The organism is Geobacter grbiciae, from assembly GCF_018531165.1.
GTDB lineage: Bacteria > Desulfobacterota > Desulfuromonadia > Geobacterales > Geobacteraceae > Geobacter > Geobacter metallireducens.
Genome location: NZ_JAHDIW010000016.1, coordinates 1 through 83,650, shown reverse-complemented (window position 1 = coordinate 83,650; position 83,650 = coordinate 1). Strand labels below are relative to the sequence as shown.

The window sequence follows — 83,650 nt, the reverse complement described above, 5'->3', positions numbered from 1 at the left end:
ACCGACTGGTCGGCAAAGTTGCCCGCATACTGGTGCATGACCGAGATGGTCATCGTGCTGAGGTCAACCCCGGTGACGGGTTCCAGTTCCTCGGCCAGCATCGTGTCGTCAAGCCAGAGCTGGGCCACCGGCGTGGAGAGGGTCTGGCCGGTAAGGTTAAGGTCGATGGAGTTGGCGATCCCGTCGTACGTATAAGTGACGTGCAGGGTTGCGCTATGGCTTCCGACGCTGTTGGCCAGATAGCGGATAGTGATGTCCCGATAGCCGCCGGAGGCGATGGTGCCTGCCGCGTTGCCGCCGGTGATCGTAAAGCGGGCGGCATCGGTGCCAGTGATGCTGAAGCCGGTCACGGTGAGGGGCTGGCTCCCCGCGTTGGCAAGGTGGGCGGTGCCGTTCACCGGATAGGAGAGATAGGGTGTGCCCGCGTTGAACCCGAGCGAGCCGGTGAAGTCAGGCTTGTAGATGGCCTGGCCTTGCAAGGGCAGATAGTTGGTGGCGCTGTATGTCATGCCGTCGTAGGTGAAGCCCATGTTGATGGAGGCCGTTTGGGTGCCGTGGACATCGGCCAGATAGGTTACCGGGATGTCCTGAAAGGTGTTCGCGGCCAGGGTTGTGGCGGCAGTGCCGGAGACGAGCTGGAAGCGGGCCGCGCCGGTGCCGGTGAGGGTCTTGGCGGTGACGGACAGGGGGAGGGAGCCGTTGTTGCTGAGCCGGGCGTTGCCGGTGTACGGCGTGTTCATGTACGCCTGGACATTGAGCCCGTAGCCCCCCAGGGACATGGCGTTGGCGACGTAGCCGGTGAGGTCGTAGTAAGAGTCGGCGCCGGTAATCGGTGTCCCGTTGTAGAACCATTGGATATGGAGCTGGCCGGTCTTGGTGCCGGCCGTCTGGCCGGCGTTGGAGAAGACCACCTTCGGGCTTATGCTTGCGCCGGGGGCGACATTGTTTGTCCCGGCGTACTGGGTAATGGAATATGCCCCTTGCGGGTTACTCGTGAGCGTGACGACTATCTGGACGGTCACGGAGTTGGGGTTGGTGATGGGCCCCCACGTCATCGAGGTGGAACTTGCCCCCGCGGAGGCGGGATAGATGGAGCCGAAATTTGCCGACCCCGTGGCCATGGGGACGATTGTCTTGCTCCCGTCCAGGTAGGAGCCCGGCACGATGATGTTCGGCAGGGTGGAATCGGTGGATCCCGCCGGGGTGATGGTCAACTGGCCGTCGACGGCTGTGGTTGCGGTAGGAAGTGGCGCGAGATTCACCTGCGGCTCAGTCGTTGCGGGCGCCGCCACTGCCGAAGCCGTGGTTATGGAACCGGTGCGGTAGACGATGGAGAGCTTCTGGCCGGCGAGGTCGGGGATGTTCAAGGTCTGGTCGATCTTGCCGTGCTGGATTCTCACCTTGTGGACGTAGGCGTCGGGGATGTCGGTCCAGGTGGCGGTGACCGTGGTGGCGAAGTCGAGGCTGGTCGGGAACGCGGCGAGGGTCTGGGGGACGATGGCACTGCCGCCGATGATTTCGGACGTTTTGGCGTTGGGGTAGTTGGCCCGGATGTAGGCGGCGAGGTTCAGGGTGTAGCCGTCCAGGGCGCTCTTGAGGCCGGCTTCGTTCAGGTTTTGGACATAATCGGTCCCCACGGTGCCGCCCGCCGCCGCGAGAAGGCCGCTGGTGCTGTACCCCATGGCGGTCTTCAGGTCAATGCCGGTGGTGGTCTGATGGGGCTTGAAGGCCGGGTCGAAGAGGTAGGTGGCGCCGCCGATGGTGGCCTGGACCCAGACGCGGTTTACGGTGAAGGAGGTTCCCAACTGGCTGTAGGGGATGCCACCGTTCGCCAGGACGGTGCCTATGACGCTGCTGTTGGCGTCCACCCCCAGCCAGTGCTGCATGTCCTTCTGGTTGGGGTCGCCGCCGGCGGGAATCGTCATGGTGCCGTAGATGTACTGGGCGGTGTAGCCGCTTGCGCGCAGAAGCGAGATCATGAGGGAGGCCTGGTCGAAGTCGTTGCCGGAACCCTCTATGGAGGTGAGCGTGGCCCCTTTCAGGGAGCCGAAGTAAGGAGCGTAGTCGACGTTGTTGCGGACGTATTCGTAGATGAGCTTGGGATCATTCTTGAGGGAACGGGCAAGGGCCGCGATCTCGGGGGTGGCGGCGGTCGCCGATTGGGGCGTAATGGAACCGAGTGGTGCGGAGAGGGGCTGGATGACGCCTTTAGCCTGGTAGAATGCGTCTGCCTCCTGGGGGGTCACCTGCGTGCCCTGAACTTCCAGCCAGCCCGGACCGGCGGGGCCGTCGGCAGCGTTGACGGTGGCGACCGACAGGCTGAAGCAGAGCCCGGCCAGGGCGATAAACCGCCCGGGGAGCCTGAATCGCCTGCTCATGGTGAGAAGTATCAGCAGAAGGGTTGCCAGCACGAGACCGACGCTGCCGATGGCGGGCACTGCCGCTGCCGTGGCAACGGGGTTGCCGTCAAGCTGGAGGGCAATCAGCTTGGTCAATCCGGCCAACGGTGCGGTTGACGTGATGTTGTTGTTGCGCAGATCGGCGCTGGTCAGATTAACCGCCCACTCCAGGCCGGTCAGGTCGCTTATACCCTTTCCCGCGGCGCTTAAGGTCGTGAGAAGTGCCAGGTCATCCCTGGTCAGCGGATCAGAAGGATTCTTCCCCAGCGCGCTGCACACGGCATTCCTGAGGTTAGCGTCCGGCATGTTCACGAGAATCCCCACGGTTACGGTCTGGTTCGTGAAATTGCCGACGTTGTCGTAGAGGTAGCTGATCCTGGTAAGCCTCGTCGCATCGACAGTGCTCACGGCGGTAAGGCGTCCAAAATCGTCATAGCCGTAGGTCACCGTGTCGGCGAATGACGCCCGGCAGAGGTTGAATACCGCCATGAGCAGTATTCCTACAATGAGATACCGGTTTCCCCCCATGATCCCCTCCTGGGAAAATTTATTCAGAACTGATTGTCTGTAGGCACCAAAGAAAAAAGCCCGCAACGAGAGCATTAATCTCTCACTGTGGGCTTTCTGGGTCTTGAACAGCCAAGTCAGCAAAGTACCCGGTCTACGGATCCGCGGAATATGAAGCGGTCCGGACCTCCGGCACTTCGATTCCTGGAGGCGTAAACTAAAGCATTATTATTACATCAACATTAAGTTTGATTAAATATTATGTGACGATGCACCCGAAAAGTATCAGTCCCCTAGTTTCGTCATCCGCAGCGAATAGGAACCATCCTTCCCCTTGCCGTCCTGCCGGGCGATGATGACGCCCAGGTCGTCGGCCTTGATCCAGCGCCGTCCTTTCTTGTGGGAATCCTCAAAATCGATGACACGGCAGCGGACCGGCTTTCCCTCCACTATGACATCCTCGGTTTTGACCCAGCGGTAGCGGCGGGTAACGATGGAGAGGCTCTCGAAGTCGAGAAGACGAAGCGACATCTCCTCCCCTACCCGGCCCATGAGGGTTTCGGGGCACTCCATCGTTGTGTGGTCATAGCGGCTTTTGTCAAACAGAAGGGTTCGCCGGTTGCCGTTCTCCGTCACATCGAGGATGAACCGATCCCTTTCGAGCCGCCCGGTAGCCTCCAGCTGCTGTCCCTTCCTTCGGTCGCTCCGCGTGTAGGTGACTGTCCCCTCTTCCGTCACCAGGGCCGTTTCGTGGCTTTCATAGGATACGGAATAGACCAGAAGGTTCGCCTTCACCCGGGTGTTGGACTCGAAGCGGAGAGCTCTGCGGTCATTGTACCTGGCGTGGGAGAATGACGTTGTAAGACTGCCGACTCGCAGTCCGCGGGAGAATATCTCGTAACGGGATTCGCGTGCGTCGGGCGATGCTGAACAGTCAATGGCTCCGGATATCATCAGCGAGAGTGTCGACAGCAGCGATGCGGCGATGAAGAGGAATATTCTTGCATGTTTGGGGGTGGATACAGTGACACGGTCGACATCGTTCATCGGGAGCAACGACTCGACGGAGACGGGGAACCGGTTTCGAATTCACGGCCGCAGCTATTGCAGACGAAACGCTGACGTCCCTTCAGGGTTTTGCCGAAAAAGTAGATTACTTCTGCGTTGCATGCGGGACAATGCATGGGGGTTCTCCTCGATATTCAGTCAATTTCAGGTAAATCCGGCACGTGCTGAGGGTGGGGTGGCGGGAAGATCCCGTTGCGGAAAAAATGGGAAGGAGTTTCCTCCTTCCCCAACCAAAAAAGGAGTTACGGGTCAAGCTGAAATTAATGTTCGGACTATAGACGGGGAATGTCACGGATGAAGGACAGGAATGTAAAATCAGCGTCAAGAATCGGCGGTCTGAGCCTGGCAACCCGCAAGGGCCACCCGTGGCGCTCCTCCGATCCGTCCAGCCTTTCAACCGCGATCAGCTTTCCGGGGAACTCATACGTGTAGCAGCGTCAGGCAAGAATCCTCTTGAGGGATTTTCGGGCACGCCGGACACCCTTCTCGACATCCTTCATAGTTCCATCCACAAGGCCGGCCAGCCGTTTCTCGGCCTTGGCCAGTCCCTTGGCGGCCCGCTTCGTGCGCTTTTCCAGCTTTCCTTCAACCCGGTCAAAGGATGTCATGATCTTGGTGAACTGTTTTTCGAGCTTCTTGCCCCCCTGGCCTTGCACCTCGTCGGCAAAACGGTCCCTGACGCTGCGCGCGATCTCCTCCACCTGACCGCGCAGGGTGAGTGCCGCGGAACGGAGTTCCTCGACCCGGCGGGCCCGTTCCTTTCCCTTGGACTCGACCAGTTCGGCGGCCTGGGAGAGAATCGAGCCGATCGCCCGGGGATTGATCCCCTTCACAGCCCGCAGCCCATCCTCGCCGAGGGCTTGAAGCTTCTCATAGGTGTCGTGACCGGCCTCAACCAGACGTTTGGCAAGCACCTCACCGATTCCACGAATCTTTTGCAGATCTTGCAGCGATTTTTTCATGTCGATCCTCCGGATGGATTGCATGTGTAGCGAGCTTCCGACAGGAAGCCCCATAGGGAATAATACAGACTCTCTCAGGATTTCAATTAAAACTAAAGAGATTTGTGTCAATCACAACAAGAATTTACACCACTGTAACAATAATGATCCAGTTACGAGGCACCCAGAGCAGCCATCTCGGACAACAGCACGGAACCAGCAGTGTATGCGGGCAATGACCGCCGTGACGACATTGCTTGCCGGCACTCGAAAATATCATTCAATTGTAACGTGACCATCACATTTGCTGCCGATAGTAATTAATGAGACAGCAGTTGCAGCGCTATGCTCTGATGACCCAGCGGTTTTGAGAACGGATAAATCATGACGGATTATTGTGAGAGCAGTGTACCGATTTTGCGGGACATCGCGGTGCCGAATGCCGGAGTCTCCCCGAACGTAACGGTGCGCGAAGTTGTGGAAATTTTTCAGGGCGATGCAACGCTGCTCACGCTGCCGATTATTGACGAAGGTGAGTTCCTGGGAATCATCAACCGCAAGGTTCTGATTTTCAAACACCTCGGCCGACCTTTTACCATGGAACTCTACGGGAAGAAACCGATCAGGGAACTTCTTGATGAGTGTCCGTTTACCATGAATGCGGGAGTCGACGTAAACAGCGCCCTCGAACGGCTTATCGAGGTGGATCCGAGACTGGAAACCGATTCGTTTCCGGTCATGGATGGAAAATGCTGCATCGGCATCGCCTCGGTGGCGGAACTCATGATGAGCATATCCAGAACCCAGGCTGCTCTCTTGCAGACCCTCAATCGGCTTACCGCCCGCATAAGAGCGGAGGTCGACAATGCGAGGAGTATCCAGCAGGATCTCCTTCCCCTCGATTCAGCGCGGTTCAACAACATTGCAATCTCTGCAAGCATGACCACATCCACAGAGATCGGAGGAGATTTTTACGATTACATCCGACTCCCCGATTCAACGGTCTGCATCGTCATGGGTGATGTGAGCGGCCACGGAATCCAGGCCGGGATGGTAACCACCGCGGCCAAGGCGAGCCTTCACACCCTTATCGCAGCAGGCGCCACCACGCCGGCTCGGCTCTTGTCCGGCATGAACAACGCCATTCTGGCCACTGCCCGTCAAAACCTTCTCATGACGTGCGTCGTTATCAGCATAAATCAGCAGCAGCGGATAGCCACCATCGCAAATGCCGGTCATACCTTTCCCTATCTTTACCGCACAATTCCTACGTACATGGAGCGCATCGAGGTGGTTTCCGGGTTTCCCCTCGGATTTGAACGCGACGGAGGCTACACGGAACTGACCATTCCCTTCCGTGAGGGAGACAGACTCATTGTCTATACCGATGGGATAGTGGAAGCCACCGATAGCGCCGGCCGCCAGTTCGGATATGAACGGTTCGAGGCTGTTTTTCTCGAACATCGGGAACTCTCGTCCGACCAGCTGAAAGAGCAGCTCTTCACGGACATTCACTCGTTTGCCGCCAGCGAAGCCCTCGATGACGATGTCGCACTCCTGATCGCCTCGTTCGACGGTTGTGCCCCTGAGGTACCATGAGCATGAACACCCCATCCCTTGCTTTTTTCAGAAATGATGCCGACGAACGGCTTTGGAAGGCCGACCTGGAAGCCATCCCCGGAATGATCTCTATCGTGACGGGAGAATCTCCCCTTTTGTCGGTGAACAAAGCGTGGGGGTTGGCGCCGAGCCCCCAGTTCATCCTGCTGTCAGCCTCCTTTTATCCCGACAGGGGGGTTGGCATCACAACTCTCATCAGGAGCCTCTTTCCCGGCACGGAGATTCTGCTTATCTCGCCGGCATCCGAGCCGTTCCCCGACATCGGCCCGCTCTTCAGGGACGGGATCGTGAACCTTGTCGTGGCGCCGACACGGCTCTCTCCAAAGAGTTACTGTCCCGTGGAATCCACCCTGAGCATTGCCGTTGCATCCATCGCGGCCGGCAGGAATGAGCGGATGTCCGCCTGTCTCAGACAGGGAACAGAGGTCAGCGAATTTACCCTCACCTCCAGTAGCCAGAAAGAAACCCTCATAGGGCTTCTGGAAAAGGCTGTGAATGGTAAGACGACCGAAGCCGAATTCCTGCGGCAACGGGCAGCGCTCATTGCTGACGAGATGATCGAGAATGCCCTTTACGGAGCACCCCGTGATCACCAGGGCACTCGAATCTTCCGCAAGGGTGAACTCCGTGAGATTCTTCCCGACGAGCGAATTGTGTTTCGCTTTGGCTTCGACGGAGAAAACCTGGCCCTGGAGGTCAGAGACGGTTGGGGCAGCCTCCGGCCGGAAGATATCCTTGACCATCTCAGCAAAAACAGGGCACGGGACGGGATTCCGCCCACTGACGGGGGATTGGGCCTGTTTCTCATCTGGCGCTTCGTCGACCACCTCCATGTCTCCATCACGCCGGGAAGAGAGACCGTCGTACGTGGTCATGTGCGTCTCGCCCGCTGCGAAGATCTGCCCGAGGCGAAGGGATTCCACATAACAGCGTTGCGCGACTGCGCCTGAACACTGACATTACAGTGCATCACTCAGGGAGGAGGGAGGCATACAACTAAAAAGGAGGACTAATTATGGGAACAGATTTCCGAGTTGTGGTTACGCGTGAAGGGCTTACCGATGTCGTCCGTTTTTACGGAAACATCGACGCCAGCGCAGAGCAGTCAGTCCGCGAGTTGTCCGCGAGAGTGAATGGGCCGAACGTCCGGTGCGATTTCAGCGATTCCGGCAGGATCAACTCCATGGGGATTGCCTTTCTCCTCAGATTTCTGAAGGATCTCAGGGATGACAAAGATGCCCGGATTACCATCCGGGGACTTAGCCAGGTAAACGCGATTCTGTTCAAGATGACCGGCATTTTCCTCCTGGCCTCCCTCGAACAATGAATTGCCCCGACTCAAAGGAGCACTCCCATGAAGTTACTGAACTGGAAACTGACCATAGGCGGTCTCTCCGAGTTGGATTGTCAGATCGAAAAGCTGCGGAAGCTCAGGGATTCGTACCGTGAAGCAAACGTGGCATACTACGGAAAGGAAATCGCGGACTTGCTCAACAGCTGACACCCCGGCTGACACGAAAGTGATTGCGACCCATCGCATTACCCTGTTCAAGCGGCCTGCACCGCAAACCGCTTGATCTTGCGGGTCGTGGTTTTCGGGAATTCATCCGTGCGAATGGTGATTCTCTTCACCCGTTTGTAGGGTGCAAGCTTTTCACAGGCGGCTTGCACCTCGGCGCGGACGAGCGCTGCCACCTCTTCCCCCGAAAGGGAATTCTTGCCCTGGCTCCTCCGATAGTCATCAAGGGCATCGCCATCGGGGTAGACCATCGCATGGATTTCTTCGGCCACGGCGCCGACCCGCCGGCCATGGACCACCACCTCCGCAATGTACGGGCTTTTGAGGATTTCGTTTTCCACCTCTTCCGGGTAGACGTTTCTCCCGTTGGCGGTAACGATCAGATTCTTGACCCTGCCACGGATCGAAAGGAATCCATCCCCATCGAGAAAGCCGAGGTCGCCGGTGCGGTACCAGCCGTCGACCAGCACTTCGGCCGTGGCCGGATCATCCCGGTAGTAACCCTGCATGACGTTCGGTCCCTTGACGAGAATCTCCCCCACCATTTCGTCATTGGGATCGGTGATCCTGACTTCAACCCCGGCAAGCACCCGTCCCGCCGTCCCCAGCCGCATGGCACCGGGACACTCGGCCGAAATGACCGGCGACGTTTCGGTTATGCCGTAACCCTGGCAGATCGTCACCCCCAGGCGGACAAGTCCGGCGGCAACATCCGGGTCGAGCGCCGCGCCGCCGCTGACGAAAATGGTCCCTTTCCCCAGGGTTTTCCGGATCTTCGCCTTAATCAGCGGGCGGGTCAGGGAGAACGAATAGAGGAGACGCGAAAGGATTTTCGATTCGATATTCCGGGTGATCCGGTCCAGGATCATCCGGTAGACCGCCGGCACCCCCAGAAGGAAGGTCGGCTTCACCTCGGCCAGGTTGTCGCCGAGTTTTTTCAGGGACTCGACAAAGGAGACCGTCCCCCCCAGCGAGAGCGGGAGGAGGATGCCGCAGACCTGCTCGAACACGTGGTTGATGGGAAGAAACGACAGGGTGTGTACCCGCTCGTCCAGATTGAAATGAGCGCTGGTCGCGAGGATGTTCGAGGTGATGTTGGCGTGGCTCAGCATGGCCCCTTTCGAGCGGCCGGTGGTGCCGGACGTGTACAGGATGATGGCGGTATCCAGGGGACTCGGCCCTTTGGGGGAGATGGCGGTTGTGCCACGGAGCTTCTCGTAGGGGAGGATTTTCACTTGATCGGCAGCTATTCCGGCCCCGGCGCTACCCGTGAGTCCCGCCCCCTGTCCCGACGCATCTCCGGAAGCCTCGGCATCGAGGAGCTCGTTGAATTGCCTGGCTAGGGTTCCCATCATGGGACCCTTCTCGTGATGGAGTTGAAGGCTGTCATCCGACTGCTCCCCGCTTGTTTCGTCTTCGTCCCCTCCCCTATTTCCGTTCCCCCCGTCAAGCGTTACGATCAGGTCGAGAGCGGGGACGTCCTCCCCCATGGCCAGGACAGTCTCGAGGGAAGAACGTTCCGTAAAGAGCACCCGTGTCCCGCTGTCGGAGAGGATGTGCCGCAGTTCGAGACTCTTGAGCTCCTTGTCCACGGGGACGACGACTCCCCCTGCCTTCAGGATTCCCAGGTAGACCATCATCCACCGGGGGGACGACGGCGCCAGAAGCGCCGCATGGTCGCCGGCCCTGAAACCGCTATTCACGAGGCCTGCGGCAACCCTGTCGGAAGCGGTCAGGAGATGCCGGTACGAAACATCCTGCCATCGCCCCCCATTCTTGTGCCGCAGGGCCGACTTGTCCGGAAATCTGCGGCAGCTCTCCTCAAGTAGCTCCACGATTGTCTGCATAATGAAAGTATCCTCTGGAGTATGATCCGCCGTCCATCCCCATGCTCTTTATCAGTCACAAAAGCATAACGGGGCGGTGATTCGGGAATGTGTACTCTCTGCCACGTCTGAGTTACTGAGGCAGGGTTCACGATCGGAAAACAGCATTGGGCAGGAGATTCCTTTATCGTTAGCGGTCGGCCATCTGCACCACCTGGCGGATTGCGTCGACAACCGCCATGGCATGCTGACGATGGGTAACGAGGGTGACGTGATCGGCCCCTTCCACGGTGAGGTGGATGCTGCGCGAAGAGAGGGCGGCGAGCTCCGACTGCAGCTCATGGGAACCGGGAAGCACATCCTTTCCCGCACTGACCACTGCCAGCGGCCTGTCGCCGAGTCGTCCGGTGCTCCGGACCTCGGCGCATACGGCATCCCAGGCAAGGGACTCGTCGCGGGTGGTTTTCAGATGGGTGTAGGAAGAGAGGAACGCCTCCGCCTCCGCGGCATGACGCTCGGGCAATCCCACGGCCCAGGAGCTGAAAAAACCAGTCATGCGGACATACCCGAGCCCTGCCAGAAGGGGGACGCTTCTCAGCATCCGAAAACCGGAACGCATGTGCCGGCGGATTGCCGGGCTCCTTTTGTGCTGATCCGGGTGGGCGGCATCAATCAGCACCATCCCGGCCACATCCGCGGGATACTGATCGGCAAAATAACGCATGAACATACCCCCCATTGAGTGGCCGACCAGCACATAGGGGCCCTCAACGTCTCCGTCATGGAGCAGTGCGCGGAGTCGCCGGGCCACGGTGAGCGCCGTCCGGGGGAGATCGTCGGGGGCGCTCCAGCCGAGACCGGCCCGGTCATAGGAGACGACCCGGGCGAATTTGGCAACTTCGGGCTGAATCCATCCCCAGGCGGAAGACATCCCCCCCAGCCCTGTTTCGAGAACAACAGTGGGCGCACCGCGTCGGTCGGTCGCGTGGAAATGCACGTCGGTGCCGTCGATCTTCAGGAGCCTTCCGGGAGGTGGATACCTGCGCCGGTCAAGGGCCGTGGCAACGGCCTGGTAGAGGCAGCCGACACCGGTCAGGCAGGGAAGCAACGCGGAAACCATACGGCCATATCCCCTTATGCCCGGGGCGATATTCAGTATCTTGCGAGCCGCGTAGAGCAGCTCATCCCCATGGACACGCATCGGCGGCGCTGACAGTCTGGCCATGGCTCACCTCCGGAGACGCCGGGGGCTTCGGGTTCGTGGACGGAAGCATTCGGTTGCGAACGGGTTACGGCGCCTCTCAGATGTAACAGGTATCAGAGGTCGAGCGATTAGCAAGGGGAGAGCGAAAATTGTAACAATTGAAAGCGAAACCTCACGGCTCTGAGGCCTTGGCGATGTCCAGGAGAAGGGCCGCGGTCGCCCGGCAGACCTGAACCGCAAAATCGAGGTTCAGAGTCTCCAGGGTGTCGCTCGGCTGGTGGTAGTGGGGATTGCGGAAATTCGTGGTATCGGTCAGCATGATGGCTTTGTAGCCGTGGTCCCAGAACGGCGCATGGTCGGAGCGGCGCGAATCGGGCAGAAGCCCGCCGTTTCCGGGGACAACCAGGGGCACCCAGGGGAGCCCGGCTTCACGACTCCCGACTGCCTGCCCGAAACGGTCCACCATGTCCCGGGACGCTTCGTTGCCGATCACCCCGATGAAATTCCCCGTAGCGGGAACCGTGAACGGAATGCCCGCGGGAGTTCGCTGAACAACGGCGTCGCCGGCATAGGCCACCGATTCCAGCACCACCGCTCCCTCGATCTCCCACCCCTCCCTTCGCGCATGGGCCGCCAGTGCCCTGCTGCCACGGGTTCCCAAGTCCCGGGGGTTGTGCTCATCTTCGTTTTCTTCAAGGGTTACGGCCACAAACTGCAGGCAACGCTCGAACCTGAGGGGCTTCAGGATGGCGGCGAGTTCCAGGAGTACTGCCACGCCGCTGGCATTATCATCGGCCCCGGGCGTGGTGGAGATCGTGTCGTAGTGGGCAACCACCAGCAGCCGCCGGCCCGATTTGCTCCCCCCGGCATGGGTAGCGATGATATTGGCGAACTCGCGACCGCCGTCCATGAAGAGATGATCCGCCACCGGGTAGCCGAGGGAGCCGAAGGTTTCCCGGATGTATCCGGCTGCCCGCTCCAGGGCTTCGGGCGCTGCCAAGGGATGGCGGACTCCTTCGAGAGCCCTGATGTGATCGCGGATGCGGTCCGAGGTAATGCCGCTCAACAGCCCTTCGTCATGCTCGCGCACTTCTCTTCTCCCTCCCTCTGCCATCCCGACTTCATTCCGCCGGACGGCGTTTAACCCGCTTCAGGCCGGCATTTTGCCAGTAGCCACAGATATAACAATGTATGCCGCAGGCGTCGGAATGGGTCAAGAGGGTGAATTCAGCCAGATGAATGCCGACCGTTGCTTTGCATTTGGGACATTTCATGGTTCATCTCCTTGAATGGACAAAGAAAAACCCACAGAGACTATCCCCGCGGGTTCTTTGTACTTACGTAATTACATACTGGCATCAGTGTGCGGGGCCATCGCCTTCACCCTGCTGAGTGCGCATCGCCGACTTGTGCTGCTCGATGGCCTCCATCTCCCTCACCTTCTCCCCCAGCCAGTGATGAAGTTCGCGGGCGGTCTGATGGTTGAGCACAATGCCCGAGGGGACAAAGCGCACGAGACTCTGGGCGAAGTCGTCGGGCTCGACAGCGGTCTCCGCACCGACCGTGCCGTTGGGGTTGATTTCGTGAGTGATCTCGTTGGGGAGCGGCGGACGCTCCAGATAGAAATTGACCACCAGGTCGCCGCGAGGCGATACGCCGCCATGGGCGCCGTTCACGTAGGCCGGGTTGTAATCGTAAGTGAAGATGTACTTGAAGGTAACTTGCGGTTTGTCCGACACGGGTGTTCTCCTTGCAGGGTGGAATTATAACTCAGTCCGGCCGATGTCCGGCCAGCAGCCAGCCGACAACCTAGCATGGCATCATGACAGACAGGAGTATTCTGCGTTACTTTTTTGCCTCATCCGCCCTGCCTGCAAGCATGCGGCCCGCCCCTGCAATCCGGTTCACGTCCCGATATATATCAGCAAATTGTTAGTCTATTGCCATGAAACCGACATAACCACAAGGCATAGTCACATCACGGGAATACCCGCAGCCAAAAACAAGGAGGAACGGATTCAATGACAGGCAATCGTAAAGCGCTCGCTGCAGCACTGGCGGTAACCGTGATTACCGCCGGCAACGCCCTTGCCGCCGAGAAGTGGATGACCGGCGACTTCCACCAGCATACCTACTTCACCGACGGCAGCTACACCATGAACGACCTGGATGCCCCCGGCGTACCCGCGGCGGCGGCCAGAACCGCTCCCTGGAAAAAAGGGGTCATGCCCCAGGGGTTCCGCTTCGGCCTCGACTTCCAGGCGAACTCCGAGCATGGCGGAGTCCGGAACCGGGACGGATTCGGCAACAAGTGGACGACATTTGCTTCCCTCCCCTCCGTCGGTGATCCCAACCCGGCAGCGGCGCCGGCCAACATGTGGCGCTGGCAGTCCCTGCTTCGCACCTCTGACATCCCGGGCTACACAGGCCCGACCTACATGGGGGCCTACGACTGGCTCCTCGGAATCCGCGCCAACTACCCCGACAAGCTCGCCATGACCGGCATGGAGTGGAACCCGCCGGGGCATGAGCACAGCAGCACCGGCATCGCTGCCGCCGACGCCCGCCCCATCGCCGAGTTCGAATACCGCTTCGACAAGTCCGATTCCGACGGCACCGCCACTACCGCCACGGCCGATACCATGGGGTGGCAAGGAAAGCTCCAGAACAGCGCATACACGGCCCCCGACTACTCCGCAGTCCTGGCGCTGAACGCCCTCCACAATAAGACCATCGACGCGGTCAGGTGGATGCAGGCAAACTATCCGGCCACCAGCTGGATTATCCCGGCCCACGTGGAACGGGCCGGCTGCGGCGTCAACGCTTGGTCCATCGCCGCATTTCGCGACATGAACGACAACGGCCCCACCGTGGCCTTCGGCTTTGAGGGAATCCCCGGCCACGAAAAGGCCGGCAACCGCGGCGAGTTCGGCACCGGCGCCTGTGGGGGCGGCACCTATGGCGGAGCCGGCAAATACATTGCGGAAGTCGGCGGGCTCTGGGATAACCTGCTGGCCGACGGCAGGAATTTCTTCAACTTTGCCAGCTCCGATTTCCATAACGACGCCGGCGCCGATTTCTGGCCGGGCGAGTATCTCAAGACCCACATAAAGGTGAAAGATTTGAATGATGACGGCATCTACTCCCAGGAAGAGGTTGTCGCCGGTCTGCGGTCGGGTAACGCGTATTCCGTCCATGGAGACCTGATCAACGAGCTCGACTTCAGGGTCTTCCACGGGGCCGCTCCAGCCGCAAAAGCCGCTTATGGCTACAACAACGCCACCATGGGCGAAACCCTCCCCGTCGACAAGGGAGACAAGATCACTGTCAAAATCCGTTTCAAAACACCGGCAACCAACAATTGCCAGGCCGGCGTCAATGCCTCTGCCGACTACCAGTGCAAGGCCCCGTCGGTGCACCACGTCCAGCTGATCCAGGGACGGATCAACCCGACCAGGGCAAGCAAGCTGATGGCTGACAATGTGACCCCGAACCCCGCATTCAATGCCATCGACACCACCGTGGCCGGCGTGGTCAAGACCTTCGACGCCGCTTCCTGGAGCACCGACGCTGAAGGGTACACCACCATGACCTTCACCGTGCCGGCGGTCGAGAACGACATGTTCTTCCGCATTCGCGGCACCAATCTCGGCTATGACGTGAAAAAGATGGACCCGACCGGCACCAAGGTCGTTTACGGCACCGACGCCGCCGGCAACCCGCTGCTCAACACCCCCGGCACCAACACTGCCGACATGGCCTGGGACGATCTCTGGTTCTACAGCAACCCGATCTTCGTCAAGGCGCAGTAGAAGCTATTCGGAAAATGGTAGTAAGAGGCATCTGCCAACGAAAAAACCCGAATCGGGATTTCCCGGTCCGGGTTTTTTCGTAGCAATACAGACAACTGTTGCACAAAAATCACATCGATAACACATGGTCATGCTAGCCTTACCGTATGGACATAACAATTTCAGGCCATAATCAGTGTCAGACCGTCAGAACCCCGAACACCAATCTGTTCTACTGCAGGATTGAGGCTGGATCACCACCGACCTGCACCCATGCCATACTGTTCGGCGACGACTTCCTCTGCCTTCACCCCTGCAATCATCTCTACGCCCGTTGAGCATCCCTCACGGCTTCAGATGACGGGGGCAGTTTTCGCACTTCCGGCATGATTTTGACTTGCCGTGGAGACCATACTGGCGAAACACGGAACAGTACATGGCGATCACCTCCTGAAACAACCGGTATCGTGAAACTCTCTACTATTCCCGCATCCTGACATCCATAAAGCCGACTCCACCCTGGCCCCCAAGTCACGTATTAACGCACCCCGGCACATTCGCTGCTCTCCTCCCCCGCCACCCTCCCGAACCAGAGGACAAGCTCAAGCAGGGCATTGGCCACCGCCTGCACGGTGTAACGGGTCGGCTTGTCGGCGCTGTCTTCGTCGATGGCATGGATGCCGTCGGAGGAGACCCGGTAGACCAGCTCCGAGAAGCGGTAGAGGGGCGAGCGGTAGTGGAGGAATACCTCCCCCTGAATCTGCTGCCTCCGCATGTCGAAGTTCCCCTTCAGGTGCTCCAGAATGGCGGCCACGTTCACGCTCTTGAGGGGTTGGTCGCCATGCTCGTAGTAGATGAACCGGCGCGGCACCATGTCGGGGCGGTGGCGGTGGAGAACGATGTAGAGCTTCTCCTGGATGCTCCGCAGGTTGGCCAGATTCCCCCGGATGCGGGCAGGAGTGACGTCATCCATGGTCCCCAGGCAGTCGATGAGCGCCTGGCGGGTATCGGCCCCAAGGTACGTGTCCACCACCCGGAAGACATCCGGATAGCGCCCGGCAACTTTCACCCACTCAAGCTCCAGTGCCCGTTGCCGAAGGTGTGCGAACATGGCTGACTCGTCGCGCCCCTTTTTGTAGACCTGCCAGATGCCGGCAAAATCCTTCACGTAGCGGTCGAAGAGCGCCTGAACGCCGGTCAGGGCCACCACCGGGAGATGGGGGGCCTTTTCGGTGAAATACTTGGTGGCGGCGATGATGAAGCTGGAATCGGGGGTTGCATCGTCGCGGCGCTTATAGCACTCCACGTCGAGGATTACCCCGCAGATGCCGGCCCCATCGACACCTTCGACCACCACCTTCCCTTCCTCCAGGCTTCCCGCGTGCAGAAGCCGTATCCCGGCCCTTCGGGCGTCGCGGAAAAGGGCGTCCACGTACCGCTCGTCATCATCGATAATCAGCATGGTGAGCGCAATGCCGCATCCCTCGCTCATGTCACCCGCCTCCTCGGCAATGTCATCCTGAAGCGTACCGGATCATTCCCCAGCTTGCTGAACGTGCCGTTGTGGATTTCAATGAATTTGGCAACCCAGGCGCCCCCGAGCCCCTTGCCCGGACTCCCCTTCCCCTTGGTCCCGAAGGCGAGAAAGTCCCTTGTCCTCATCCCTTCGGGGAAAGGTATGCCGTTGTTTTCATAATCTATAACGATCTCCTTCACCGTCCGCGAAATGGAAAATCTCACCCAGAGCCCCTCATCACGCTGGAAGCCAGGGGGGAAACCGTGGACCTCGGCGTTACGGATGAGGTTTTTCACCGCCTGCACAAAGGAAGGACGATGGAGCCGTACGGTATTCACGCCGTTGAATTCGGTCCGGAGAGAGAAGCGGGGGTGGGGAAAGAGCGGGATGATTTCCCGGGCGAAAAGCTCGCGCAGGTCCACCTCTTCAAAATCACGATCCTCGATCCTGTTGCCGAAAAGATCCTCCGTGGTGTCCAGGATCTCGCGTATCTGCCGCAGCCCCAGTTCCGTCGCCGCAAGGGCGTCCTCCACCCGCTCGGCGCTGCCGTCGCGACGGGTGCCGATGACATCGCCCGTCAGGCTGCGGCGCTCCAGGTGATCGTGCAGATCCCGCAACGGCGCCAGCGCCATCTGGATGGTGGGGTTCACGCTATGGGCTATGTGACGCAGGATCGTGAAACCGGTCTCCTGGCGCTCCGCGGAAAGGGTGGAGCGGCGCCGCAGCAGACGGCGCTCCAGGAGCCAGTCGAGAAGGGCACCAAGGGTGATGAGGAGCACCACCGGCACCGTGCCCAAGGGAAGGAGAAACGGAGTCGGCTCGAAGAAGTTGATACCGATGATGGCGAGACACAGAATGAGATTGAGAACCACCGCAGCCGCCATGGAGCGGATGTGCGTGCAGATGAGTGCCGCGGCAGCGACGACGGCCACGAAGGAGGCGATAGTGGGAAGGAGCGGCATCGGCATGAGACGCCGCTCCATCAGCATGAGCTTCACGGTCAGCAACAGCCGGATGAAGAAGTCGAGAACTGCGTCAAAAACCCCGGTCTGCCCCAGAAAGAAGACCGAAAAGGCAATGAGGAGGCCGCTCAGGAAGTTGGCGCCGAAGACGCGGCGGCGGTTTGTATAGAGGGCCTCGTAGCGGCGGCCGAGCCACGCCGTGAACTTCCGGCGGTCAAAGAGAGGCCGCGACCGCCGTCCGGGGCGAAAGCCCGGGACGGCGGCGCGGTCCAGCATGGAGCGCCATTTCATCAGTGCGGTGGACACTCGCGAGAAGATTAGAACTTGCCGTTGAGGTTGAATTGGAAGACATCCACGTCGAAGGGGCCGGGCTTGGCACGCGTATCGGTTATCTGGTTGGCAGTCAGCCACTTGGTGGAGAGCCAGAAGTTCTTGAGTATCCCCACATCCCCGCCGAGAATCCACCCTTTTGCGTTGGTGCCGCCCAGATGGAAATCCGAATCGGTAAACCCATCGTAGACCGCATCGGCGCCCAGTTTCTTGTAAAAGAGGTAACTCTTCCACTCCCACGGCTTCGTGACGGTCTGGTGGCCTACCGCGAGACCGACCTGGTATCCGGTGGAATCGTCCTTCACCAGATTGTCGCCGGTCAGCTTCTGGGCCTCGTCCAGGTCAAAGCCGAGGTTCTTCACGTAATCGCCCATGAAGACGAAATGAATCGGGTCCCAGAAGCCGAAATCCACGGCGGCGGTGACGTTGAGTTCCTTGAAGTTGGAGGCCAGACCGGTGGGTAAGCTGGATCCTGGTATTAAGTCTCTGTTGATGTCAAAGAAGGTATTTCCCTTTTGGGCATAAGTAATTGCGCTGGCGTTTTGCTCTCCATCAATCTTGCTTAACTTGCCCTTGAGATTTTCATAACTATAGTAAGCTACTCCAAGCTTGGCTGAAATATCCTCCCCATGCCTGAACTCCATCCCACCCTGAACCCCCCAGAGCCATTTATCGCGCTGGGAGAGCTCGATCTCTTGCACCGGGAAAATTCCGGCTGTTAGGAATCCGCCGAATGAATCTGTGAACTGTCCTGCATAGGTAGCTGCGATCCCCTCAAAATTGAGGTCAGGGTCCCAGACCAAATCCGTAGAGAACCACGGGCTTGGCATACGTCCTCCCCAGAGGGCCATTCCACCAGTCGGTTTCCACTGCAAGTAGGCAAGATCCAGCACAAAGCCATGTTTGTTGAAGTTATTCCCCAGGGTGTCATTGGTTGATACCGGATCTCTATCGTTGCCTGTTGCAAGCTTGAGGACCGCTTCAACTTCATCATTCACCTTCGCATTTATGCCCAATCGGGCACGAATGCGAACCCTCTGACGATCTACAGTAGTATTTATCAATTCATCCTTTACTGGATTGTTGTACGTTCCTGCATTCCCCTTGGCAAAATAATCCCCCTGGTACCGCAGCCGGATATCACCCGAGAACTTGAAGCGGTTGAGCCACTCGGGCAGCTTGGCGAACTTGTCGCCCAGCTTGTCCACTTTCGTCATCTCCTCGGTCACCCGCCGGTCGATGCTCTCGCCTACCCCCCTGTTGACTTCGTCGATCATGGCGCCGGTAAGCTGGTCGGTTTCTGCCTTTGCCCGGTAGCGTGCCATGAGGCTGGACGACTCTTCCCTGCTCACGAGGCCGATTCCGCGGGCCGCGGCGACCATTTCCGCCACCTCTTGCTCCGATTTGGTGGAGCGCCGGTACTCGATGGCGGTTCCCGCGAAGATATCAGCGGTCTCTTTCCGCTCTACTGCCGGCACCGGGGAATCCAGTTTCCCCTTGGCCTCCTTCCGGATTTCATAGAGCCGTTCCTTGAGGGCCAGGCTTTCCTCGGTGCTGATGATCCCCTGGTCGTTCATGGCGCCGATCAGGTCGGAGGCTTCCGCGAAGGTCAACTTCACCTGCTCCGCCGCACCGGCTTCGGCCGTTACGACGGGCTCGGGCGGCGCTTCGGGCTGTTTTTTCTCCTCGCCGGCAATGCGCCGTTCAAGGGTGCCGGCCTCCTCTTCCGAAATGACCCCCTTCTCCCTGAGGAGCTTTATGAGCTCGCCGATCCCGGCCATTTTGGCGGCAACGGGCGGCGTCTCCACCGCGAGGGCCGGCGCGGCGGCCATGAGGGTGACAAGTGCTGCCGCGCTGGTCAGGCGGGTGATGGTACGTTTCATTACAAAGCCTCCGTTCATTGTTCAGTTAAAATAAGTAGAGTTGTCCCTATCCCAGGGACGATATCTTGATGGTCATGGTCCGGGGCATATCCGCAGGGGGGGCCTCGCTGATCCGGATCAAGCCGAGGGACTTGCGCACCGCCTCATCCATACGGGTATCGCCCGATGAACCGACAATGTGATGATCCACCACCACCCCCCTCGCATCGAGGGTCAGCTTGACCACGGCCTGGAGTTTACCCTTGGGGAACCCGCCGTTGTCGTTCAGAAGCGACTTCACCTTGCCCCGGATCTCGTCCTGCACCTTTTTCGTGTACCAGCCGTACCTGGCAAGGAGCGACAGCCGGTTCATGCCGCCTCCGCCGCCCCCCCCGCCGCCGAGGGTTATGGCGCGGCCGCCTTTCTTCCCCACGAGGCCGAAACCGTCGGAGCCAGCCCCCCCCTCGCCGTCGACCCCCAGATCGCTCCCGGCGGCAGGACCGTCGTCCGGCGCCTGACTCGCCTGCTGGGGAGAATCGGGCTGGGCCATGGTGGGGGTCTCAATCTGCTGCGGTTTTGGCATCTCCTTGGGGGGCTCCGGCTCGGGGGGCTTCTCCTTGGGCTGTTCGGGCGGCTTCACGAGTGATACCGTGGTAATCTTGTTCTTCCGGGGGCCGCCGGTATCGGTCAGCATCACCTTGGCCACGAAGCCGATGCCGCCGATGATGACAAGCACCACCGCTGCCGGGACGAAAAAATTCTTCAGCTGGGGCTTTTTCTTCTTGTGCGTTGCCATTGGTTTTCCTCCGCTACTTCACCAGTTTCTGGGTCACGAGCCCCAACTGGCTGATTTCCAGCTTGGAGAGGAGATCGAGCACCTCCACGATGCTCTTGTACTCGACCTTCTCGTCACCGCGCACCACCACCGGCAGGTTCGGATCGCTGGCCTTTGCCTGGCGCAAATAGGTTTCAAGCTCCGCCAAAGTCACCGGCACGCTGTCCAGATAGATGGTCCCCTCGGAGGCGACGGTGATCGCCTTGGTGCTCGGCTTGATCTTCCCGGCGGCCGCGCTCGCCTTGGGGAGGTTCACGTTGATCCCCTGGACCGACGCCGTCACCACGATCATAAACACCACCAGGAGGTTCCAGGCCAGGTCCAGGAGCGGTACGACGTTTATTTCGACTGTTTCATCCATGTCATCGGACGGCGCTTTCATGCTCTTTCTCCGTAGACGCCCTCGACCTTCACCGCGTATTCGTCGATGAAGACGTGGGTGTCGGCGTTCAGGTTCTTCATCCGGTTGGTCAGGTAGCTGTAGGCAAAGAGTGCGGGAATGGCCACGAAGAGGCCGAAGAGGGTGCAGGCCAGGGCCGAGGCGACCCCCGGGGCGATGGCCGTGAGGTTCGCCTCACCCGATTCGGCAAGGCTCGCGAAGGTGTTCATGACCCCCCAGACCGTGCCGAGCAGCCCCCAGAACGGCCCGCCGGAGGTGCCGAGCGTCATGACGATGAGCCAGGAGGAGAGGTTCTGCTTTTCCTTGACATTGGCCTTGTCGAGGGACGACCGGAAGATATTGAGGGCAGAGGGAGAAAGGCTGCTTATCTCCTTATCCGCGCTCTGGCGGGCGAGCCACCGCTCGATCTCGATCTTCCCGGCCTGGTAGATCCGGTACATGGACGAATGCTTCAGATCATCGTCCGTGTCTTCAAGGGCCAGGGGGTCGTGAAGCTCGCCGAAGCTTTCGAGGAACGTTTCGTTCCCCTTGACAATCTTCTGCAGGGCCAGAAATTTATAGACAAAGACCCCGGCGGCCAGGAAAAGCATGAAGGTACAGAGGCCGATGATGGCCCAGCCGTCCAGGGTGATGCTCTTGGCAATGACCTTCATCAGATGGATGGTGAGATCGGCCTCTCCCTTGCCCCCTGCCTCTTCCTGGGCCAGCGACACCAGTTTCCCCTCCTGCCCCTGGCTTCCGGCAGCGGCGGCAAACCACGAGGCCGAGCGGGCCACACTGGCCAGGGTCACCTCATCCATCTCGCCGGCAAAGAAGTTACCCCCCTGGGCGCCGCCGCCGATGGATGCCTCGCCAGCCGGCGCGGGCATGGAGGCCGGCATGGCCACCGCTGTGGCCTCACGGCCGTCGAGGTAAATCACCAGACGCTTGCCTGGCTCGGCGGCCACGGCAAGGTGGTGCCATCCCTGGGGAGCCAGGGGCTGGGTCCGGCCCGTAACGGCCTGCCCCACCCGGGCAAAGGCCGCGCCACTCTGGTCCAGACCGACGACGATGCCCTGGGCGCCGTCACCCCATGAGAAGAGATGGGCCTCCCCCTGAAGCTGGGCCGGCTTCACCCAGGCAGAAAAGGTGAAGCCCTTGGGGAACGAAAGCGACGGCGACGCCGGAACCACGATCCGCTCCGCCCCCTTGAATGTTGCGCCGCCGCCGATCAGGGCCGGCGCGCCGAGCCCGCCGGCAAACTCCTTCGCGTGATTCTTATACGAAGAGGAATCCTGGGGCGCACCTTGGGTCTCGCTGAAATGGTAGACCAGTGCCTGGGGGGTATCGTAGGTGCCGCCGACGTCCTGGGCCGCCTGGACCCCACTGTTGCCGTAGTACACCCAGATCGTGTTCTGGCCCGAGTTGGGCGCCACCTGGGGCACCTTCACCCAGGCAAGGGCGATCTCCTTCTTCGCGTCGTACATCTCGAAGTGGAACTTGAGGGGTGTCTTGTCGTCGCCGCTCACGAAGCGGACGTCGGAACCGTCGGGCTTCGCGGTGGTGAAGCTGAAGTTCCCCGTGTGGAGCCGGACCAGCACCGCCGCATCGGCAACCGCCTCCTTCACTTCCGCTCCCTGGGCCGTCGTGTTGATGGTGATCTTGCGCCGCTGCTGCCATTTCTCGTCCCACCACGCCTCGGCCCGCACGGCGGCCACCGTCATCACCAGCGCCGCTGCAGCCAGCGTCAGCCGCGTAAGGCGTCCCATCATCCTGCTGTTCATCATGCTCCTCCGTTCAGGTGTGCTCATCACATCTCCTGCTTTTTCTTGTCTTTTTCGTTGCCATCTTCCGAATCGAAGCCGATTACCTTCACGTCGAGCCATGAGGTGACGAACGTTTCATCCTTTTTGATCAATGACTGGCTCGATTTTTCCTTATCTGTGCCGCCAACGGCTTTTTCCGCCTGTTTGGTACTTTCGGTGAGACTGCTTGAGCCGCTCAGGCTACCAAGGCTGACGGCGGAGGACGAGACAGGGACTCCTGTCACTGCTCCGGTCAGGGACTTGATGTTTCCGGCGTTCAGAACGGCATTGGCAAGAACGGCGACACGACCACCGGAAACCCCTGCCTCGCCGGCATCGAAGACACCGTTGGGGGCCATGGCGTAAATGCCTCCCGGCGGCGGGGCATCGTCACCGTATGTTACGGTACGCATGCCGCTCCCCAGGGCAGGTGGGGTGAACACCAGCTGGTAACCGGTGATAGTTCCGTCCGCATCCTTTATCGGAGAAATCCGTGGGGGCTTGGCGCTGATGGCGGTCCGCGAGCCGCGACCGGCATTGATGTCGCCCTCATCGGACCAGACAGTGATATCTCCTCCCCGGAACGTCATGAGGCGTGACTCATTCACGTTCACATCACCGACCGCAAAAATGTTCGCGTTCCCCCCATTGGAGGTGTAGACGCCGGTATTGTCGGTGTTGTTTGATTTTGCCGTTCTCCCCACATTCAGGTCTCCGCCGGCAAACGCCGAAACATTTCCTCCAGCGCTCGTGCTGATCTCGGAGAACGCCATGTCGACATTGCCGCCACCCCCTGTGGAGCGGTTGCCCGTGAACGGGACAATGACCTTCTCCCTGACAGCGGCAACAATCTCCTGCTGGCCGGCATCTCGCAACTGCCAGAGAAGATCGTAGTACTTCTTGCCGGCATCGTATTTTTGGCGATCGAAGAAGATTTCATCCTTGTCCATGTAAGGATCGACGAGAAATGCTCTTTCAGCCTCCTGTAGTATGCCGCTACGCTCCGTCAGTTTTGTCTGGGCAAGGAGTGCCGCATACTTCAGCAGCGTGAAATAGTTGTCTTCATCGCCGGGTGGGATGGTAGCCGTCAAACCGGCTGTTACCAGGATGTCTGCTCCCTTGCTGGCCAGTGCCGGATTCTCGGCATTGCCGTTGGCCTGAATACCGCGGCTGTTGCCCAGGTTGATATCGTGCCCCGCCCGGACCACAAAGCGCCCCGGTCCGGCCACATCGAATCCGGTGCCGGTCTTGATGTCGGCGCCATTCAGCGAGCGCCGCTCCTGCATCACGATGTCGCGTCCGGCGCTGATCTCGGTAACGTCCCCGCTGTAGGTGACCACGCCGTTCCCGTCGGTCTCCCTGCCGCGAAGGTTTTGCCCCTTGAAGGAAACGTTGCTGATGTCACGGTCGGCGTTCAGCATCGCAGGTTTCGGCAGAATGAAATCCAGGTTCCGGATATCACCACCGGCAGCAGCAACCTGAATTTTCGTGCTGTCGTTCCTGTGCACCGGCACTGCGGCATGGAGGGCGGCGTTTCTCAGGGCCTTGACCCGTTCGAAGAGACTGACGGTGCTCGGGCCGTAGTAATCGTCGGGGGACTGGTCCGTCATGAGGATGCGTGCCTTCACACCGCTGCGTGGGTCAACGGGCGAGCCGTCGATGGAGCCGCCGGCATTCAGGACAAGATTTCCGGTGCGCGACGGAGCCAGATACATGTCGCTGTAGAGCCGAATGTCGCCGGCAGCCGTCATCTCAACCGTGCCGGGGAGGATCTTCTCCAGGTTACGACGGTTCGAGTCGTTGTCGTAGTTGGTGTATGCGCCGGTGCCATAAAAGGAGACGTTGCCAGTGCGGGACGCGAGATTCACCGCCGCGTTCTCGCCATAGGAGAGGTTCCATTTGCCGAAGGCCTTGTTGCTGAGGGTAGGGTTGTTGACGGTACCCAGCTCCACGTCACCCTGGGCCTTAACGTTGAATCTGCCGTCGAAGAGCTCCAGCACCGTCTCGGGCGGATTGTCCGTCAGCTTGGCGGCATCGGCCGGCGGTGCGCCGAAGTTGCCGGCGGCAGTGAGGCTTCCTTCACCCTCCTTCACAAGGAAGCGTCCCTTCAGGTCGCCACCGCTGGTGATCGTCAGGTTCCCCTTGCCGAAAGTCCCCATCTGTCCAGTCACGCCGCCGCCAGCGGCCGCGGTGACGTCGCCGCCACCCATGGCGGCAATTCCCTCGGTCTGGGGAGTGGTGGCACTACCGGTATAGTTTGCGGCCCATAGTTTAGGGATGAGATCCCGTGTAGCCAAATCGCTATTCTGATAGGCGTTGTCCCAGGACTTGTCCTTGGCGATTGTCCCCTCCACCGTCTTGCCGGTCCGGATGGCAATATCGCCGCCGCCGGCGAAATTCCAGTAATCGAAGAAGCCCGGCTGGGTGCCGTCCGCGTTGATGCTCCCCTGGTATTGGCCCGTGGTCCTTATGGCCCCCTTGTTGACCAGGCTCTCGGCAATGTCGATGCCGATGTTCCCCACCGCCGACTGGATGGCCGTTCCCCCCTCAAGGGAAAGGTTCCGTCCCACATTCCCCCGGATATTCCCGGTGTAGGTGGCAAGGTTGTATTTCAAGTTGAAGTTGGTCATGTAGCTGGGGATGCTCTTCACCCCCTTGGCGATAACCGTATCGCGGCCCGAGGCGAAATCCACGGCTCCTGTCTCGCTGTAGACCAGCGAACCATCGGTGGTGAGCTTCAGGTCACCGGTCCCCCGCTTCACCGCCAACGGATTGGTGCCGGCCCGGTCGGAGCCCGCCGCCATCCTGACGCCCCACGATGGGGCGGCGGTGGAGCTGTGGAGTGTTCTGAGGCTTGCCGTCGGGTGATCGACGATCTTCTTCTCGAGAACCAGATCCTTCTCCGCCTTCAGGGTCAGGTAGCCGGGCTGGCCATTGTAGCGCCAGGTGCTCAGGTCCAGATCGTTCTTCATGGTCATGGTGCCGGTGCTTCGGACCTCCACATCGGGGCGGTACTGGAAGGCAGATTTGGCGTCGTTATCCATGGCACCGACGAGGCGGGTGCGGATGGCGGCGGCATTGGCCATCACTTTATCGGCCTCGGTCTTCCACGAGGTGGTATCGGTGGCCGTCACCTGCTTGTCTCCGGTGTATTCCTTTACGGCAACACCGGCGGCGACGATCTCCCGCGCCCCCCTCACCTGCCCGCCGACATCGATGTTCACGTCACGTTTTGCGGCGTCGTACTGGCCTCGCAGAAGAACCGTCCCCCCCTGGCCGCCGTTGCCGGAAACGTCCACCGTAGCGCCTGATGCGACCGGCACCTTTCCGGGCACAGTGCCGGCGGCAATCTCCGCGGCGCTCCTGGCGGCGCTGCCAAGAATCACGTCACCACCCGATGCGCCGGCGCCGGTCCCCTTCGCCGTTACCGAGCCACCGGAAGCCACTGTTACATTCCTGCCGGCGAAAAGCTCCACCCGCCCGCCACCCGTGGCATGGGAGGCATCCACGGTGCCGTTCACCAACACGTCGCCGCTGTCGGCAGAGACCTGCACCGAACGGGCTGAGAGAGTCTTGCCGGAGGCAACCTTCACGTCGCCCGTGCGGATTCTGGCGCTGACCGCTTCGGTGAAGCCCCCTGCCGTTGCCGTGTCGATAACGGTGCCGAAATCGGCGACCGAACCGGCGTCCATGGCGAGCGAACCGCCCCGGCCGGGGCTCTGGGCGGCCCCCTTGACGGTCCCCTCAAGCACGACCTGCCCCTTCTCCGCCGTCAGGGATACGCTCCCCGCATCCCCCTGGGCACCGGCGGAAACGTCTACCAGCGCGCCACTCTCAATCCGCACGTCTTTCGCATCGGCCTTCAGGGCTACCATGCCGCCGGCAACGTCAGCGGTTCCCCGTGCCAGAATCTTCGCGCCATTCTCCAGCCTGATGCCGTCAGTGTCTCCCGCGCCGGTGGCGGTAATGGCAAGGCGGCCGCCGGCAACATCAATAGTGCCGCTCTGGCGCACCGATCTCCCTTCGATGGCGAGGGAGCCTTCCGGGGGAGGCGAAGCGGGACTCTCCACCGATGCCGCACCCTTGGCGATGGTCACTGCGCCCCCTCCCTTTACCGTAAAATCGGCGGCGGTATACGGCGTCATCCCGTCCCGCTGGTAGGCGGTCGTTACCCGACCGGCAGCGAGGGTGAGGTCGCCATCCGTGGCCATGCTCCCCTTGCCCCGGAACGTCACATCACCTTTGCTCTCAAGCTTCACCGAGGCCATGCCATCGAAACGGAGGTCACCGCCGGTCACTTTCTTTGCAGCGGCATCGTAGCGCGCCCCATCCACCGTAATCGTGTCTGCCGCCATGGTGAGGGAAGCTGTGTCTGCAAGCGAGGCATCCGTCGACTGGCTGCCGGTGTTGCGCAACGTCAGATTCCGGGCCGAGGCCGTTATTATGGGGGCGCTTCCCTCCACCCCTGAAGCGGTGATCCTCGGCGTATCGATAACCATGTCACCGGCTGCATTCAGGGTGCGGCTGCCGGTAAAGGCAACCGCCGACCGCCCTTTGATGACGATTTCTTCCGGGGCTTTGCCGGCACCGGAATCAGCGGCGCCAAAGGCCGTCCAGAGCTTCTCGGTAACATGGAATCCCTTTTCCGCGGGGACAGCGTCACCCTCGGTGAACTGGACGGTATCGGAGGCCAGGGTAAGCGTTCCTCCCCTGGCATCGATTCCGGCCTGCTTCTTGGCGTCGGTTTCCTGAAGCTCCAGGGTACGGGCATCGAGTGTCACCCCTGCCTCGCCCTTGACCGTTGAGCCGGCACCGAAAACCGCATCGCCGGTGGGCGTGACAATGGCGACAACACCGTCTCCGGCACTTTTCGTTGCAGAGAGATTCACATCCTCGCCGAGGATGACGGAGTTCTTCGCGGCCAGGGTAATGCCGCCGGCGGCGATGGAGCTGCCACTCTCGACCGTAACGGTGTCGGCCTTGATGGTGTCACCGAGCGTCATACGGCTGAACCCGCCGTTCAGGAAGTCCGCAGTCACGAAGAGCCGATCCCGGAGATTGTCGGGAAGGGCCTCAAGGGGGTTCCCCGCGCCGAAGCCGGCTGGCAGGGGAACCCGCGTCGACTGGACGTTGACGTTCCTGCCGCTCAGCTCCAGCGTTCCGCCCTGGTAGCCCGCAAGGGGGCGGGCCGAGACGTTCCCGTCGACGACGGTGCTGTTCCCCTTGAGCGCAAGGGAGCCGGCATCACCCGCCTCCAGGGAGGCAACGGTGAAGTTCCCCTCCCGGAGCACATCGGCTGCCCGCCTCACCTCGAAGCCGGTGAGTTTCGTAGTGCCGAGGGAGGTGGCATCCCTGGTGACGCTCCCGACGACAATGGTATGGTTGTCCCAGCTCTTCGTCCGTTCGCCGGGGTTCATGGCCTTGCCGGTGTCGGTCACGACCAGTGCTCCGGGAAGAAATGCATACTGCACGGGGAGCAGGGTGTAGTACCCAGCCGCCAGGAGGTCGCTCCCTTCCAGGTAGACCCGGTCTCCGGGGAGCGAGACCGAATTGTCGGGAAGAATCACGTAGCGGCCTGCCTTGCCGAGGGGATCGCTGCTCCCCTCGAGCCCCGGCTGAAACAGGTAGCCGTAAAGGGTGCCGCCGCCGGAGAGATCAAGGGCCGCACCGTCGCGGACGATGACCTCGTTTCCGGTGGCGCTTATCTCCTTGTCAGGAGCAGCAGTTATCTTGTTGCCGAGGAGTTTCGGATTATTCTTGTCCACCAGTTCCCAGTAGAGTTCGTGGACTTCCCCGAAGGGGACCATCCCCTCACCCTTGACGGTGGTGACACTTCCCTCGCCCAGATAAACCCGCCCCGTATCGGGGTTGGCCTCCAGCCTGATCGTGCCGGCCAGCGCGGCGAGAGTCCCCTGCTGGATAATGTTGCCTCCGGCTTGGAAGAGGAGCGCCCCCCCGGCCGAAGGAACCGGCAGGGTGCTCCGGACCGTCGCGGGGAGAATGGTGATGTCGCGCCCGGCTTTCACGGCGAAGTCCGACGGCACCATCCCCCGCGACGGATAGGCGGGGTCCAGATAGTGCATGGCCGGGTAGATCCGGTCGGCCGTGAGAGAGAGGTTACCCGGCACCACAAGGGAGCCGTGCCACTTCCAGTTGGAACCGTCCATGGAATAGGTCCGGTCGAAGAGGCGGATGTCGTTGCGGATGTCGGCGCTCACGCTGTCGAACCGCGAGAGGGCCACCGCCCCGTCCACATCGAGCCAGTCGGCGGTCAGGGTAAGAGTGCCGCTCCCTGCTGCAGCGGGGCGCACGGAGGGATCGTCGCCCACGAGGGTGTTGCGCAGCACCAGCCAGGGCGCCCTCAGGGCCACGGAACGACCATCGGCGCCGATCATCTCCGGCGCGTCGAGAAGGATCTTCCTGCCGGCAATCAGGTTCATTTCGTCCAGGAAGGTGAGGGATTTCTTGCTGGTGAATGAAAATGAATCGAAGCCGTCGGCGGCGAGCCGCACAAGTTCTTCTCCGCGGAGCGACAGCCCCTGCTCGATGCTCTGGGAAAGGAGCGAGAAGGAGCCCCCCCGCAGACCGGGCAGAAACGCGGCGGACCGGAAGTCGGTGCCAAGGAGGTTTTCGGGCTGCACCGGGTCGGAGTAGACGAGTTGAACCTCACCCGGCGCGCCGGCAACGGTCCGGGTGATGACGGCGCCCCTGCCGGTCCTGGCGTAGCTGGTGGCGGGCGCGGAACCTGACACGTCGATAATGGCGCCCGGCATCAGATTCAGGCTCACCCCTTCGATCCTCACGGTACCGGCATCGTAAGCCGTATACCCCCGGGGAACATTGGGAACCAGCGGCTTCAGGTCGATTTTCAGGTAGGCGGACGCCAGGACGCGGGCCGTGGGTCTCAGGATGACGGAACGGGACTTGGCTGTCAGGGTGATCTTTCCGGCAGGTGCCGAGAGAGTTCCCGCCACGTCCACTTCCGGTCCCGACACGGAGATTTCGCCGGCGTATGGGGTCTTGATCGTGGTATTCCGCGCGATGACGACCTTGGCGTCGTACACGCTGGGGACCACCTCCCGGTCGTTGCGGTCCAGGTTGACGCCGGCCGCCAATTTAACTTTCGACGGCCCCACAAGATCGTCGTTCACCGAACAGCTGACGACTCTGCTGCCACCGCGGGTAGAGGTGAATCGCTTTACAGCCGAAGGGGCCAGGTTTGCCCCTTCCGCCACGGTCAGGTTCCGCTCGGCCTTGTATTCGATGGAACTGAATCCGGAGCCGTCAAAGCGGTTGTCGTCGATGACGGTCTTTTTCAGGTCGGCGTTTTCGACTGCGGAGGGATCGGCGGCAACCACCACCTCGCCGGCGTGGACGCTGATGCTGCCACCCTTTTTCCCCACGAGGGAGTAACCGGAAATATCGCCATCGAGGCTGACCCGCTCCCCCTGCAGGGACACCGAACCGGCATCGCCTCCCGACACCTTGCCTTTTGAGTCAATCACATGACCGCCGCTCACATCAACGTTCGAACCGGCGGCCACATCCACACCATGACCCTTGGCGGTCCGGTCGAATATCTTTACCGTTCCCCCGTTGGTCCTTACGGCCTCCATCCCCTGGGTCTTCACCCTTACCGCCGGGCCGTTGTCCACCACCTCGCCGGCGGTGCTGATGGCGCTTCCCGCTGCGATGGTTATCCCTTCATCGGCTACCGTAACCGCCCGTGGGTTCGCTTTATCCCGGAGGGTCTTGAAGTTGGTGATGTTGTTCTGGGTCACCAGGTTCACCGTGCCGCCGGCAACAGCGATTTCACCCTGGTGAACGATCCCGCGGGCCGTCAGCGACAGCTCCCCGCCGGGCTGGAGCCGGACGGAAGCCCCCGTCTCGGTCCTGATGGTGGTGTTGGAGCTGACTCGCAGCGTCCCGATTCCCGAGTTATTGATGGTGCTTGCCGCCAGATGGGTGGCGTTGCGCTGTGCAGCAAGGTCGCTGTCGGCGGTGAAATCCTCCTGAAGAGATGGGACGTTTGCCGCGATAACCGTATCGCCCAGCACGGCATCTTCGGTATCGGGGGGTAGGTTAGTGGACTTCTGTCCGAACTCAACGGTGCCGGCAATGGGCATCTTCCGCCCCCGGCCCGACTGTTTGCCGGTTCCGTTCACCGGCTCGGCCTGCAGCGTCTGGAATACCCCCCGGGTGACCGAGCCCTTCATGGAGCCGTCCATCGCCATCCTGGGCGCCACCATGACGAGACTGCCGGCATCGGCACCTTCGGAGTGGGCAGCATGGAAGGATTCCTTGGTGATCTGGCCATCGTAAACCAGTTCCCGGGGAGCCGTGGCAATGTCGTATTCCTTCCCCTGGGAGGTGAGTCGGGTGGTGGAGTAGCTCCCTGCATCGTAGTTGGTCTTGCCGCCGGAGAAGTTCAGCTCCGCCCCCTCCCGGACGATGACATCTCCCGAGCGGGCCGATATCGAGATATCGCCACCGGTCACGCCTCGCTCAAGGGCCGTCTTCTCCCGTTTTCCCAGTTCGCCGGAAACATCGCCGATGCTCGCCCCCTGATGGGCGTCGATGGAGACGGTCTTCCCCTTGAGGAAACCGCTCTTCTGGGTGAACTCGTCCTTCAGGATCTCGGAGGTGTAGGTGAATTCGATCCGGTTCGCGTCGGCCGCGAGATTGACCTCGGTCCCGCTTACGTCAACCTTGGCGCCACTTGCCAGATAAACTCGTTCATCGGCTTCGAGAACCACGCTCCCCGACGGGGCCGAAACCGTTCCTTCCACATTGATCCGCTTCGCCGGCACACGCGAACTGTCCGGCGCCGTGTCCACCACCGGCATGAGACCCTTGAGCTGGATGTCGCCCCCCTTGAACTCGAAGGATTCATGGGCCGTTTCCGAGGAAGCGGAAACGGGGCTTTCCGTTCTGCTCCCCTTCCCCAATGAAATCGAGTCGGTGGCCAGAAGTTCGATGACGCCGTTCTTCTTGATGGCGGAAACAGCCCGTGCCGTGCCGTCCTGAACAACCTGACGGCCATACATGCCGATGACGCCGGAGTCGGCCGTCATTGCCCCTTCGGCCCGGTTGACGGCAACACCCGGATTGGCAGTAACCTTAACCAGATACCGCCGCTTGCCACTCTCGTCGGGGGCAAGCTCCACCTCGTCGCCGGCCGCGAGGCCGATTTGACCCTCGGGCGAAACTACCTGCCCACGGTTCTCCGCCTGGGAGCCCATGAGGATCGCGACACCCTGCTTTTCAGTGGTTATTTGACCGTCGTTGGCCACGGCACTGGCCATGTAGGTCTGCATGGCCACATCAGGGGCATCCGGAGTCCCCTGCTGGTTGCTGAATTTCAGGAGGCTCTTATCGAAGTTCTCCCTTGTGATGTGGAGCGACGATGCAACGATGGAGTTGACATTGACCCGCGCATCCTTGCCGAAGAGAATTCCGTTGCGGTTGATGAGGTAAATCTTTCCGTCGGCCTTGACGGTTCCGAAGATCTGGCTCGGGTTGGCATCCCAGATCCGGTTAAGTGCCGACCACTCCTTGTTCTGGTTGAACCGGACCGTGGCGTCCCGGCCGACGTTGAAGGAGTTCCAGTCGATGACCGCCTTGTCGGCGCTCTGGTTCACGGTAAGGAGATTGCCGGTTGTGTCGACCGCGGCATTGGCCAGAACCCCGCCAGGCTTGAGTTGCGGCAGGGTCGTGGCCGTGGGGGGGATGAGATTGGACAGGACCCGGGGAATACCCGAACTCTGGACGGCAGCGGTCCGGGGAACGCCCGTTGTCTGCGATGCTGCGCGCGGCACTCCCTGGGCGCTGGCCAGCACCGGCGACAGCGCGGTGGTCGTCGCCATGAAGAGGGCGATGGATCTGGTTTCGATTGAATGTTTCCTGCTCATATCCTTCTCCCGTTGCTAGAACGCGCAGCTGACCCTGAAATGCACCCGCCGGTCCCCTTCCTTGATCCGGTCCGAATCGGAGAGGGCAACTGCGAAATCAACCTGGTAATCGATGAACTTGAACAGCATCCCCCGCACGCCGGCCCCGGTTCCCTGAAGGGTCTGACTGCGGTTCTCGCCGGGGAGGGGCTTTTTCAGCTCGACGGCCGCCATGTCGTAGAAAAAATAGGGGGTCATGCTCATGACGCTACCCAGGGTAACGTCAGGCGCCCGAAGCTCAACGGAGCCATGGAAGCCGTTATCGCCCAGGGCCTCGCTCTCCTTGTACCCCCGCACACTGTCCATACCGCCGGCCACGAACTGCTCGTTGGGGATAAGTGGCTCGCTGGAGAGCTGTCCGTCAATCCGCGCGCGGAGCCCCATGCCGAGGGGAAGCTTCTGCTGCCGTTCCAGCCCGAGGACGGCGGCCAGGTAGTTTCCCTTGGCTTCGGAGCGCTTGACGGCCATTTCCGACTGGTCCGTCACTGCCCCCCGGAAAGCAAAGTTGAGACCGGCGTTGAAGAGGGTGTACCCGGTGGAATCCTGAAACGACGCATCGTAGGCCGTCGACAGCGGCAGGTAGCTTACGCGGGTTTTGAACCCGGCACTCTCGTCAAACCTCTTGTAGTCGATGCCCAGGGTGGCGCTGTGGTTGTAAAGGCCCTTGCCGGTAAGCGGAATCAGGTACCGCCCCCCCACGATGATTCCCTTACCGAGAACCTGCATATCCCCAAGGGACGCAAAGGTATTGGTATCGGACCAGACGCCGTAGAGAACGATCCGCCGGTCGTCATGCCACGGATCGGGAAGGACGTAGGAGCCGGAGAGGATCTGGACCTCCCGTGTTTTTTCCGGTGCGGTCTGGTACTGGAGCCCGACGGAGTGCTCCCGCTGCCAGAGGTTGTCGTAGCGGATGGCTCCATTGAGCCGCAGAGCGGAGGTGTCGTGGCTCGACCGGTTGTTCAGCTCCAGGCTGCCGTGCAGGGGAAGCTTCTCCTCTATCTTCAGCTCCACGTCCACATACCCCACTTCCTTGGAAGGCGCCATGGCCGGCGTGATCTTGAGGTCCGGGTTCCGTCCCGCCTTGGCGAACTCGGCCTGGAGGGTCGGAACATGGGGGATCCCGCCGGGTTGGAGCGAGGGGAACTTTTCCAGGATCATTTCCCGTGAAAAATAGCGGTTACCCGTGATAGTAACCGTATTGATCCGCTGCTCGACCACCTGCAACCGGATAATCCCTTCCTCCACCGACTGCTCGGGGATGTTCACGATCACCGTCGGATAGCCCTGATCGTGGTGGAATTTCTCCAGCGCTTCCCGGGCCTTTTCCACATCATCGGCGGTCTTGCCATCGCCCACGAAGGGGGCCAGCACCTCCTGCAACCTGTCCGAGGCGAAAAGGGTATTCCTCTCCACCAGTATGGTGGTAATTGCAAAAGTTACCGGCTGTTCCGCGGGAGCGGGAGCGGAGGTTGCCGCCGGCTCCGCGGCCTCTTCCGGGCGTGCTTCGTCCCGGGCGGCAGGGGGCTCGTCGGCGGCATACACATCGCAGAGAATCGGCAGAGTGGCGAGGACCCCACACATGAAGGCAATACGAAGCAGGGGCCGCAACCGGTCGGGCATCGGCAGAAATATGGTGGTCATGGTCGGTAAGCCTTTCAGAGCATTGAATTGAATGGAGGAGTCTGTGAACTACAGCAGCGCATTCAGCTCTTCCCGCAGGCCGGCGGCATCGCGGAAGCCGTCAAGCTTCTTGGCCACCTTTCCCTGCCGGTCGAGGAGCACGATCAGCGGATAGCCGTCCTGGCCGTATTGTTCCTTGTATGCCTTCTCCTTGTCCGAGTTCACCCGTATCCAGACAAAACGGTTGGAAACCGCCTTTATCCGCGGATCCCCCGCGGTTTCGCCAAAGAGCTTCTTGCACCACTGGCACCAGTCGGCGTAGAGGACCAGCACTGCGGGCTTCTCTTCCTGTTTCGCCTTCTCAAGCCCCTGATCGTGATTTTCGAGCCACGGAACGGATATGGCCGCAAATTTCTCCCCCTTGGTCAGCGAAACCACTTCAAGATCGAGCACCACGCTCCGGTCGGCCAGGGGATGATTGAAATCCACCGTGAAGTTTTCCTCGCCGGCGGCGGTGATAACTCCCCGGCTTCCGCGGAACTCAAAGGGAGCGCCAATGGTGGGGACCAGGCGGATCTTCACCGACTCCCCCTCCACCTTCGTTTCCACGGCGCCGAAGCTTTCGGTGAACCGCTCGCCGTCCCTGGCGAGGAGTTGCAGCTTCGCCTGCTGCTCGGTCACCTCGATGACCCTGGCCGGGAAATAGGGAACCACCGGAAGTTCCTTTCCCACCACCGGCAAGGCACCGAAATTCTTCACGTAGTCAGCCGCCGGAATGGCGACCGTCCGGGGGAGACTCTTTACCGTCGCCATGGTGACGACCCGCTGGGGGTCACGGGCGCCGAACGCCTTGTCGACGGCGAGGGTGAGCCGCTTCTTCTCCCCCTCTCCCATGCCGATGACCGCCTCTGCCACCCCCGGAAGATTCCCTTCGCCGCCGGCAACGACCTCTTCGGGGCGGTAGTGGCTTCGGGCCGTGAATGCCACGGAGCGCGGGCGCCCCTTGTCAGCGGCCACCGACTCCTCGGTGGTGGCCACCAGGGCACCATCGGCCGTGGTCATGGTGTAGCGGACCGTCACGAGATCGCCGGCTTTTGCCTTCCCTTCAGCCTGCGGCAGATCAACACTGACGGAACCCGTTCCATTGCCGAGCGCATCTTCGATGGCTTTTGTCAGGACCGCGTCGGCCCCGGCCGACTCCCCATTCCGTGGTTCAGCCGCCAGGGCCGGGGTGGCCACCGCGACAACAAGCATCATGGCAACTATTTTTGACGTGGCTATTCTGTTCATCGTGGCCGCTCCCTTGTCTCTCAGGGTTTCCCCGCCTGTTCCACCTTCTCCGCCTTCTCCGCCTTCACGTCGCACCGCAGCGACTCGCCGCCAAAGGGATAGCCGTAGTCAATGGTGAAGAAACGCTCGTTCACGTCGCTGATCCTTCCCGCCAGGGGGCCGCTTCGCACGATCCGCCCCACGGCGGCATCAATGACAATCTCCCACTGGTCGCCCCCGTCCCGCACAGTGCCCGGACCGAAGGGGGTCTGCACCACGCCTCCCTCGGGGAGGGGAAAGCGGATGACCACCTCTTTGTCGGAAACCTCCTCGACCACCCCGGGCAAGGCAGGATCAAGCACGAACCTGCGCCCCTTCTCCGGCTCGCGGCCGGTCCTGGTGAGGTATTCCTCCCTCCCCAACCGCAGCTCCTTGGCTCTTTTGCGGACCGTGGCCATCTTCAGGTAACGGTCCCCGCCGGACAGTCCTTCCAGGGGGCCGCCGACCAGTTCAACACTCACCGTCTCGTCGACCCCTTTGCCCACCACCGCCCCGGCAAGTCCGGCCGCCAGTTCGTCATCAAAGCCCTTGTCCTTCGACTCGGGTCTGGTTCCGGCCGTGAGTTGCAGGGGCGAGAATTCGCGGGGAGCAACAAAGAGCGCTCCCTTTTTGACTCCGCCGCTTTCCGCCGCTTCCCGGACGTTAGTTGCCGCCAGGGCACCGGTACCGTCAAAGCAGGTGTAGGTGACCTGCACCGGGTCGCCAGCCTTGATCAATCTGCCCCTCTCCGGAGCGGCGCAACCCGCGACCAGACCCACGGCAACAACAGCAAAAGCATACTTACGTGCATATCTATACATATAACTACCCCGCCTTTCAGCTCGTCTATCGGCACCCTCACGGACCGACGCACCCTATCAGCTGTTTGTTACAGATTCGCTTCGGACATGATGATTTTTTCTTAAAATCGGCTTTATCTTGCCGGCCACATCGTGAAATCAACCTAATGATCTGAAATTATTGATTATTGCCTCAACAAGGATATTCACGCTCCCTTTTCCGGCGCAATTCATCAAAATTTCAAGGAATTGTCATTGATTCGCAACAATCCGCTGCTAGAGTCCCGCTTCGTTCCGATTGACGGGGTCAAAGCGAAGCCGGGGACGCCATAAACATTTTTAAACTAATTGTCATGAATCTTTCGTTTGCCTGTAATAAACCGCTGCTAAGCTTGGGCGTGTCACATGACAAAGGCCAAAACCGAGAGGCATTGCAAGGGAAGAGCGGTGACGACATTGAATGTGGAACGGCAGAACGGAAAAATCCTGAGGCTCAGCCGGTCCGAGAAATACCAGCGGCTGGTGGATATGCTCAATGACCTCTCCAGCAACGAATTCACCGGCTACATCAAGGTAAATTTCAGCCAGGGGGGTATCGGCCGGATCGAGAAGTTCGAGGAAATCAGCTTCAACAGGGCCGGAACCGGGGACTAGGGACCGGGAACCGGTAAAAGCTCTTTAGCGCGTAACCACATAACACAATTGACTCGATAACGCCGGGTACTTTGCCGACCTGCCGGACAGGAAACGGAAAGCCCGCATCACGAGCGCCCATGGCGCCTGATGCGGGCTTTTTTGTTGCCCGGCCCAAACTGACGAAAGGAGGTGTTGAAAGGAAAAGACCGTATACCGGACGGTATTACACGAAGGCCCCGCGCCTTCGACGATGCACCAGTAAAGGCCAAAACACGGGTAACCGTGTGACGGAAAGCCTACGGGTCCACGAGACGGATTCGATTTCTGACGGAGACCAAGGCGGCGAGGAGGAGGCGACGGAGGCGTACCTGAAGGTACGTTGAGTAGCCCCGCACGAGCCAACGCCGGTATACGTCAGAAGGCGAATCCGGCCGATGGATGGCCGGGTTGCCTGGGGCGGTAATGGAAACGACAGGACGTCGAAGCAGTATCAACACGCAGGACACACACAAACATTATCGAACTCAGGAGGATCAAGAAAATGAAAAAGAAGATGATTGCCCTTCTCGCGGGCGCACTGATGACTGCAGCAATGGCCGGGAATGCAATGGCGTACTTTGAGCAAGACCACCTCATTCGGGTAGTGTACGACAAAACCGTGATGACGGAAGTTGCCACCGACCTCGGCAAAGTTAAAGACATCATCACAGCCGCAAAGAGCGGCCCAGTAACACTTGGCGCCGGTGCCGACTCTTACCTCGGGGGCACGCTGGCCACGTCGGCGCTGTCCAACCTCAACGTTGCATACTATGCTGTGAACGTCGCCAACAAGGACCTCTGGCTCACCAGCAAGACCGACACGCAAAGCATTGCCACTACTCAGTGGGGCACCACAAGTTCAATGATATCTAATACTCTCGGAATTTATGCTCCATCTGCCACTTCAACTGTGACACTCGCAATGACTAACCCCTCTTCCTACTGGAACAAACTTGACGGCAACGGCACCAGGGTAGGCAAGTTCAACACCACGTACACCGTCGCTAACGGCGAGATGAACCTTGCCGCCCTTGCCACGGGCGGTGAAGTGAAGCAGAACCTTTTCTTCTGGGACAACCCGAGCCTTACCTCCGGCGCTGCCGGCGCCAAACAGGTCACCATAAAGACCCTCTCTACTGGCGGTACCCAGGTTGCGTCGAACGTTCCAGTCCCTCCTGCACTTTTCCTCATGGGCTCCGGTCTCCTTGGGCTCGTCGGCATCCGCCGCAAGAAGCAATAACTGAAATATTCCTTCAAGAGCCCCCTACTGAAGGGGGCTCACAATTCAAACAAGGAGACAAATGCAATGAAAAAGCAAGCTCTCAAGACTATGGTGGCCGCAGTGGCTGTTCTCTCGACAGCTGCCATCGCGCAAGCCGCCACCGTCGAAGTCAACATCTACGGTGCCTCTGCCCAGTACCTCTTCTGGAACACAGCAGCAACCAATTTCCTCACCGCCAAAGGATGCTCCTCTGTTACCAAGGCAGAAGACAGCAGCAAGAAGCACGGCATTACTTCAGGTAAGGCCTGTTCCGGTTTCGGCGGCAACGACGTAATCATTCGTTACTCCTCCAAGGCCTCCTATGAGTCGGTCCGCTCCCTGAAGGGGACCACCAACCCCGATAGCTGCCCCAACGCCTACCAGCGCAAAATGGCCGACTCGATCACCGCTCCCAACACCCTTACCTGCCAGACCATTACCCTCGGAGCATCCGATGTATCCGGCGAGGCTTTTGTTCAGGAGAGCCATGGCCAGAAGTTCGGCCCCCTTGGCGGCGGTCTTGTTGACAACGTCCTGACCGGCGAGAACGCTTCCGGCCTCACTTCTTACAATCCCCTCGTTGTCCCCTTCGGCTTCTTTGTGAACAATGCCGTAACCGCCAAGAAGTGCACCACTGCTGCCGGGGCCATGGCTGGGGAATACTGCGCCAGCGATGCCGACTGCGGCGGTACAGCCGGATCCTGCGGTGCTGCCAGCACCATCGACAACATTACCCGCCTCCAGGCGGTATCCATCTTCTCTGGCACGATAGCCGACTGGTCTGACTTTGGCGGCTACTTCACGGCTCAACCGGTTGTTGCATGTCTCCGCCACGCCGGATCCGGCACAGCAGCAGCCCTCGACTTCTCGGTGGTCCGCGGCAATGGTTGGGGTAGCGGCCTCGCCAGCTTCGAGAACCCCGGCGCCGTCTGGTTCAACGAAGGCTCCACCGACCTCATCAAGTGCGTAAACGGCAACAGCACAGCAACCCCCTCCGGATCCGCAATCGGCGCCATAGGCTATGCAGACGCCGACCAGACCGTCGGTGCGGCCGGCACCAGCCAGAACGTGAAGGCTGTCAAGTACAACGGCCACTTCGGCACCCGCTACAACCTCCGCAACGGCGTCTACGATTTCTGGACCACCCAGTGGGTCTATGAAGATACCGCCCGCACCACCATTGCCCAGCGCCCGATTGTCGACGCCCTCGTGGCCTACGCTTCCGCCCCGGCCAACGTCCCTGCCACCAAAGCCAAGTACTGGGCCACCAAGGACGAAATGAAGTTCTTCAAGGGCTCCGAGGCCGAGTATCCTTACCTTCTCGGCGCCGTCAATCCGCAGCTTCCCTAATCCCGCCTACCTGCGGTGTATCTTCGAGGGGCCTCCACCGAGGCCCCTCTTTTTCCATTCCGGACTATGGAGGCACACAATGAAAAATTTCACCGCCACACTCGCCGCGGCCCTCCTGCTCGGACTTGCCGGCAATACCCTGGCGGCATACACCGATTTTTCCTCAAGCGCTGATGTTAAGCATCCCGGCTTAAACCAGAGCCTAAGCGGTGGCAACACCATTCTCACTGTCATCAATCCGATTGAAGATAAAGGGAACAAGGGGATCATCACCGTCATCGCTCCCCCTGAAAAAGCCGGCATCGTGACCGTCGTAGAACCCATGGACTTTACCTTCACCCAACTCTCCTACTCCCAGGGGTTCTTCTTCGACACCTCCGACACCTTCGGCGCCGGCGGAAGCCGCATGGCGACGATAGGTTCAAGCAGCATACGAAGCATGAGCGCATTCTTCACCCAACAACCACTCCCCCCTATTATCACCGAGGTCGCCCCAAGCGGCCCAGGGATCGTTACGGTCATAACACCCGCCAGTGCCACCACCGTCCCCGTCCCCCCTGCCCTCTTCCTCATGGGTTCGGGTCTTGCGGGCCTCGCCGGCATCCGGCGCAAGCGCCAGTCTTGACCTCCATGGCGGCCCCTGTCACAGGGGCCGCTCCCACCCAAAATTCCCGCACATTCACACACTTCAGACCCCACCGTAACACCGAAGAGAACTTCATCTGCCATTCTTAAGCATGAATCAATCCTCCCGCCAAATGGAGACTGTCATGCCCGCACACCGTCTTCCCGTCATCCGGCAAATCCTCGCCGCTACTCTCCTTGCCGCCCTTTTCAGTCAAAGCCCCGCGTCCGTCGCTGCCGCCGCGCCCGTTGAACCGCCCGGCATGCGGCAACGACTTTCATCCGGCGCTCCCCAGGAGATGCTGATCCTGCTCGATGAGGGTGCCGTTGCCAAATCCCACGTTATCGGCGCACTCAGGGCCGAGGGGGGAGAGGTGATAACCGATTACTCCCACCTGCCGATGCTCTTCGCCAGAATTCGATCCACAAAGGCCCTTGACCGTCTCCTGACGGCTCCCGGCATCCAGGCTGTGTACGAAAACCGCGTCATCCGGCCCCATCTCGCCGAGAGCCTCCCCCTCATCGGCCAGCCCCCACTCGCCACCATCGGAAAAACCGGCAGCGGCACAACCGTGGCGGTAATCGACAGCGGGGTAAACTATACGCTGCCGGCCTTCGGCTCCTGCACCGCGCCGGGGGTTCCGGCCGACTGCAAGGTTGCGGCATCGGTGGATATTGCCACCAACGACAACGCCCTGGACGACCTGGGCCACGGCACCAACGTGGCCGGTATTGTCGCCGGTGTCGCTCCCGGTGCGAAACTTGCCGTTCTCGACGTGTTCAATCCCGACGGCACCTCTTCCGATGCCCTGGTTATCGCGGGAATCAACTGGGCCATTTCAAACAGGGCAACATACAACATTGTGGCCCTCAACATGAGCCTGGGGGATGGCAGCCGCAACACCGCAGCATGCAGCAACAAGGGGACCAATCCCTACGTGACCCCCATCAATAACGCCAAGAGCGCGGGAATCGTGACGGTCGTCTCGGCGGGAAACGAAGGGTATACCGACGGTATCTCGCGCCCCGCCTGCACCCCGGCCGCGGTGTCGGTGGGTGCGGTGTATGATGCGAACGTGGGAGGGATCAAGTGGACCGCCTGCACCGACGCGAGCAGCGCAGCCGACAAGATCCCCTGCATGTCGAACACCGCCACGTTCCTCAACATGCTGGCGCCGGGGGCATTCATCACTGCTGCCGGCTCGACCATGGGCGGGACGTCCCAGGCGGCGCCCCATGTAGCGGGTTCCGTGGCGGTACTGAAGGCCCAATACCCCAATGAAACGCCCGACCAGCTCATCTCCCGTCTCATTTCCTCGGGAAAACCGGTGACCGACCAGCGCACCGGCGGGGTCTTCCCGCGGCTCGATCTTTTTTCGTCAATGGGGTTGCCGGAGTCGAATTTCGTGCCGGCGCTCTCACCCTGGGGGATCGGCTTCTCGGCAGTCTTTCTCGGCGGAGCGCTGGCGGTGCGCAGACGGTCTTGATTTCCTATGGCACAGGATGAACCACAGCAGAAACGGCAGGAGATATCCGGAAATTTCATGGATAGCCACGGAGGCGAGGTAGGCCTTGCGGATGCCGAAGGCTGAAAAGAGGATGTTGCAGACACGGAAGAGCTGATGCCCCACGGCCAGCAGGGCCAGCCCCCCCGCAAGGAATACGGCTTTTCGCCGGATCGGGATGGAGCCTGTCGCCAGGACCAGTGACGCGAAGAGAACGCTGTTGAAGGTCTGGTAGTAGAGAGGACGCTCGACGGGAAGCTCCACGGGCCTTCCGGCCATTTCAAACAATAACCTGAGCGGTATATCGCCCACGGCCACGTACCAACGGTTCATGAAGAGCCACGGAACGAAGAGAATCACCGACCACGCCAGTACCCCGGGAACAAACGGAAAGGTTGCAACCCCATCGGCGGAGGCCCACCGGCTCCAGAGAATCGCCCCGAATAACACCACGCCCACCATGAGTATCTGCCCGACGTAGACGTGAACCGCCTCGAAGAGGGCTGGAACCGCCGCGCCCGTAGCGATGACAGCGGCGATGCGGAGGACATTGATCGAGTTGAGGATGGGAATGCCGGCCAGGATGCCGGCAGCTTTGGCGCGGAGAGGGGCGGCGAATCCGAAGACGAAGGAGATGAAAAGGATGGCGGGGTTGATGACGGAGCATTCCGTCACGACCCGGGCAGAGAAGCCGTCAAGCCGTACCAGGGTGCCTGCTGCCTGGGCATGGCGCCCCATGAGACCCAGCAGTTCCGCCGCCATGATGGCGGTGACGCGGTTAAGGGGTTCGAATGCGGCCTCCGGAACCAGGAATTGAGCCAGAAACAGGACGAGGGCAACGACCGCGAACCTGATGGCCCGGATCGTGCCCCCGTCATGACCTGCGGCGAATTCCACGTCTTTGCTACGCGTCGCCCCTGCGCCGGCGGTTCAGCACCACTCCAAGCACCTTCTCCCGGGGGAGCATCTTGATCGCCCGGGTGACTTCGGACATGGGGGTCTCACCCGCCTTGACGGTGACGACGATATGGTCCACCAGCGGCGCAAAGGCCAGGGCGTCGGCCCCGCTCAGGACGGCCGGCACGTCGAAGATCACGTACCGCTCCGGGTAGCGGTGCTTCATGTCTTCCACCAACTCCTTCATGCGGGGCGAGCCGAGAAGCTCGCTGCTTTCGGTGATGGTCCTGCCGCCGGAAATGAGGGTGAGCTTCTCCACGCCGGGCCATACCATGAGATCAGAGATGGGGCAGTCATCCAGCAGATAGTCGTTGAGCCCCTTCTCACCCCCGATGCCGAGAAGCTCGTGGATCCGCTGGCGGCGCAGGTCGCAATCGACCAGAAGCGCGGTCTGGCGGAACTCCTTGGCAAAGGTGAGGGCCAGGTTGATGGCGGTGAGGGTCTTTCCCTCGCCCGGAAGAGCGCTCGTGATCATGATGGTGTTTCCGCCCCGCGCACGGCTGCGCTGGAGAATCTGGGTACGGAGCACGCGGTATGATTCGACCTCGTCGGCGTCGGGCAGAAAGGCGACACATTTATTTCTCGCCACCAGCTGCGGGTCGAGGCGGACGGAGCGCGAGACGGTATAGGCCGGCGACACCCAGCCGATCTTTTCCCTGTTGACGACGGAGGGCTGGCGCTTATCATCCGTGTGATCGATGCAAGGATCTACTCCAGTACTATCTATAACTTCGTCCGGTGAAACCACCGGTTCAGGCGCCTGCACGGCGAGATTTCCGCAGCATGTGTCCGCTTCAGCCATGGGTTGAGTTGCCTCGTAGTGCAGATCGGCCCCAATCCCTGAATCTACTGTCGCAGGAAGCGCGTTCTCCCGACGGGAAGAGATCAGACCAAAGGCAGTCTTTCCCATCCGACCCAAGGTGGACAGCTTCCGTTTAGGCGCCGTTTCGGCCCGCTGCTCCACCGGTTCGAAGACAACCGCCTCTGTTTCGGGCGCCGGCAGTGCCGCCTTGAGCCGGGGCGCTTCGGTTGAAACAGCTTCCTGGCTGTCGGAACGGGCCGACTCCAGGACCTTTTTTCTCATCCGTTCAAGAGCTGTCGATGTTTCCGCCATGTCACTCTGCTCCTTTCCTGTCAGGTCTCAGCAGGAACGTCCTGCTAGACGGAGAGCCGCCGCATCATCTTGGCCACGATGATATCCAGATCCATGACGAAGAAGTGAATAAGCGGAATCGCCACAATGATGACCATGGCCACCCCGGCTGCCGCCATCCGATAACGCCGCTTGCGAACGTCGGTTTCCTCCAGGGTGACGATCTCGGGGATCGCGGCGAGCACCGGCAGGGCCGTGGCCCGTGCCAGGGTTTCGATGCCGTGGGCGGACTGATCGCCGTATTCCCTGAAGGCGGCGGTGCCAATGCCGGCACCCAGCCCGAGAATCAGGCCGATAACGAGGATGGCCGGCACATTGGGGCTCACCGGCTTCTCGGGGAGCCGGGCCGCGTCGATAAGGGTGAAGCGTTCCCCCATCTGCTCCTTTTCGAGGCCATGGGCCACCTTGGCTTCCATGAACTTCTTGGAGAGATCGTCATATTTGAGCTGAAGGTTGTTCCGCTCCACGAGCAGCACCTTGTACCCCTCCTCCACTTGGGGGAAAGCCTCCAGGCGGCGGCGGTAACTGTCGCGCTTGCCCTGGGCCAGCAGCACCTGGCGCTTGACCGATTCGATCTCGGACCGAGTGCTGGCCAACTGGGCGGAAAGGGTCACGTAGGCAGGATTGTCGGGCTTGCTTTCCATATTGCGCCCCGACCCCTTGAGTTGTCTTTCAAGGGCGGCAATCTCGGAGCGGGCCTTGATCACATCGGGATGGGCATCGGAGAGGCGGGTCTTGAGGTCCACAAGCTTCACCCGCAGCTCCCGCAGCCGCCCCTTGTCGGTGTTGGCGTCGTCCGTGGGGATACTGGAAAGCTGCGCCTCCAGATACCCTTCCTTCTCCCGCAGCATCCGCAACTGGTCATGGAACTGGTCCACATCGCGGTCGGTCCGGTCAAGGGTCTGCATGTTCAGCTGGGCAAGCTCGGGCAGCGCGCTCACGTTGCGCTGCTTGTAGTCGGCGATCTTTCGCTCGATCTCCACGAGCTTTGCCTGAACATCCTTCATCTCCTCTTCCATGAACCTGGTGGCTCCCAGGGTCTGCTGCTCGCGGACCCTGAGGTTCTCCTCAAGGTAGAGGGATGCCAGGACGTTCGAAACCTGCTGCACCGTTGCCGGGCTCTTTCCATTGTAAGAGAGGGAAAAGGCAATGGTGGCGGCGGTGGGCCTGCCGGTACGGCGGTCCACAACATCGGCGCTGATGGTCTGGAATTTGATATCCCCGCGCATCTGGGAGATGATCTCTTCAGTGGTCTTGCTCTTGCGCAGATCGCTGTAGAGATTGAAGCGGTTGATGATCTCCAGGAGTTTCGTGGAGCTCATGATCCGCTGGTTGATGGTCTGGAGACGCTCCTCGGCGTAGCTCGTCACGGTGGTCATGACGAAATCGCGGGGGATCTCCTGCTCCTCGATGAGGATCGTGGAGGTGGAACGATAGATGCGCGGCAACGCCACTGCGGCCACGAGCGTCATCGCAAATATGACTGCAGCCGGAACGATGAGGCTCAGCCTGCGCCGCTTTACGATCCGTACGATATCGCCGAACGATTTGATTTCTGCTTCCATCTTACGCCTCGCACTTTCTCAATTATTTTTCCAGAAACGGATACCGGTAGACCAGGCTCATCATTACACCGTTGCGCTCCGCCGTCTGTCCGGTCGTCCCGTAGTCGATCCGTGCATAACCGTACCGCGCCTCCAGGAAAAAATCCCGGCTCACGTTGTACCGGGCGCCAATTCCCGCATTGAAGGTGGTCTCGTCGATTTCACCCGCCGAAAACTCTCCCCTGTCGGAGCGGTTCAGAAAGAACCCGGTCGACAAGAAACCGGTCAATTCTTCCGTGAAGCGCCGGCTCATGTCGAGGGTCAGGCCGGTGCGCCGACTTGCGCCCGTCCTCCCCGATGCCGGCACGATTCCCTGACTGAAGGCAAGGGTACCGGTAGTGTACTCGTCCCTGTAGCTGGCCCCGGCCTTCCCCGTGACCCCCCAACTGTGGTCGCCGGTACGGACAAACGATGAGCCGGCGAGAGTGCCGAATTCCGACGTGGTGTAGCTGGCCCCCAGATTGGCAAACAGTTTCCAGAGCTCGGTGTTGGACCACGACACTCCTGCCATGGCCAGGTACTGCTCAACCTTTGTGTCCGTGGCCTCCCGCGTCTGGTAGTTGCCGTAGCCGAATATGAGGCTCCCGGTCAGGTCCGGCAGGTAAGCGCTCAGATTCCGCTCCAGCACCACGGAGAGATCGTGGGAGCTGTTCTGCGTGTTGGTGCGGTCATTGAAGTCATCCTGCAGATACGAGTACGAAAGGGCCGCGGACAACGTCTCGCTCAGGATGTAATTGGCCGTGGACCCGTATTCCTGCCGGTGCCGGGTGACCGGCTCCACGATGAGCCCTGTCCGCTCGATATCCTGGTCGGGGCGGTTGTTCAGCTCGTACTTCGCCGACGCACCCAGGGTCAGAAGCTCCGTGAGCCGGTAGCGGGCGCCTCCCCGGTAAAGCTGGTTCAGCGAATTGCCGAGCCTACTCTCATCCGTGTAAAAGATCTGGTCCAGCTTGAGCGTCAGGTCGGCATCGAGCCGCTCTGTCCGTTCCGTCGCTTCGAATCCGCCCGAAAGAGTGGTGATGAACGAACTCTTTCGATCGTCGGGAGACATGAACAGATTGTCGATATACTCCTGTTGCAGGGCCGTGGCACCCAGGAGGCGGAAGTCGTCGGCAAAGGCGGAAACGGGAAACATTGTAAGGGCAGTTCCGATCAGGGCTGCGGCGGCAGAGATCACCTGCACGGCCGAAACCGGTCTGCGGCATGGCAAAGACATGGCAAGCCTCGTCGATTAAATCGGATCAGGGGACGACGATCAGGTCACCGCGCCTCAGGACAATATTCTCTTCCAGCCGGTTACCCCGGGACACCTCGCTGTAGGCAAAGGGGAAGATGACGGTTTTCCCCTCCTCCTGACGGAAGATCTTGATGTCGTCCTTCTTGGCAAAGGGATTGACCCCACCAGCCATGGCCAGGGCCTGCAAAACGTTCACAGGCGAGCTGATCGGATGACGCCCCGGGGAATTCACCTTCCCCACCACAAAAATCATCATGCTGTTGGCCTGCCGCACCTCAAGGGAGAGGGTCAGGTCAGAAAAGTAGCTCGAAAGCCGCGTCCTGATCTCATCCTTGAGTTGCTCCACCGTCTTACCGCCCGCTTTGACCACACCGATAAGGGGAAACGAAATGGTCCCGTCGGGAAGCACCACCACCGTCTTGGTCAGGCTCTCGTCGCGCCAGACCGCGATATCGAGAACATCGCCGGCACCGATGACATAGGCATCGCCGGCCTGCTGGAGAACAGCCGTGGACTGATCAACACCGACAGACGGGACCTCGGGATGGGGAGCAGGCACTTCCTTGGTCGCTGGCATCTCGCTGATCGCAGTCACTTGATTGACAACACTGGCCCCAACGGCACCCTGCTCCTGAACCGGAATCGTAGTATCATCAGCCACGGCCTTCGCCGACGATTCCGCTTCGGCAGGCTGCCGGTTTTCGGTAGTACCGGGATTCTCCGTTGCTACAGCAGCGGCAGCTATTTCGGTAGGCTCGGTGGCCATCAACACAGGTTCGTTGTCGGACACAACAGCGCCAGCCCCATTGGCATCAGCGGGCGGCACGGCGGCACTGTCCGAAGGAGTCGAGGCTTCCGCGGAGGATTGGGAATTTGTCTCAGTTGACGATGACGTAGCCGGTGAAGTCTCGGCTAACGCAGCTGAATCAGAATGCTTTTCCGCATCGTGAGAGGGAATGGGAGGAACTTCTGCCTTGGGGGGAGCAACTGGTGGCGGTGCAGGCGCGGGACGGGGGACGGATTTCACAATATCGCCGTGGGGATCGTTCCAGAGCCCCCAAGATGCGGCATTGGCGGGACAATCCCCCCCTATCAATGGGGCGGATGCCGAAATAGCAACAAAAACACCGAAGACTGCTGTGATACGTGACGTCATGAAATCCTCGTTTCAGTCGATTCTGAACGCATTTCTAAAACGTCATGACCGTATCACCTCCGCGTTACATGTTTATGTCAGGTACATTAAAATATCCAAAATACTGCCGTTCGTTTGACGTATCAGAGTTTATTCAGACCTTTCATTTTGCTTACCGCCGGATACCGACAACGACGAACACAAGTGCCGCCACCGCGACCGGAAATAATAAAATAATACTGTACTGTTTACTGTACAGGACAACAAAAAAGGGTTAGCCATGACGGCTAACCCTTTGATTTGTTTGGTTGCGGGGATAGGATTTGAACCTATGACCTTCGGGTTATGAGCCCGACGAGCTACCAGACTGCTCCACCCCGCGTCACAAGAGACCTATTTATACTATGAGCCAAATCCCAAGTCAACAAAAAAATCACACCTTCTATTCAGGAATTATTATTGCTGCCTTACCGAGCTGTTTTGCAAGCTTCGCGGCAGACGACTGATCCATTTGTTTCCCTACCCGTACGCGATACCATGTCCCCTTACCGGGAACGACGGACTCAACAACATAGGCAGCAAACCCCTTTTCCTGTAACCCCGATTTGATGGCGTCTGCTTCCTTGCGCTCCTTTGCGGATGCCACCTGTACGGAGAATTTCCCCTTGGATACCGCAGTTTTTTTCGCCGATACTTCTTTGGCTGTTTCGCCGGCCGCCTTCGGGCGTTCAGCATTATCTGCAGCCGCACTTTTCTCTGGAGATGAGACAGAAATGGCAGGTTTGTCGGCTTTTTGCACCATCACAGCTTCTGTCTGTCGCGGCAAAACCTGGTCATTTTTTGGCAAAGCCTCAGTGGCTGTTTTTGCGGGGGATGCGGTTAGCACCTTTGGCGTTTTGGGATTCATGCCGCTCCCGAGAATAATTTTTCCGCCCTTGGGTAACGTCTCGTAAAAAGTCAGAGATGGTTCCTGAAGCGCAGGGGCTGCACCCTGTTTGGCGGTCACCGAATCCTTGGCAGTTGAAGAGGGTTGCTCCTGAGGGCCGTTCTTCGGCGCGACAGAAGGGGGTGCCTGGGCATTTTCGACCTTAAGACTGCGAGGAGAAAGCAGAAAACGGTCCGTCAGAGCACCAAGGGCAAAGGAGCAGACTGCAACCAGGCCGAATGCTATGACAAAGAGGCCGACGGGTTTCGATTTTGGCCGGTTTTTGTTGACCGGTTTCCGTTCACGATAATCAAGGACCATAAACCCTTCCAGCTACATCTTTTCCGGTGCCGAGACACCCAGGAGTGCAAGCCCGTTCTTCAGTACTTGAGCAACGCACTTGAGGAGGAAGAGCCGTGCCGAACTCAACTCCTTCCCTTCGCCTATGACGCGATTTTTATTGTAAAAAGAATGGAAAGCCCCTGCCAGTTCCTGAAGGTAGTAGGTGATCCGGTGTGGCTCGAAGGACAAGGCGCTTCCTTCGATAACTTCGGGGAAAGAGCCGATGAGCTTGATGAGTTCAATTTCTTCCGGCGTCTCGAGAAGATCCACATGGGCATCAGGGAAGGACGGAACGCTGATTCCACGGTCACAGGCGGCCTCGAAGATGCTGCTGATCCGTGCATGGGCGTACTGGACGTAGTAAACCGGGTTTTCGAGTGATTGCTGTTTGGCCAGATCGATATCGAAAACCAGTTGAGAATCAGGTTTCCTCATGAGGAAGAAGAATCTCGTGGCATCACGGCCCACTTCGTCGATCAGATCCCGTAAAGTAACGTAGCTACCGGCGCGCTTGGATATTTTAACCTCTTCGCCACCGCGCATGACCGTAACCATCTGGTGGAGAACGTACTCGGGCCACTCTTGAGGGATTCCCGCATTGAGGGCCTGAAGACCAGCACGCACGCGGGTTATGGTGCTGTGGTGGTCCGCTCCCTGCTCGTTGATGACGCGGGTGAAGCCACGTTCCCACTTGGCCAGATGGTAGGCAACATCGGGGACAAAGTAGGTGTAACTGCCGTCCGACTTGCGCATGACCCGGTCCTTGTCGTCTCCAAAGTCCGTGGTCCGCAACCAGAGGGCGCCGTCCTGCTCGAAGGTATGGCCGTTCTCGATCAGGCGCCTGACTACCTCTTCAACACGACCTTCGGTATAAAGGCTCGATTCTAGCGAGTAGACATCGAAATGCACGTCGAAGGCCAGGAGATCCTGATCTTGTTCGCGCCGCAGATAGGCCACGGCAAAGCGACGGATCGCGTCAAGATCATTCGGGTCGCCGGCGGCAGTGACGTGCTGGTCACCAGCATCGACGGTTTCGCGATTGAGATAGGAGCGGGCCACGTCCTTGATGTAGTCGCCCTGATAGCCATCGGCCGGCCACCGGGGTTCTCCCGGCTCAATGCCGAGACAGCGTGCCTGAACGGAAAGCGCCAGATTGGCGATTTGGGCACCGGCATCGTTGTAATAGAACTCACGGGTCACGTCGAAACCGGAAGCTGACAGAAGGCGACAGATGGTGTCACCGATGGCGGCACCCCGGCCGTGGCCGATATGGAGTGGCCCCGTGGGGTTTGCACTCACAAACTCCACCTGCACCTTACGCCCTTCACCCGCGCAACTGCGCCCGAAGTGCGCCCCTGCCGCTTCCACAGCCGCAAGCGTTCTGCTCCATGCCTCGTTTTTGATTCTGAAGTTGATAAAACCGGGGCCGGCTATATCGATTCCCCCGATGATTCCACTCTCACCATTTTCAATATGCTTGACGATTGTCTCTGCAATCACCCGCGGCGCCTTGCGCTCTGCCTTCGCCATGGACATGGCGACGGTACAGGCAAAGTCGCCGTGCTCGGCATGGGCCGGTTTCTCTATGACTATGGCCGGCATCTGGTTCGAGGCAAGAGAGCCGTCGGCAAAACACCGCTCGATTCCCTCGGCGACCAGAGAACGAACCCTATCCTTCATTGTTCCCTCCAGTTGGCTCATTGTATTTCATCCGATTCTTCGTCCGGAACCTTAATGGAAACGTCACGACTGAAATCGGGACAGCGCGCGCCGCCATCGGTGACGCAGAATTTCTTCGCACATGTTTCGCGCCAGGCACAGACGACACATGCCTGCCTCTTTGAACTGCTCATGGTTAATCTCCTGATGACAAAAAGGAAAGAGCGGATTCTCTCCGCTCACCCTATCGCTTCTTCTCGACTACCGATGAAACCGGCTGCTGAGTCTTGGCCTGGGCCTTGTCCGACGACGGGAACTGATAGACGACTTCATTGGGCCGCACAAGCCCGAAATCCTTTCGGGCAATGCTTTCCAGGTAACGCCGGTCGGTCTTGAGCGCTTCTATCTCGCGCTTGAGTTTCTCGTTCTCACCCCTGACCTCGGTCACCTTCTCCGCAATTTCCTGTTTCTCCCTGCTCAGGTGGTAGATGCGCAGAAGTCCCCGCTCGCCGAAAACGGTGAAGAAGAGAATGAAGAGTATGCAGCTGGCAGGGACGAGGTACATCCGCTTCCGCATGCTTCCTCCTTTGGTCATGAACCCGAACCGGCACCAAGGCCGGAGAAATAATCAACTGTCTTTGCGAGACCCGTTTCCAGGGGGACGATGGGCTCCCATCCAAGCGTCGTCCGGGCGAGGGTAATATCGGGTTGGCGCTGCTTGGGGTCATCCGACGGGAGAGGCCTGAAAACGATCCGCGACTTGGAACCGGTCAGCGCGATTATGCGCCGGGCAAATTCCAGGATAGTAGTTTCACCGGGGTTGCCCAGGTTGACCGGACCGGTGAAGCCTTCACATGACATCATCCGGACAAGCCCATCCACCAGGTCGCTCACATAGCAGAAGGAGCGGGTCTGGCTGCCGTCGCCATAGACCGTTATGTCTTCCCCTTTGAGAGCCTGAACAATGAAGTTCGACACCACCCTGCCATCATGCTCCGCCATGCGTGGGCCGAATGTGTTGAATATCCGGACTATTCGAATGTCAACGCCATTCTGGCGATGGTAATCCATCATGAGGGTTTCCGCAACCCGCTTCCCCTCGTCGTAGCAGCTGCGGATACCGATGGGGTTAACGTTCCCCCAGTATGTTTCGGGCTGCGGATGCACCTGGGGATCGCCGTAGACTTCAGAGGTGGAGGCCAGAAGGATTCGCGCCCGGACCCGCTTGGCGAGGCCAAGCATGTTGATGGTCCCCATGACGCTTGTCTTGATGGTCTTCACCGGGTTGTACTGATAATGGACCGGCGAAGCGGGACAGGCCAGATGATATATCTGGTCCACCTCCAGAAGAATCGGCTCGGTTATGTCGTGGCGGATCAGTTCGAAACGGGGGTTGCCCAAGAGCGGCAGGATGTTGTTCTTGCACCCCGTAAAGAAATTGTCGATGCAGAGGACCTCGTGGCCATCACTAACCAACCGCTCACACAGATGGGAGCCGATGAACCCCGCCCCGCCGGTTACCAGAACACGCATGATGGCCCCTGTTAACCGATAAAGCCCGAGCCGTTACGGCCGATGGAGTGGTACGTGAAGCCGATCTCCCGCATCCGCCGGGGATTGTAAAGGTTCCTGCCGTCAAAGATAACCGGGGCAGTGAGGCTCGCGCTGATGCGCTCGAAGTCGGGATTGCGATACTCGTTCCACTCGGTAATGATGGCCAGCGCGTCGGCTCCATTGAGAATCTCGTACTGGTTGGTACTGGTGTAGGTTATCCGGTCGCCGAAGATCTTTTTCGCTTCTTTGACCGCTTCGGGATCGTGCGCCCGGACCGTGGCGCCCATTTCGAGGAGCTTGCTGATGATGACGATGGAGGGAGCTTCGCGCATATCATCGGTGCGGGGCTTGAACGAGAGTCCCCAGACGGCGATGGTCTTTCCTGCGAGGGGTGCCGCCCCGTTGTCTCGGGAGAAATGGGCGATCATTTTGTCGATGAGGATCGCCTTTTGCCGTTCGTTGACTTCCTCCACCGACTTCAGCAGGACAAAGTCGTAATCGCTTTCCTCGGCAGTCTTGATGAGGGCCTTCACGTCCTTCGGGAAGCACGAGCCGCCGTAACCGACGCCGGGAAAAAGGAAATCGTAGCCGATCCGAGAATCGGATCCGATCCCCTCGCGCACCGCTGATACATCCGCCCCCATCCGCTCGCAGAGGTTCGCTATCTGGTTCATGAACGAGATGCGGGTGGCGAGCATGGCATTGGCGGCATATTTGGTCATTTCGGCGCTGTGGACGTCCATGACGATAAGACGGTTGGTCTTTCTCATGAAGGGAGAATAGAGCTCTTTCATGATCTCTGCGGTACGGACATTGTCGGCACCGATAACGACCCGGTCGGGCTTCATGAAGTCGTCGATTGCGGCGCCTTCCTTGAGAAACTCAGGGTTCGACACCACATCGAACTCGTAGGCAACACCGCGGCGGTCGAGTTCCTCCTGGGCGGCCCGTCTCACCTTATCAGCGGTGCCAACCGGTACCGTCGACTTGTCGACGATGATCTTGAACCCCTCCATGTTGCGACCAATTTCCCGGGCCACGGCAAGAACATGCTGGAGATCGGCCGAACCGTCTTCCCCCGGCGGTGTCCCTACGGCGATGAAGCAGATGAGTGATTCCTTCACCGCTGACGCCAGGTCGGTAGTGAAGGAAAGGCGCCCCTCGGCGCTATTGCGGAGAACCAGCTCCTTGAGGCCCGGTTCGTATATGGGTAGAATCCCCTGCTTGAGTCCTTCAATCTTCTCCTGGTTAACATCAACGCAAATGACAGTGTTGCCGCTTTCGGCGAAGCAGGTTCCAGCGACAAGGCCCACATATCCGGAGCCAATGACACAGATTTTCACAATGCAACTCCTCAGACAGAATTTAGCGTTTCAACATATCATAAAAAACGCTGAAACTTCCAGTGATTTTCCTCAGAAATGGTATCCACGCCTACCTCCACGGCTAATTTGACTTTCACCTGACCGGAGCTAATCTTGATTCATGTCAGTGCATAGACTGCTGGACGTCCCGGACAGGCGAGGATGTTCGAGCAACACAGCAGAGGGGCGGAAAACGCCGCTCCACCGGGAGGTGCCACGATGCATTTGCAGAGAATATCAATCCTTATAATCCTGCTCACAACCTTGTCATTATCAGGATGTGCCCATGTCATCAGTGAGCAGTCACGGTCTCTGGTTGACCCCACCATTACCTACGCCATGCTCAAAGAAAAACCCGATGCGTTTGTCGGGAAGTACGTGCAACTGGGAGGGGTAATTGTCGGGGTCAAGAACACCACCACAGGAAGTCAATTGGAGATAATGCAGGTTGCTCTCGACAAGACGGGTATGCCGGAGGATACATTTCGCTCCGAGGGAAGGTTTCTCGCCATTTCCGAATCGTTCCTCGACAGCATGATCTATAAGCCGGACCGCCTCGTTACCCTGGTCGGGGAAGTGAAGGGCAAAAAAGTAATGCCGGTCGACGAAGTCGAGTACACCTATCCGGTCCTCGCAATCAAAGAGATTTACGTCTGGAAAAGCTACGACTACGAGAAGGGCTACCCCTACCCCACTCCGCCACCCTACTCCTTTTATGATCCCTACTACTACGGATACTGGCCCGGGCCGTACTGGTACCGCCCCCTGGGGCCGGTTTATCGGCGCTGGTAGTGCAAAAAGACAGGGCGGACCCATAACCCGCCCTGTCTCTCTCCTCCCCTAACAACATCCTGCCTGGTCACCTTTCAAGCAGAAGCTCCATGAGCCGGTGCCCTTCCTCCAGCACAAGGCCGGAAGCCCGGGCCGAATCTTCGTCGTAGCCCACAATCGAATCATCTTCCGATTCTCCTCCATCGTAGATGATGAAGGGCACAGGCGCATCCGTATGTGTCTTCAGCCTGAGGGGAGTCGGGTGATCGGGGGTACAGAGTATCCGGAACGAACCGAAACGCCTGATCCCTTCCATGATGGGGCCGACAACCCTGGCATCGAAATCTTCGATGGCCTGGATCTTGTGGGAAAGGTTCCCCGAATGGGAAGCCTCGTCGGGCGCCTCAACGTGAAGGTACACGTAGTCATGGGTCTCCAGGGCCTCAAGAGCTGCCTGAACCTTGCCTTCATAGTTGGTGTCCAGGTAACCGGTGGCCCCCTCGACCCGGATCACGTCGAGGCCCGCTCCGATGCCGATACCGTTTATGAGATCGACCGCGGAAATTACCGCCCCGGTGAGGCCGAACTTTTCCCTAAAAGGCTCCATCCGGGGTGCTTTGCCGTGCCCCCAGAGCCAGATGGAATTCGCCGGAATCTTGTCTGCTTCAAGGCGCCGCCGGTATTGGGGATGATTGTTGAGTATCATCTGGGAGGAGTTCATCAGATAGATGAGCTTGTCGGCCCCCTCTCCCTTCGGAAGGTAGTCGAGGATGCTTTTCCCCGAGATGTCATGGGGAGGGGTGGCGGACATGCCGCTTTTGCCGTTGCGCCATACCATGAGATGGCGATATCCCACGCCGGGGTAAAACTGGAACTCGTCATCGCCGATCTGCTGCTGGATGGCCTCGATGAGTTCGCGTCCCTCTTCGGTGGAGATATGCCCCGCCGAGTAGTCGTTCATGACGAGCGTCCCCTTTGTCGGCAGGAGATTCACGAGATTAACCCGGAACGCCACGTCATCAGACCCGAGTTGGACCCCCATGCTTGCTGCTTCAAGGGGTGAGCGACCCGTATAGCAGGTACGCGGGTCATAGCCGAACACCGAGAGATTTGCCACATCACTTCCCGGAGGGAGCCCCTTCGGCACGGTGTGGGCAAGGCCGATCCTCCCCCGCCGGGCCATGGCATCCATGTGCGGCGTTTTGGCAGCCTGCAGTGGTGTCTTTCCGTCCAGATCCTTCACGGCCTCGTCCGACATCCCGTCGCCGAGGAGCACGATATACTTCATTGCCCTGTCCTTTCCTGAGTGAGTTTTCCAGTCTGCACCGACCCGCCCTATCCCCGTGGATGGTATTCCTCGTGAATGCGTTTCAATCGCTCCCGGGTCACGTGGGTGTAAATCTGTGTCGTCGCAAGGTCCGCATGACCGAGCATTGCCTGTACGCTCCGCAAATCCGCGCCGTTCTCCAACAGATGGGTTGCAAACGAATGGCGCAGGGTATGGGGGGAAATGGTTTTTCTGATTCCCGCTTCAATGGCCCATTTTTTGATTATATTCCAGAACGCCTGCCGCGTCATCCGGTCTCCGAGCCGGGTAAGAAACAGATAGGCGTTGTCGCCGTTTCGATCCATTTCGGGGCGCGCCTCGACCAGATAGCCAGAGACGGCTGCACAGGCAGATTCGCCCATGGGAACGAGCCGCTCCTTCCCCCCCTTGCCGAAAGTCATGAGGTATCCCGCAGTTACATTCACATCGCGCACCCCGAGGCCCACAAGCTCGGAGACCCGCAGCCCCGTGGCATAGAGAAGCTCCAGCATGGCCCGGTCCCGCATATCCTGGGCATTGTCACTTCCGGGAGCAGCCAGAAGCGCCTCGACCTCCCGGCCGGTGAGGACCTGGGGAAGCTTGGCCAACGTCTTGGGCGCCTCGATGATCGCGGTGGGGTTCGCCTCGGCATACCCCTCCACCAGGAGAAACCGGTGGAACATCCGGACAGCGGATAAGGCCCTGGCTCTGCTTCGGGGGGCGAGACCACGCTCCTTGAGATGGGCCAGAAAATCCGCCACATCCACGGAGCGCACCGCAGACGGTTCACCGCAATCCCGTTTCTCAAGGAAATCCAGATACCGGATCATGTCGCGGCCGTAGGAATCGAGGGAATTCTTCGCCAGCCCCTTCTCCACAAGAAGGTAATTCAGAAAGAGATCGAGGTACTGATTCACGTTCTCCTCACTCCACGGCTTTCAAAAGTCTCTCCCGTATTTCTTCGAGCCGCTCCGGATTGGTGATCTTGTGGCCGAATATGTCCTTCACGTAGAAGACGTCGGCCACCTGGTCCACCTTGGTGGAAATCTTGGAGACACCGATGTAGAGCCCCAGTTCCGTCAGAGTGCTCGTGATCTGGTAGAGAATTCCCACCTTGTCATGGGTATAGATGTCGATGACCGTATAGTCCGATGACACCTCGTTGTCGATTTCGACTCGCGCGGAAAAACGGGGTTTTGCCTTTTCAGCGAGGAGTGTCGGCCGCTGCCGCTTTGCAACGAGCGTAGCCACCGGGGTCTTGCCGGTCAGCACCTGCCGGAGATCCTCATTCACCCGCTTCCACCGACCCTCGTCGGTTATGATAAAGCCCTGTGGCGAATTCACCTGCAGGATGTCCAGCGCCTTGCCGTTGGAACTCGTATGGATCTGGGCACCGAGAATATTTATCCCGTTGGCGGCCATAACGCCAGTAATCATGGAAAAGAGTCCCGGCACATCGAGGGTGCAGATGGTGAAATTGGAGTATCCCCCGTCGGACTCATGGTCGAGACGGGTGATGATTTTTTCGTGTTCAAGGGCAAGGAGCAGCTTCACATGCTCGGCTATGACCTGCGGAGCATTGGAGAGAAGATGACGGTTGGTCATCGCCTTCAGCTCTTCTCTCACTGCAGCCACTGGGTACTCGTCGCCAAGGAGCTCCAGTACGGTCCGTTTCACCTTCTTGACCCGCTCACTCCTGGCCTCCAGCCGGAAATCGCCGCGCTCAAGCACGTTGAAGCTCTTTTCGTACAACTCCTGGAGGAGCATCGCCTTCCACTCGGTCCAGACATCGGTCCCGACAGCTCGTATGTCGGCATAGCTGAGAAGGTAGAGCATCTTGAGGTTCTCACTCTTCTCCATTTGCCGGGCAAACTGGATGATCATCTTGTCATCATGGAGGTCACGGCGCTGGGCGATATGCGCCATGAGAAGATGGCTCCGCACCATGAACTCGAGCCGTTCCGAGTCCTCCTTGCAGAGCCCCATCCGGCGGGCAATGGTGGGTATCATGTCAGCACCCTTGTCGGCGTGCCCCCCCCCTTCCCCCTTGCCGATGTCGTGGAAAAGTACCCCGAGGATCAGGAGTTCCCTCTTGTCCACCTCCCTGGCAAGCCGGGTAAGAAGCGGCAGATCTTCGGCATGGTCCCCCCGCAACAACTTCTCGATCTCTTCCACCGCAAAAAGCGAGTGGGTATCAACGGTGTAGATGTGGTAGAGGTCATGCTGAACCTTGCAGTAGATATTGCCGAACTCGGGGATGAAACGGTTCAGGAACTCCAGGTGATGCATGAGTTGCAGAGTCTCGGAGGCCCCCTTCTCGCTGCGAAGGATCGCAAAGAATGACTGGTTGACATCCTTGCTTCTCCTGAACTTGTCGTTAATGAGGTGAAGATTTTTCCGGATCAGCGACTTCACCGTGACACTTATGGCAACGCCATGCTTCTGGGCGTACTCGAATATTTTCATGAGCCGGGCCGGCTCCTTGTGGATCACCGATTCATCGGGGATCACCAACTCACCCTTGATGATGTAAAAACCCTCACCCACATGCCGTCGGACAAAGTAGCCGATGATCTTCAGCGCCCTCTCTTCCCGCTGTGAACATTTCGTGATGAGAGAGGAAGAAAGATGTTCGACCCGGGTTGCATGGAGGTAGTAGTCACGCATGAACTCTTCCACTGCCAAAGACTTTCCGACGTCCTTGTAGCCGAAGAACCCGGCCAGATTGATCTGGGCATCAAACGTGAGCTGATCGTTCTTGCGGCCGGCATGGAAATGGAGTTCGTTCCGGATGCGCCAGAGATAGGAAAGCGCCTCGCCGTAAGCCGAGACCTCCTCCTCGGTCATGACCCCCTTGACGATCAGTTCGCGGATATCGGAAATCTTGTACTTGATTTTCGCCACCCAGAGTGCCGTGTGAAGGTCCCGGAGCCCCCCTTCGCTCTCCTTGACATTGGGCTCGAGGAGATAGACCGACGAGCCGTACTTCTCCCTCCGCTTCCCCAGTTCCGCAACCTTCTCTTTAATGAAAGAGTCGCTCCGTTTGGAAAGGATCTGGGTCAGCATGACCTTCTCGAAATCCTTGAACAGCAATCGGCTTCCGGCAAGGACGCGTGCATCGAGCAGAGCCGTCCGCACCGTCAAGTCGGAGGCTGCCATCTCCACACAATCCTGCAGGGTACGCACCGAGTACCCAACGTCAAGCCGCATGTCCCACAGGAAATAGAGGAGCTTCTGGGCGATATCCTCCACCCGGGCCTGGTCTTTGCCGCCGTAGAGAAACATCAGGTCGATGTCCGAATAGGGGTTGAGCTCTCCCCGTCCATAACCACCGATGGCCGTCAGAGTCAATGGTTCCCTCACCCGCCCCCTCTGGGCCACATCCCTTGTTATGCTCCGAAAGAGCTTGCGGACCAGGGTATCGGTCATGGCAGTCAGGTTGCGCACCACGACGCTTCCTTGAGCGCCGGCATTGTGCATCACCTTGATCTCTTCCCGGTAGTGGTTCAGGAAGTGCTTGCTCGCAGCCAGGTAAAGGGGACGCTTCTCCTCGAAGGAGGCACGGCCGGCATCGCCAGTCTCCTGAGAGGTGTCGGGAAAGTAGCGGTCAATGTTGAATTCCATAAAATCCCTTACCTATCGCCCGGTGCCGATTGTACGGATATACCCCTTGATTCCTTCCACAATGCCGTCGGCGGCCCGATCAAGAAAGGCCTTGTCCCGAAGCCGGGCCTCCTCGGTTTCGTTGCTGATGAAAGCCGTCTCAACGAGGATGCTCGGCATAGTGGCACCCACAAGGACGTAAAATGGCCCCTGCTTGACCCCCAGGTTCCGTGTTCCCGGATAGTGGCCGTTGATCTTTTTGTAGAGGGCCTTCTGGACTTCGTCGGCCAGGTGGGCGGAATCGTTGAGCTTGTAGTTGGCCATGAGGTCGAAGAGGATCGCCTGCAGGAGGCTCACCTTGTCCAGAGATGTGCCGTTTTCCCGGGCAGCAAGCTGGGCAGCCTTCTCGGTCTTGGCCAGATTGAGGTAATAGGTCTCTATCCCCGAAGCACTGCGGTTGAGGGATGCATTGGCATGGACCGACACGAAGAGATCGGCATTCACCTTGTTGGCGATGGCGGTACGCTCCTCAAGCGGAATGAAGACATCGGTTGAACGGGTCATGACCACGTCAATGCCCAGCTCTTCCCGAATCTTCGCCGCCACTTGGAGCCCGAGGGCAAGCACAACGTCCTTTTCCTGGGTCCCCCCCGCGCCAATCGCTCCGGGGTCGTGACCGCCATGGCCCGGATCGACCACAATCCGCCGGATCTTTCCCGGCTTGAATTTGGCTACTGGCTTCGGGCTCGGTTTTTCATCACCGGTATCGGCGGCTTTCGTCTCGGCAGCAGTTGCCGGCACCGGTGCCGGCTGGACCTGCTCCGTCAGTTTCGCGAATTCCAGGGGACGTTCTCCCTTCACATCGACGATGATCCGGAAGGGATCCGAGAGGGAAAACACCTTGAATTCCTTGATCCGGTCAACATCGAGAACCACCCGCACCACATCCGGCTTGTACTGGCCGACCCTTGCGGACTTCAGCTGATGATCGGCTATTTGAAGGTCGTGTACGCCGGGTCCAACCCTGGCGCCGGTTATATCGAGGTAAATGCGTGACGGGAGGGCATCGCCCGGATGCTGCTTGATCTGGTGGGTTTCAAAATGTGCTTCTCGGTCGACGGTGATGGCAATCCGGGTGTAATCGGGGTTTGACCAATGGCGCATCTCCTTCACCACGGCCGCTGCCTTAACGCTGGAGCCCTTAACGCGGCGCACCTCCTTGGCCTCGGCGGAAGAAAAAAGAAACAGCACTCCTGCAAGGGCAAGGAGAAGGGGCACTATCCGTAACCATCGTTGTATTCTCACGTCAGACCATCCTCTTTAACTCATCGAGAATATTGAGCGCCTCAAGGGGAGTGAGTGCCGCGATATTCAACCCGGTCAGCCGCTGCCGGAGAAGATCGTCACCCTGCTCGAAGAGGGAGAGTTGGGGCGACGACTTGGGTGCAGCAGCCTTCTTTCCCCGAGAAATCCGCGGCACTCCCCCCTCTACATACTCTCCCTTTTCAAGGTTGTGGAGAATTTCCTTGGCCCGCTCGATGACCTCAATCGGGAGCCCCGCAAGCCTTGCAACCTGGATGCCGTAGGAGTGTGAAGCCCCCCCCTCGACGATCTTGCGCAGGAAGATAACCTGATCGTTCCACTCCTTAACCGCCACGTTGCAATTCTTTATCCTCCCCCTGGTCACGGCCAGCTCGGTAAGCTCATGATAGTGGGTGGCAAAGAGGGTCTTGGCGGCGCACCGCGCGGTGTCGTGAAGATACTCTGCCACGGCCCAGGCGATGGAGACCCCGTCGAAAGTAGAGGTGCCGCGACCGATCTCGTCAAGAACCACCAGACTTTTCGGCGTGGCGTTACGGAGGATGGCAGCGGTCTCCATCATCTCCACCATGAAGGTGGATTGTCCCCGGGCCAGGTTGTCGGAAGCACCAACGCGGGTAAAAATCCGGTCCACCACACCTATCCGGGCCTCAGTGGCAGGAACGAAGCTTCCCAGCTGAGCCATGAGGACAATGAGTGCCACCTGACGCATGAAGGTCGACTTACCGGCCATATTGGGGCCGGTAATGATGACAAGCTGATTCTCACCATTGTCCAGGAGTACGTCATTGGGAACAAACCGTTCGGAAACGTTGAGGGCTTCCACAACGGGATGGCGCCCCTCGGAGATGGAAAGGGTGTCTCCGTCTTCGATACTTGGCCGGCAGTAATTGCGATCATGGGCCACGTCGGCCAGGGATGCCAGAACATCAAGGGTGGCGAGGCGGTCTGCCGTTCGGGCAAGCCGCTCTCCCTCAGCGGCAACACGCTGCCTGATCTGCTGGAAGAGGGAATACTCCAGCTCCACGATCCGCTCTTCGGCCCCGAGAACCTTTTCCTCGTATTCCTTCAACTCAGGGGTAATGAAACGCTCGGCATTGGCAAGGGTCTGGCGACGGATATAGTCCTCGGGGATGGACCCGAGATTCGTCTTGGTGACCTCGATGTAGTACCCGAAGACCTTGTTGTAGCGAATCTTGAGGGAGGTAATGCCGGTACGTGCCTTTTCTTTTGCTTCCAGGCGGGCGATGAACCCCTTACCCTCGCGACTGATGGCGCGCAACTCGTCCAGGTCGGCATGGTAACCGTCAGCAATGATGCCCCCTTCGCGCAACACAAAGGGGGGATCATCCACGATGCCCCGTCCGATCAGTTCCGCCACTTCATCCATCGGGTCAATGCCCTTGCATAACTCACCCAGAAGTGCCGTGCCCGTGCTTTCAAGCAGGCTCAATAGAGGTGGGATTCTCTGGAGCGACGCCTTGAGGGCAACAAGATCCTTGGCACCTGAACTGGCCAGACTGATCCTCCCGTTGAGGCGCTCAAGATCATAGACCCCCTCAAGGGCCTCCCGAATGCCTGCACGCAACGCGGGATCATTGGCAAGCTCACCGACTGCATCCTGGCGTTCTTTTATTTTTTCAACAATTACCAATGGATAGTTTATCCACTGCCTAAGCTTTCTCCCCCCCATGGCAGTGGCCGTACGGTCCAGCAGACCAAGAAGCGACCCACGCCGTTTCCCCTCAGAAAGGGTGGCGGTCAGTTCCAGATTGCGCCGGGTGGTTTCGTCCAGGACAAGGAACTCTTGGGTCCGATAGGCGCGGAGTTCCCTGATGTGGTCCACCCTTCCCTTCTGAGTTTCCTGGAGATAGTGGAGGACAGCCGCTGCCGCCTGGAGACCTTCGGCATATCCGTCACAGCCCAAGGCACCGGGCGATGCTACACCAAAATGGTTTTTGATGAGCCTCTCGGTGTAGTCACGGTCATAAACCCAGTCATCCACGTAGGTGAACGTCCGGCCAGCAGCCAGGTCTCCCCTCCCCTCGCCTCGCATATTCTCGCGAAAGGACACGGGCACGAGGATTTCCCGAGGATTGGCGCAGGCAACCTCACCCCAGGCCGCATCATGGCCCTCCACCTCGGTCAGCCGAAACTCGCCGGTTGATATATCCAGATACGCCACTCCCCAGCGTCCATTATTGCCATCAAAGAGGGAGAGGAGAAAATTGTTCTCCTTGGGGGAAAGACTTTCGGACTCCACGACAAGGCCGGGGGTGACAACCTTGACTACCTGACGCTTCACGATCCCCTTCGTGGCCTTTGGGTCCTCCACCTGCTCGCAGATTGCCACCTTCTCCCCCGCTTCGATGAGCCTGGCAATGTAGGGAGCAGCCGAGTGGTACGGAACGCCACACAGGGGGACATCGGCACCATCTCCCCCCTTGCCGCGGGAAGTGAGGGTTATGTCAAGAATGCGCGAAGCCTTGACGGCATCATCGAGAAACATCTCATAGAAATCGCCGAGCCTGAAGAAGAGGATCGAGTCCGGATGCTCGGCCTTGATCTCCAGATACTGGCGCATCATCGGGGTGAGTTCTGACATCGGTAAAGCCTTGGTGTTGAAGGAATTGGAAAGGTATCGTAGCAGAAACGGACGCGCCTTGCAAAACCAAAACCCACAACGATAGCGGGCTTGCAGTTCACTAACAAAAAAGCCGATCCGACGGTCAGCTTTTTGATTTTGGAGGTAGTGACTATCTCTTATTGATTCATCGTTGTGCCAGCATGGATGTGCGTGAGCATTCCCCCGACAGCACATACGAAAGCCCTAACCTTCCTGTGTAGCAAATCAAGTTACACTAGGAGGATTAGGGCTAAAAAAGCAGCTACATTAGCCACTTATAGTATCTGGCGTCCCCGAGACGATTCGAACGTCCGACCCCTTCCTTAGGAGGGAAGTGCTCTATCCAGCTGAGCTACGGGGACAGAAAGTGTTTTTATAGCCCACCACTAACCGCTTTGCAACCATTTTCCCGTCAGAACAAAGAGGCTGGGACAGCGATCAGTCGCTAAAACGTGAGGAGCGAATAGACTTTGCCTTCCGGCAGCTTCTTTCGCCCGCCGAGAAAATCAAGTTCTGCCAAGAAGCAGCAGTCGACAATTTCTCCGCCAAGGTCCCTGACCATATCGACAACAGCGGACATGGTCCCTCCAGTAGCAAGAACGTCGTCGGCAATGAGCACTTTCTCTCCCTTCCGGATGGCGTCAGTATGAATTTCCAGGGTGTCAGTGCCATATTCAAGCTGATATGTTTTACTGAAGGTTTCGGAAGGAAGTTTTCCCGGCTTGCGCACAAGAACCACTCCAGCCCCAAGCTTGTACGCAAGGGCTGCACCCAGAATGAACCCCCGGGCCTCAACCCCCACCACCTTGTCTATCTTCTCCCCCACGTAGCGGTGCGCCAGCAGATCAACCATACGCTGAAACGATTTCGCATCTGCAAGAAGCGTAGTGATGTCCTTAAAAACAATCCCCTTTTTGGGAAAATCGGGCACATCACGTATTATATTTTTGAGTTCATCCATCCCCTACCCTCCGTAGAATTCAAACTCAATCACTCGATTGCACTTCCGTCACTGTTATCAATGTATTTTCTAAGCTTCTCGAGAGATTTCGCCTCTATCTGGCGAATTCGCTCACGGGTAACCCCAAAGCTCCGCCCGATCGTGTCAAGTGTCTGAGGTTCCTTGTCGTCAAGCCCGAAGCGCAGGGTAAGAATCTTTTGCTCATTCTCTGAGAGCGACGCAAACCATTTGGAGACAATCTCATACTTGTTCAGATCTTCAAGCAGCACCGCCGGTGAAACCGACGAGGTATCCTCTATGGTGTCGATAAGGAAATAATCGCTGTTCTCTCCCATGGGCCGTTCAATAGAATAGGTTTTTTTGAGTAGGACCATGAGTCGCCGAATGTATGCCGAGTTGACATTCATCTCGGTTGCCACTTCTTTGACCGACGGTTCACGGTTGAACCGATTGACCAACTCGCGGGTGATTTTGAGCATCTTGTTGATGTCATCGGAGACGTGTACCGGAAGCCTTATGGTGCGCGACTGATTCACCAGTGCCCGCTCAATGGACTGGCGTATCCACCAGGTGGCATAGGTGGAAAAACGACACTCCTTGGACAGTTTGAAGCGCTCGACTGCCTTGATGAGCCCCATGTTCCCCTCTTCGATGAGATCAAGGAACGGGAGCCCGCGATTGATATACCGCTTGGCGATCTTGACCACGAGACGCAGATTGGACTCTATCATCTTGTCGCGGGCGGCTTTATCGCCCTTTGCAATCCGGCTGGCAAGAACCTTTTCTTCATCGGCCGTGAGAAGCGTTGTTCTCTGTATCTCCCGGAGGTAAAGCTTGATGGCGTCGTCGAAATGCTCCACCTCGACGACTTTTATCTCTTCCTCCTGCTCTTCTTCCTCTTCCTCCGCTTCCTCATATTCGAAGGAAGTCGGCTCCTGCTCCAGGAAGTCGTCAGCTTGCCGCTCGACGCGTTCTTCAGGTTCTACGGCTTCCTTTTCGAGAAAATCATCCATGTTCTTCCCCGTTCAGCAAAGCAGACTTTACCACTTACTCTTCCGTGCCCCACCCGTACCGGCCCACCAATTTCACGAATCTGCAGCCGGTTACATTTTCTCTGATGAGCGAACCATCTTCCTGCTTGATTACCCTAACAAGAATCTGTTCGAACTGATTTCCCACCGGAATCACAAGCCTTCCTCCAGGAGAAAGCTGATCAACCAGTTTTTCCGGGACATCCGGTGCTCCGGCTGTGACAATGATAGCATCGAAGGGGGCTTCTTCCTCCCAGCCGATCGTCCCATCGGAAATTTTTATATTCACATTCAAGAGCCCAAGACTGTCAAGTGCTTTGCGCGCCTTGAGCGCCAACAGCCGGATCCGCTCTACGGTGTATACGCGATCCGCAAGGGTGGCAAGTATCGCTGCCTGGTACCCTGAACCGGTACCGATCTCAAGCACCTTCTCCTTACCAGAAAGCTCGAGCAATTCGGTCATGAGAGCAACCATGTAAGGCTGAGAGATGGTCTGCTTCTCCCCAATGGGAAGCGGAGTGTCGCTGTACGCTTGGGCGGCCATCGCCTCTTCGACAAAAACGTGACGGGGGACCTTAAGCATCGCCTCTATGAGGCGCCGGTCCTTCACGCCACGAGAGACAATCTGCGCCTCAACCATCCGTTTTCGTGCGATGTCGAAATTCATCCAAATCCCCTGTTTAAGCTGAAGTGCAGACTATAACAGAGCAGCTAAGTCCTGTCCAGCGTTAGGACAAGAGCACATTCAGACGCAACTTAAGCGTATAGTGCCACGATCTAATCCATCAGGAAGGAATTTCGGCGAAATCCCATGTTTTCAGCATAGTGAGGGAGGCATAATTGGTGAGATCGAGGCGTAGCGGCGTTATCGAAATCAAGCCACGCTTCACGGCGTGATAATCAGTACCTTCCAGATCACGGAACTGTAACGCTCCATTCCCGATCCAGTAATAATTGCGACCGCGAGGATCAGTTTTTGTGATGATCTTCCCCTCGTAATCCCTTTTCCCCTGGATAGTTACGACAGCACTTCCAAGCTGTCCCCCAGGAAGATCGGGCACATTGACATTCAGTAGGGTATCCCGCGGCAGTCCCCTGTCGGACACAATCCGAACGAGCCTGGCTGCAAAAGCGGCGGCGGCCATATAGTTATCCCCCCTGCCGCCGGTTACGAGCGACACCGCCAGCGCTGGAATCCCCATGAGGGTTGCCTCCATGGCAGCGGAAACCGTCCCCGAATAGGTAATATCGTCTCCCATATTGCCACCGCAGTTAATCCCTGACACAACTATATCGGGCCTTGATCCGAGAAGCGTATGGATACCGAGGTTAACGCAATCAGTAGGGGTTCCATCCACGGCAAAAACCGCCTGGCGTATCTCGGTGGCCCTCAGAGGATTGTGAAGCGTCAAGGCATGCCCCACAGCACTCCGCTCACGGTCTGGCGCAACAACGACCACATCCCCGACACTCCGCAATGCCTCTGCAAGTGCCCGTATCCCCGGAGCGCGAACTCCGTCGTCATTCGTAACAAGAATCTTCATTGTTCCCCCGAATGCCCATTCAGCAGGATGATAAAAAAATAGACGGTTTCGGACTTCGAAACCGTCTACGGTGAAAATGGTCGGGGCGACTGGATTCGAACCAGCGACCACCAGACCCCCAGTCTGGTGCGCTACCAGGCTGCGCTACGCCCCGATATTTGTTGCTGTTACAACATACGGCGAATTGTCTCCAACTCCTGCCGTACTTCTTTTACCAGCCCCAAGAGGCTGTTTACATCATTTGATTCACATACTGTGGTTTCGTGACTTTTTGAAGTTGCCTTTAACCTTTTGCGGGCACCTTCTATAGTGAGCTTCTCCACATAGAGGAGACGTTTTATCTCCAGAAGGAGCTCAATATCCTGTTTTTTGTAAAGGCGTTGGCCCGTTCTGCTTTTCGGAGGGCACAAATCCTTGAACTCAGTCTCCCAGAACCGTAGGACTGAGGTCTTGAGCGCTGTCAATCGCGCAACCTCACCGATCCTAAAATACTGTTTATCAGGAAGCTTCGCTTCCACCTTCCCTCCGGGGAAGAACCTCTCAGGAATTGATCGAGGACTTGAGAACCTGACTGGGCTTGAACGTGAGAATCCTGCGGGCGGAAATGATAATCTCATCGCCTGTCTGGGGATTGCGGCCACGCCGGTCAGCTTTTTCCTTCACGACAAAGTTACCGAAACCGGCGATCTTTATCTTTTCACCATTTTCAAGGGTTTCTTTGATCAGACCAAAGACCCGCTCAACAAGTTCAGCGGATTCTTTTTTTGAAAAACCCACCTTCTCGTAGATCTGCTCGACAATATCTGCCTTGGTCATATACTCCCTCAAAATCAATACGTTATCAAATATATCGCGTCCACCGAAGGCGACAGGATTTATAACACAGCAGTTCCAGATAATCAACCTGTTTTTAACGTATCGTGACCGCTAACTTTTTAACTAGAGTATCGACAATACGTTGATGCAGCGGTGTAACCTCGTTGTCGACAAGTGTTTTTTCATGGGAACGGTACCTGATTCTAACCGCAATGCTCTTGAATCCCTCAGGAACATGAGATCCCTTATAGTGGTCAAATATCTCGGCGCATTCCACCTCACGTATTCTCAGTCCACTGATGCACTCCACGATCGTCGATGCCGGAGTTTCATCTTTGATAAGTATGGCAATGTCGCGGAACGTATCAGGGAACCGGGAGGGCGGTTTAATGGCAACGTTGTCCGAACTCACCATGGCGAGCTTCTCAAAATCGAGGTCAAGATAGTAGACGGACTGATCAATGCCGAAATTGTCATGAATATCGGGATGGAGTTCACCAAACGAGCCGAGCAGTTCGTTGCCACAGAGGATCGAACATGCCTTGCCCGGGTGGAAATAGGGATCGAGGCGATCCTGGACAAACGCAACAGGTCCGATGGCAAACTCGTCAAGGATATGCTCGATAACACCCTTAACGTCATAGAAATCAACCTGATGCCGCTCCTGATTCCACCCCTCACGATAGCGAACGCCGGTCATGATTCCTGCAAGGTGGAGGGGCTCACGGGGCAACTCCTGCCCCTCCGCCGGCAGATAGACGCGCCGCAACTCAAAGAGCCGAAGCGTGAGCATGCGATAATTGATGTTTCTTGCAGCTACATCGAGAAGTCCGGGAAGAAGCGTCGTGCGCATCACCGACTGCTCTTCCACAAGGGGGTTGCGCAACCGCACAACGGAGCGACTGGGGTCGTCATGGGCCAAGAGAAGCTTGTCAAGGATCCCGGGAGCCATGAAGCTAAAGGTGATCACCTCGCTGAAGCCTTGCCCCACCATGACATTTCTCAGCTGTTTTTCGAGGCGCTGGTGGCGTGTGGGACGGTCGGAAAAGACCCGGGCCTTGGGCATGGTGACCGGAATGTTGTTATAGCCGTTAAGCCGTGCCACCTCCTCAACAAGATCGATCTCCCGCTCGATATCGACCCGGCAGGAGGGAACGTCGATGTCAAAGAGCTCCGGTTCAACCACGTTAACTTTAAACTCAAGGCGATTAAAGATAACTGCCATCTCATCGGCAGTTAACTGAATGCCAAGCAACCTGTTGCACTGGTCGACGCGAAACCTGACGGTGCGGCGGGACAAAGGACGGGGATAGACATCAATGGTCCCCGTGGCAACTCTCCCCCCCGCAAGCTCGGCAATCAACGAGGCGGCACGGTCAAGGGCCGTAACAAGGATGTCGACATCAGCACCGCGCTCGAAACGGTGGGATGACTCAGTGTGGAGACCGAGACGCTTCGAGGTTCTACGGATCGCAGACGGATTGAAATAAGCGCTCTCCAGAAGGATGTTGGAGGTCTCCTGACGAATCTCCGAGTTCTCTCCCCCCATGATCCCGGCCAGGGCAACCCCTTTCTCGCCGTCCCGAATCGTCAGGTCGGCCTCCGTCAGAACACGCTCCTGGCCGTCAAGGGTGGTGAAGCGCTCCCCTGCTGCGGCACGACGCACAACAATCTTACCGCCGGCAAGGAGATCGGCATCGAACGCGTGGAGGGGATGGCCGTACTCCATGAGGACATAGTTGGTGACATCCACCACATTATTGATGGAACGCATTCCCACTGCCTCAAGGCGCCTTACAAGCCACGCCGGTGACGGCCCGATGGAGCAGCCGGCAATGTAACGGGCCGTATAGCGCGGGCACAGATCGGAGTCTTCCACAATCACCTGAGCGCGCTCACTGATAGGAACGTCAGATTCCTTCACCGAGGGACGGGCATACTTGACGGTGGTGCCGAGCTTCGCGGCAATCTCACGAGCAATACCCACAACGCTCAGACAATCAGCTCTGTTAGGCGTTAGTCCAATCTCGAATATGGTATCTTTGAGGCCAAGGGCATCAAATACCGGAACGCCAAGGGGAAGGTCTGTCGGAAGAATGATGATCCCCTCGGACTCAGCGGCCAGACCAAGTTCCTTCTCGGAGCAAAGCATCCCGCAGGACTCCTCGCCCCTGATCTTGGAACGCTTGATTTTGAAATCGCCCGGCAGAACTGCACCTATCTGGGCCAGGGCAACTTTATCTCCGGCCTTGAAGTTCTGGGCGCCACACACGATGGCAAGCGTCTCTTTACCGTTGTTCACCCTGCAGAGGGAAAGTTTGTCCGCGTTGGGATGCTGGGACCTCTCCTCCACAACGGCCACGACGACCTCATCAAGTCCGCCCCCAACATGGCGAACTCCTTCCACTTCGAGACCAAGCATGGTCAGAAGATCCGAAAGCTCCTGGGGCGAAAGGTCGAAATCAACGAATTCCTTGAGCCAGTTGTACGTAACAATCATATTCTCACCCTATCCGGGACATAATCAGTATTGCTCTACCTGGAACGAATAATCCCGATGCACTGTAATTTCAGAACTGCTGAAGGAAACGGACGTCGTTATCAAAGAAAAGACGCAGATCACCGATGCCGTACTTGAGCATGGCGACCCGCTCAACCCCCATGCCGAAAGCGAAACCGGAAATGGTTTCCGGGTCATACCCCACATGACGGTACACCTCGGGATCGATCATGCCGGCGCCGAGAATTTCCAGCCATCCGCTCTCTTTGCAGACGCGACATCCTTTCCCCTTGCACATTACGCAGGCAATGTCGACCTCGGCGCTGGGCTCCGTGAAGGGGAAAAAGCTCGGACGCAAACGGACCCCTATTCCCTTGCCGAAATACTGATTCACGAAGTTAGTCAGAATCCCCTTGAGATCCCCGAAGGTCACGCCAGTATCGACCATCAATCCCTCGATCTGGTGGAACATGGGGGAATGGGTCGCATCGGAGTCGCAGCGATAGACCGTTCCCGGAGAGATGATCCGCACCGGCGGGGCATGCTTGAGCATGGTACGCACCTGAACCGGCGACGTATGGGTTCGCAGCAGGATGGAGTCATCCACGAAGAACGTGTCTTGCATGTCCCGGGCGGGATGGTCCTTGGGAAAATTGAGGGCCTCGAAATTATAAAAATCGAGTTCAACCTCGGGCCCCTCGGCCACCTGGAAACCGAGACCGGCAAAAATCTCCGATATCTCCTCGATGACCAGCGTTATGGGGTGTTTCGTACCATGGGGGAGCCTTCGACCTGGCAGCGTGACATCGAGCCGCTCCCGCTGAAGCCGCTCGCGTTTGCTGGAGTCGCGTACCTGGGCGAGAGTCTCATCAAGGTATGCCTCAAGCTGGTCTTTAACCGTATTGGCCAATTGTCCCACCACAGGCCGCTCTTCGGCAGAGAGAGCACCAAGTCCCTTCATGACGGCTGTCAAGGCGCCCTTCTTGCCAAGATATTTTATCCGCAGCTCCTGGAGAGCCTCTTCGCTCCCAGCCCCATCAATCTCTTTTAGGGCGGACTGAAGAAGTCCGTCGAGTTGTTCTTTCATAACGGGAACCCTTTACAAAAAAAGAAATGGAACGCTGAGCATCCCATTTCTTTTTTTATCCGGCTGAAATTTCCACTAAATCTGTGTTTTGGCGACGGAAGCGATCTCGGAGAAGCCCTGGGGATCCGATACGGCCAGATCCGCAAGCACCTTGCGGTCAATCTCGACACTCGCTTTTTTCAGCCCATGTATGAGCTTACTGTACGAAAGCCCATTAAGACGGGAAGCCGCGTTGATCCGGGTGATCCAGAGAGCACGAAAATCACGCTTCTTGACTTTGCGGTCCCTAAAAGCGTAGTTAAGTGCGCGATCCACGGCCTCGGTCGCGCTCCGGAACAACTTGCTCCGTGCGCCCCGGTATCCCTTGGCGAGTTTGAGCACCTTGTTTCGTCTGCGTCTCGCTTTGAAACCTCTTTTTACCCTTGGCATTACCTACTCCTTTTACTGATGAATTTTGCCGGATCCGCAAGGGGAGGCGCTTCCTCACGGTTCACGGACTTATAAAAACGGATACAGGAGACAGCCACACGAACCGACGTAATCGCTCCGGTCCCATATCAGCCCATAGCTCCTGGCCCAGTTTTTACTTATAGGGGATCAATCTGGCGATATTCTTCTGATCGACAGCAGCAACGATGGAGCTCGAACGGAGCTGACGCTTGCGCTTACGGGTCTTCGACGTAAGAATATGGCTGGTAAAAGCGCTATTTCTCTTGATTTTACCGCTGGCAGTCTTCCTGAAACGCTTGGCTGCGCCACGGTTCGTCTTGATCTTGGGCATTACTTTTCTCCTTTTCTATAAGTGTAACAAAATCTATTTTTTTACTTTGGGGGCGACTATCATGAACATGCTCCGCCCTTCCATCTTAGGTTTCATCTCGATGACAGCTATATCTTCAATCTCACTGGCAACCCTCTCAAGGGCGCGAACCCCGTATTCCATATGCGTAATTTCACGCCCCCGAAATACGAGAGTCACCTTTGCCTTGTTCCCCTCTTCGATGAAGCGACGCACGTGTTTGATCTTGAACTGGAGATCATGCTCATCGGTCTTGGGGCGAAGCTTTACTTCCTTAACCACGACGTGTGATTGCTTCTTCTTGGCTTCCTGCAGCTTCTTGCTCTGCTGATACTTGAACTTACCATAGTCCATGATCCGGCAGACAGGAGGAACGGCCGTGGGAGAAACCTCGACCAGATCAAGCTGCTGACTCTCCGCAAGTGCGAGAGCCTCATTTAATGGCATAATACCAAGCTGCTCGCTATTGGCTCCAACAACCCGTATCTCACGGGCTCTGATAGCTTGGTTTACATTTACGGTCGGCTTGGCTATGGCGCCACCTCCTATTTGAAGCGCTTGACGTCTTCGTTAATGAACACAACAAACTCCTCGGGCTTCATGGCCGCGAGGTTCGAACCATCACGGAACCGCGGAGTCACCGTCCCGGACTCCACTTCCTTGTCGCCAATGACGAGCATGTACGGAATCTTCTGGAGCTGCGCTTCGCGGATCTTGAACCCGAGTTTTTCGTTGCGGAAGTCCTTCCGCACCCGAATCCCGCTCGAGCGAAGCGCCTCGAAAACCTGGGCGGCATAGGACTGCTGATTGTCCGTGACGGTCATCACGATTGCCTGAACCGGCGAGAGCCACACGGGGAAATTACCAGCAAAATGTTCAATAAGAACACCTATGAAGCGCTCGATGGAACCAAGAATAACCCGGTGAACCATCACAGGGCGCTTCCTTTCACCATCTGCGTCGACATAGGTTAAATCAAACCGCTCAGGAAGCGTAAAATCGCACTGGATTGTAGCACACTGCCACCTTCTGTCAAGAGAATCGCGCAGTTTGATATCGATCTTCGGCCCATAAAATGCACCGTCCCCCTCATTAATCTCGTAGGGACGTCCGGAATCTTTCAATGCCCCGAGAAGCGCATTGGTAGCCCGCTCCCAATCTTCATCGGAACCGATGGACTTTTCGGGACGGGTGGAGAGCTCCATCTCGAATTCGAACCCGAAAATACCCATGACATCGTTGACAAAGGAAATGACACCCTTGATCTCGTCATCAAGCTGTTCAGGGGTACAGAGGATATGGGCATCGTCCTGAGTAAAGCAACGAACACGTAGAAGCCCATGAAGGACGCCGGCCCGCTCATGGCGGTGTACTGTGCCGAGTTCAAAGAAGCGGAGCGGCAGATCCCGATAACTGCGCAGATGCGACTTATAGATCATCATGTGGCTCAGACAGTTCATCGGCTTGATGCCGAACCCCTGCCCTTCCACCTCGGTGAAATACATGTTTTCGCGGTAGTTATCGTAGTGGCCTGAACGCTGCCAGAGATCAGTCTTAAGTATCTGTGGCCCCACAACGATGTCGTAACCGCGCTTCAGGTGCTCCTTGCGCTCGAAATCTTCAAGAATGGTCCGCAGCATGGCTCCGTTAGGATGCCAGATCACGAACCCCGCCCCAACCTCATCGGAAAACGAGAAAAGATCGAGCTCCCGGCCCAGCTTGCGATGGTCGCGGCGCTTGGCCTCTTCGATCCTTTCCAGATATGCGTCGAGTTCCTTCTTGTCGGCAAAGGCGGTTCCGTAGACCCGCTGGAGCATTTTATTCTTCTCGTCGCCGCGCCAGTAGGCGCCTGCAAGAGAAGTAAGCTTGAAAGCACGGCAGTTGGCCGTTGATGGGAGATGGGGGCCGCGACAAAGATCGATGAAATCCCCCTGCCGATAGAGAGATACAGTATTATCGCCAATGGCCTCAATCAGCTCAACCTTGTAGTTCTCCCCCATATCCCGGAAGAGCTTGATAGCTTCATCCTTGGAGAGAACCTGACGCTCCAGCTTGAGGTCAGACTTGGCGAGCTCCCTCATTCGGGCCTCTATTTTTTCAAGGTCTTCGGGAGTAAAGGCATGATCGACATCAAAGTCGTAATAGAAACCATTCTCGACAGCGGGTCCGATGGTGACCTTCGCCTGCGGGAAAAGCTCCTTGACCGCCTGGGCCATGAGGTGGGAGGTGGAGTGGCGGATAATCTCCAGGGCCTCAGGGGACTTCTCGGTTATGATCTCGACCCTGACGCCATCCACCAGAGGCGCCGTCAGATCGACAGCAACACCGTTGATTTTGCCGGCAATGGCGGCCTTTGCAAGCCCTGCCCCGATAGAGGCAGCCAGATCGCGCACCGTTGCGCCCGCAGTAAGAACCCTTTCCGACCCATCCGGAAGTGTAACCTTAATGTCACCCATCGCTGGCCCCTTAACACGAAGAGGCATCGAACTTCGATGCCCCTTCCACAGCCTCAGCTGCGAGTTCTTTGAATGGTAGGCGCGGGCGGTCTCGAACCGCCGACCTCTACCGTGTCAAGGTAGCGCTCTCCCCCTGAGCTACGCGCCTACAAGCAAAAACGAAATCTCTTGATACCAGCCATTCCCGGATAAGTCAAGGCTTTTGTCAGGTTTACTTGATTTTTGTTGCAGCAAGGAGAGTCAATGCTGCCGACTCAACCTCATCAACCGAAATCTCTGCCATACAGCGGGCATTGATGGGGCACTTCGACGTATAGCCGAAGGTGGTGCAAGGCGAGCACGGAAGGTGCTTGTTAATGACGATATGATTGTCTCCCCGCGGTGCCCATTTCTTTTCCCTCCCCGGGCCGAAAAGGGAAACCGTGGGAACGCCGAGGCCAACGGCGATATGGAGAATGCCGGAATCGCCGCTGACAAGGAGGGAGCTTCTTTCAATGATTGCCGTCGATTCCTGGAGCGACGTCCTCCCAATCAGATTCAGCCATCCGGTATCAGCGACAATGCGCTCCCCCTCCCCCCTGTCATCCTCCCCCCCGACAACTACCCCACTGACACCTTTGGCTGATAACCGTTTCGCAACCTGCCGAAACTTATCCGCCCCCCACCGACGTTCCGGAATACTGGCTCCAGGAAAAATCACAACAAAGGGTTTGTTAGCAAGTTCACCAAGAAGCACCTCAGCAACAGGCGCCGCAGGAGTAGGAACCGTCAGAAACGGCACAGAGGTTTGCGTTACAGCAATTCCAAGCGGGGTCAAAAGACGCAAAAAACTAGTCTCTTCGTAATCATTCTGCTCATAGTCAAGCTGATGCGTAAAAAGACGAGAACGCACATTTGTGCCGAAACCGATCAAAATCTGCGCCCGAGTCATACGCGCCACTACGGCCGACAACCGATGCCACTGCTCGGTATCTATTACCGCATCGTAGCTGCCGCGAAGTGCCATAAACAGTTCGCCATTATTGTCGTAGTGCAAAATCTCATCGATAACTGAACATAGTGTAAAAACCGCACCATTTCTCTTCTCAGCAAGAACCGTTATCCGTGCTTTAGGATACTTGTTCCTGAAGGAAAGAATCACTGGGATCAGGAGCACAGCATCTCCGATCCCGCCGGGGCGAATAAAAAGGACCGATCGGATTGAAGTCCCATGGCAACTAACAACCGGCGCCGGGAGCAAGGCTGCCGCTATCCGCCCGAGAATGGCATCCGTAGCTTTAATCAGTCGAAGGTTCATAAAAAGTCTTTGATCAGAGTTCATCCCTGTAGAAGGGATTTCCAGAAAATATCGGCAAAAGTTGTTCTGTTGTCTACAAACCCTGAAGACACAGACACATGAGAAACAACATCAGAGATCTTTTCTGGAGCTATTTTTTCAACACCTTCTATCGTTCCATAGCCGCCTAAATTATACGTAGGATGCCCGAGCATGTGACTTAAAAAAAGTGCTGTTGAACTAAAGCCAAAAACATATCTGTTATTTTTCAAGTCTTCGTCCAAAGAAATATTATTTTTAACAGTACATCGGAAATTGAAAGTTTCAGCTTGCTTGATTTTCTTGTCAAGCTGCTCATCATCGCGAAATCGGACTGTAACGCGACAGTTGAGTTTGTTCGCAGCCGCCTGTAAACCTTTATAAACAGCTAAACGATACTTATCATCTAAAAGACCAACTTCTTCCACTGAAGATGAAATAAATAAAATCCCCTCACCATTAACTTTCTGTGTATTGGAAAACAACCTTACTGAGTAGCAATGTTTGTCTTCAACCCAAGGTGAAAGCTGATGATAGGATTCTTCGCTCATGCAGTACAGCGTATCCCCGCGAAAAGGCAGATAACCAAAACATTCACTATTGTCAGGGTCGCAATGTGGATAACCGTGGGCAACTACATGGCAGGGGATAGCAGCTTTTTTACAGGCAAGGGTCAAAGCCGCCTCATACCAAAAAAAATCTCGCAACATAACAACTGAAACACAACTAAGTCGCGACAACCGTGTAGTTAATCCGGAAACTGTTTGCTCCGTCAATAACTCAAGGTTATCCCAGCCAGTCCAACTCAACATACGGTCTGTTCCGGTCAAAGCTTTCATACCTTGACCTAGAGCCTTACTCCACTCAGCTTTAAACAATGGGTCAAATAAGGACGCATAGGAATAACCCATACGCCTAAGTTGACGATAGTATTTTGCAAGCCCAAAAAAATTCAGAGTAAACGATTTTGAAGAATTGTGATCCTTCACCTCTTTTGCTAACCACGGGAAACTAAAAATTAAAGGCGCAGCAAGTAAGACCGAGGGTTTGTCAGATGTATTTTTGATTATCCGGGGAAGACCTCGCGACAGCAAATCAACAATTCTTCCGAAATGGATGGTTTGCCGCAAGTAGTTTATGTGCTGGTTGATGACGGCAGACCGTTGCAACAAATTCGCGCGAAGGTAATGGTCTAGCACAAAACTCGATAACGGCCAACGTTGGCAAAAATCGCTGTAACGGTCTTCAAACAACTGTGCGAAGTTCTCGTAATTCATTGATTCAGTCCTTCGATCGCTGAACAGAACCTGTCCATACACAGTTCCAGCGGGTGTTCAGAAGCAAATTCTTCGGCTTTTTTTACCAACGGTGCAATTTCAATTTGCTTTTCCAACAGACAACAGAGACGGCTATAAAGTCCCTGTTCATCATCCACTTCGGCAACCAGGGAATTTTCAATATCGTGAGCAAAACCTATTGCCTTAGTTGTCACCACCAGACAACCACAAGCAAAAGCTTCTAAAGCCATAAGGCCAAACCCCTCATGTCGAGACGGATAGAGAAAAAGATCGCTCTGTTTCATCAGGTCCGCAATCTGTCGCTCATCCACAAAGCCCTTATCAATCCAATCGATCTGCGAAGGCCTAATAGCTGGTCGATTCCCAACAGCAACCACTCCAAAAGCATGTGGGTATCTATCCGCCAGCTTTTTTACAACATTCAAAGCTAAATCAGAACCTTTGCGCCAATCATTTCTGATGAACAGCAGAAATGTCGGGATATGACCAGGAGCGAACGCAGGGTGAAGACGACCTTTACTATTGAAGAGAGTTAAATCGATGCCGTTTTCAACAACATAAGTGGCACCTATTCCAGTACGACCAATCTTACCGAGCAAGTGCTCTGAAACCACAATGACAGGAATCCGCAAAAAAGATCTCTCAACGAAATAAAGCAAGCGAATCAACGAACGAAAAACAAGCGAGCGATAATAACTAACATCCCAATCTTGAGCGTAATATATTACCTTTGTCCGGCCAAAGCGAATCCCAGCCAATACTGCCAGGGGAATTATATCAACGATCAACAGGTCGAAGCTAAACCTCCCCTTAAACAAATCCATCAAGGTAGCAGCAACTGAACTGCTCCCCGTAAGGCTAATTTCAACCCTATCATCCAAAGAAAAGGGAGTGGCTAAAGTTGCGGTACGGATAGTTACTCGATGGCCGCGCCGAGCAAGGGCATTCGCCTGGCAAACGACCATCTTGTCCCCACCGCGCCCAAGAAGGCTATGACGAAAAAATAGGATATGCAATGGTTTATGACGCAATTTCGCCACTAACCAGCCTGATCGTCCGGTCAGTTACTGAATTGAGTATCCTTTGATCATGCGAAACGAGCACAACTCCCCCGCCAGCTTCACAAAAACGTCTAATCCTCTCCAGGCATTTATTCCGGAACAACTCATCCGCCACCGAAAGGATCTCGTCAACTAAAAGAATTTTTGCCGGACTATGGAACGCGATAGCAACTGCAAGCTTTAGATACATTCCAGAAGAGTATTTTTTTACAGGCGTATCAATGAATTCAGCCAATTCAGAAAAATCGATAATGCTTGACATCTGTTTGCGAATATCAGAAAGAGACAACCCTATAATTGTCCCATTCATATAGATATTTTGTCTACCGGTCAAATCAGGATGAAAACCCGCCCCAACCTCAATCAGAGGTGCAACTTTCGCTGCTTGTCGAATATCTCCGGAACTCGGAGACGTTACACGCGCAACAAGTTTTAAAATTGTACTTTTCCCTGCTCCGTTTGGGCCGGTCAAGCCGACACATTCCCCTGGATGCAATGAAAAATTCACCCCTTTTAATGCCCAGAATTCGTCCTTATTTCGTAGATTAAGATCAGACCGGAGAAAACTGCTCAGGTCTTCGCGGATTGAACGATGGAATGCTTCTGCACGAGAATATTTTTTCCAGACATCAGAAAATATCAACAAGGCATCAGAGGACATCAGCAAATAACCTCTCAACCCGAACAAAAAGCTTTAACGTTATCCACAACGCGATAAAAGTCAAAACTGTAAAAAGAGTCAAAGTACCAAGATCTACGGGCTGACCGTACAGGGTACAACTTCGAAAGCCTTCAACAAAAAAAGTCATGGGATTAAGGTACAGAACGTATTTCAACGTTCCTTTAATTTGTGTTGTGCTGTAAAACACCGGCGTTGCAAAAAACCAGAGTTGCATAATGAAATTGATAGCAAGTCGTACGTCGCGGTAAAAAACATTTAAACAGGCGAGGATCAGTGAAACCGAAGCAATAAACAAAATCATACAAAACAGCAACGGTAACAAATAAAAAATATTGACAGTCAACGGAATGTCAAAAAATAACAATAAGAACAGATAAACAACAAATGAAATAACAAAATCGACTACTGCCACAGATATGCAGGAAAAAGGTATGATTTCACGTGGAAAATAGATTTTAGTAATTAACCCATAATGCGCGGTAAAACTGGGCACAGAGTATTTTATGGCAGAATCAAAAAACATCCATGGCAGAAGGCCTGAATAAAAGAAAACCGCATAGGGGTAGTTGGAAACTTGCGTTTTTAACACAAAACTGAAGACAAAAGTAAACAGCAGCATCATCGACAACGGCTGAATTACAGCCCATGCCGCACCAATCAGTGTATGTTTGTAACGCACTGAAAATTCGCGCCACACAAAAACCAAGAACAGATCCCTAAATTCCCATATTCGCCGAAAGTAGCTTATACGACTCAGTACGACCTTCAAAGCGCTTGGCGAAAAAACATTAGAGCCCATAAATTCCCCAACCAACAAGCAAGGTCCACGCTAAACCTGTCAAAAAAAGCATCGGATCTTTCATCAGCATATCGGTTGGATCACCACTTTGCCCTCGCTCAACGACAAGAAGGTAGCTAAATAAACCGAAACAGCAAAGTGGAACAGTATATATCAAGCGGTGTTGGGTAATGGCATAGAGAGTGTAAGTGACCAGCACCGCCGCGCCTGAGATATACATAAACCCCTCTAACGCTCCGGCGGGGTAAGTCTCCAACACTTTGCGATGGTCACAAGAAGCAGAGCCAAGCAGTTTCTTTTCACTCAGACGTTTGCCGCAACTCAGGAAGATCGCCAGCAGCAGTACGCTTAGAAAGAGCCAATCAGACACCTTGACGCCAAAGGCCGCGCCTCCGGCAAAAACCCGAAAAACAAATCCCGAGGCGATGCAGAAAATATCGAAGACCGGCTGATCCTTTAAACCGAGAGAATACGCGAAGGATACCCCCAAATACGCAAGCAACCATCCACAAAAAACAAATGAAACCGTATAACCGATGGCGATTGAGCCAATCAACATCACCAGCGCAAAACAAATAGCGGCAGGAATTGAAACCGATCCAGAGGCCAAAGGACGATGTTTCTTGCGTGGATGAACTCGGTCATTATCTCGATCGCGTAGATCATTGAATACATAGGTAGCACTTGAGGCGAGAGAAAAAGCCACAAAGGGGGCAACACCCTTTTGCCATTCTCCAGGCAGAAGCAGAACCCCTCCTAGAAATGGCGGAAAGAAAAGAATAATATTTTTCAACCACTGATGAGGACGTGCAAGCTGGAGAAAAGCGAGCAAATCAGCCCTCCTTATCACTGTTCTTCAGCTTACGAACCAATTTTCCGGCAGCTTCCCGGTAATAAGCATTATTAGGTGCATGTTCATAAGCCCTGCTAAAATAATCAGCAGCGTCTTGATGTTTACCCGTAGACAACAATATTTGACCAAGTCGGTACTCAAGGTAAGGGTTCTTTGTTTTTGTTATTAAAACCTGGTAAGTATCTAGCAATTCGAGCATAATGTTTTCGCTTTGTCCACCGTTATGCAAACGTTGTTCATCAATTGTTGCCAACATTTTTAGAGCCTCCGTGTCGGCAGCATTTTTATCGAAACAAACTTTCATCATTTCAGACCTGGCACCGGCTAGGTCCCCCTTCGCCATAAAAATACGAGCCTGATTGATATAAAGGAGCACCGATGCTGCTTTTAGTTGTTTCCCTTTTTGCAAAATTTGACTTGCCTGAGCAAGCTTGCCTTCATCAATTAAAGCAGTACCCAATTCATTGCTTACCACAGCAAATTCAGGAGACTTATTCAGACTGTCTGCATATAACTTGGCATTATCTTGCCATATAAAATTACGATTTACTGTCGCCATACTGATTGGCAATAAAAACAGCGACAAACCAATTAACATTATTTTTTGTAATCGCTGCGATGGGACGCTGGAGCCATAAAGAGCTACCCCCATGACAACAAAAGCACTCGGGAGATAAACATAGCGTTCAGCCAACGGGGTCCAGGCCAAGCCAATCAAAGCGATGAGAATGCCGGGCAAGATCAAATACCACCCCACCAGAATCAAGTCGATGGCAGGTCGGCGCAGAAAAAACAGCCAAATAGCAACAATAAAAATTACAATCCCCAGCCAGACATAGAGATCGCTAACCTGCATAATTGCAAAATTGAGCGGTAAAGGCGCGACAATCTTTTTCCCATAGAATCCTAGTACCTTGAAAAATACACGCACCGTATCGTATGCACTGTAATAATATTTGAAAATCAGACGATCCAAGTCCGCAGTCACACCGTAATACAACCAGCGAAGCGCGATGAAAGCCAAACCTCCGAAAAAAAACGGCATAAGAAGTACTGTAAGTGATTTAATCCGCCAAGAAGTCGGCGCGTCAACACTCCACCGCCAAAGCAAAAATGCGGCTGCAGGGATAGAAAACACCATAACTTCTTTGGAAAGGATGGCACAAAACAACAAAATGGCGGCGACAATTACCAAAATCAATCGACGACGCAAAGCGGACTGCAATAAAACTAAAGTGGCAGACAAGACAAAAAAAGTACCAAGCAAATCGGTTCGTCCAGATATCCAGTTAACCGATTCAGTTACGATCGGATGCAGCGCAAACAGCAATGCCCCGATCAAGGGCCATTCATTACCCTTTAGTTGCGGACCATGGAGAGAAACAAGTTGCCGGAGGATGAAAAAGATCAAGGTGGCACAGGCACCATGAATTAAAATGTTTTCGAGATGGTAGAAACTGACTTCCTGCCCCCAAAGCAGATAATCGAGACGAAACGTGAGCGACAACAGCGGTCGATAATAAAAACTTTGTCCAGGTCGAAACGAATCCAGCAAAGCTATGCTCGGAGATTCTTCCAAGTCATAAAGCATCTTTTGGTCATCCACCGAATTTAACCCGGCGAATATAGCCGGGTAATAGATGCCCAGCACTATCATCCAAAGCAGCATTACTTGAAAAGATTTACGAATGTTCATGGTTTGTGCCTTTTACCACATCAAGGAAATAACGCTCCAGGTCTCTACGCAATGGTTCGATTCGCTCAATTCGTCCCCCTTGCGCAAGAATGTGTTCAAGTGTCGCCTTGAGCTCATCAACAGCAACTAACCGCTCGATGGTTCTTTCCTCTGATGCGGCAAATGCCAAACTATACCCATCAATACCCTGGTCTAGAATATTTTCCACCCTGTCCAGTGCCTTTAGTTCACCACCCACTAAAATTCCAACCCGGTCGCAAACTATCTCAACATCGGCAGTGATGTGTGTGCTGAAAAAAATGGTTTTCCCAGCCTGTTTCAGTTCTTTAATCAAATCTTTAACCAGTGCCCGTCCAAGTGGGTCGAGGCCGCTCATCGGCTCGTCAAGAATCAGTAACTCTGGATCGGCAAGCATTGCCTGGGCCAATCCAAGGCGCTGCACCATCCCTTTGCTGTAACCACGAATGGGTCGATCGGCGGCATGCTCAAGTTCCAGTTTTGCAAGAACCTCTCCTGTTGAACAAGAGATGGCATTAGTAGACATCCCATAAGCATTCCCGACAAATCGCAAATATTCCCTGGCGGTCAAAAAATCATAGAACGAGGGATTTTCAGGCAGGTATCCCAATCTCTCACGGCTGACCGGATTTTCAACAGGTACCCCCTGGATAGTCGCACTACCTTCAGACCTTTTGATCTGCCCCGTCAATATCTTGATTGTGGTGCTTTTGCCTGCCCCGTTAGGGCCGAGAAAGCCGAACACCTCACCTTTACGGATCGCAATATTCAACCCCTTTAAGGCTTGCACGATAGTGTGTTTCTTGCCGCGATATGTTTTACCTAAATTGGCAATGTCAATTTCGATGTTATCAGTCATTTTTCCCACCTCTTTTGCCCGTTGAGCGGGCCATAGCCATCTGGCTGCTGGCACGGACCATGCCACGTTTGTCCAGAAAGAACTCACCACCATAGGGATCATCGGGAATCCTGGGGAGATATCCGATTTTAACAAGAACCTGCAAGTTCTCCGGCAATGCACCGTGCTCAGCCCGATAGCGTCGAACCGCGCTGTTCAGTGTTTGTACAGCGATAAGTGCTTTTAACCTTAATTCGTAAATAGTTCGCTCTTTCTTATCGGTACTCCGTGCGATCATATCGTGCAGAAACGCTATTCCCAAATCTTCGCGGCCCGATTCGTAAAAATAGCGCGCAGTCAAATTAGTTAACAACTCGTGACCTGAAAGCTTCGCTGCCCGCTGCATATAGGTAGCGGCAGAATCATACTCATGCAAGAAATAAGCTGCATTAAATCCGGCAAAATACGGCAGTTGCCAATCCTTGGTGCGATACTTCATGCCATAGTCAAGTAGATGATTGACATCGGAGGCATGGCCCACCTGCCAGGTAAAAGCAGCCTGCGCGAAATAATAAGCATCCATATTGTAGGGGTCGAGGCGAACTGAGGTGTCCTGTCAATAGTAGACACTCCCAACTCAAGCGGCGGCCGTGTTTGCGGAGAAGTTCATGGCAAATACG

General features: G+C 57.2%; 67 protein-coding genes, 4 tRNA genes and 1 riboswitch. Of the genes, 11 read left to right on the top strand and 60 right to left on the bottom strand.

The features are described 5' to 3' along the window. From KJB29_RS16055 to KJB29_RS16040, 4 genes are all read right to left on the bottom strand, one after another. Window positions 1–2,927: choice-of-anchor D domain-containing protein (locus tag KJB29_RS16055; RefSeq protein WP_215735398.1), on the bottom strand; the 2,927-nt coding region annotated here is incomplete at its 3' end. A gap of 264 nt (window positions 2,928–3,191) precedes the next feature. After that, entirely contained in the window at window positions 3,192–3,953 is a 762-nt protein-coding gene (locus tag KJB29_RS16050) for a hypothetical protein (protein ID WP_004511594.1), read from the bottom strand. Beyond that, a complete protein-coding gene (locus KJB29_RS19890) occupies window positions 3,950–4,090 on the bottom strand; it encodes an IS1/IS1595 family N-terminal zinc-binding domain-containing protein (protein ID WP_081431786.1) in 141 nt (46 codons plus the stop codon). The genes KJB29_RS16050 and KJB29_RS19890 overlap by 4 nt, the downstream gene beginning before the upstream one ends. Before the next feature lie 321 nt (window positions 4,091–4,411). Then, on the bottom strand, window positions 4,412–4,936 hold the full coding sequence (locus tag KJB29_RS16040) for a helix-hairpin-helix domain-containing protein (RefSeq protein ID WP_004511595.1): 525 nt from the start codon (window positions 4,934–4,936) through the stop codon (window positions 4,412–4,414). 363 nt (window positions 4,937–5,299) lie between these two features. Between KJB29_RS16040 and KJB29_RS16035 the strand changes: the two genes are divergently transcribed. From KJB29_RS16035 to KJB29_RS16020, 4 genes are all read left to right on the top strand, one after another. Next, window positions 5,300–6,514 carry a PP2C family protein-serine/threonine phosphatase gene (locus KJB29_RS16035; RefSeq protein ID WP_004511596.1) on the top strand — a complete coding sequence of 405 codons (1,215 nt, stop codon included), beginning with the start codon at window positions 5,300–5,302 and terminating at the stop codon, window positions 6,512–6,514. After that, window positions 6,511–7,485: an ATP-binding protein gene (locus KJB29_RS16030; RefSeq protein WP_238378990.1), complete on the top strand. Its 975-nt coding sequence runs from the start codon at window positions 6,511–6,513 to the stop codon at window positions 7,483–7,485. The genes KJB29_RS16035 and KJB29_RS16030 overlap by 4 nt, the downstream gene beginning before the upstream one ends. A 65-nt stretch (window positions 7,486–7,550) precedes the next feature. Continuing rightward, window positions 7,551–7,862: an STAS domain-containing protein gene (locus KJB29_RS16025; RefSeq protein WP_004511598.1), complete on the top strand. Its 312-nt coding sequence runs from the start codon at window positions 7,551–7,553 to the stop codon at window positions 7,860–7,862. 27 nt (window positions 7,863–7,889) lie between these two features. After that, a complete protein-coding gene (locus KJB29_RS16020; RefSeq protein WP_004511599.1) occupies window positions 7,890–8,036 on the top strand; it encodes a hypothetical protein in 147 nt (48 codons plus the stop codon). 47 nt (window positions 8,037–8,083) lie between these two features. Here KJB29_RS16020 and KJB29_RS16015 read toward each other — a convergent pair whose 3' ends face one another. The 5 genes from KJB29_RS16015 to KJB29_RS15995 form a co-directional block, all read right to left on the bottom strand. Beyond that, a complete protein-coding gene (locus KJB29_RS16015; protein ID WP_215735397.1) occupies window positions 8,084–9,901 on the bottom strand; it encodes an AMP-dependent synthetase/ligase in 1,818 nt (605 codons plus the stop codon). 169 nt (window positions 9,902–10,070) lie between these two features. Further along, window positions 10,071–11,105, bottom strand: a complete 1,035-nt coding sequence (locus KJB29_RS16010) for an alpha/beta fold hydrolase (RefSeq protein ID WP_215735396.1) — start codon at window positions 11,103–11,105, stop codon at window positions 10,071–10,073. Between the two features lie 151 nt (window positions 11,106–11,256). After that, the gene (locus KJB29_RS16005; RefSeq protein WP_215735395.1) at window positions 11,257–12,174 is read right to left on the bottom strand and encodes a M28 family peptidase; all 918 of its coding nucleotides are present in this window, start codon (window positions 12,172–12,174) and stop codon (window positions 11,257–11,259) included. 31 nt (window positions 12,175–12,205) lie between these two features. After that, window positions 12,206–12,358: a hypothetical protein gene (locus tag KJB29_RS16000; protein ID WP_004511603.1), complete on the bottom strand. Its 153-nt coding sequence runs from the start codon at window positions 12,356–12,358 to the stop codon at window positions 12,206–12,208. 84 nt (window positions 12,359–12,442) lie between these two features. Beyond that, the gene (locus tag KJB29_RS15995; protein ID WP_004511604.1) at window positions 12,443–12,823 is read right to left on the bottom strand and encodes a hypothetical protein; all 381 of its coding nucleotides are present in this window, start codon (window positions 12,821–12,823) and stop codon (window positions 12,443–12,445) included. A gap of 282 nt (window positions 12,824–13,105) precedes the next feature. Between KJB29_RS15995 and KJB29_RS15990 the strand changes: the two genes are divergently transcribed. Further along, window positions 13,106–14,896 (top strand): hypothetical protein, encoded by a 1,791-nt coding sequence (locus tag KJB29_RS15990; protein WP_215735394.1) that lies wholly within the window; start codon window positions 13,106–13,108, stop codon window positions 14,894–14,896. A gap of 517 nt (window positions 14,897–15,413) precedes the next feature. Here the strand turns inward: KJB29_RS15990 and KJB29_RS15985 are convergent. The 10 genes from KJB29_RS15985 to KJB29_RS15940 are packed head-to-tail and all read right to left on the bottom strand — an operon-like array spanning window position 15,414 to window position 36,182. After that, window positions 15,414–16,367, bottom strand: a complete 954-nt coding sequence (locus KJB29_RS15985) for a hypothetical protein (protein WP_215735393.1) — start codon at window positions 16,365–16,367, stop codon at window positions 15,414–15,416. Next, complete coding sequence (locus tag KJB29_RS15980) at window positions 16,364–17,644, bottom strand: sensor histidine kinase (protein ID WP_215735392.1); 1,281 nt, start codon at window positions 17,642–17,644, stop codon at window positions 16,364–16,366. The genes KJB29_RS15985 and KJB29_RS15980 overlap by 4 nt, the downstream gene beginning before the upstream one ends. A 26-nt stretch (window positions 17,645–17,670) precedes the next feature. Beyond that, complete coding sequence (locus KJB29_RS15975; RefSeq protein ID WP_215735391.1) at window positions 17,671–19,566, bottom strand: putative porin; 1,896 nt, start codon at window positions 19,564–19,566, stop codon at window positions 17,671–17,673. A 46-nt stretch (window positions 19,567–19,612) separates the two neighbouring features. Then, entirely contained in the window at window positions 19,613–20,341 is a 729-nt protein-coding gene (locus KJB29_RS15970) for a TonB C-terminal domain-containing protein (protein ID WP_215735390.1), read from the bottom strand. A 13-nt stretch (window positions 20,342–20,354) separates the two neighbouring features. Continuing rightward, window positions 20,355–20,762, bottom strand: a complete 408-nt coding sequence (locus KJB29_RS15965; protein ID WP_215735389.1) for an ExbD/TolR family protein — start codon at window positions 20,760–20,762, stop codon at window positions 20,355–20,357. Continuing rightward, window positions 20,759–22,570 carry a DUF2341 domain-containing protein gene (locus KJB29_RS15960; protein WP_215735388.1) on the bottom strand — a complete coding sequence of 604 codons (1,812 nt, stop codon included), beginning with the start codon at window positions 22,568–22,570 and terminating at the stop codon, window positions 20,759–20,761. The genes KJB29_RS15965 and KJB29_RS15960 overlap by 4 nt, the downstream gene beginning before the upstream one ends. After that, window positions 22,570–32,475 (bottom strand): filamentous haemagglutinin family protein, encoded by a 9,906-nt coding sequence (locus tag KJB29_RS15955; protein ID WP_215735387.1) that lies wholly within the window; start codon window positions 32,473–32,475, stop codon window positions 22,570–22,572. Before KJB29_RS15955 ends, KJB29_RS15960 begins: the two co-directional genes overlap by 1 nt. A 15-nt stretch (window positions 32,476–32,490) precedes the next feature. Beyond that, window positions 32,491–34,158 (bottom strand): ShlB/FhaC/HecB family hemolysin secretion/activation protein, encoded by a 1,668-nt coding sequence (locus tag KJB29_RS15950; protein WP_215735386.1) that lies wholly within the window; start codon window positions 34,156–34,158, stop codon window positions 32,491–32,493. A 48-nt stretch (window positions 34,159–34,206) separates the two neighbouring features. After that, window positions 34,207–35,427, bottom strand: coding sequence for a thioredoxin family protein (locus tag KJB29_RS15945; RefSeq protein WP_215735385.1), 1,221 nt, complete (start codon window positions 35,425–35,427; stop codon window positions 34,207–34,209). 20 nt (window positions 35,428–35,447) lie between these two features. Beyond that, window positions 35,448–36,182, bottom strand: a complete 735-nt coding sequence (locus KJB29_RS15940; RefSeq protein ID WP_246561728.1) for a hypothetical protein — start codon at window positions 36,180–36,182, stop codon at window positions 35,448–35,450. A gap of 510 nt (window positions 36,183–36,692) precedes the next feature. Here KJB29_RS15940 and KJB29_RS15935 point away from each other — a divergent pair. From KJB29_RS15935 to KJB29_RS15915, 5 genes are all read left to right on the top strand, one after another. Continuing rightward, window positions 36,693–36,899: a hypothetical protein gene (locus tag KJB29_RS15935; RefSeq protein WP_343213573.1), complete on the top strand. Its 207-nt coding sequence runs from the start codon at window positions 36,693–36,695 to the stop codon at window positions 36,897–36,899. Between the two features lie 236 nt (window positions 36,900–37,135). Beyond that, a riboswitch (cyclic di-GMP riboswitch) is annotated at window positions 37,136–37,228 on the top strand. Window positions 37,229–37,422: 194 nt separating this feature from the next. Next, complete coding sequence (locus KJB29_RS15930) at window positions 37,423–38,160, top strand: PEP-CTERM sorting domain-containing protein (RefSeq protein ID WP_215735382.1); 738 nt, start codon at window positions 37,423–37,425, stop codon at window positions 38,158–38,160. A 66-nt stretch (window positions 38,161–38,226) separates the two neighbouring features. Further along, the gene (locus tag KJB29_RS15925; protein WP_215735381.1) at window positions 38,227–39,531 is read left to right on the top strand and encodes a type 2 periplasmic-binding domain-containing protein; all 1,305 of its coding nucleotides are present in this window, start codon (window positions 38,227–38,229) and stop codon (window positions 39,529–39,531) included. Window positions 39,532–39,610: 79 nt separating this feature from the next. After that, on the top strand, window positions 39,611–40,156 hold the full coding sequence (locus KJB29_RS15920) for a PEP-CTERM sorting domain-containing protein (RefSeq protein ID WP_215735380.1): 546 nt from the start codon (window positions 39,611–39,613) through the stop codon (window positions 40,154–40,156). A 145-nt stretch (window positions 40,157–40,301) separates the two neighbouring features. After that, on the top strand, window positions 40,302–41,642 hold the full coding sequence (locus KJB29_RS15915) for an IPTL-CTERM sorting domain-containing protein (protein ID WP_215735379.1): 1,341 nt from the start codon (window positions 40,302–40,304) through the stop codon (window positions 41,640–41,642). On the opposite strand, the gene xrtH is transcribed toward KJB29_RS15915, so the two are convergent. From xrtH to KJB29_RS15855, 12 genes are all read right to left on the bottom strand, one after another. Next, entirely contained in the window at window positions 41,574–42,557 is a 984-nt protein-coding gene (gene xrtH / locus KJB29_RS15910; RefSeq protein ID WP_215735378.1) for an exosortase H, read from the bottom strand. The two genes, KJB29_RS15915 and xrtH, sit on opposite strands and share 69 nt — an antisense overlap. Before the next feature lie 7 nt (window positions 42,558–42,564). After that, window positions 42,565–43,731, bottom strand: coding sequence for a P-loop NTPase family protein (locus KJB29_RS15905; RefSeq protein ID WP_215735377.1), 1,167 nt, complete (start codon window positions 43,729–43,731; stop codon window positions 42,565–42,567). 44 nt (window positions 43,732–43,775) lie between these two features. Beyond that, a complete protein-coding gene (locus tag KJB29_RS15900; protein ID WP_215735376.1) occupies window positions 43,776–45,335 on the bottom strand; it encodes a GumC family protein in 1,560 nt (519 codons plus the stop codon). A gap of 22 nt (window positions 45,336–45,357) precedes the next feature. Beyond that, on the bottom strand, window positions 45,358–46,590 hold the full coding sequence (locus tag KJB29_RS15895) for a porin family protein (RefSeq protein ID WP_215735375.1): 1,233 nt from the start codon (window positions 46,588–46,590) through the stop codon (window positions 45,358–45,360). A 25-nt stretch (window positions 46,591–46,615) separates the two neighbouring features. Continuing rightward, complete coding sequence (locus tag KJB29_RS15890; RefSeq protein ID WP_246561725.1) at window positions 46,616–47,377, bottom strand: polysaccharide biosynthesis/export family protein; 762 nt, start codon at window positions 47,375–47,377, stop codon at window positions 46,616–46,618. 674 nt (window positions 47,378–48,051) lie between these two features. Further along, window positions 48,052–48,128, bottom strand: a tRNA-Met gene (locus KJB29_RS15885). A gap of 60 nt (window positions 48,129–48,188) precedes the next feature. Then, entirely contained in the window at window positions 48,189–48,992 is an 804-nt protein-coding gene (locus KJB29_RS15880; RefSeq protein WP_215735374.1) for an SPOR domain-containing protein, read from the bottom strand. A gap of 12 nt (window positions 48,993–49,004) precedes the next feature. After that, window positions 49,005–50,693, bottom strand: a complete 1,689-nt coding sequence (gene argS / locus KJB29_RS15875) for an arginine--tRNA ligase (protein ID WP_215735373.1) — start codon at window positions 50,691–50,693, stop codon at window positions 49,005–49,007. A gap of 17 nt (window positions 50,694–50,710) precedes the next feature. Then, on the bottom strand, window positions 50,711–50,866 hold the full coding sequence (locus KJB29_RS15870; RefSeq protein WP_004511635.1) for a hypothetical protein: 156 nt from the start codon (window positions 50,864–50,866) through the stop codon (window positions 50,711–50,713). A gap of 50 nt (window positions 50,867–50,916) precedes the next feature. Further along, window positions 50,917–51,249, bottom strand: a complete 333-nt coding sequence (locus tag KJB29_RS15865; RefSeq protein ID WP_215735372.1) for an FtsB family cell division protein — start codon at window positions 51,247–51,249, stop codon at window positions 50,917–50,919. 14 nt (window positions 51,250–51,263) lie between these two features. Further along, window positions 51,264–52,205 carry a UDP-glucuronic acid decarboxylase family protein gene (locus KJB29_RS15860; protein WP_215735371.1) on the bottom strand — a complete coding sequence of 314 codons (942 nt, stop codon included), beginning with the start codon at window positions 52,203–52,205 and terminating at the stop codon, window positions 51,264–51,266. An 11-nt stretch (window positions 52,206–52,216) separates the two neighbouring features. Beyond that, window positions 52,217–53,569: a UDP-glucose dehydrogenase family protein gene (locus KJB29_RS15855; protein ID WP_215735370.1), complete on the bottom strand. Its 1,353-nt coding sequence runs from the start codon at window positions 53,567–53,569 to the stop codon at window positions 52,217–52,219. Between the two features lie 240 nt (window positions 53,570–53,809). Between KJB29_RS15855 and KJB29_RS15850 the strand changes: the two genes are divergently transcribed. Then, window positions 53,810–54,382, top strand: coding sequence for a Slp family lipoprotein (locus tag KJB29_RS15850; RefSeq protein WP_215735369.1), 573 nt, complete (start codon window positions 53,810–53,812; stop codon window positions 54,380–54,382). 67 nt (window positions 54,383–54,449) lie between these two features. Here KJB29_RS15850 and KJB29_RS15845 read toward each other — a convergent pair whose 3' ends face one another. From KJB29_RS15845 to KJB29_RS15705, 29 genes are all read right to left on the bottom strand, one after another. Continuing rightward, window positions 54,450–55,649, bottom strand: coding sequence for a cofactor-independent phosphoglycerate mutase (locus KJB29_RS15845; protein WP_215735368.1), 1,200 nt, complete (start codon window positions 55,647–55,649; stop codon window positions 54,450–54,452). A gap of 47 nt (window positions 55,650–55,696) precedes the next feature. Beyond that, on the bottom strand, window positions 55,697–56,584 hold the full coding sequence (gene xerD, locus KJB29_RS15840; protein WP_215735367.1) for a site-specific tyrosine recombinase XerD: 888 nt from the start codon (window positions 56,582–56,584) through the stop codon (window positions 55,697–55,699). A 7-nt stretch (window positions 56,585–56,591) separates the two neighbouring features. Beyond that, entirely contained in the window at window positions 56,592–59,291 is a 2,700-nt protein-coding gene (gene glnD / locus KJB29_RS15835; protein WP_215735366.1) for a [protein-PII] uridylyltransferase, read from the bottom strand. Window positions 59,292–59,303: 12 nt separating this feature from the next. Further along, a complete protein-coding gene (locus KJB29_RS15830) occupies window positions 59,304–60,575 on the bottom strand; it encodes an N-acetylmuramoyl-L-alanine amidase (RefSeq protein ID WP_215735365.1) in 1,272 nt (423 codons plus the stop codon). Window position 60,576: 1 nt separating this feature from the next. Beyond that, window positions 60,577–63,195: a DNA mismatch repair protein MutS gene (gene mutS / locus KJB29_RS15825; RefSeq protein WP_215735364.1), complete on the bottom strand. Its 2,619-nt coding sequence runs from the start codon at window positions 63,193–63,195 to the stop codon at window positions 60,577–60,579. Between the two features lie 306 nt (window positions 63,196–63,501). Further along, a tRNA-Arg gene (locus KJB29_RS15820) sits at window positions 63,502–63,578 on the bottom strand. An 83-nt stretch (window positions 63,579–63,661) separates the two neighbouring features. Beyond that, complete coding sequence (locus KJB29_RS15815; protein ID WP_215735363.1) at window positions 63,662–64,177, bottom strand: adenine phosphoribosyltransferase; 516 nt, start codon at window positions 64,175–64,177, stop codon at window positions 63,662–63,664. A gap of 29 nt (window positions 64,178–64,206) precedes the next feature. After that, window positions 64,207–65,190: a sigma-70 family RNA polymerase sigma factor gene (locus tag KJB29_RS15810; RefSeq protein ID WP_215735362.1), complete on the bottom strand. Its 984-nt coding sequence runs from the start codon at window positions 65,188–65,190 to the stop codon at window positions 64,207–64,209. A gap of 34 nt (window positions 65,191–65,224) precedes the next feature. Beyond that, a complete protein-coding gene (locus tag KJB29_RS15805; protein ID WP_215735361.1) occupies window positions 65,225–65,875 on the bottom strand; it encodes a protein-L-isoaspartate(D-aspartate) O-methyltransferase in 651 nt (216 codons plus the stop codon). A 118-nt stretch (window positions 65,876–65,993) separates the two neighbouring features. Then, window positions 65,994–66,752, bottom strand: coding sequence for a 5'/3'-nucleotidase SurE (gene surE / locus KJB29_RS15800; RefSeq protein WP_215735360.1), 759 nt, complete (start codon window positions 66,750–66,752; stop codon window positions 65,994–65,996). Window positions 66,753–66,829: 77 nt separating this feature from the next. After that, window positions 66,830–66,906: transfer RNA gene (locus KJB29_RS15795), tRNA-Pro, on the bottom strand. A 13-nt stretch (window positions 66,907–66,919) separates the two neighbouring features. After that, window positions 66,920–67,270 carry a MerR family transcriptional regulator gene (locus KJB29_RS15790; RefSeq protein WP_215735359.1) on the bottom strand — a complete coding sequence of 117 codons (351 nt, stop codon included), beginning with the start codon at window positions 67,268–67,270 and terminating at the stop codon, window positions 66,920–66,922. A 22-nt stretch (window positions 67,271–67,292) separates the two neighbouring features. Next, complete coding sequence (locus tag KJB29_RS15785; protein ID WP_004511650.1) at window positions 67,293–67,568, bottom strand: integration host factor subunit alpha; 276 nt, start codon at window positions 67,566–67,568, stop codon at window positions 67,293–67,295. A gap of 94 nt (window positions 67,569–67,662) precedes the next feature. Further along, window positions 67,663–70,068 carry a phenylalanine--tRNA ligase subunit beta gene (gene pheT / locus KJB29_RS15780; RefSeq protein WP_215735358.1) on the bottom strand — a complete coding sequence of 802 codons (2,406 nt, stop codon included), beginning with the start codon at window positions 70,066–70,068 and terminating at the stop codon, window positions 67,663–67,665. A 70-nt stretch (window positions 70,069–70,138) separates the two neighbouring features. Continuing rightward, entirely contained in the window at window positions 70,139–71,155 is a 1,017-nt protein-coding gene (gene pheS, locus KJB29_RS15775; protein ID WP_215735357.1) for a phenylalanine--tRNA ligase subunit alpha, read from the bottom strand. Window positions 71,156–71,230: 75 nt separating this feature from the next. Continuing rightward, entirely contained in the window at window positions 71,231–71,584 is a 354-nt protein-coding gene (rplT, locus tag KJB29_RS15770) for a 50S ribosomal protein L20 (protein WP_004511653.1), read from the bottom strand. Between the two features lie 154 nt (window positions 71,585–71,738). Further along, complete coding sequence (gene rpmI, locus KJB29_RS15765; protein ID WP_004511654.1) at window positions 71,739–71,936, bottom strand: 50S ribosomal protein L35; 198 nt, start codon at window positions 71,934–71,936, stop codon at window positions 71,739–71,741. 33 nt (window positions 71,937–71,969) lie between these two features. After that, window positions 71,970–72,488, bottom strand: a complete 519-nt coding sequence (infC, locus tag KJB29_RS15760) for a translation initiation factor IF-3 (RefSeq protein WP_214187426.1) — start codon at window positions 72,486–72,488, stop codon at window positions 71,970–71,972. 11 nt (window positions 72,489–72,499) lie between these two features. Next, a complete protein-coding gene (thrS, locus tag KJB29_RS15755; RefSeq protein WP_215735356.1) occupies window positions 72,500–74,410 on the bottom strand; it encodes a threonine--tRNA ligase in 1,911 nt (636 codons plus the stop codon). A 73-nt stretch (window positions 74,411–74,483) separates the two neighbouring features. Then, a tRNA-Val gene (locus KJB29_RS15750) sits at window positions 74,484–74,558 on the bottom strand. A 63-nt stretch (window positions 74,559–74,621) separates the two neighbouring features. Then, window positions 74,622–75,566, bottom strand: a complete 945-nt coding sequence (locus KJB29_RS15745) for a glycosyltransferase family 9 protein (RefSeq protein ID WP_343213572.1) — start codon at window positions 75,564–75,566, stop codon at window positions 74,622–74,624. Window positions 75,567–75,727: 161 nt separating this feature from the next. Further along, a complete protein-coding gene (locus KJB29_RS15740) occupies window positions 75,728–77,002 on the bottom strand; it encodes an alpha-2,8-polysialyltransferase family protein (RefSeq protein ID WP_215735355.1) in 1,275 nt (424 codons plus the stop codon). Further along, window positions 76,999–78,063: a glycosyltransferase family 4 protein gene (locus KJB29_RS15735; protein WP_215735354.1), complete on the bottom strand. Its 1,065-nt coding sequence runs from the start codon at window positions 78,061–78,063 to the stop codon at window positions 76,999–77,001. The genes KJB29_RS15740 and KJB29_RS15735 overlap by 4 nt, the downstream gene beginning before the upstream one ends. After that, on the bottom strand, window positions 78,044–78,745 hold the full coding sequence (locus KJB29_RS15730; protein ID WP_215735353.1) for an ABC transporter ATP-binding protein: 702 nt from the start codon (window positions 78,743–78,745) through the stop codon (window positions 78,044–78,046). The genes KJB29_RS15735 and KJB29_RS15730 overlap by 20 nt, the downstream gene beginning before the upstream one ends. After that, complete coding sequence (locus KJB29_RS15725) at window positions 78,735–79,565, bottom strand: ABC transporter permease (RefSeq protein WP_215735352.1); 831 nt, start codon at window positions 79,563–79,565, stop codon at window positions 78,735–78,737. The genes KJB29_RS15730 and KJB29_RS15725 overlap by 11 nt, the downstream gene beginning before the upstream one ends. Continuing rightward, complete coding sequence (locus KJB29_RS15720) at window positions 79,555–80,397, bottom strand: decaprenyl-phosphate phosphoribosyltransferase (protein ID WP_215735351.1); 843 nt, start codon at window positions 80,395–80,397, stop codon at window positions 79,555–79,557. Before KJB29_RS15720 ends, KJB29_RS15725 begins: the two co-directional genes overlap by 11 nt. 1 nt (window position 80,398) lies before the next feature. Then, entirely contained in the window at window positions 80,399–82,114 is a 1,716-nt protein-coding gene (locus tag KJB29_RS15715; protein WP_215735350.1) for a tetratricopeptide repeat protein, read from the bottom strand. Beyond that, a complete protein-coding gene (locus KJB29_RS15710) occupies window positions 82,101–82,991 on the bottom strand; it encodes an ABC transporter ATP-binding protein (protein ID WP_215735349.1) in 891 nt (296 codons plus the stop codon). The genes KJB29_RS15715 and KJB29_RS15710 overlap by 14 nt, the downstream gene beginning before the upstream one ends. Beyond that, window positions 82,984–83,553 (bottom strand): hypothetical protein, encoded by a 570-nt coding sequence (locus KJB29_RS15705; RefSeq protein WP_246561722.1) that lies wholly within the window; start codon window positions 83,551–83,553, stop codon window positions 82,984–82,986. The genes KJB29_RS15710 and KJB29_RS15705 overlap by 8 nt, the downstream gene beginning before the upstream one ends. Window positions 83,554–83,650: the final 97 nt, after the last annotated feature.

Bases quoted from the DNA above. Each gene is read 5' to 3' on its own strand.
- KJB29_RS15725 (WP_215735352.1), bottom strand. From the start codon at position 79,565: ATGGGCTCTAATGTTTTTTCGCCAAGCGCTTTGAAGGTCGTACTGAGT.
- KJB29_RS15985 (WP_215735393.1), bottom strand. From the start codon at position 16,367: ATGAGCGAGGGATGCGGCATTGCGCTCACCATGCTGATTATCGATGAT.
- KJB29_RS15730 (WP_215735353.1), bottom strand. From the start codon at position 78,745: ATGTCCTCTGATGCCTTGTTGATATTTTCTGATGTCTGGAAAAAATAT.
- pheS (WP_215735357.1), bottom strand. From the start codon at position 71,155: ATGAAAGAACAACTCGACGGACTTCTTCAGTCCGCCCTAAAAGAGATT.
- rplT (WP_004511653.1), bottom strand. From the start codon at position 71,584: ATGCCAAGGGTAAAAAGAGGTTTCAAAGCGAGACGCAGACGAAACAAG.
- KJB29_RS16000 (WP_004511603.1), bottom strand. From the start codon at position 12,358: ATGAAATGTCCCAAATGCAAAGCAACGGTCGGCATTCATCTGGCTGAA.
- KJB29_RS15945 (WP_215735385.1), bottom strand. From the start codon at position 35,427: ATGAACAGAATAGCCACGTCAAAAATAGTTGCCATGATGCTTGTTGTC.
- KJB29_RS15815 (WP_215735363.1), bottom strand. From the start codon at position 64,177: ATGGATGAACTCAAAAATATAATACGTGATGTGCCCGATTTTCCCAAA.
- KJB29_RS16020 (WP_004511599.1), top strand. From the start codon at position 7,890: ATGAAGTTACTGAACTGGAAACTGACCATAGGCGGTCTCTCCGAGTTG.
- rpmI (WP_004511654.1), bottom strand. From the start codon at position 71,936: ATGCCCAAGATCAAGACGAACCGTGGCGCAGCCAAGCGTTTCAGGAAG.
- KJB29_RS15990 (WP_215735394.1), top strand. From the start codon at position 13,106: ATGACAGGCAATCGTAAAGCGCTCGCTGCAGCACTGGCGGTAACCGTG.
- KJB29_RS15710 (WP_215735349.1), bottom strand. From the start codon at position 82,991: ATGACTGATAACATCGAAATTGACATTGCCAATTTAGGTAAAACATAT.
- KJB29_RS15850 (WP_215735369.1), top strand. From the start codon at position 53,810: ATGCATTTGCAGAGAATATCAATCCTTATAATCCTGCTCACAACCTTG.
- KJB29_RS15915 (WP_215735379.1), top strand. From the start codon at position 40,302: ATGCCCGCACACCGTCTTCCCGTCATCCGGCAAATCCTCGCCGCTACT.
- KJB29_RS15950 (WP_215735386.1), bottom strand. From the start codon at position 34,158: ATGACCACCATATTTCTGCCGATGCCCGACCGGTTGCGGCCCCTGCTT.
- KJB29_RS16025 (WP_004511598.1), top strand. From the start codon at position 7,551: ATGGGAACAGATTTCCGAGTTGTGGTTACGCGTGAAGGGCTTACCGAT.
- KJB29_RS15740 (WP_215735355.1), bottom strand. From the start codon at position 77,002: ATGAATTACGAGAACTTCGCACAGTTGTTTGAAGACCGTTACAGCGAT.
- KJB29_RS16030 (WP_238378990.1), top strand. From the start codon at position 6,511: ATGAGCATGAACACCCCATCCCTTGCTTTTTTCAGAAATGATGCCGAC.
- KJB29_RS15965 (WP_215735389.1), bottom strand. From the start codon at position 20,762: ATGAAAGCGCCGTCCGATGACATGGATGAAACAGTCGAAATAAACGTC.
- KJB29_RS15980 (WP_215735392.1), bottom strand. From the start codon at position 17,644: ATGAAATGGCGCTCCATGCTGGACCGCGCCGCCGTCCCGGGCTTTCGC.
- KJB29_RS15905 (WP_215735377.1), bottom strand. From the start codon at position 43,731: ATGGCGGAAACATCGACAGCTCTTGAACGGATGAGAAAAAAGGTCCTG.
- KJB29_RS15930 (WP_215735382.1), top strand. From the start codon at position 37,423: ATGAAAAAGAAGATGATTGCCCTTCTCGCGGGCGCACTGATGACTGCA.
- glnD (WP_215735366.1), bottom strand. From the start codon at position 59,291: ATGGAATTCAACATTGACCGCTACTTTCCCGACACCTCTCAGGAGACT.
- argS (WP_215735373.1), bottom strand. From the start codon at position 50,693: ATGAAGGATAGGGTTCGTTCTCTGGTCGCCGAGGGAATCGAGCGGTGT.
- KJB29_RS15900 (WP_215735376.1), bottom strand. From the start codon at position 45,335: ATGGAAGCAGAAATCAAATCGTTCGGCGATATCGTACGGATCGTAAAG.
- KJB29_RS15880 (WP_215735374.1), bottom strand. From the start codon at position 48,992: ATGGTCCTTGATTATCGTGAACGGAAACCGGTCAACAAAAACCGGCCA.
- KJB29_RS19890 (WP_081431786.1), bottom strand. From the start codon at position 4,090: ATGCATTGTCCCGCATGCAACGCAGAAGTAATCTACTTTTTCGGCAAA.
- KJB29_RS15805 (WP_215735361.1), bottom strand. From the start codon at position 65,875: ATGAATTTCGACATCGCACGAAAACGGATGGTTGAGGCGCAGATTGTC.
- KJB29_RS15860 (WP_215735371.1), bottom strand. From the start codon at position 52,205: ATGCGTGTTCTGGTAACCGGCGGGGCGGGGTTCATCGGCTCCCATCTG.
- KJB29_RS15845 (WP_215735368.1), bottom strand. From the start codon at position 55,649: ATGAAGTATATCGTGCTCCTCGGCGACGGGATGTCGGACGAGGCCGTG.
- KJB29_RS16050 (WP_004511594.1), bottom strand. From the start codon at position 3,953: ATGAACGATGTCGACCGTGTCACTGTATCCACCCCCAAACATGCAAGA.
- KJB29_RS15870 (WP_004511635.1), bottom strand. From the start codon at position 50,866: ATGAGCAGTTCAAAGAGGCAGGCATGTGTCGTCTGTGCCTGGCGCGAA.
- thrS (WP_215735356.1), bottom strand. From the start codon at position 74,410: ATGGGTGACATTAAGGTTACACTTCCGGATGGGTCGGAAAGGGTTCTT.
- KJB29_RS15975 (WP_215735391.1), bottom strand. From the start codon at position 19,566: ATGAAACGTACCATCACCCGCCTGACCAGCGCGGCAGCACTTGTCACC.
- KJB29_RS15785 (WP_004511650.1), bottom strand. From the start codon at position 67,568: ATGACCAAGGCAGATATTGTCGAGCAGATCTACGAGAAGGTGGGTTTT.
- KJB29_RS15705 (WP_246561722.1), bottom strand. From the start codon at position 83,553: ATGGATGCTTATTATTTCGCGCAGGCTGCTTTTACCTGGCAGGTGGGC.
- mutS (WP_215735364.1), bottom strand. From the start codon at position 63,195: ATGTCAGAACTCACCCCGATGATGCGCCAGTATCTGGAGATCAAGGCC.
- surE (WP_215735360.1), bottom strand. From the start codon at position 66,752: ATGAAGATTCTTGTTACGAATGACGACGGAGTTCGCGCTCCGGGGATA.
- KJB29_RS15895 (WP_215735375.1), bottom strand. From the start codon at position 46,590: ATGTCTTTGCCATGCCGCAGACCGGTTTCGGCCGTGCAGGTGATCTCT.
- KJB29_RS16040 (WP_004511595.1), bottom strand. From the start codon at position 4,936: ATGAAAAAATCGCTGCAAGATCTGCAAAAGATTCGTGGAATCGGTGAG.
- KJB29_RS15925 (WP_215735381.1), top strand. From the start codon at position 38,227: ATGAAAAAGCAAGCTCTCAAGACTATGGTGGCCGCAGTGGCTGTTCTC.
- KJB29_RS16035 (WP_004511596.1), top strand. From the start codon at position 5,300: ATGACGGATTATTGTGAGAGCAGTGTACCGATTTTGCGGGACATCGCG.
- KJB29_RS15955 (WP_215735387.1), bottom strand. From the start codon at position 32,475: ATGAGCAGGAAACATTCAATCGAAACCAGATCCATCGCCCTCTTCATG.
- KJB29_RS16015 (WP_215735397.1), bottom strand. From the start codon at position 9,901: ATGCAGACAATCGTGGAGCTACTTGAGGAGAGCTGCCGCAGATTTCCG.
- KJB29_RS15810 (WP_215735362.1), bottom strand. From the start codon at position 65,190: ATGGATGATTTTCTCGAAAAGGAAGCCGTAGAACCTGAAGAACGCGTC.
- KJB29_RS15715 (WP_215735350.1), bottom strand. From the start codon at position 82,114: ATGAACATTCGTAAATCTTTTCAAGTAATGCTGCTTTGGATGATAGTG.
- KJB29_RS15865 (WP_215735372.1), bottom strand. From the start codon at position 51,249: ATGCGGAAGCGGATGTACCTCGTCCCTGCCAGCTGCATACTCTTCATT.
- KJB29_RS15970 (WP_215735390.1), bottom strand. From the start codon at position 20,341: ATGGCAACGCACAAGAAGAAAAAGCCCCAGCTGAAGAATTTTTTCGTC.
- pheT (WP_215735358.1), bottom strand. From the start codon at position 70,068: ATGATTGTTACGTACAACTGGCTCAAGGAATTCGTTGATTTCGACCTT.
- KJB29_RS16010 (WP_215735396.1), bottom strand. From the start codon at position 11,105: ATGGCCAGACTGTCAGCGCCGCCGATGCGTGTCCATGGGGATGAGCTG.
- KJB29_RS15960 (WP_215735388.1), bottom strand. From the start codon at position 22,570: ATGAGCACACCTGAACGGAGGAGCATGATGAACAGCAGGATGATGGGA.
- KJB29_RS15920 (WP_215735380.1), top strand. From the start codon at position 39,611: ATGAAAAATTTCACCGCCACACTCGCCGCGGCCCTCCTGCTCGGACTT.
- KJB29_RS15890 (WP_246561725.1), bottom strand. From the start codon at position 47,377: ATGGCCACCGAGCCTACCGAAATAGCTGCCGCTGCTGTAGCAACGGAG.